We start from the raw sequence: 112,661 nt of genomic DNA, 5'->3' as shown, positions 1-112,661 counted from the left end.
ACAACGACGTGATCGCCGTGGGTAACGGTGAGGTGTTGTTCTACCACGAGGACGCGTTCCTCGAGACCGAACAGATGCTCGCTGAACTGCAGAGCAAACTCGCCAAGGTCGGTGGGAAATTTCAGTCAATCTGCGTACCGCGCTCTGCGGTAACCGTGGAAGACGCGGTTCGGTCCTACCTGTTCAATAGCCAACTGCTGTCGCGTCCTGACGGCTCCATGCTGTTGATCGTCCCTGAAGAATGCCATGGCAACGAACGTGTCTGGCAGTATCTGCAGGGTTTGACCAGCTCCGGCGGCCTGATCCGGGAAGTGAAAGTTTTCGATCTCAAGCAAAGCATGCAGAACGGTGGTGGCCCGGCTTGCCTGAGGTTGCGCGTCGCACTCAACGAAACCGAACTGGCGGCGGTCAATCAAGGCGTTATCATGACGGCACCGTTGTACGGCACGTTGACCGAATGGGTTAACAAGCACTATCGCGACCGCATGACCGAAAACGATCTTGCGGACCCGCAATTGCTGCTTGAGTGCCGGACGGCACTGGATGAACTGACGCAAATCCTTAAACTGGGCGCGGTTTATCCATTCCAGATCAATTGATCGACGGCGCGCTTTCGGGCACGACAGCGCGTCGCTTCATCTCCAATGAGAGCGTAATTACATGAGCGACAAACTGCAGCTGATCCTTGAAGACACCGACGGCACGCAACTGGAAACTTCCTGCACCCGCGTCGCGGTCATGTGGCAAGGCAAAGAGCTGTGGATCCAGCAAGACGGCCGCGGCCAATTGCTGATCGGCGTGGACGTCGAAGAAGGTGACGCCGAATACGCCAACCTGCTGTTGCGCCCATTGGCGACTAATCTGGTAAGTCTGCAACTGGAGATGGAACCGGCTGACCTCGGCGACGACGAGGATCACGTTCACGGCCCGGATTGCAACCACGACCACTAAGGAATCCGCTCTATGCTCGCCCTCGGCAAACTGCTTGAACTGACCCTCGCCGGCCGCGAACCGGCGGAGAAGACTCAACTGACTGTCGAAGGCGTGCGCATGCGCTGGTTGAGCGAGGGCGCGCTGGAAGTCCGACCGCCCGAAGCGCGCGACAATGGCCTGGATCTGCTGCTGTCAGCGGGGATCCATGGCAACGAAACGGCACCGATCGAATTGCTTGATCGACTGTTGCATGACATCGCTCGCGGCGATCTGAAGCCGCGCGCACGCATTCTGTTTCTGTTCGGCAACCCCGAAGCGATTCGCAAGGGCGAGCGTTTCGTCGAGCAGGACGTCAATCGGCTGTTCAATGGCCGTCACGAACAAAGCAGTGGCTCCGAAGCCTTGCGCGCCTGTGAGCTGGAGCGGCTGGCTGCCAGTTTCTTCAGCCTGCCGGATCGCCAGCGCCTGCACTACGACCTGCACACCGCGATCCGCGGCTCGAAAATCGAGCAGTTCGCACTGTACCCATGGAAAGAGGACCGTCAGCATTCGCGCCAGGAGCTGGCTCGTCTGCGTGCCGCCGGCATGGAAGCGGTGTTGCTGCAGAACAAGCCGTCCATCGTCTTCAGTTCCTACACCTACGACAAGCTCGGCGCCGAGTCTTTCACCCTCGAGTTGGGCAAGGCACGACCATTCGGGCAGAACGACGGTGTCAACGTGTCCCGGCTGGAAACCCGCCTCAAACAGATCATCGAAGGCACCGAACCGGAGTCGACTGAACAAGCGCTTGATGGGTTACAGCTGTTCAGCGTGGCGCGGGAAATCATCAAGCACAGCGACAGCTTCCGCTTGAACCTGCCGGCGGATATCGAAAACTTTTCCGAATTGGACGTGGGTTTTTTGCTGGCTGAGGACATCGCCAATACCCGCTGGATCATCGAGGAACAGGGCGCCCGGATCATCTTTCCGAACCCCAAGGTGAAGAACGGCCTGCGCGCCGGCATCCTGATCGTGCCGACCACCGACGAGAACCTGACCTGATATCAATACATAACCAATGTGGGAGCGAGCAAGCCCGCTTCCACATTTTTTTGGTGTTTAGACGGCTACCGCACGCGGCTCAGTGCGGCGCAACGCACGCACTTTGCTCAACGTATCCGCACAGGTCCTCGCCGCTTCCTGGCCTTTATGCACAAAATGCTCAAAGAAGAACTTCTGATGCTCTTCGCCAGCATGGAAGTGGTGTGGGGTCAGGGACACCGAGAACACCGGCACTTCGGTTTCCAGTTGAACCTGCATCAGGCCGCTGACCACCGACTGGGCGACGAATTCGTGACGGTAAATCCCGCCGTCCACCACCAGAGCTGCCGCGACAATGCCGGCATAACGGCCGGTCTTGGCCAGCAACTTGGCATGCAAGGGCATTTCAAAAGCCCCGCCGACTTCGAAGAAGTCGATGTCGGATTCCTGATAACCCTGGGCAATCATTTCCGCGACGAAGCCTTTACGGCTCTGGTCAACGATTTCCTTGTGCCAGCAGGCCTGGATGAACGCGACGCGCTCGCCCTGATGGTGTTTGCTTTTGCTGTCGATTGCGGTGGGTTGCATGTTCTGACTCCTGTTTGTGTGAAAAACAGGGCGTTATGAATCGAATGGGATTTAAGGGTACGCAGGCACGAGTGTCTGCGGACGGCGCTTAGGTATCGAGCCTAGGCGGCGCCAATCCCGTTCTCTCTTCATCCGGACTATGACCGTCGGCCCCGGGATCACACCGGGTCTGCTGACCTTGCCGCCAGTCACCGCCGAAGCCGTGCCGTCACCAAGCGCTCGCGGGCTATGCGCATTGCGCGCAATTACCGCCGGTGGGGAGTTGCACCCCGCCCTGAGAACGTTTTGCCGCCAGATTGTTGGGCGGCGCAGCGTTTTTAACACATATTTCTCACCTATGCATTGCTGCTATCTGATGATTGCTATCGAGTTTTTCGTCGAATGAATAAGCCTTTTGCACTTCAAGGGTTGATTATTCGTCGGCATGACCGCAGTAATTCCTACCTGAAAGGGATTTTCCCCTGCTAACCGAGGCCAGATTCATGAGCGTTATCGATCTTCGCAGCGACACAGTCACCCAGCCTACCGCCGGCATGCTCGACGCGATGGCCTCAGCGGCTACCGGGGACGACGTTTATGGCGAAGATCCGACAGTCAATCGTCTGGAAACCGAGTTGGCAAAACGCCTGGATTTCGCCGCGGCACTGTTTGTCCCGACGGGCACCATGAGCAATCTGCTGGGATTGATGGCGCATTGCGAGCGCGGTGATGAGTACATCGTCGGTCAACAAGCCCACACCTATAAGTACGAAGGGGGTGGTGCGGCAGTGCTGGGCTCGATTCAGCCGCAGCCACTGGAAATGCAGGCCAATGGTTCACTGGACCTGGCGCAGGTTGCCGCCGCGATCAAGCCGGACGACTTCCACTTCGCCCGCACCCGACTGCTGGCGCTGGAAAACACCATGCAGGGCAAGGTCCTGCCCTTGGAGTACCTGGCCCGGGCCCGCGGTTTTACCCGTGAAAACGGGTTGCAACTGCATCTGGACGGTGCGCGGCTGTATAACGCGGCGGTCAAGCTGGGTGTCGATGCCCGGGAAATCGCCCAGCATTTCGATTCCGTCTCGGTCTGCCTGTCCAAAGGCCTGGGCGCACCGGTCGGTTCGGTGTTGTGCGGTTCGGTGCAGTTGATTGCCAAGGCGCGGCGTTTGCGCAAGATGGTTGGCGGCGGCATGCGCCAGGCCGGGATTCTGGCGGCGGCGGGCTTGTATGCCTTGGATAACAACGTTCAGCGCCTGGCCGACGACCACGCCAACGCCCGATTGCTGGCCGAAGGCCTGCGCGCGGCGGGTTATGAGGTCGAGCCGGTTCAGACCAACATGGTTTACGTGAACATGGGCGACCGGGCCGAGGCGATCAAGGCGTTTGCCGCCGAACGCGGGGTCAAGCTCAGCGCCGCCGCACGCTTGCGGATGGTCACTCACATGGACGTCAGCGCTGGGCAAATCGAGCAGGTCGTCGCGACATTCGTCGACTTTTCCCGTAAGTGATAGCGTTAGCAGTCCAATTGACCGTTTCTATCGTATAAACACGCTGTACCCCGCGCGCAGGGCCGATATAATGCGGCCCTTTGCCGTCGTTTCGTCTGTTGACGTTTCGAACAGGCCTTTGGCCGCAGCCTCCGTGGAAGAACCTAATGAAAAGCGCAGAAATCCGTGAAGCCTTCCTTCGCTTCTTCGAAGAGCAAGGCCACACCCGTGTAGCCTCCAGCTCTTTGATTCCGGGCAACGACCCAACCCTGCTGTTCACCAACGCGGGGATGAACCAGTTCAAGGACTGCTTCCTGGGCCAGGAAAAGCGCGCGTACACCCGCGCCGTCAGCAGCCAGAAATGCGTGCGCGCCGGCGGCAAGCACAACGACCTGGAAAACGTCGGTTATACCGCCCGTCACCACACCTTCTTCGAAATGCTGGGTAACTTCAGCTTCGGTGACTACTTCAAGCGTGATGCAATCACCTACGCCTGGAACTTCCTGACCTCCGAGAAGTGGCTGAACCTGCCGAAGGAAAAGCTCTGGGTCACCGTCTACGCCAGCGATGACGAGGCGTATGACATCTGGACCAAGGAAATCGGCGTTCCGGCCGAGCGCATGGTTCGCATCGGCGACAACAAGGGGGCGCCATACGCTTCCGACAACTTCTGGACCATGGGCGATACCGGGCCGTGCGGTCCTTGCACCGAGATTTTCTACGATCACGGCGCCGACATCTGGGGTGGCCCACCAGGTTCGCCGGAAGAAGACGGCGACCGTTACATCGAAATCTGGAACAACGTGTTCATGCAGTTCAACCGCACCGCCGATGGCGTACTGCACCCGCTGCCAGCACCGTCGGTGGATACCGGCATGGGCCTGGAGCGGATCAGTGCCGTGCTGCAGCACGTTCACTCGAACTATGAAATCGACCTGTTCCAGAGCCTGCTGAACGCATCGGCCAAGGCCATCGGTTGCACCAATGACGCCCAGGCTTCCCTGAAAGTCGTGGCGGACCACATTCGTTCCTGCGGTTTCCTGATTGCCGACGGCGTACTGCCGTCCAATGAAGGCCGTGGCTACGTGCTGCGCCGGATCATTCGTCGTGCTTGCCGTCATGGCAACAAGCTGGGTGCCAAGGGCAGCTTCTTCTACCAGATCGTCGCGGCATTGGTCGCCGAGATGGGCGAAGCCTTCCCTGAGCTGAAATCCCAGCAGGCACACATCGAACGCGTACTGAAAGCCGAGGAAGAGCAATTCGCCAAGACCCTGGAACAGGGCCTGAAAATCCTCGAGCAGGATCTGGCCGAGCTCAAAGGTGACGTGGTGCCGGGTGATGTCGTGTTCAAGCTCTACGACACCTACGGTTTCCCGATGGACCTGACCGGCGACATCGCCCGTGAGCGCAGCCTGACCATCGACGAAGCAGGTTTTGAGCGCGAAATGGAAGCCCAGCGCGTCCGTGCACGTTCGGCCAGTTCCTTCGGCATGGACTACAACAGCCTGGTCAAGGTCGACGTCGACACCGAATTCACCGGTTACCACGCGACCAAAGGTTCGGCGAAAGTCGTTGCTCTCTATAAAGACGGGCAGTCGGTCGACGTATTAAGTGAAGGCGAAGAGGGCGTCGTGGTGTTGAACCAGACTCCGTTCTATGCCGAATCCGGCGGACAGGTTGGCGACTGTGGTTATCTGCAGGCCGGTGCTTCGCGTTTCGATGTGCGCGACACCACCAAGACTGGGGGCGCGTTCCTGCACCATGGCGTACAGGCTTCGGGCAGTCTGATCGTTGGCGCGCCAGTGGATACCCATGTCGAAGCAGAGGTGCGTCACGCTACTTCGCTGAACCACTCGGCCACTCACTTGCTGCACGCCGCGTTGCGTCAGGTGCTGGGCGATCACGTTCAGCAGAAAGGCTCGCTGGTTGACAGTCAGCGCCTGCGCTTCGACTTCAGCCACTTTGAAGCTGTCAAGCCTGAGCAGCTGAAGGCCCTGGAAGAGATCGTCAACGCTGAGATTCGCAAGAACTCCGCTGTTGAAACCGAAGAAACCGATATCGAAACCGCCAAACAGAAAGGCGCCATGGCGCTGTTCGGCGAGAAGTACGGCGACAGCGTGCGCGTGCTGAGCATGGGCGGGGATTTCTCCGTTGAGCTGTGCGGTGGTATCCACGCCAACCGTACCGGCGACATCGGCCTGCTGAAAATCATCAGCGAAGGCGGTGTGGCCTCTGGTGTGCGTCGTATCGAGGCAGTCACCGGTGCTGCGGCACTGGCCTACTTGAATGCGGCTGAAGAACAACTCAAGGAAGCGGCCAACCTGGTCAAGGGCAGCCGCGACAACCTGATCGACAAGCTGTCGGCTGTGCTGGAGCGCAACCGTCTGCTGGAGAAACAACTCGAGCAGTTGCAAGCCAAGGCGGCCAGCGCGGCCGGCGACGATCTGTCGGCGCAAGCGCAGGACGTCAAGGGCGTGAAAGTGTTGGCCGTGCGTCTGGACGGCCAGGACGGCAAGGCGCTGCTGGGGCTGGTCGATCAGCTGAAAAACAAACTCGGTCGCGCAGTGATCCTGCTCGGCAGTGTCCATGAGGAAAAGGTCGTTCTGGTTGCAGGCGTAACCAAAGACCTGACTGGCCAACTCAAAGCCGGTGATTTGATGAAGCAAGCCGCTGCGGCAGTGGGCGGGAAGGGTGGTGGTCGTCCAGACATGGCGCAGGGCGGCGGTACCGACGCCGGCGCACTGGATGCAGCACTGGCGCTGACCGTTCCATTTGTAGAGCAGGGTTTATAAGGCAGGGTGTCCGGCCCGCAGTCTAGTGGCGGGCCGGTACGCTGTTTGAGTGATTATTTGGGCGCCCTTCATGGGCAGAGGCGGCTTTGAAATGGCTTTGATCGTACAGAAATTTGGAGGCACCTCGGTCGGCACTGTCGAGAGAATCGAGCAGGTCGCCGACAAGGTTAAGAAATTCCGCGATGCCGGCGATGACCTGGTGGTTGTGCTGTCTGCAATGAGCGGCGAAACCAACCGTCTGATCGATCTGGCCAAGCAAATCAGTGGCGACGGCCAACCGGTTCCTCGCGAACTGGATGTGATCGTGTCCACCGGGGAGCAGGTGACGATTGCCCTGTTGGCCATGGCGCTGATGAAGCGTGGTGTGCCAGCAGTGTCCTACACCGGCAATCAGGTACGGATTCTGACGGATAGCGCGCACAATAAAGCGCGTATCTTGCAGATTGATGACCAGAAGATTCGCGGCGACCTGAAGGCCGGTCGCGTGGTGGTTGTCGCCGGTTTCCAGGGCGTCGACGAACACGGCAACATCACCACGCTCGGTCGTGGCGGTTCCGACACCACCGGCGTGGCGCTGGCGGCAGCCTTGAAGGCTGACGAGTGCCAGATCTACACCGACGTCGACGGTGTCTACACCACCGACCCGCGCGTGGTGTCCGTGGCTCAGCGCCTGGACAAGATCACCTTCGAAGAGATGCTGGAAATGGCCAGCCTCGGTTCCAAGGTGTTGCAGATCCGTGCGGTGGAATTCGCCGGCAAATACAACGTTCCGCTGCGCGTATTGCACAGCTTCAAGGAGGGTCCGGGCACCCTCATTACTATTGATGAAGAGGAAACCATGGAACAGCCGATCATTTCCGGCATCGCTTTCAATCGCGATGAAGCCAAGCTGACCATCCGTGGCGTGCCAGACACCCCGGGCGTTGCGTTCAAGATTCTCGGCCCTATCAGCGCCGCGAACATCGAAGTCGACATGATCGTGCAGAACGTCGCGCACGATAACACCACCGACTTCACCTTCACGGTGCACCGCAATGACTATCAGGCGGCACAAGGTGTGCTGGAAAACACCGCTCGTGAGATCGGTGCCCGTGAAGTCGTTGGCGACACCAAGATCGCCAAGGTGTCGATCGTCGGCGTTGGCATGCGCTCTCACGCTGGCGTAGCCAGCCGCATGTTCGAATCCCTGGCCAAGGAAAGCATCAACATCCAGATGATCTCGACGTCGGAAATCAAGGTTTCCGTAGTCATCGAAGAGAAGTATCTGGAACTGGCTGTGCGCGCCCTGCACACGGCTTTCGATCTGGACGCACCAGCCCGCCAGGGCGAGTGATGCGTTCACCAAAGGGCGCGGTCTGACCGCGCCCTTTGTTTTTTTGAATGGCGTGACCCCGAGGCTGTTCTTTTGCTCGCGCTAGTCAATACTCAGGCATGTAGGCCGCGACCGCTCTGGTTGTCGGTCGAGTGCCTTTTTTTTGCAGACTGTTGTCCCTGAAATGTAAGGCGTGAGGAGAAAGGTATGTTGATTCTGACTCGTCGGTGCGCAGAAAGCCTGATTATTGGTGATGGCGAAATCACCGTGACCGTGCTCGGCGTCAAAGGAAATCAGGTGCGTATTGGTGTGAACGCGCCTAAAGAGGTGGCTGTCCACCGTGAGGAAATTTACCTGCGCATCAAGAAAGAGAAGGACGAAGAACCAAGCCATTAATTTTTATCGTTTTTTATGTTTGCAAACGGGGAAGAAGCTGGTTAATATACGCCCCGTGTTGCGGAGAGCTGGCCGAGTGGCCGAAGGCGCTCCCCTGCTAAGGGAGTACACCTCACAAGGGTGTCGGGGGTTCGAATCCCCCGTTCTCCGCCATTATTTGCGTAGTACGTTGTAATCTGGCTTCTTCGGTAAGTTGTTGAAATTACTAGAAAAAAGCGCTTTACAAACAGATTGAACGGCCTATAATGCGCGGCAACAAATGCACTCGTAGCTCAGCTGGATAGAGTACTCGGCTACGAACCGAGCGGTCACAGGTTCGAATCCTGTCGAGTGCACCATTTAAGAGTTGTTTGCAGTAATGTGAGCTACTCTGTTTCAACCAGTTGTGGTCTGGTTTAAAAACACAAATGCACTCGTAGCTCAGCTGGATAGAGTACTCGGCTACGAACCGAGCGGTCACAGGTTCGAATCCTGTCGAGTGCACCATACAACAGAAAGCCCGCATTTAATGCGGGCTTTTTGCCGTCTGGGATTTAGCTTTTCCTTTCGTGCATCCCTTCTCATCGAATTCAATGTTCGCGCCACGACCTCGTTTGGTTTCGTAGCGATAGCGTGTGCTCGAGTTCCGAATGCTGATCTTGTCTGGCTTGCCGAGAGCGCTTTCGACGTCTTGCTGAGTCATGCCTGCGATAATTCGTTGATTGATGATTGCCTCGCGCCGCTCTTTCGCGCTGATCAGATTTCCGCATTTGTCCTCTGCCTTGCCTACGACAGTTGGGGCTCTTCTCTGGATTTTCGTGCCGGGTGTATCGCCACGCTCGGCTTCAGGTATTAGAGCCGTTACTGCGCCAGCGGGTGCGAGTGTGCGGACATCCTGGAGCGAAAAGCTTTCGCCTGTCGTGCAGCTCAGCGTGGTAAAGGTAATGTGCCCATTGTCCGCCTCGCATCGGTGAATGGTCGTGGCAAGCGCTATGGGCGGGCAGAGCAGGGTGATGAGTAAATAACAGTGTGTGCTCGCTGGCATCGGGCGTCCTCCATGACGTTGTTCTCAAGCGTAGTCGACACATTTTTCTGCTGCGGTGTGTTTTCTTTTCAGGATAAGTCGTCGCAGTTTCAAGGATCAGGATGGCGCTCAGGTTTGTCTTGCAAGCGCTTGTTTCAGCCGCGATTTTTTAACATTTAAAACCGTCAGGCGGTGTATCATTGCGCCCGTCAGCCCCGCCGGGGCTTGTGGAATACCTCCATGGACTTACCCAGTAGTTACTCAGTAAAACGTTTTTCCAATCATGAATTGACTGATTGATCCTTCCGGCGTGTTCCACTGCTGGGAGTGGAGTTCGCCTATGTCTGAAGTTGAAGTAAAGAAAACACAGGAAAGCTTGCAGGACCGCCTCGCTCAGGTTGTTGAGCTGTTGCAGCGTCAGCGAGTGGTTGAAGACCTGACTCACCGCCAGGAAGGCCCGCATCACGATCGGGTCGAAAACCTGGTTCATCGGCAGAATCTCGTCGAGTTGCAGCGCAAGCTCGATGACCTGCACTCCGCCGACGTCGCCTATATTCTTGAAGCCTTGCCGTTGGACGATCGTCTGACACTCTGGCAATTGGTCAAGGCTGATCGCGACGGAGACATCCTTCTCGAAGTATCCGACTCGGTCCGTGAAACCCTGATCGCCGACATGGATGATCATGAGCTCCTGGCTGCTGCCAAGGACATGGATGCCGACGAACTCGCTGACCTGGCTTCCGAGCTGCCGCGAGATGTCGTCCACGAGCTGATGGAAACCCTCGATGCCCAGCAGCGCGAGCGCGTACGGTCTGCGTTGTCTTATGACGAGGAGCAGGTTGGTGCATTGATGGACTTCGAGATGGTGACCATCCGCGAGGATGTCAGTCTCGAAGTGGTTCTGCGTTACCTGCGGCGTCTCAAGGAGCTGCCAGGTCATACGGACAAGCTGTTCGTGGTCGACTATGACGGCGTCCTCAAGGGCGTCCTCCCGATCAAGCGTTTATTGGTCAACGATCCCGAAAAGCAGGTTTCTGAAGTCATGGCCAGTGATCCGGTGAGTTTTCATCCGGACGAAGAAGCCTACGATGCTGCCCAGGCGTTCGAGCGTTACGACCTGATTTCCGCGCCTGTGGTCGATAAAAACGGCAAGCTGATTGGTCGTTTGACTATCGATGAGATGGTCGACCTGATTCGTGAAGAGAGCGAAAACGAAGTTCTCAACATGGCGGGTCTGCGCGAAGAAGAAGATATTTTTGCATCGGTCTGGAAATCATTGCGCAACCGTTGGGCCTGGCTGGCGGTGAACTTGATCACTGCATTCGTCGCATCTCGGGTGATTGGCCTGTTTGAAGGTTCCATCGAAAAGCTCGTGGCGCTTGCCGCGCTGATGCCGATCGTTGCGGGCATCGGTGGCAATTCCGGTAACCAGACCATCACCATGATCGTTCGAGCCATGGCGCTGGACCAGGTGAGCACCGGTAATACTTCACGACTCATGCGTAAGGAGTTGGCGGTAGCACTGATCAATGGTGTGATCTGGGGTGGTGTGATCGGGGTTGTTGCTTACCTGCTATATGGCAGCTGGTCTTTGGGGGTGGTGATGACTGCTGCCATGACGCTCAACTTGTTGCTCGCTGCGTTGATGGGCGTTTTGATTCCGATGACGCTCGCGCGGCTTGGACGCGACCCGGCAATGGGGGCCAGCGTAATGATTACGGCCATGACGGATAGTGGTGGGTTCTTCATTTTCCTCGGGCTGGCCACGATCTTCCTGCTCTGAGTTTTTATTGCTGTAAAGCCCGCGCTACCAAGCGGGCTTTTTTTTGGTTCTTCACGGAATCCCGGGAAACACAGAAACAAGAACGCCGATTTGATTGATGATGTTCGTGCGAGCAAACACATCTAACAAACCGGCGTTCTTATGCGCGATATTAATACTTTCCTTCCTTTTTGGGAGGGCTTTTCTGTCGTCAACATCAAGCCTGATGGTGACGCCCTCCAGATTGATCTAGCACCCCACGCCACCCGATTCCCTTCCTGTGGCGGCTGCCAAAAAACCTGTTCAACCACTCATGAGTATTGCGAGCGAGTCGTTCGTGATTTGCCCATTCTTGGCCGTGCGGTACGCCTCAACGTTTTGCTCAGGCGAGTTGGCTGCCGCGATTGTGGCAAACGCATGGAGGCCGTCAGTTGGCTGGATCGCTATGCGCGCATGACGCGCCGCTTGGCCGATGCGGTTATTCAGGCTTGCGAGCGTCTTCCCACTCTGCACGTGGCCCAAATGTTTGGCCTGCATTGGGACACGGTTAGATTGCTGGAACGTCGCGCCCTACAGGCGGTATTGAGCGAACTGCCGAAGGCGCAACCACGACGTTTGGTGATGGATGAGTTCGCGCTGTTCAAAGGGCATCGCTACGCCAGCGTTGTTCTGGATGCCGACACACGACGGGTTCTGTGGATCGGCGAAGGCCGCAGCCGGGCGGCGATCAGACCGTTCTTCGAAGAACTTGGGCCAGAAGGTTGCGCCAAAATCGAAGCGGTGGCGATGGACATGAACACCGCTTTTGACCTGGAAGTTCGTCAGCACTGCCCGAAAGCGCGAGTGGTCTACGACCTGTTTCACGTAGTGGCCAAATACGGCCGAGAGGTCATTGACCGGGTCCGCGTCGACGAAGCCAACCGGCTACGTCACGACAAGCCGTCTCGCAAGGTCATCAAACAAGCGCGATGGCTGTTGCTGCGCAATCCGCAGAATCTGAAAACACCTGAACAAGAGGTTCACCTGCAGGATTTATTGGCAGCCAACCAATCACTGATGACGGTCTATTTGATGAAGGCTGAACTCAAAACACTCTGGGCACCGAGTACCGCCTGGGCTTGGAGATCGGCCTGGAAGCAATGGCTGCGCCATGCTCATGAAAGCGCAATTCCGGCCCTGATCCAATTTGCCAAACGACTAAAGGGTTACTGGCGGGGCATCGTAAGTCGGGTTCGTTGGCCGATGCACACCGGTCAGTTGGAAGGAATAAACAATCGAATAAAGGTCATCAAGCGGATGGCGTACGGTTACCGGGATAGCGAGTTTTTCTTTATGAAGATCAAGAGCGTCTTTCCCGGTAATCCGTGAAGAACCTTTTTTTTGCCCGAATTTCAGGCAAAAAAAAGCCAGCGATCAGGCTGGCTTGAGCTTGCGGTGTGAGTCAGGAGGCGTCAGCGGCCATCTCGGCATCATGGGCAATGAGTGAGACAAGTGCGTTTTGCTGACGGTGGGAGAGTTGGCGGAAGCGTTGCAGCAACTCACGTTCGTGCAATGAAAGCTCTGGGCTGTCCAGGCGCATGCTTAGTTCTTCGCCCAGCGCACCTTCCTGAATAAGGCTCTGTTCAAGGCGTGCGATGATTTCGGAGTTCATGCTGCGGTGATGATTGCGAGCCACCTCGGCAATGCGTTCACGCATTCCGTCTGGCAGACGTACGACGAACTTGTCAGCCGTACGGCTGGAATAAATTGCCTGTTTCAATGGGCGCATATATTTAACCGGTTAGTTCAGGGGAGCGGTTCTCGGGATTGGCCGCAGGATGTCTGATACGACAAGCGCTATGGCCAAATGTTCAACCTGAATTGATAGAGGCGCGCATCATGCCTCAAACTTGCCAGATCATTGGCGTCAATTCTGTGACAAATATTGAACTGGGTAAAGGCGTTATGCCAGCACCAATTATCAGAAATGCGGACTGGTTTGGAAAGCTGTCCAGGTCCGTATCGCCGGTTGCGTCCTCTGCCTGACAGTCGACGTCAAGATCTCTGACGGGGTGTCATACGAATCGATCACTGTTCCTTACCCTTTACAGGATAGTGGCAAATGGCCGATTTACTAGAGGTGGATAGGCGGCGAGGGCTATTTAGGATGGATGGCAGAGGATTTTGTCATGGGGGCTGCCGGACCTGGTTGGTAGGGGGGAGTTGTCGAATGGCGTCCGTCCAGTGTTTCTGTCGGCGTGAGGAAGATATCCTGAGTCGCCTATTGGTTTTGCTCGGTAAAACTCCGCCGCCATCTGGAGCTTCCTCCTACACTTAAAAAGCCCACGGATGACATGACAAAGGTGGGATTGCCCGTTAACATGCACGCCGTCTATCGCTCTGCGTATTCTCGCGGGCAATTTGTGTCTCAGTAGCTCAATTGGATAGAGCATCCCCCTCCTAAGGGGAAGGTTGGCAGTTCGAACCTGCCCTGGGACACCACCTTTGATAACCCTCCAGTCTTTTTTTCATCCGTCGTTAGCAGTGGCTACTCCGATGTGCTTTCTGGCGGGGGCTGACTTCTTCTATATAGAAGGAGGTGAGGCTTCCCACTTTTTGCGCGTTAATAATAGAAAAACCAAATCAGTGCTTGACGGCAGATCTGAGGTGTCTATAATTCGCCCCACTTCCGGCGCAGTCGAAACGGAAAACTCCTTGGTAAACAATGAGTTACGCAGTTTTCGGCAGCAGGTTGCTTCAGGTCATCGAAGCTGAAAGGAAGTTGAAAAAGAGGTGTTGACAGCAGCGAGTAACGCTGTAGAATTCGCCTCCCGCTGACGAGAGATCGAAAGCGCAAGTGGTTGAAGTTGTTAAGGAAAACCTTGAAAACTTCTGAAATAACCGCTTGACAGCAAATGAGGCTGCTGTAGAATGCGCGCCTCGGTTGAGACGAAAGCTCTTAACCAACCGCTCTTTAACAACTGAATCAAGCAATTCGTGTGGGTGCTTGTGGTATCAGACTGCTAGTCAACAGATTATCAGCATCACAAGTTACTCCGCGAGAAATCAAAGATGTAACCAACGATTGCTGAGCCAAGTTTAGGGTTTTCTCAAAACCCAAAGATGTTTGAACTGAAGAGTTTGATCATGGCTCAGATTGAACGCTGGCGGCAGGCCTAACACATGCAAGTCGAGCGGATGAAGGGAGCTTGCTCTCTGATTCAGCGGCGGACGGGTGAGTAATGCCTAGGAATCTGCCTGGTAGTGGGGGACAACGTTTCGAAAGGAACGCTAATACCGCATACGTCCTACGGGAGAAAGCAGGGGACCTTCGGGCCTTGCGCTATCAGATGAGCCTAGGTCGGATTAGCTAGTTGGTGAGGTAATGGCTCACCAAGGCGACGATCCGTAACTGGTCTGAGAGGATGATCAGTCACACTGGAACTGAGACACGGTCCAGACTCCTACGGGAGGCAGCAGTGGGGAATATTGGACAATGGGCGAAAGCCTGATCCAGCCATGCCGCGTGTGTGAAGAAGGTCTTCGGATTGTAAAGCACTTTAAGTTGGGAGGAAGGGTTGTAGATTAATACTCTGCAATTTTGACGTTACCGACAGAATAAGCACCGGCTAACTCTGTGCCAGCAGCCGCGGTAATACAGAGGGTGCAAGCGTTAATCGGAATTACTGGGCGTAAAGCGCGCGTAGGTGGTTTGTTAAGTTGGATGTGAAAGCCCCGGGCTCAACCTGGGAACTGCATTCAAAACTGACAAGCTAGAGTATGGTAGAGGGTGGTGGAATTTCCTGTGTAGCGGTGAAATGCGTAGATATAGGAAGGAACACCAGTGGCGAAGGCGACCACCTGGACTGATACTGACACTGAGGTGCGAAAGCGTGGGGAGCAAACAGGATTAGATACCCTGGTAGTCCACGCCGTAAACGATGTCAACTAGCCGTTGGGAGCCTTGAGCTCTTAGTGGCGCAGCTAACGCATTAAGTTGACCGCCTGGGGAGTACGGCCGCAAGGTTAAAACTCAAATGAATTGACGGGGGCCCGCACAAGCGGTGGAGCATGTGGTTTAATTCGAAGCAACGCGAAGAACCTTACCAGGCCTTGACATCCAATGAACTTTCCAGAGATGGATTGGTGCCTTCGGGAACATTGAGACAGGTGCTGCATGGCTGTCGTCAGCTCGTGTCGTGAGATGTTGGGTTAAGTCCCGTAACGAGCGCAACCCTTGTCCTTAGTTACCAGCACGTAATGGTGGGCACTCTAAGGAGACTGCCGGTGACAAACCGGAGGAAGGTGGGGATGACGTCAAGTCATCATGGCCCTTACGGCCTGGGCTACACACGTGCTACAATGGTCGGTACAGAGGGTTGCCAAGCCGCGAGGTGGAGCTAATCCCATAAAACCGATCGTAGTCCGGATCGCAGTCTGCAACTCGACTGCGTGAAGTCGGAATCGCTAGTAATCGCGAATCAGAATGTCGCGGTGAATACGTTCCCGGGCCTTGTACACACCGCCCGTCACACCATGGGAGTGGGTTGCACCAGAAGTAGCTAGTCTAACCTTCGGGGGGACGGTTACCACGGTGTGATTCATGACTGGGGTGAAGTCGTAACAAGGTAGCCGTAGGGGAACCTGCGGCTGGATCACCTCCTTAATCGACGACTCAGCTGCACCATGAGCTCCCACACGAATTGCTTGATTCATTGAAGAAGACGATAGAAGCAGCTTTAAGCTCCAAGCTGATAGCTCACGCTAACAGTTACAAGCTCGAAATTGGGTCTGTAGCTCAGTTGGTTAGAGCGCACCCCTGATAAGGGTGAGGTCGGCAGTTCGAATCTGCCCAGACCCACCAATTTTGTATGGGGCCATAGCTCAGCTGGGAGAGCGCCTGCCTTGCACGCAGGAGGTCAGCGGTTCGATCCCGCTTGGCTCCACCATAAACTGCTTCGAAAGTTTGAGAGTTTAGAAATGAGTATTCCGGTGTGAATATTGATTTCTAGTCTTTTGATTAGATCGTTCTTTAAAAATTTGGGTATGTGATAGAAAGATAGACTGAACGTTACTTTCACTGGTAACGGATCAGGCTAAGGTAAAATTTGTGAGTTTAATCGCGAATTTTCGGCGAATGTCGTCTTCACAGTATAACCAGATTGCTTGGGGTTATATGGTCAAGTGAAGAAGCGCATACGGTGGATGCCTTGGCAGTCAGAGGCGATGAAAGACGTGGTAGCCTGCGAAAAGCTTCGGGGAGTCGGCAAACAGACTTTGATCCGGAGATGTCTGAATGGGGGAACCCAGCCATCATAAGATGGTTATCTTGTACTGAATACATAGGTGCAAGAGGCGAACCAGGGGAACTGAAACATCTAAGTACCCTGAGGAAAAGAAATCAACCGAGATTCCCTTAGTAGTGGCGAGCGAACGGGGACTAGCCCTTAAGTTGATTTGAGATTAGCGGAACGCTCTGGAAAGTGCGGCCATAGTGGGTGATAGCCCTGTACGCGAAAATCTCTTATCAATGAAATCGAGTAGGACGGAGCACGAGAAACTTTGTCTGAATATGGGGGGACCATCCTCCAAGGCTAAATACTACTGACTGACCGATAGTGAACTAGTACCGTGAGGGAAAGGCGAAAAGAACCCCGGAGAGGGGAGTGAAATAGATCCTGAAACCGTATGCGTACAAGCAGTGGGAGCCTACTTTGTTAGGTGACTGCGTACCTTTTGTATAATGGGTCAGCGACTTATTTTCAGTGGCGAGCTTAACCGAATAGGGGAGGCGTAGCGAAAGCGAGTCTTAATAGGGCGTCTAGTCGCTGGGAATAGACCCGAAACCGGGCGATCTATCCATGGGCAGGTTGAAGGTTAGGTAACACTGACTGGAGGACCGAACCGACTACCGTTGAAAAGTTAGCGGATGACCTGTGGATCGGAGTGAAAGGCTAATCAAGCTCGGAGATAGCTGGTTCTCCTCGAAAGCTATTTAGGTAGCGCCTCATGTATCACTGTAGGGGGTAGAGCACTGTTTCGGCTAGGGGGTCATCCCGACTTACCAAACCGATGCAAACTCCGAATACCTACAAGTGCCGAGCATGGGAGACACACGGCGGGTGCTAACGTCCGTCGTGAAAAGGGAAACAACCCAGACCGTCAGCTAAGGTCCCAAAGTTATGGTTAAGTGGGAAACGATGTGGGAAGGCTTAGACAGCTAGGAGGTTGGCTTAGAAGCAGCCACCCTTTAAAGAAAGCGTAATAGCTCACTAGTCGAGTCGGCCTGCGCGGAAGATGTAACGGGGCTCAAACCATACACCGAAGCTACGGGTATCATCTTCGGATGATGCGGTAGAGGAGCGTTCTGTAAGCCTGTGAAGGTGAGTTGAGAAGCTTGCTGGAGGTATCAGAAGTGCGAATGCTGACATGAGTAACGACAATGGGTGTGAAAAACACCCACGCCGAAAGACCAAGGTTTCCTGCGCAACGTTAATCGACGCAGGGTTAGTCGGTCCCTAAGGCGAGGCTGAAAAGCGTAGTCGATGGAAAACAGGTTAATATTCCTGTACTTCTGGTTATTGCGATGGAGGGACGGAGAAGGCTAGGCCAGCTTGGCGTTGGTTGTCCAAGTTTAAGGTGGTAGGCTGAAATCTTAGGTAAATCCGGGGTTTCAAGGCCGAGAGCTGATGACGAGTTACCTTTCAGGTGACGAAGTGGTTGATGCCATGCTTCCAAGAAAAGCTTCTAAGCTTCAGATAACCAGGAACCGTACCCCAAACCGACACAGGTGGTTGGGTAGAGAATACCAAGGCGCTTGAGAGAACTCGGGTGAAGGAACTAGGCAAAATGGCACCGTAACTTCGGGAGAAGGTGCGCCGGTGAGGGTGAAGCACTTGCTGCGTAAGCCCACGCCGGTCGAAGATACCAGGCCGCTGCGACTGTTTATTAAAAACACAGCACTCTGCAAACACGAAAGTGGACGTATAGGGTGTGACGCCTGCCCGGTGCCGGAAGGTTAATTGATGGGGTTAGCTAACGCGAAGCTCTTGATCGAAGCCCCGGTAAACGGCGGCCGTAACTATAACGGTCCTAAGGTAGCGAAATTCCTTGTCGGGTAAGTTCCGACCTGCACGAATGGCGTAACGATGGCGGCGCTGTCTCCACCCGAGACTCAGTGAAATTGAAATCGCTGTGAAGATGCAGTGTATCCGCGGCTAGACGGAAAGACCCCGTGAACCTTTACTATAGCTTTGCACTGGACTTTGAATTTGCTTGTGTAGGATAGGTGGGAGGCTTTGAAGCGTGGACGCCAGTTCGCGTGGAGCCATCCTTGAAATACCACCCTGGCAACTTTGAGGTTCTAACTCAGGTCCGTTATCCGGATCGAGGACAGTGTATGGTGGGTAGTTTGACTGGGGCGGTCTCCTCCTAAAGAGTAACGGAGGAGTACGAAGGTGCGCTCAGACCGGTCGGAAATCGGTCGTAGAGTATAAAGGCAAAAGCGCGCTTGACTGCGAGACAGACACGTCGAGCAGGTACGAAAGTAGGTCTTAGTGATCCGGTGGTTCTGTATGGAAGGGCCATCGCTCAACGGATAAAAGGTACTCCGGGGATAACAGGCTGATACCGCCCAAGAGTTCATATCGACGGCGGTGTTTGGCACCTCGATGTCGGCTCATCACATCCTGGGGCTGAAGCCGGTCCCAAGGGTATGGCTGTTCGCCATTTAAAGTGGTACGCGAGCTGGGTTTAGAACGTCGTGAGACAGTTCGGTCCCTATCTGCCGTGGACGTTTGAGATTTGAGAGGGGCTGCTCCTAGTACGAGAGGACCGGAGTGGACGAACCTCTGGTGTTCCGGTTGTCACGCCAGTGGCATTGCCGGGTAGCTATGTTCGGAATAGATAACCGCTGAAAGCATCTAAGCGGGAAACTAGCCTCAAGATGAGATCTCACTGGAGCCTTGAGCTCCCTGAAGGGCCGTCGAAGACTACGACGTTGATAGGTCGGGTGTGTAAGCGCTGTGAGGCGTTGAGCTAACCGATACTAATTGCCCGTGAGGCTTGACCATATAACACCCAAGCAATTTGATGCTCCGAGTTGAAAAGACGAAAGAGACCAGATTGCGGTGTGTGAAGACGCAATGAACCGAAAGTTCGCCAACACACAAACTATCGCATACCCAATTCGCTGGAACGTCGCAAGACGCGTCAGCTCAAGAATTTCTTGACGACCATAGAGCATTGGAACCACCTGATCCCATCCCGAACTCAGAAGTGAAACGATGCATCGCCGATGGTAGTGTGGGGTTTCCCCATGTGAGAGTAGGTCATCGTCAAGATTAAATTCCGAAACCCCTATCTGCGTATGCAGGTAGGGGTTTTGTTTTGTCCGCAGGAAAGTGGACCGGAAAAAAATACTGATTCCGCCGCCCCCATCCCCGGCTTCTCGCCAGGCAAATGCGCAAATGCACCCTTGTGGCTTCAAGAGAACACCATCACTGGCCGATAACCTCAAGGTCGCAGCGATCTTCACTTCTGGCAGCCTTAAATCGTTATCGCCGTCCAAGAGAAATCGCTTGATAGCCTATGGCTACTAGCTATCATCTGCGCGCCGCAAGGTCAGGTGAAGCTGATCTTGTTCATGTGCTTGCCCCTCGGTACTTCTTCTTAAATTGCCTGGAAATCCTCGATGCTGTCGTATCACCAAAAGAGTTTTCTGATCGTCGATGATTTTTCGGACTTCCGCAGTTCGGTCCGCTCGATGTTGCGGGAACTGGGTGTCAAGGATGTGGATACCGCTGACACAGGCGAGCAGGCGCTGAAAATGTGTTCGCAGAAGTCCTACGACTTCATCCTGCAGGATTTCCATTTAGGCGATGGAAAGAAGAACGGCCAGCAGGTACTCGAAGATCTGATGATCGAGAAGCTGATCAGCCATGAAAGTGTATTTGTCATGGTCACCGCCGAAACCAGCCAGGCCATGGTGCTCAGCGCGCTGGAGCACGAGCCTGACGCTTATCTGACGAAGCCCTTCAACCGTTCCGGGCTGGCCCAGCGCCTTGAGCGTCTGGAGCAGCGCAAGACGTTGCTCAAGCCAATCCTGCAAGCCCTCGACCGGGGTAAGCCGGTGGAAGTACTCAACGCTTGCATTGCCCTGTGCAAGCAAGATATCCGTTACTCGCCGCTGTGTCTGCGCTACCGCGCCGACGCTCTGCGCGACCTGAATCAGAATGAGGCGCTGGAGCGCCTTTATGACAGCATCATCGCTGATCGGCCGTTGCCGTGGGCCTTTGCCGGTCTGGGCAAGTTGCTGTTCAAGCGTGGTCAGGTTGCACAAGCCAAAAGCATCTACGAAAAAGCGCTGAAAGTATTCCCGATGATGCCGGCGCTCTATGACGGCATGGCGGATGTCCTGGTCGCCGAAGGGGATACGAAGTCGGCTCAAAAAGTGTTGGAGGAGGCGGTTCGCTTGTCGCCATTAGCGGTGCGTCGTCAGGCTCAACTGGGTAAGTTGGCGATGGCCAATGAGGATTTCGACACCGCTTCCAAAGCCTACCGCCAAGCTGTTAGCCAAGGCGCCCAGTCACGTTTCAAGGATGCTGAAAGTAATCTTGGACTGGCCCATGCCTTGATCAGCAAAGGAAGTGAAAAAGGCCTGGATACCCGCACTCGGCTGGAAATCAATACAACGTTGAGCGCAGTGGCCAAGGAAAACCCGACCGACCCCGGCCTGCAAATCCGTGCGCGATTGATGAAGGCCACCAGTCTGTTGCTCAACGATGCCGAGACCGCTGAAAAGCTCACCGAGCAAGCGTTGATGCGCCTCGATGGCATGGAGCAATTCATGAGCGCCGAAGCGGCGCTATTGGTGGCCAAGCAGTTGCAGATGCTCGGTCAGGCAGAGGCCGGCACGTCGATGCTGAAGAACTGTGCGGAAATCTATGGTGACGATCCGGCAGTCATGAAGGACATCGCCAAGCTCACAGATGATCCGAGCATCCTCAACTCCGGCAATGCGGCTGCAGATCTCAATCGGCAGGGCGTTCGCGTGTACAAGACCGGCAACCTGGTTGAGGCGCGGGAAGTGTTTCGCAAAGCTTTGGCGTTACAACCGAAGAACATCAGTATCGCGCTGAACATGGCACAGGCACTGTTGCATGGCACCGATACCAGCGTACCGTCGGCTGAACTTGAAGAGTGTCGAACCTGCCTGAAAATGGTCGGTTTGATGCCGGATACCGATGCGCGCTATCCGCGCTATCAGAAACTGAAAAGCAAGGCGTTTGGCTAATGGACGACAACCAGCAGACCCTGGATTTTTCTACGGTGATCGCTTCAACCGTACACGATATGAAGAACTCGCTGGCCATGCTGATGCAGGCCCACAGTCAATGGTTGGCGAACCTGCCCGATCCGGCACGGCATACCCCGGAGCAAGGCGTGATCGAGTTTGAATTCGCTCATCTCAACGGCATGCTCGTACAACTGCTGGGCCTGTATAAGCTCGGTGTCAATCAGATGCCCCTGCAACCGGCTTACCACGAGCTCGATGATTTCATCGAAGCGCAACTGGCCTGTCATCAGGATGTATTTGCCAGCCGCGGTATTGCCGCGACCTTTGAAGTCGATCCTTTGAGCCCGTTGGGGTTCTTCGATCGAGAGTTGATCGCCTCGGTTCTGGCCAACAGCATCAACAATGCCATTCGATATGCCCGTCACGCGGTGCTGATCAGCGTCAGCGACGAAGCCGGGCAGCTGGTGCTGACTATCAACGACGATGGGGAAGGTTACCCCGTCGAAATGATCGAGCGTCAGGCGGACTACGTGCAAGGCATCAACCACAGCAGTGGCAGCACTGGCCTGGGTCTGTACTTTGCCGGGCGGATTGCCGCATTGCATCAGCGCAATGGTATCGGCGGACGCACCGAAATCAGCAACGGCGGTCCGTTAGGCGGTGGCGTCTTCAGCCTCTATCTGCCCTGATCACTTCTCGGGCGTAAAGCTTTTTGTTTGACGCTGCTTGATATTCCGAACACGTGGAGCCTATTTTGTACGGGTCGCCGTTCGCGGCTTGCACAAAAACAAGGATTGCGTCATGACAACCGTTAGCCTGAATTCACTCGCGCAGCGATTGACGGGCATCGATGAGATTGAGTGTGTCACGCCCGATTTGAATGGTGTGCCGCGGGGCAAAGTGATGACCGCCGAGGGGTTTCTGGAGGGGCGGCGTTTGCAGATGGCGCGGGGTGTGTTGCTGCAATGCATCATGGGCGGATATCCGCCAGCACGTTTTTACGGCAGCGATGACGGCGACCTTGCGCTGGTTCCAGACCCTGCGCAAATCCATCGCTTGCCCTGGAGCAAGCAACCGCGAGCACTCGCCATATGCGATGCGCACGAGCTCACCGGCGCAAGCTCCAACCTGTCGACCCGCGGACAACTCAAGGCGGTCATCACGCAATACAAGGCCCTTGGTCTCGATCCAGTGGTGGCCACGGAGCTGGAGTTTTTTGTCTTCGCACCCAACACCGATCCAACCCATCCCTTCCAGCCACCGGTAGGCCTGGACGGTCGACGCGAAGACGGCCATTCGGCGTTCAGCGTCAGTTCCAATAACGGCCTGCGGCCGTTTTTCACCGAAGTCTATGAGTGCATGGCGGCGTTGGGCTTGCCTCGCGATACCTTCATGCACGAAATGGGTATCAGCCAGTTCGAGATCAACCTGCTGCACGGCGATCCATTGCTGCTGGCCGACCATACGTTCCTGTTCAAGCATTTGCTCAAGGAAGTCGCACTCAAGCACGGCCTCACCGTCGTCTGCATGGCCAAGCCATTGGCACATACGCCGGGCAGTTCGATGCATATTCATCAAAGCATCGTCGAGGTCTACACAGGGCGTAACGTGTTCAGTGACGAGGCTGGCCAGCCGACTGCGACCTTCCGTCATTTCATCGCCGGTCAGCAGACCTGCATGGCGGATTTCACCGCACTGTTTGCACCGAATGTGAATTCATATCAGCGCTTGTGTCATCCCTTCGCATCACCGAATAATGCCTGCTGGTCCCATGACAACCGCGCCGCGGGTTTGCGTATTCCGGCCAGTTCGCCGGTCGCTCGTCGGGTCGAGAACCGCTTGCCGGGCGCCGATGCCAATCCGTATCTGGCGATTGCAGCCAGCCTGGCGGCGGGTTTGTACGGCATTGAGCACAAACTGGAGCCAAGCGAACCTATCCAGGGTGAATTCGAGGTGCCGGACAATCTTTCATTACCTTGTACCTTGCATGCTGCCCTTGAGCGTCTGAAACGTAGCCAATTGGCGAAGGAACTGTTCGGCAAGGAGTTCATCGAAGGCTACATTGCTTCGAAGAGCATGGAGTTGACCAGCTTCTATGATGAAATCACTCCCTGGGAACGGCGTGTTCTAGCAGCCCAGGCCTGACGCACCATCCATCTCGGACTATCTTTTCGGTAGTCCGATTTCTCACCGCAAGGAGCCGCTCGGAACGCCGATGCGCCAAATCTGGAAACCCTTTCGAGCGCTTTATTTCGCCTCGCTGATGATGCTGATCGGCTCCGGCTTGCTGAGTACTTACCTGGGCCTTCGCCTGGCGGCCGATAACGTCGACAGCCTGTGGGTGGGTGCGTTGATGGCTGCCAACTACTTCGGCCTGGTACTGGGCGGCAAGATTGGCCACCGTTTGATTGCCCGTGTCGGGCACATTCGCGCTTACTCGGCGTGTGCCGGGATCGTTGGCGCCGCGGTGCTCGGGCACGGTTTGGTGGACTGGTTGCCGGCCTGGATATTTCTACGGGTCATCGTCGGCCTGGGCATGATGTGCCAGTACATGGTCATCGAGAGCTGGCTTAACGAGCAGGCCGAAGCCTCGCAGCGCGGCACGGTATTCAGTGGTTACATGATCGCCTCATACCTGGGGCTGGTGTTGGGGCAACTGATTCTGGTCATGCACCCGGGCCTGGGTCTTGAGTTGCTGATGCTGGTCGCCTTGTGCTTTGCCCTGTGCCTGGTACCGGTGGCGCTGACGCGGCGAATTCACCCGGCACCGCTGCACCCGGCGCCTATGGAGCCGCGATTTTTTATCACGCGGGTGCCTCAGTCGTTGAGTACGGTCCTGGGGGCGGGGCTGATCATCGGTTCGTTTTACGGTCTGGCGCCCTTGTATGCCTCGCAGCAGGGGTTGTCCACGGAACAGGTCGGTCTGTTCATGGGCAGCTGCATTTTTGCCGGCCTGGTGGTGCAGTGGCCGTTGGGCTGGCTGTCGGATCGTTATGACCGGGCGCTGCTGATCCGCTCTTTTGCTTTTGTTCTGGCACTTGCCGCATTGCCCTTGGCGGTCATGAAGCAGGTGCCACTGGAGGTGCTGTTTATTGCCGGGTTTCTCTGTTCGCTGGTGAAGTTCTGCTTGTATCCGCTGGCAGTCGCATTTTCCAATGACCATGTCGAAGCTGACCGTCGGGTGTCTCTGACGGCCATGCTGCTGGTCACTTATGGCGTTGGGGCGAGCATCGGGCCGCTGGCGGCCGGGGTGCTGATGAAGCTGTTCGGCAGCCAGATGCTGTATGCCTTCTTCAGTTTCTTCGCCTTGGTGCTGGTGTGGCGAATTCGCCCGAAAGCCGTCACCAATCTGCATCAGGTGGACGACGCGCCGCTGCACCACGTGGCTATGCCGGACAGTATGTCCAGCTCACCACTGGTGGCTTGCCTTGATCCGCGGGTCGATGAGCAAGTGGTTCAGGATCAGATGCAGAATCCGCCTGCCGAACAGGAGCCGCAGACCGATACGCCTCCAGAAGAACCGGATTCGGGTCGGGAGCAAAGTTTCACTGAAGCCAGGCCGTAACACTCAGGCATAAAAAACGGGCAGTCACCGCAAGGGGCTGCCCGTCTTTGTTAGCGCGTTACATCAGAGGTCGTCTTTGTCGAAGCGCCGGGCTTCGCGTTGCAGCTGGTAGACGAACCGCTCGACTTGCCGCTGCACCAGCCCGCTCATGTTGTGGAAGCGTACACCGGCGAAAGTAGTGGAGATCTTTTCTTCGAAGTGCAGATACCGCAGTTCGACCGGCGCGGTCATCTTGCCGAAGGGCAGGGCGGCCATGAAGCGATCATAGACTTGGCCCAACTGCAGGCTGCCAGTGATGTCGCCGGTGAAGCGCAACTTGCAACCGGTGGCCGAGATGTCCAGCAACTTGCCGCTGATCGGCGCCTTGAGTTTCTCGCCATCCAGGTCGACGTCGACCAGTTGAGCCAGCTTCAATGCCGCACGGAATGCATTGCGGCGCTGGTGGTAGACCACTTCGTCGGGCAGCGTGCCACGGTAGCAACGACTGCCACCGGATTCGTCGATGGTCAGCGGACCATTGCTTTCCCACGCTATGCGCACACCATCGTGGAAACCTTCAACCTTGAACGGCTCGCCGGCCAGCAGGAAGCGTTCGCCGTCACGGGGAATCATTTCATCCAGGGCAATCATGTTGCTGTCGCGATCAATGTCCACCAGATAGCTCTGGAAGCGCTGGCTGCGCTCATGGAACGTGATGATCAGCGGGTCATGGCTTTCTTGCAGTTGGCGAAGGTTGCCGGAGATTTCCAGAGGCGTGCTGAGCACCTTGGGTGGCTGCGGAGCATCGTCCGCATTTAAGGCATTGGACACGGTTAATCAATCTCCAGACAAATTTTGACTACGGCTAGCCAGCATTTTGCCAGCATGTTTCGCGTCTTGATAGTGCGTGCTCATCGACGGGCTCAAGCCTGACTGAGCGGGCGCGGTTTCACAAGCTTGGAAAATGTTCCGCTGGCGTCATAGAGCGCTGGAGGTTCGCCGCCGGTGAGGATTTTCAGCTGAGTGGCCGTGGCGGCCTGCTGTACCAGAATCGACTGGCCGTTGTTGGCATTGGCGGCTTGGCATTGAGTCAAAAGGTCGGTCAGCACATCGCTTTGTGCCAGCAGTGCTTCGCCGACGCTCGACTGGCTGGCCAGTTGCTCCAGACCGCTACGGTTGGTCGGCAGGTTGAGACTGGCGAGGATTTCACTGCGCTTGCGGCCATGCTGTTCAAGCAAAATGATCAAGGCTTGCTTCTGCGCCAGAATATCTTCGAGCAGGGACATGTCGCGACCATGCAAGGCGAGGGACTCGGTACGCAGTAACTCCAGCAATTGTTGCGCTGGAGCAAAATCGTCGGTGATCAGTTGCAGTAGATTCGTGTCGTGCATGGCTGGCCTTGGGTTTTAAGCGTCCAAAAGCCTGGCGCCGGCCGGGGCCTAGCGCTGGGCTTCGAAGTTGAGCAGTTTGCTGGCTACACGGTTGCTGTCGACTTTATAGCTGCCATCGGCAATCGCTGCTTTCAACTCGGCCACGCGGGCTTTGTCGACGACAGGCTGATCGCGCAGCGTATCAGTGATCTTCTGCAACTGTTGAGCCTCATTGCTGAGATGTACCGATTCCCCGACTGTAGCGGTACCGGCCTGTTCGGCCTGGGTAGTCAGCGGTGCGGATTTACCGGTTTCGGCGGTTTCCTTGGCAGCGCTGGTACGTGTACTGCCCGTCAATGACGAGGAACTGTTCAAACGGCTGAAATCGATGACCATGATAAAAACCTCTGGGAATTTGGACGCTTGCCATGTTTTCGGCCATTCCCTGAAAAACTTTAGGCCCATTTATCAATGAGCTTGCGCGCGTCAGCGCTTGCCCTGTATGGGGCACAGTTTAGGGAACAGCCATGGCCAGCGCCACATCTTCACGAAACACAGGGCTCTGCATGGCCGCCTACATGGAAACCTCCACCTGGCCCGGCGCGATGACTTGCGCCTTGATGACTCGTTGGGAGTTGAGGTTTTTCACCCGGATCTGTTCGCTCATGCCGCCATTGGACAGCGCTTCGCCGGGCATTCGCACGCTGAGCGTACCGCTGCGGGCGGTGATCACCACTTGATCACCTTTGCGGATAACTTCCGCCTGTTCGAGATGGACCAGGGTAATGACCTGATCGGTGACCATTGGTCGGGTAAGTCGTTGTCCGATCGCCTGTTCGACGGAGGTCAGGTAGCCCTGGTTGATCGCACTGATATCCCGCTCACGCAGGATCACATCCTCAGGCTCGACAATGCCGGCGCGCCGCAGTGGTCGCGAGGTGGTCACGACGTCGCGAAACAGGCGTACTTGAGCGGGTACGAAGACCGTCCAGGGGGATGTTCCCTCGCAGCGAACCTTGACCGTGACCCGGCCCAACGGCTTGGCCGGACTCTCCAGTGAGGCTGTCAATTCCTTGTCGCACATCGGCATGCGCATACGCGGATCGAGCTGGTTGACCTGGATTTCGTAGCGACCTTCCGTTTGACTGGTAGCCAGATAGTCTTCTACGGTGAATTCAAGAAAGCCCTGGGTGACGCCGATAAGCATGTCAGGCAAGGTAACCGCGTCAGCAACGGCAGGGCTGCCAGTGTTGAACAGGCACACAGCCGCCAACGCACCGAGGAATTTGCGGTGGAGTGTGGTCGGGCGTCGGAAAAATGTCGGTTCTGTGTTCATACAAAGATAAAAAGCAAGCGCCGTGCCGTTTAGAGATGAATGTGCGTCGCAACAACACTTAGCGTTGGTGTAGGAGTCTGGGCATGGCTGGTGTAATGGATTCGGTGAACCAGCGCACGCAACTGGTAGGGCAGAATCGCCTTGAGCTGTTGTTGTTCCGTCTCGACGGCCAGCAGCTGTATGGGATCAACGTGTTCAAGGTTCGGGAGGTGTTGCAATGCCCCCAGCTGACGCTGATGCCCAAGTCCAGTCCTGTCGTGTGCGGCGTGGCGAATATCCGGGGGGCGACCATTCCGATCCTTGATCTGGCAATGGCGACTGGCTCCGGCGCTTTGAAGGACAAGAACAATCCCTTCGTGATCATCACGGAATACAACACCAAGACCCAGGGATTTCTGGTGCGCTCGGTGGAACGCATCGTCAATATGAACTGGGAGGAGATTCATCCGCCACCCAAGGGGACCGGTCGCGATCACTACCTGACGGCGGTGACGCGGGTCGACAATCAGTTGGTTGAAATCATCGACGTCGAAAAGGTGCTGGCGGAAGTGGCGCCGACGCCGGAAGCGATTTCCGTCGGCGTGGTCGATGTCGAAACCCAGCACAAGGCACTCTCGTTGCGTGTGCTGACGGTCGATGATTCGTCGGTGGCGCGCAAGCAGGTCACGCGCTGCCTGCAAACGGTCGGTGTCGAAGTGGTGGCGTTGAACGACGGCCGGCAAGCGCTGGATTACCTGCGCAAACTGGTCGACGAGGGCAAGAAGCCGGAAGAAGAGTTCCTGATGATGATCTCCGACATCGAGATGCCGGAGATGGACGGGTACACGCTGACGGCCGAGATCCGCAACGATCCTCGCATGCAAAAGCTTCATATCATCCTGCATACTTCGTTGTCGGGCGTGTTCAATCAGGCGATGGTCAAGAAAGTCGGTGCCGATGACTTCCTGGCCAAATTCCGTCCTGATGACCTGGCATCCCGGGTAGTCGACCGGATCAAAGCAGCAGATATCAGCTAGGGGCGTCCGGCCCCTGGCAGTCAACACGATTTAAGAGGCGGCAGCATTGTCTACGGGTAATTTGGATTTCGAACAGTTCCGGGTATTCCTGGAAAAAGCCTGTGGCATTTTGCTCGGTGAAAACAAGCAGTATCTGGTCTCGAGCCGTCTCAACAAACTGATGGAGCAGCAAGGCATCAAGTCCCTGGGTGAGTTGGTCCAACGCATCCAGACCCAGCCGCGCAGCGGGTTGCGCGAGATGGTGGTGGACGCGATGACGACCAACGAAACCTTGTGGTTTCGTGACACCTATCCGTTTGAAGTCTTGAAGAACAAGGTACTGCCTGAAGCGATCAAGGCCAGTCCCGGCCAGCGTTTGCGGATTTGGTCGGCGGCGTGCTCGTCGGGTCAGGAGCCGTACTCGCTGTCGATGTCCATCGACGAGTTCGAGCGGACCAATGTCGGGCAATTGAAGATGGGGGTGCAGATCGTGGCCACCGATCTGTCCGGCACCATGCTCACCAACTGCAAGACCGGCGAATACGACAGCCTGGCCATCGGTCGCGGTCTGTCGCCCGAGCGGCTGCAGCGTTATTTCGATCCGAAGGGGCCGGGACGCTGGGCCATCAAGGCGCCGATCAAGAGCCGAGTGGAATTCCGCTCCTTCAACCTGCTGGATAGCTACGCGAGCCTCGGCAAGTTCGACATCGTGTTCTGCCGCAACGTGCTGATCTACTTCTCTGCCGAAGTGAAGAAGGACATCCTGTTGCGCATTCACAGCACGTTGAAGCCGGGTGGCTATCTGTTCCTCGGTGCATCCGAAGCGCTGAACGGATTGCCGGATCATTACCAGATGGTTCAGTGCAGTCCGGGGATTATTTACCAGGCGAAGTGATCGGTTGGCGGTATCAAAAATCGGGAGTCCTCAGGGCTCCCGTTTTTTTTTGCCTGATGAAGTATCGGCCCCACAGGGGATGCGGTGTTCTCTCGGTCGAGTAAAGCGGCAGAAAAGCGGCATCCAGCGGAAACCGGTTGCCGCTTTTCTGGCATTGCCGCATTGCCACGGCCCGCAAAGTCCCGGTTTACGGGCTTTTTTGAATTGGCATGACGCTTGCTATATCCATCGTACGAAAAATCAGGTCACCCGAAGGTTTCCCGACATGAGCATCAGCTTCGATAAAGCGCTCGGCATTCACGAAAAGGCTCTGGGCTTCCGCGCCCAGCGTGCCGAAGTCCTGGCCAACAACATTGCCAACGCCGATACCCCGAACTACAAGGCTCGGGACCTGGAATTCTCGAAAGTACTCGAGGCGCAGAACGATAAAGCCAAGAACGGCACGTTCGCCTTGAACATGACCAACAGCCGTCATATCGAAGCCGAAGGCCTGGGTAATGGCGACGAGTCGCTGATGTACCGCACGCCGATGCAGCCCTCGATCGACCAGAACACCGTGGACGCTCAGCTGGAACAGTCGAACTACGCGGAAAACTCGGTCAACTTCCAGGCCAGCTTCACCCTGCTCAACAGTAAATTCAAAGGGCTGGTGTCAGCCCTGCGCGGAGAATAAGTCATGTCTCTATCCAGTGTTTTCAACATTGCCGGTAGCGGCATGAGTGCCCAGACCACGCGTTTGAACACCGTCGCTTCGAACATCGCCAACGCCGAGACTGTCTCGTCGAGCATCGACCAGACCTACCGTGCGCGTCACCCGGTGTTCGCCACCATGTTCCAGGGCGGCCAGAGCGGCGGCAGCGATTCGCTGTTCCAGAACCAGGATGCCGCCGGTCAAGGCGTTCAGGTACTGGGCGTGGTTGAAGACCAGAGCAACCTTGAGGCGCGCTACGAGCCGAACCATCCGGCAGCCGATGCCAAGGGTTACGTCTACTACCCGAACGTCAACGTGGTGGAAGAAATGGCCGACATGATTTCCGCGAGCCGTTCGTTCCAGACCAACGCCGAAATGATGAACACCGCCAAAACCATGATGCAGAAAGTCCTGACCCTCGGTCAGTGATAAGGGGCGACTCAGATGAGTGTTTCCGATACCACCAGTGGCTTGAGCCTCAACGACATCCTGGCCAACTCCGCAGTCAAGACCAAGACTGACGATAGCCTGGCTTCGGCAGCGGGCAGTGCCACCGGCAAAAAAGCCTTGGGCAAGGATGCGTTCCTGCAGTTGCTGGTGACGCAACTGAAGAACCAGAACCCGCTGGAACCGCAGGACAACGGCGAGTTCGTGGCGCAACTGGCGCAGTTCAGCAGCCTGGAAGGCATCACCACGCTCAACGACACCGTGGCCGGCATCGCCAGCAACTACAACTCGTCCCAGGCATTGCAGGCTTCGTCCCTGGTGGGGCGTTCGGTCATAGCACCGGGCGACAAGGCCGTAGTCGATACCACGAAGGGCATGACCGGTTCGATTTCGATACCGCAGTCGGTTGCCTCGACCACTGTGAAAATCACAGACAAGGACGGCAAAGTCATTCGCACCCTCGAACTGACCGATCAGAAAGCCGGCAATGCCAGCTTCACCTGGGATGGCAAGGACGACGCCGGCAACGTGGCCCCAACCGGCACTTACACCTTCGCGGCGAACACCACCATCGACGGTCAGGGCGTGGCGCTGATCACCAATCTGCCAGCAACCGTCAACAGCGTGACCATCAGCCAGACCGGCGGTGAGTTGATGCTCAACCTGGCCGGGCTGGGCAGCATCGCCCTGTCCAAAGTGCAAACCATTGGTATATAGAGCCGACTAACACGGCACAAAGGAGTGGAATATGTCTTTCAACATCGGCCTTAGCGGTCTCTATGCCGCCAACAAACAGCTGGACGTGACCGGCAACAACATCGCCAACGTTGCCACCGTCGGCTTCAAGTCGTCCCGTGCGGAATTCGAAGACGTTTACTCGGCCACCAAGCTGGGGGCAGGGAGCAGGACTATCGGCAATGGCGTGCGTCTGGCCAACGTTGCCCAACAATTTACCCAAGGCGATATCAGCAGCGGCACCGGTAACGTGCTGGACATGGGCATCAATGGCTCCGGCTTCTTCGTGCTGAACAACAACGGTTCGCTGTCCTACACCCGCGCCGGTACGTTCAAGGTCGACAAGGAAGGTTACGTCACCAATTCCGACTACACGGCGCGTGTTCAGGGTTACGGCGTGGATGCCAATGGCAAGATCATCAATGGTGTGTTGACCGACCTGCGTATCGACACCTCCAACCTGGCACCGAAGGCCACTACCACCGTATCGTCGACGATCAACCTCAAGTCTACGGAGCCCGCGATCGACGTCGTCGCGAACCCGTTCGACCCAAGCAAGACCGCGTCCTACACCAAGCAGTTCAGCACCCCGATTTTCGACTCTCAGGGTAACGAACACACCATGGATCAATACATGGTCAAGACGGGTCCCAACACTTGGGACACCTACACCCTGATCGATGGTCGCAACCCGAATGGCAGCGACCCGATGAACGCAGCTACCCGTCCTGTCCCTTCGACCATGACGTTTGATACCAGCGGCAAACTGGTATCGGTCAGCACGCCGAATCCACCGGGTGCGCCAATCGTCAGCCCGAATCTGGCCATCACCAACTGGACTCCAGGTAAAGTGACCAATGGTGTGTGGGCACCCAACGGTGCCGCCGCCGACCCGGCCGGTGTGACCATCGCCATGTCCAACACCACCCAGTTCAACGCCGATAGCGCGCGCTCGATTCCGGCGCAGAACGGCTACGCTACTGGTCAGATCTCCAACCTGACCATCGACGGCAACGGTGTGATGCTGGCCAACTTCAGCAACTACCAAACCAAGCCGATCGGTCAGATTGCGTTGGCCAGCTTCACCAACGAACAAGGTCTGCAGCAAGTGGGCGGCACCGCCTGGAAAGAAACCTACGCGTCGGGCATTCCGGGCTACGATTCGCCGGAAACCGGTACCTTGGGTTCGATCCGCTCCAACTCCCTGGAAGAGTCGAACGTCAACGTGACCAATGAACTGGTCGAACTGATCAAGGCGCAGAGCAACTACCAGGCGAACGCCAAGACCATCTCCACCCAAAGCACCATCATGCAGACCATCATTCAGATGACCTGATGTTTGATGCAGCTGCATAAAGAACCCCTCGCAAGAGGGGTTTTTTCATGGCCGTGATTTTTGTCAGGGGCTGAGGTTTCGGTTGCCTGTGCTGGCCCCTTCGCGAGCCTGCTCGCTGGCGGTGGGCCAGGCACCACGCGCCGACAGGCAAAAGAAAACCCCCGATCAACCAGAGGCTCATCGGGGGTTTCAGGTAGGCGCCTTTCAGCGCCTGCCGGCTCAGCTTATTGGCAGAGTAGCCAGCTAGGATGTGTATACTTTCCTGAAGCCGCTGTAAGCCGTGGTATACAGCGATTTTCTCGCTGTTCTGACGTTTGCTATCGTATACTTTAGAGGGTTTTTTGGCATTCTATGCTCGAAAGTATACGAAAATCGATTTGGGGGGCGTGGCATTATTTTTTTACGTTCTGAGTCTATGGCCGTTTCCCAGACATCGGGAAGCCCGTCAGCTCCGAGCATCGATTCATCGCCCTTCGATTTTGCCCTGTGTTGTCATTGGGCTTTGCTGTAAGCCGTCACAACTTCGCATCCCAAGCGTCCATCGCCCCGATGAGAGTGTGGAACCACTGAAGCTCATGGCCCCGCAAGGCCGTAGCAATTTTCCGATTTGTATCGGCGTCAAACCACGGCGGGAGACTATCCATATCGCCCGAAAATAGGCTGGCCGTCATGACGGTGTACTCACCGGTTTTTATAGATTGAAGGCATGCGTACCTTACTGCCTCTCCGCTGGCGAGCCGCCGCCAAGCAACAACATCAATGCAGTCCAAGACATTTACTGGAGTTCCTCCAGTAGAGCCAGAATCGTGGCTCCCCTGAATGGCGGACGGCCAACCGTGAGTTCCCGGCTTGTGGACAAGATGCTTGAGTTGCTCACGCGATGTAATTATTTGATCCCGGATCTCTTCTGGATCTATAGAAATTACACCACCGGCGTTTACTGAAAGAGTCTTAAACTTGTTCGCTGCCGTGATAAAATTTTGCTCACGCGCCTTTTCGCAATCAGGGCGTCGGTCGGGATTGATGAAATTCCATAACTTTGAAATTAGCTTCAATGACACGCGTCCCGCTGACATAGTGGTTTGCCCGAATATAGAGTTCTTGAAAGCTGGCATGATTCGCCAAGCATAATAGAGATATAGTAAAAATTACCGGCTGCTGAATTCTCGAACCACTCAGCTATATTGAATTCGGGTATCAGATTGGTCATTTCCTTAGCACCTCAGATTACATATGCCAAGAACTCAATTGCTTCGTATGGATCAGAAAAGCCGGTGAGTGTGGCTCCATAAGTTCGAGTTACCTCTAATGTTCTCTCAGATGCCTCATAATATAAGGAGACCTTGACCTTATCCAATATCAATTTCTGATTACCTACCAGTTTTTCTGTCTTTGCCACCGCATCTGATCTGGATTCAACTGCAACTTTGAATGCTGAGTCACCATCAAGGTTCACGAGTGCAGTCTGAGTTTTCACTGGCTTCAGTGTTGTAATTCTCTCTAGCTTGTCAAGCTTTTTAAACCAGTCGTAGACGTCGAGCTTAGCGCCTTCGAAAGCGAAGGGCTTGGGGAGTACGCGTCTTAGAGTCGTAGTAAAGCCTTTCATGCTTTGCGGAGGGGACTCGGCTATTATCTCGTAAAGATTCAACTCTTTTTCACGAATATAAAACCTGAAGCTGAGATATTGAATGACGGTATTCTGAAGGGAATTCCCATATACATCTGTCAAATCACTGATCAAGGTATTTTGTTCATGATACTTAGCACTGAGCATTTTTTGGACGGGAGCTATTAGCTCCACGCCAGACCCAAAGTCGGGATCAAACGGCGCTGCCGACATCAGGTTGTTCAGCTCGTCCATTGTCGCATTTATATGCAGTAAAAAAATCTTGAACCTTATAGTTCGCATCTTTATTTACCTTTGGTTAGTGCTGCCAATGTAGACTCCGCCGCCTTTACAATAAGTTTTTTAATACGTTCCTCGTCCACTGGATTGGCTTTGACCCTTGCACCATATTCGCCTACCGATTGGTATCGCATGACACCTTTGACGATGTAGGAAAAATCCGCGCACTCAGATTGTCTGCCGAACTGTGACTCCAAGACGTAAACATCAGAATCAAACTGGTTTTCGTCCACGGCATGCCACAATATCTTCCAAATATAGAAACCATTCTCCTCAAGGCTGAGAAGTTGTTCCGACTCAAGCACTCCTTGACCACGTAATTGAGCTTTCGATATTCGAGTGATTGCCTTGGTCTCTTTGATCTCAGGCTCATCGCCGTCTAGGGAGTCAAATTCATCCTCCAGCATATCGTCATCGATATCTTTGACTGGGTTATATGTAGCAACGTCGATTACATCGAGAACTTTTATTTTGGGAAGGGCATGTATCATTTGCCGGAAAAATTTACTCCTCAAGCTTGAGTCCGGGAAGGATGCTAGAGAAATATCTACCACGCTAACCTTTTCATCGGTAAGAGTCTCTATCTGACTTTGCAGTGCGGCTGAAACAACCTTGAACTTATCGTTCATAGGCCCCGTAACCTTCCAACCATCAGCCGTAGGTTCAAACTTTATCTGCGCATCTTTCTGCACTACCTGCCTAAACTCTGACTGCCCGTAATCCGTTTTTGTATATCGCACTGTACACAGTATCGCGTCACCTTCGACCCAATAATCAACACTATCTTGATGCTTGTCCTCTAGCATCTCTTTTGTAGACTCAAGAGATTCAAGTAGCTTCTGTTTGCTTAAAGCGACCTTAAGGTCGATATTTGTTGTCCGCTCTCTAGCACTGTGAGCACCAATGAGTATCGAAAGTTTTTGAAAGTCAGCATAATCATGAAAAAAGCTACTGAATTTTCTAGCCAGGGATTCTTTGTCTGTGTCGGGAGAAATAATAATTCCCCGCGATAAGAATAGCTCTCGCAAGTGAGCAATTGTCACTTTTCGTTGGGTTAATGCATCGAACATGGCCTTATCTGAAGCGTAGTAAAGACTACCAATTTTCATGGTCGATCCCATCCGATGTGTTCGGCTTTGTAATTGTGCACCGCCATAGTAACTATCTGGAGGTCAATCCTTTCTAGTATGTTTCGACGATGTTCATCTTCGTTCCACTCACGAACATAATTCGCGATAGCTGACCGATAGTTGCTTATTAATTTGTCGCTGGAATCCTTGCAGATTATTCGAATTCTAATTTTCTTTTCTTTGTCGCCATTCAATATCTGGAACCTAGAGAGTGCGTCAAACAAGTACATGAACTCATATTCGCTCGCTCCACTACGCCGATAGTAGATAACATACCCTTCACCAAACGTTTTTATCTTGTGTCCGTCATCATCTATATCGTGAGCTTCGCCATGATGAATGATCAGATATGGAGATGCTATCATTTCCATCGTTGCTGGCCTGGCCCAGTAGTCACCTGCTGCCTTATGCAAGGTCATTTCTGGATACAAAAAAGTATACTTCCTTCGTGGGAAGGTGCCGTTTGCTACCAAGCTGTTTATATCCTGCCTAAGAGTCGCTATATAGTTAATCAGGGCTGGCTCGACGATGTGAAGTTGCTGCCCCTCTTTGACATGGAGGTTGTCCGACTTCAAATCTTTAAAGTGATCATAAAAATCTCGATCATATTGATCGTCATGATTGAATACGAAAAGCATTCCGCTTATTATTTTTTTCTCGCCACGAATAAGAAGGTAGCGATCTCGCCAGTCCGGGCTGATATAGGCGCAGTCTATTGATTTCGCCAAGCTCACCAGTGCTTTTCTGATCTCTGTGGTACCGATACTGCCCTTAGCATAGCTTTTTAAGTCTGTATGCATATAAACAGTTTTATTGGCATACGGATCAAAGTACCGGAATACAACATCGGTAGGGTGATGGTGGTCTCCCGACTTTCCTTTAGCATGGATTTCTTTTTGAACGCAGAGATAGTTCAGGTTCGAAGGCCCGACAATCTCCCACTTGAAGAACGAAAAAAGATCATCCGAAATCTTCTCTGCTATCCTTCCAATATTTACTAATTCCCCACCCGACATATCCCGTCAGCCTCTTATAGTTTTAAATAGCCAGATAAATTTATGATCACTATCGAGTCATGAAGACGCGAGAGAGTCAATCACTCCTATGATTGCCAGATGAACAACCCGATTAGAAGCATCTCATGCGCTGTGCGAGAAAGTGCAATGGAGCTGTAATGATGAGAATGGTCTCGATCTGCCATGGCAGCTATTTTGTAGTTCATGAGAGCTCCGCTCAGAAGAACAGCTACGGTTATTCCAAGGCTTAGACTTCCTTGGAAAATACCTCCTAATTTAAATGAGCCGCTGCACGCATATCGCGTAGGGGTCAAACCGTCCATATGCGAATCCATTCAATTGCACCTAATGAACCTTGGTGATGGCCCAATAATAGCTTCAAGATGTTGAGCTGTAATCCTTATTCGTCGGATTTCCATCGCATCGTGGTATGGAGGCCTGCTTTGATATCGAAAGTCAGCAGTGACGCCATTGCCAAATCATTCGCGATCCATGGCCCAACGTAATGAGCCCAAATGGGAGCATTAAGCCTAAAAATGGTGGTTAATGTCCCGTTTTGGGGACACTAACTCTCGCGCCCCATTAGGGACATATCTTCATCGCTCGGCTTTAATTCGGGAATTTATTCTTCGATTCGCCAGTTTCATGACGAGTCCAGCGCAAATTAGCTATCGACATGAATTGCCTAATCGCCAGCGCTCCCCGTTCATTTCTGGCTTTCGAGCCAGGCAAGGTCAGTGCTACCTCTACCTTGGCACGAGTCGCTTCGTACATTGCAAATGCGTTGAACTCAGAATCAAGCAGTACCAAGAGCACAGTATCAAAGGGTTGTCGTAGATCAATTGCACCCATACGGCCCGTAATCTTTTGCGGGTTCAGGATACAGCGCCCCTTGATCTGGATTCTCGCGACGCCAACTTCCAGCGTCTCTGTAGCGTCGTAACCTGCCTGCCTTGCAGGATGTAGTAACAGGCCGAGTCTAGTAGCAGCTTCGTACTCTGCGATCTCGCCTGTCACGCCCAGCGGCTTGCCGGTCAGGCGACAGAATCTACGCGCGAGCACCTTGGCCTCTTTCAAGATCTCTAGGATTTCATCCTGGATCAATGCAGCCTGCTGAGGTTCGTTGCCATGACTGAGTTCAATCATCTGCAAACGCCTCGAGCGCAGCGAGCAGCTTGGCAAGCTCAGTCAGGTTGGCTGCAGTCACGATGTCATATTCTCCTCGACTACTCAGCCGATACACCTCTCGAGCCTTTTTGACACGTTCCAGCAGAGGGACGACTATGCCTGACGCCCTTTCCAGAAACTCGTTGATGTCAGCCCGTGTCTGAGGAATTTTGTATCCTTTGGCCGCGCTTGTGATGATCACGTCCGAATCGCGAAGCTTGGCGATGCCGCTGGAGCGGATCCTCTGGTCGTTGATATCTCCGAAGCCGCTATCTTTTAGGTGGCCGACTATTTCTGCGGTTGGCACGTAGTCTTTGGTGACGAATTCGCTTTGGAATCTCAAGAACCGCAAGATGCTCAGCTGCAGGCGCTCATCCTCATTAGGATGCTCACCAGCCCGTTCGCTAAAAAGGTCAGCCTGACGGAGAGCTTCTTGGTGTACCTGGTAGTCAGCGTACCCAAATTCATCCGTCGGCGGCGGCAGAAGAGACTGGTACTTGGATGGCCACTCAAGCATTCCAAGGGTCAGGCTTCGTAGAATCTTTTTGTAGGCAAGAACTGCTTCTTCCGATGCTTTCTCTTCGTAGATCTGAGCGACTGAGCCAGCAAAAAAATCTGCAACCTGAACCAAGACGTTGTCCTTACTGGCCATCGTCTGGAAGGCATCTCTATCGCCAAATAGGTCATCGACGAACCGTTCTGAAACGTAGCTTTTGAGGCTCTCCTGAAATTCCTGGCCACCATGCTCGTCTACGATCATCTGGAGGTCGGGGTATGCGCGGAACAAACGTTCATAGAGCAACCCGTTCACGTATTTTATGAACGAGGTCTTGATACGGAGGCCGCCGTCTTTGTGAATTCGGGACTTATCAACGACGGTGAAATATAGTTTGAATGGCAGCTCAGATAGCTCGTTAAGGATTCGGGCACGGCGATCTGAATCCTTCGGCTTCAGATTGCTGGATTTGATCTCGCCTGTTTGAAAGTGACGCGTGCGGAGTGCTTCAGCTTGGGCATAAGCAGCTTCCAGATCTTTCTCTGCCACCAGAATGGAGCACACGATGAAGAAGCCCGAGCTTCCTCCCTTTGACGTATCAAGGTCGGAATTCCCGGACTCATCCACGAAAGCATATGTTCTGTCCATGAGCTTGCTCCATCAACAACGTGCTGAGCGTAGTGGGTCGCCCAATGGCAAGGTGGCGAACTTAGTTCGTCGCCGTGGTACTGCCTGGAGCGGGGCCTTCGCTGAACGTGTAGTTGATGACCACGTCATTTCGGATCAAGACGTCGAGAGTTTTCTGAGTGCCCGTGGTCGTTACCTTCATGGTGACCACGTAGCTTTGGGCATGCGCTGAGCCATTGGTGTAGGTGTAGATCCACTTCTCGTCAGTCTCGCTGACTGCGCTCTTAGCGTAGGGCTCACCAAACAGCGACTTCAACTCAGCAGTCGTGGTTTTGCCTTTGATGATGCTCGTAACGCTTGCCGACGGAAAGTCTCGGCCTGCGGTGTAGTGAGACGTAGCGCAACCGCCGAGTGCGACACACATCCCCATGACTGCGATGAGCTTTTTCATATCCTTCCTTGATCGTAGAAAGCTTCAAATCTAGCTGGCATCGAGGCTAAAAGCCATCACCACCTTGAGCACCTTCGCTTGCTCTCGCGTACGGCGCACTACACGCATAAGCAAACGTGCTTTTGCCCAAGGTGACCAGAGTAAAACTCCTGGCGTCTTGAGCTCAAAATCATGGGCGCAAATATACTTTCGCGTGGGGCGATGCTCTCGGTTAGCAGCCGACTGGTAGTTCTTCTGGAGCAGCCTGCAAAGGCAGTTTGCGGCCCAAAGCTATCGTTCAGTTTATTTGCGATACAGGGGCAGTTCAGTTACCAGTAGAGTTGAAAAAAATTATGAGCAACGAGCCTAGATTACATCTAAAATCGCACGGTAATTCAACTTTTGGGAAATTCCGCAATGATTAAATTCGATATGTCGTTGTAGTGCTCATAGAGCGCGTAGTGATTGTTAGATAAATTGAAATTACAGGTTATTCATCCACCCCCTAAAAACTCCAATGACAAAAGCTACCATTAGAGTAGCTTTTGTCAGCGAAAACCTATTTTTTTGAAGGTTTGCTAGGTTTCAAGTCGGGATTATTTCCTTGCGTGTCTTTATTGTCACGACGACGCTTATCAACTTCGCCGGTTGATTTGGCAATCGGTTTTGGGCCTGGTTTAAGCGCCATAAAATCTCTCCTTGTTGTTAATGTTATTTTAGTAGTTGCCGGATCATCCTATTAGCACTGACGGATACTTTCAATAGGCATGAGATGCATGATTTTAGCTATGTGAAAAAGATAGCTCTTGGCGTCATCTACTGGAAATCTAACGACAGGTAACATGTTGATTTTACGTTCATTGGTGCGACCTTGCAGGTAGATCTGCATCTCCAGAATCATTCGAGCATCGCCAAGGCGTATCGGCCTGCTAGCCGGCATGTTCTCGTGAGTGAGCCGGGGTAGGGGGTATCCTGACCAGCGCAGAGGACATCATTGATCTATTTGTAGTGTCGTCTTTGACCGTCCCGCCGGTGTCTAGAAAGGCGTCGATCCAGTTTGACGACCAATCCCGTTTTAGCTAATTCGGTGGCAGGGTTGGTTGTGAGAGAACGCGTCCCTATTGCATACCTGCAGCAGCATGTCTTAGATTCACTGCCTTTTAAGCATGGCAGCAGGCTGTCAATCCTAGGATTCTGAGGTTACGTCCCTAAATGAGCTCCACAATTGAATGGGAAGTTGAACTTACCAGCGGCGTTCCCATGTACTTGCATCAGCTTTCTCGCGAGAACGATAACAACGGGCATTTTTGGGTGTGGGGAGGAGTCGACGACTACCTCGATTGCACAAATGACCACTTCAGCTTCAGTTCCTCACATTTCGGCGATATCGAAGATGACCCTGATGTGGCCTGGCAGGTAGCGCACGAGCTTCTGTCGCTGTTCAACGGAGCAATGGCTTTGCTGTGGAACCAGCGACACCCTTTCCGGATTGCGCGCCTCTTGCGTGAGGGCCGGAGCGTAAACTACGTCGAAAAGCGCAATTTGCATGGCCTTCTCGGTGCTCTACCAGCCTCAGCGAAGCGAGGCAGGGAACGGGAAGATAGCGCGTTAGTTTTTCACCTTGTATCGCTTGCTTGCGAGTACCAAGACGCTTACCACTTGGTCAAGCTGTTTGAGCAAAAGGGCGGTTGGACTACCTATTACAAGATTCTCGAAACAATTGAGTCCTATACGGCGAAGTACGGTTTAACTGTGCCTGTAGACAAAAAGATTCAGAAAAGCTTTGAGCTGACTGCTAACAATTTTTCAATCAGTGGCTTTGAGGCGCGGCATGGATTCAAGCAGCAGGCGAAGGAAATCAAGACAGCATCTCTGACTATCGATGAAGGTTATAAATTCATCAGCGGGTACGCCAAGCGGTATCTGTCCACGCGGTTCGGCCCTACACTCCGGCAGAGACCGACTCTGAGATAGTTCTGTGTACTGGCTGAACGCCTTAAAGCCTTTTGCCGCAGCAGAACATCGCAGAGGGCAACCGTACAACAACGATGCAGGATTTATTGCAGTCGATCAGGCGTTGGCAGATACCTGGCGCCTGCTATACGTAAGAACTCACGCAAGCTGCGGCGCCCGACATCACGCCTAAACGTCGCAATCACGTACTTGGAGTTGACCGTGTTGATCACCCAAAACCTACCTTCCTTCGTAACGGACTGAATATCCGATGTCCGAATCAGCCTACCATCTGCAAATCGTTGGTACGGCCCAGGGCAAATGTGACTGAAAACTACGCCAACGGCACTGCATGCATGAATATGGACATTCACCAGGTAGGCCGTGACCAGCCCATTGTAATCTTGGCTCACTGCTTTGGCGATGCGAAGGAGGTCGAAGTCCGAGTAGCGCTTTTCGTGTAAATCGACCGCGACGGTATTGATGTCGTGCATGGCTATACGGACTCCGACGCTGATGCTAAACCGGTGGTCTCAGAACGGCGCCGATATAGCTCCCTTACCCCAACTAAGGCATAAAAATCTAGGTCGCGCTGATGGGTATTGACGTACACATCGCCACTCTCGACCTGCATAACGCAAATCGGCACCTCCACTTGGTTGAACCCCATGGAAAGTGATTCCAGCTTTTCCATCTTCCAGCCTGACCCGTTGTTCATCCATGCCGGGGTGACGACCTGAACGTCTTGAATGACTAAGCTCTCGTCTTGGGAGACCAGCAGCTCCACTAAGCGAGGCTCATCGTTCAGCATCTCTTCATAAGCTACGAACCGTCCCTCATGCCGGCGCTTGAGACTGACGTGATACCAATGCGTTGCGAGAGATCGTGAAACTGCGTGAAAGTGAGCCAGGTCGTCCCCGAACATTCCAACGGGCCCAGCCTGGTCTTGCATGCAAATCCTGAACATCTTGTTTCTCGTGTGAAGCAGGCCCACCAGGCGCACCTGCAATTTACTTGAAGGGATCATTGTCTTGTCGGAAGGCGTTGCCTCGAGGCCTTACCGAGTGCTCCTGCGAAACTTATGATTCTGAGCTTCGTCGCATCGAGCTGCTGCGGACATCAACTGCCCAGCAGAGGTCGGTTGGTGATCAGAAAAGGGAAAATATTGCGTCGATGGAAGACGACTTCCGGTGCCCAGGGCCGAGAAGAACGTAGACCGAGTTCCGCGTAGCAAACAGGAAGCCTTCTTTGAAGGTGGTGCCCATACTGGAACGCACCCAGTTACCGGGTTCGAATCGTCTCTGTTCGTCGTGCACCACCTGGTGGGCAAATAGAAACATTGGCTGGCAGCCTGAGGCGACTACCTTTGCGCGCTCGGCGTCAGTGACCATGGCGTCCAGGATGATCCACTCTTCGACGACACATAGTGGAAGGTGCTTGTAGTGCTTTCTGGCCGCCTGCAGGGCGTCATCAAGGCAAAGCTCCGCGCCCATTAGGCTGACACCAGGATCGCCCAACAGACCATCTTGAATGGGGCTATCCACGTCCATCTCTCCACCCTTAGGATTTATCATAAATTGTCAGGGCGTGGTCGCTGTCAGCTCACCTCCCTTGTTGGCGTCGGGCCTGGAGAGAGGGATTGGAGCCGCCCCGATATTTACAATAATACCTCATATTGATGTTTATCGGAAACCCAGTGGTATGGCTATATCCTGACTTTTGGCCAAACCATGCATCTCAAAATCGCCTTAGCAGGTACCCTCAGGGCTCTACGCCTGAACAAACGCTTCCGGTATGAGAAGCTTTCGGATGCCATCGCCAAGTCTAAGATCAGTGCTCTGGAGCGCGGTGAAACCAGCATCACGCTTGAGAAATTCGAAAACCTGTCTGAAGCACTTGAGATAGATCCGCTCGCCCTGCTGACCTTGTGCATGTCCGCACGGCTGGGGACGCCATATCCTGACCTCATGAAAAATGCACAAGAGCAGCTTCGAGCGTTTGAAGCTGATGGGGGCATGGAGCTATTAGCAGAGCAATTTGCCGATGGGGCTTTGATTCAGCGTACACGCGGAAAGCCTCAGAACCCTGAAAGCCTCGACGCCGTCAGGAGGCTAAAGGCAACCGGCATGACACAGGCGCAGATCGCCCAGGAGTTGGGCTTGTCGCCTAGCCTAGTGAATCGTCATTGGAAGCGGATACTCAATGAGAATTCTGATACTTCGCTTTAGAGTTGCTCGCTTCCATTAAGCACCAAGCAGTCCAAAGCCTCAATGTCACCCCAAATCTAAAATTGAAGGAATAATTGATGGGTAATGTTTTCGTCGATGTTATGCCTCCTGCGTACTGGCAGGATTTCGAGCGACTCACCTTAGACTATGCTAGAACCGTGTGGAAGGATGACTATGCGGAGAGAAATGGACGACAAGGCCAGGCACAAGCGGGCGTTGACGTCTCTGGATACAACAGCACGCAGAAGGAGCACACTGGTATTCAGTGTAAAAAACGCATCTGGAAAACGAAGCCCGGGGCTGATGCCCCCTCCAGCACGCTAACTAAAAAAGAGATCGACGATGAAATAAATGCGGCTAAAAGCTTTATCCCCGAACTGGATCGCTTTGTTATCAGCACAACTGGGCCAAAGGATGCGGAGCTTCAACAGTACGTACGTGAGTTCAACAGAAATAAAAAGAGCGGATTTTCTGTGTCACTAATCTTCTGGGAAGATTACGTTGAATTTTTGAACAACAACCAGGAACTTATGTATAGATACTATGAGAATGTGCTCAAATACCGCCAGACCTACGACCCAGTCGAACATTACTACCTGCTTCTACATATGGCGTTTAATCGCCCAGCAATAAGAACTCCATTTCATCTAGAGAATAGGGCAACAGACTTCATTGATGCGCTGGCCGCAACTCAAAATGCAATAGCCACTGGATGCTTGAAAGACCGGGGCAACCATGTTATTGATCAGGCAATAGTTCCAAAAAAGAAACCAAAAGAGCTCAACGCAGCGGCAAAGCTATTACAGCGCGCAAGAGATATCTCAACAAAAGCTCTAGCTGGCAAACGCATTGTTGAGCACCCATCTGTAATTGAGATTCGAGACAGGGAGACTGCAGACAAGCTTAATGAGCTTAGATCTGAAGCAGTAAACCTGTTGAATGAAATTTTAGCCCCAATGAAACTCCCTACAATCTCAATCGACTCAGAATAGCAGGCCAACAACCAGACCCATGGCATGACATTTCAACCCCTGCCAGCAGGCATGTCTAGGCAGTGTGCTACCTACCGATGCCCTCGGAGCCAATTCACATGGACATGATCCGGTTCAACGATTTTTATCTCCGCCTCTAGAGCCAACCTTAAGCGGGATGGTCAGGCCTTGCTGGACGAGTTCTATGCCCTCTGGCGGGATGCAGAAACCTAGGGAGTTGAAGCCGATAAACCGCACAAAAAGCAGTGACGGAGCCTCAAATGGAATCCTCTGAAAATCAGAAAAAGATGCAGGCCCTGTTTCTGGAGCTTGTCCGCCGCCAACAAAGTCTTCAAAAAACCAGTGATCGAGGGTTCGATATTTGGAATCATTTAAAACAAGATATTGATGAGATATTTAAAATTATCAGAGAGGTGGTGCTGCCGGAATACCCAGACCTCGATACTGTCATTCATAAAGAAACACGACCGCAAAGAAATTATGAAAACGAGTTGAATCGGCTATGGGCCAAGGCTCTGGATATTTTTGGGAGCTATTTTGAAACTCGAATTTCTCCGGCGCTTAAGCTCATAATTGAAGACAGCAGTCAAGAAGGTAAATCTAACATCAAAGAGATGCAGGTTTTTATCTTCTGGAAGGGGTTAATCCCTACATTGGCTGGTCATGGCAATCCAGGTGATGATCTGTACCTGTATGTTAACCATGCGATGTTATTTTCAGATGAAGAACTCGTATCGAGAATGATTGCCAAAAATCTTGATACTCCTCACCACTCGCCTGAAGCTATTTTTGGTATATGTGGGCTGCTTCTCCAATCCCACCAAGCGTCCAAAAATGGATCGATGGACGAGGCTTATAGCTACCTTATTGATGCTAGTCACATGTTAGGCATGTATCACTCATCTGAATACATAATGGAGCGATTCGATACGGTTGCAGATAGTAGAAAGGCTAGGATTAATGCTGAAAAGCGTCACTCTACAGATACTAGATTCATATTGGGTAAGGCTAGGGCTAGAGAGTTATTTTACAGCTTGCGGGAAGAAGGGCCCGATGGAATACGCCCGATGTGGAAAAGCGCTAGTAAAGCCATGACCGCAATTTCCAAAGCTCTTGTTAGAGAAATTGCGCAATCCAATAGAACGGATATTAAAATATCTGACAGCAAAATTTATGATTTGTGCAAAGAGCTTTGCAAACAAGAAAGACATCAGAAAGAATATCCAGATTTTGGGATCATCCCAGGGTACCGCCTTAAAGACGGTACCTTCATTCACTTCGACGACCTTTAGAATTCGATTTCGGTGCTTTTAGGGTCAGAGATCACAAGAGCCCACTCCTGCGTTTCTACTGCTCCCACGAGGCGGTATGGGTCGTATTGATCCTGGCCCAGGTAGACCTTGAAACCCCGATTCAGGAGATGACGGATTGCCCGGTTATTGGGCTGTTGATCTGGCGTGCGAGTGTAGATTTTGACCACGTCTTCAGCATGGTCAACCATCGCCCGGTGCTCAGCTGACAACGAGTAATAAACGCTTTCGCTGTTGATCGCATCGCCTTCGTTATCTCCGTAAGGTCGAGGGATGGTGTCCAGGGCCGTGAGCACGTGGCAAGCGTCGTCGAGGGTAGGGGTGTGGTACATGGTGACTCCGGTAATGGTTGGTGGTTGATGTGAGCGCATCTTGCCAACCCGTTTGGGGAGTTTCGATCAGTCTGCTAGCAGATCCACCGTTATAATTTCTGGGCCAGCCGGAGTCTGAGGAGCACTACGATGATTGGAACGAATATTGGAGGGCCCCTTGCGTTAGGACTTAGAAGTCCGAGATAGAGCCCTGGGAGGTTAGCCAAGCTCCGAACTTCTGCAGCCTGCCAATCTCAAGGAACCTCGGTTTTGCCCCGCTCAGCATTTTGAGTAGTCGTTGTTTCTCTGATGGGGATGGAAACCACTCATCAATTTCGACGCTGCAGTGCCCGGCGTCGCTCAGGGCCCATCTCGCGATCATGACTGCTGCGGCTCTGTAATGATCCGCCATGTAAAGCCGCCGCCCCCCTACAGACCAGCCACGCTGAGCGAGTGGCTCAGTAGCGTCCATGACCCCCCAAGTTGTCAAAGAAACCGGCGGTGTCAGGATAGTGAATACCCGCAAGAGATACCTTGGTGACACCCGAATCCCGGTCGAAGCAGGACAGGAAATGCCATCCGCCAGTGATGCTTCTAGGGTGCGGAAAGTCGATCGCTGCCTTACCAGTGATGTAGTGCATGCGGGAAACGCGTTTGAGATCAAAATCGAAAAGCGGCTGGGTCATGGGAGTTTTTTTAGCCTGGCCAGCCCCTGTTTGATATGACCAGCGTTCTCACCAATTGTGTAAAGCGCACCTCAGACGTTGTCGCCGACTTCCGCATGTCCCTGGGCTTCCACCTGGAGGGTCAGCTCCATGAGCGCAGCCTCAAGGGCCAGCTGGTTTTGGTACATCCTTTCCAGCACATCTGATAGCGAGTATTCGGTCATGATGCACGTCTCTATTAGTCAAAAAATCAGCATAGCAGCGGAAAGGACGAAGGTAAGACGGGCAATTCAAGCCTTGGAAGACGGCGGGATGTTCCCCTCATTTATCAACGCTCCGTTCAAAAAACTCGAAGACGTGCCATCGAATGCTATACAGCCCGAACTCGCCGCTATGTTTTATTTTTCGTCAAGGCGACCCGTTTTAACTAGGGCAGCGCCTTTGCCGTCCTCCTTAGTCATAAAGCTTTGTGCATTTTCAACGGAATAGAAAAATCCGAATATCATGACAAAGTAAATACCTATTACCAGCACGCATGCCTCTACGAAAGCTGACTTTCCGTATTTCAGTAGATAAGCGAAAGTCAGACGATTCTTACGCTTGAGGTCTTGCCCAGCCAAACTCTTAACATACGGATCAAGACCGGGCGTTGCCCCAGACCTAAACTCAATAAAGAAGTTTTTGATATTGGCGTGAGCAGCTAGATAAAGTAGTAAAAATATGAGAAAGCAAATCAGCCCCATGGTAGCCGCGTCTCCATAGCGCTGTTTTGTTATGAGGGTGTTAGCTTTTCCTGCGGATATGGCAACCAGCACCATAAGGAAAAACTGAATTGATGTATTGCGAAGAAAGTCTAAAAAATGTTTCCTCCCCGAATTCAAAATCCACATATATAGCTCCGTGCTAGCGATTGCGACACTAACCTAGTGGAGGTAAGGCAAGCTCACCTACCAGGCTACCAAAACCGCATTGTCCCCCCCGGCAACCGCATCTTCCAACAGAAATATGACCAAGCAGGATGACTAAGCTCCATTGCTTTGGGGCAAGCGGAGCGCGCAGGCCAGTATGCCGGAGGCGGGAGGATGGAAGCCCAAAGGGCCATGACTTGGCGTCAGCCATGGCATGGTTTACGACAGCCGACCCGATAGAGCGCGCCATAAACCGCGAATTGCTCAGATTGTCTTCAGTCGTCGCTCGAGTGTCTGGGCTTTACGTAAACGGACGGAACCGGCTGATAGCTGCCTAGCGCTAGACTGCTATCGGCCACCTGAATCGCATAGGAATGCGCCCTGCAGATCCAAAAGCAGCTACGTCGGATTGCACTTTTCTCCGGCCTTATCTGCCTTGGAAGCGGCTTTCACTGCCTCGCTAACCAGCTTTCCATTTTGAGGGTTCATTGACTTATCCGGGCCATGCAACTCGTAATAACCAGCAGGGCCATCCGGCATCAATTCTCTGCTGTAGCTCTTGAACACATTACAGGAAGTGGTTGCGCCGCAGCTCTGACTGGAAAGTGAAGCGATACAGCTTTCGGCAAGCTGCTTCAGCTTTGTCATCTCCGCTTCCACGGTCTGTGCCTGGGCATCCGCCACAATTAGCAGCAAAGCTACGCCTAAGACTTTTTTCATCAAAATACCTGCTCTCTTCTTTAGTTGAGGGCAGACCTTACCTCTGCGAAGTTAGAGCAACCACTCAAAACCGCGTCAGAAACTGCATGAGCGAATGCAGGGGGAAACGGTTGGTCGAGTGGGATGGTTACGCCAGGGCGGGTCAGGGATAGCTGATGTTCTGCCGGCTCAGTTATTCCAATATTTTTGGACTGTGCTTCTGGCGATGCCGAGCTTTTCAGCGATTGTTTTCCTGTCGAGACCTTGCGCTTTCAAGGCTCGAATGTAATCCGCATTAAGCGGCTGCTTAGGCTTTCCCTGGGAGCGCTTGATGAGCTTTCCATCACTAAATTGCTCCTCTACTAGCTGCCACCCTCCGGACATCTCGAATTCCCTGATTCGCAAGGCAGTACGTTGCAAAGTTTCCGAAGGGAGTTCGTCACCCTGAGCCGCAATGGCGAGAGTGACTACCGTCAAAAGGTCGAGGCCCAAGTAGTCAGCGATCTCGTCCAGTTTCTCCAGCGTCGGCGTCGTCCTGGCCTGCTCAAGCTTCCCTACATTCGTCCGGTGCGTTGCCCCTGCGAGATCCTCATAACTCAACCCTTGGTGTGCACGGGCTCCGCGTAATGCCCCCGCCAGCGCTTCCTTCAGATTCATGAGTCGGATCCCCAAAAGCGAGGATAGAGCCACGGGTTGCGTGTTCCGATAAACAGATCATAGTGATATTATTGTGGCATACGATCAGCTTGGGCCAGACATACGACCGCTAGGGGACGGCGTTAGCAGCAGTGGTCTGGTGACAGAGGAGAGACTCGGGCCTTGGTGAGCGGAGATCTCGCCACGCTGCGCAGCGATAACGTGTTGGAGGCGCAGGTCATCAGGTGGTTTGACGCAACCGCTTTGAGGATGAGGCGTTTTTTTATTGAATGCAGGGATCCGGTACTAATGAAATTTGAGTGCGTAAAGTTTTCTGGAAAGGTTGATAACGTAAGCTTTGTCAGGCCCATGAGGGGCGGTTACAAAGTGACGCTAAAAATAGATGGGGAAGTTATTCCAAATCTGGTAATACCTGGCAAACTTTATGAAGAGCTGGAAACTAACAAGAATGTAACTTTGTATGGTTTGTTCAAAAACAGTCGAAAAAAAGAAAAGAATGATGGTGTTTTATACGGAATGAAACCCGAGGGTGGGGAAAGAATGTTCGCCACCAACATGAGGCTGGGAGTTCCAGCGTTGCTTGCGTTCTATGCCTGTCTGGCGTTTTGTGTGATGTTCGTCGTCGGGTGGGCGGCTTCGCTTGCACTCGTAGCTGGGTTCAGCAGTGAATATAATCCTGGCGCAATGATGCATACCACTACGGTCTTCGCCTTAGTTGAGGCATCTTTGGCCGGTTTATTTTTTCTCTGGCGAGCTTGGGTGATTTTCAGTAAGACATCTAATCCTGAGGCTTGGGAAACGATTACGCCAGCCGTACTATCGAGTCGATTTAGTAAGTTTCACAAGTCATAACGCTCCCGCGTTTGACGATAGGTGCGCCGTCTAACCTACAAGTTTTTTACAATCTGAGCGCATGCTGAGACCCCGCGCGATGTTTTGAGGTAATCAACCTCAGAGCAGCGCAAGCGGAGCGCGCAGGCGTGCTGGATGAAAGCCCGGAGGGCCGAGCCGTGGCTTGCCACGGCTCGGTTCACGCCAGCCATCCGCCGAAGGCGGCACGCCAAAACCACCGCTGAGCTTTGTGAAAAGGAGGCTGAAATGACCTGCGATTTACTCCGCGAGCGTGAGAGAACTAGGCGAAGGGTTCTGTGGGCGCTTGCCAGCTTCCATCCTGGTGATCCGAATGCCTCCGAACTCCTAACCATCCTCGATAGCCTCGACGTCCAAGAGCGAAACGATACCCTCTGTAGCGATAAGCCACTTGAAGTCGTTGAGGTTCGTAACTCTGTCTCGGTGATGCGTCATAACTCCGGAGTCGACATCATCTTGGAGCGCGATATCCCGCAGCCCTGGCGAGAACGCTTTCTGCAAGCGAGCATCGGATCAACCAGAGTTACTGATGGGCCCTACGCCGCAGACTGGGATAAATTTCTGACTGAATGGGAGCGTGAGATGCAGCATCTGAAAAATCACCGAGCTGCACAGGCTCCTACCAGCTAGAGCGGCTGGTTCGAGCGATGGCGGCGCAAGCACACCAGTAGTAGAGGCCGCTGAAAATCGCAACCTCAAACAGGAGCAGCGAGATGGAACGGCCTTCTTTTTTCATCGATTTTGAAGCATCTGGAATAGCGCCTGATAGCTATCCTATCGAAGTAGCCGTCGCGTCGAGTGAGACCTCCTTCAGCTCACTTATCAAGCCAGCCCGTTACTGGACACATTGGTCATTTGACGCCCAAGACATGCATGGGCTCTGTCAGGATCAGTTACGCCTGCAAGGCGATACGCCGGTCGCTGTATCAAGACGTATGAACCAGCTTTTTCCAGGTCAGGTGCTCTGTAGCGATTCACCTCAAGACGTTTTTTGGTTCGATGTCCTCTACGAAGCAGCAGATCTGATGCCCACATTCCAACTGAAGCCATTGGAGGTCTTAGTGGGCCGGGAGGCGGCTAGTGACATTTATCGCCTACTGCCTACAACCAGGCACCACCGAGCTTTGCATGACGCAACTGCTTTGATGAACGCCTGTCGTGCTTTTTTCGAAGCTTGAACTCTCGAAGGGGTGGAACCCATTGAGCTTTGGATCTTGCTCAGCCTGAGTGTCCGCTCGAACCGAAGGCAGGTGATTACGCGCCTGGATAAGCGCGGTAAGCGGAGCGCGCAGGCGTGTGGGATGGAAGCCCGAAGGGCCGAGAAGTCGGCGCTTGCGCCAAGGCTCGGTTTACGACAGCCCTCCCCGAAGGGGCACGACCCAACTCCAAGTCTAGGAACAGAAGACCAAGATCCTACTGCGAGGATTTCCCGATGGGAATGAAGAACGATGACGACACAGTGTACTGCGACGTTCAAATGCCCTTAGCTCAGGGTAAGGAGCTGCTGCATTTGTTGAGCACACTCCGGGAGTCAAATACCCATCCGACTCTGAACAGGGTTTTTGAGCAAATGCAGTACGAGCTCAGCACGTCGATTGATATAGTCGAAAATCCGCCGACTTGGGGACTTTGGCGCGAATGAGTCCCTCATCACGGTGTTACTAGCCAATAGCAAAGCCGCTATATAACGTCGAGGGTTGGATTTCGAAAAATTTATTTCTGGCATCTATGGTCGGCATGGTTGTGCGCAGGAATAGCGTCACTTTTTGGCCATCTACCAGGAGGTTAAAATACGGTTCGCTCGACCTTACCCTAACCCGGATTTGTGCTCTGTTAGCATCACTGTAAAACTTACGGAATGTTTTGATGTAGAACGAGCCATTAAATAAGTCAACCGATGCGGCTCCAAAAACAATAGAACTGTTCCAGCTTACTGAGTTGATATCCTCCCCAGCGTGACCCAGCGGGACGAATGCATCAAAGTAATTGAATTGCGAATTTTCAATATGGAGCTGATGCTCGACTCGTTCGCTCATGCTCAAAATTCTCCAAGCATCGACAACTTCTTGGAGCGTGCCTGGGTGGATTGCTGGAGAACTCTGAACTTGTTGGGCAAGCGCAAGCATTTGTGCTCGCGTAGGCATGGCCTTTTTTTTCGTAGTAGGAACTGCGCCTAAGTGGCTTGGGATGATCGTGGGTGCTACTGCCATTGCAACTTTTTTCTGCTCTCCCTGTACATTGGAGTTCTCAATGGACTCCTTTTCATTCTTACATCCCGTGACATGCCTGTTTGGTGCCCTAAAGAATTTGTTGTTCCTTTGCGCTGGGACGACCTTTTCTAAGCAGTTCGGCTCAGGACAAAAATAATAGAAAGTGGAGTTGTCTTTTGCGTACTCTGCCGACACGTTGGCGCCCACCTCCCAGCACACTGCGGTGGTCATCAATTCAGAGCTCATATTTCATATTCCCTCATTAGTCCGAGAACTCATCCTATCCACAGTGATGGCCCATGACTATCTGTGGTTCTCATCTTGTCCTGAAACCTGTGGCGACGGCGGTGCGGCCTGATTGCGAATGACGACAGGCTACCTATATGCAAATGCCTTGGGATGAAACTAGGATCGATTCTACACGTTGTATCCAACGTCCAGCCGCAAAAGGCATCGGCAATCAATGCCCTCGGAAAACCATCTCATACGTCACCTCCAGAATTAGCTGAGTTAATCACATCGCCTTCTTATAGGCTTTCGAGGTAGGGTTTCTTATCAATCACTGCAGCACGCACCTTGCTTCGCAGGAGCCTGACTAAGTCGCTTTTGTTCATGAGCAGCACCACGATTTCCCTTAGGGTGCAAAGCACCATCGTTTTCTGGGTTGAGTGAGTGACGCACTCGGCAATAGTGGTAGAGGCAAAATCTGAGTTCGAGATGAAGATTCCTCGAGCGTCAGCTCGCGCAAACAGTCTAACCATGTGTGCCGCGAGATCATTCACTCCCACTGGATCCTTGAGCCATTTCATCTCGACAAGGTAGATATGTCCTTCAAACTCGATGACTCCATCGATTTGCTCAACGACTGCGCCTCCAGATTGATCCAGTCGTTTGAAGTCTTCTCGTAAAAGAATTCCGTGTACCCGGAACAGGTCGTTCAATACTCCTTCCAAGAGCTTGCCGCGCTTTTGAGGTTCTCCATCCATACCAAAGAGAGCACTCAGCCGATCACGCACGTCTTCAATTTTGCGATCCCTCTCTGCAGTCGCTTGACGCTCGGCTCGCGCCTTGGCGGCGACCTCGGCATGAGCGGCCTCTCGTTGCTGGTTCATACGGGTAAATGAGTCTTTAACATTGACGATGCGCGCTAGGTCTCCCACGTTAGCTTTGGCCTTGTGAACATTGTTGGGCCAGCACCCTGAAAACTCCTCGAACTCCACCACACGCTTGATGATTTCGCGCCTAGCCGCCAAGCCGCCATCCCCTCGCTTATTCAGCTTTTCAAGGACGTCGCGAACTATTGCAAATGTACTGACTGAATCACGGTTTGTTTTAACCGTGACGTCCATCAGCGCTAGGTCATCATGAGGCACTCCTGCTCCCCGCAAAAAAAGCAGCACATCAGCCTTACTTCTGCAAAGTAGCGGGATGGTGTCGACCAGCAGATTAAAAACATCAGGGGGATAGTGGTAGCGCGCGTCCATGTTCCATCCCAGCACGTGGTGGTGAAATGCAAGAGTAGCTACCAACACCACAATGGCACCAGCAGTGGATGTGAAAAAAAGCTCATGACGGATATGTCTTGGTAGCAGGCCAAGCGCCTGCGCCATGCTACGGCCTCAGCTGATTAGACTTTGGAGCATGTGGCACAAGCGTTGAGTGGTGCCCATTGGTACGGAACCTCGTCACGGGTCGTCAGAAGCTTCATATCAGCTTCCCTATGCGAGTCATGATTATGAAGCCATCCGTCCGCAAGGCGTGTTGATAGACTGTCACCATCGGGTTCGTTAAACAGTGGGAGTCAGTCTTTCCTACTGCTTCAAAAGCTTGCAGTGTCTGCATCGTCCTCTTGAATATTGAAAGATGGAATAACGGCAGGCGTAATACTAGGCTGGATGATAAACGTCTCTGTCGGGAAGAACTGTTGGAATTTATACAAGGCATTTTGAAGCAGGTCATCCCTGTTCGGATAGTCCCCACTGTAGCGGCCTGATTTGGCGTTGATTTGCCAACAACCTTTACCAGCCTTGTGCATCTCGCCGGCTATTCGAGCGGGTTGGAACGCGGTAATGCTGGGGTGACCGCATTTTTCCAAGCGACCATCGATCTTTACCTCGAACTCTTTGCCGACGAGCAGTGCTCCATCTTTAGCGACCGCCCAAATGAGGTAGGTGGTTCTGCGAGAGGCGAATTTGCTGTTCAATTCAGCAATAGGCGTTCTAGGTGCATCATAGAGTCGGACAGCGGTCGGATTATTGAAGATGTCTTGGCCGTGGATCTCTTGCGCCTTGAGGTAAAGAGGAGCTCTTAGCCCCCCATAGGTCTCGTCCAGGTAGGCGTCTATGGACGCGTCCACTTCGACGAGGCGGCGCATGAATGAGGGGAAGAACTGACCATCTTTCGCTTTGAAGCTCGCTGATGTTGGATTCATTCTCAGCAGATTAAGTATGCCTGTACCGAGGGTCAGGTTATCTGTAAATACGGCTGAAACCGCGTCCCCTTGGGGCACGTCAGTCGCATCGATGTAAATTTTGAAGATCGGAATAGCGTCAAAAAAGAACTGAGCTTCCCATTGGAACCGGGCAAAGCCCTTCGTCAAGAAATTTACCTTTTCCTTTTGCCACTGCTCAACTTCTTCTGGTGAAGGTATCAGTGGAACGTCGGCCTCTTCATCCTCCGGACGAGCCTCAGGTCTAGTCTCCGGAGCATCTTCGCCGTCTAGGCATGCCGGATTGTGGGTTTCAATCTGGACAGTTGGGCTTGGCTCAGATGCTTCTGGATTAGCCATGTTTTCAAGCGGTTCCAGACGAGAATCTCCGCAATCTGTCGAGCTGGCCACTGCAGTTCTGTAGTCCAGATTCTGATCTCTCACCTCTTGACGAATGTGCGAGATTTCCCTTAAACGAATCCGGCAGGAGATGTCATCCGCGACATTGGTTTCTTCGGCAGGGAACCATGTCTTCCAATCCAGTGCTACTTGCTTTTTGATACGGTCGCAGGTCTCTAAGGCGAAGTAGAACGGTAAACGTACCTTTTTATCTGTCGGCACGATGAGGACGTCAGGCTCGATTAGCTCAAGCGGGGCACTCCAGGTGCCGTCCGAGTTCATCGTTTGAAGTGCTAATGCCCAAGCCTCCCGCATCGGCTTACGCTTCATCGAGTAGCCTGTGGTGGGGATCAGCTTGGCTCGAACATAGGGGCCAAGCCGGTCGTCGTGGATATACAGAATCTTTTCGTGATCCTGTTTGTAGCCAACGATGCAAATGGCATGGTTGCCTTCACGCGTTGGTCTATTCTTGCCAGGCCCGCTCAGCGAGTAAACGTCTCCAATGAAAATCAGGGGCAGCTGGCTGTCGATGTGGCTCACAACTGTTTCAAAGAATCGCTTCTCGTCGGTGCCGCGAAGGTTTTCCTGATGATGTCTCAAGCCCTCAGCATCAATAGAGCGCAGCATTTGTTCGGCGTTTAGCTCTGTGTTGGGAAAGCTATTGGACGAGCCACTGCGGTCGTTCAGGGCGTTCATCGTAATTTCGCTACACGAATGAACGCTTCGAATGCTGTGCCACTGCAAAGCATGCAGTGCTGACCATATGGCGGTCGTTGCACAGGCGGCTATGACCTTGTCTTGCTCTTGGAAGGCCAGCGACTCGACACTCAGGCCGATCCCGAACAGATCGACCTTGTAATTACGGCTGAGACGACGCTTGCGTTTGTCGTATGTGGACTCATCATCCATCACCTTAAGGCATGTCTTCCCTATGAAGGTTTTAGGAAGCGGTTTGATCACCATGAAGCCCAGGTAATTGTCTTGAAGGGTCTTCACCAGCTCATCGGCGCTCGGGCCACCTGCAAGGATCTCAGAGACCATCCCGTGATCTAAGGGACATGCGAAGAAATGCATCCGGGCACATTTGTGCCCATCGTTGCCGTAACGCTTTGCGTAGTAGCGCGAGAAATCTTCCAGGAAATCCTTGTCCACGTACTGAAATTCGAGCAGTACGGTTTTCGCGTCGAGCCGGTTTAGGTAATTGAATATGTAACCTACCTGGCGCTTCGTCAGGATGTCCGGAAAATCGTAACCAAAGCATTCACGCACCAGGTTGGTCATGGTGGATTGCGCGAATTGGGATACGAGATACGGAGTCATAGGCATAAAAAAAGCAGCCTCACGGCTGCTTTCCTTGAAGTAGGGGTTAAAGGCTGCAGGTCTTCGCCAACTGCTCGCGAGTCACTACCTTGGCAGCGATCCGGGTCTCAATTTCACGGTCGTAGATCTCCATTTGCCGGCGCGATTGCTCCAGGCGCTTAGAGACATTTCGATCAGCGTCAACCTTGTCAGGGCTACGGGACAGGGAAATCAGTGCTTGCAGGCTCATGGCTATCTCGTCCAAAGGGCACGTCAGCTTCGCAGTCAGGGTGCGGGCTTCCTAGGCATCATCGAACACAATATAACTGTCGGTAAGGGTAGCTTTCAGGTGTCAGTGCCCTGAAGCGACCGGCGATTCTACTGGTGATTGATCAAAAACTCATCACCAGAGTTCACTTTCCTATGAACTACTCGACGAATGCAACAGAATTCATCGTCTCAACATCATCGCAATTGCGCTTAGGACTTGATCCAAATGGTTCACGAGGTGAGTGAAGCACACGTTTTCGCGTTCGCAACCCCAACAAGCTTGGAAAGCCTTCTACGAAACGTTTATCGGCATTCGTTTCCGGTTCTGTAACTGATTGGATCTCGAACTAGGCAAAAACTTGACGACAGAAGGTCGCCAGATTTCGCCTTGACTGCAGATGATCTCCAATAATACTGCGGGCTCATCTGCAAACTCCGCGCGATGCGTGACTCCTCACTAATCCCTTCAAGGCCTTCCCTGCACCCTGAGGTGTCCGTAGTGGTCATCTAGTGAACCCGGACACCCCATTAGCCATGTACGACGACTGAGAGTGACCTCGGTAGTACCTGGCAAACCTCTCTAGCCGTGGGCGTGGTAACCAGAGCAATCGGTTAACGCCGTAAGGGAAATTGGCTTTGATCGCTCTACCAAAGGTAAACCGGCAGACATGATTCATGTAAAGCCTAGCTGTGCTGACCTCCATCCAAGGTGAGCACTCTCCGTAACACCTGGGAAGAGACTGACTGACGCGACGGCAAATCGCCCCGTACGTGCACAATCGAGGGATGCGGTTAGATGTGGGATCTCTCACTGCAAGTACGAAATTACCAACATCAGGATTCGGATAGTAGGTTGAATCATCCTGGCGATGTGCTATCCATGGGGTATATCTGCAATTGTTGAAAACAGGGTATCCCACCGGCGCGTATCTATCGGCGCGACCATTGCCTATCTGCAAGGAAGAACCATGCGCCTCGATCAGATGCCGTACCACTCGATGCCTACCCTAGCCGTACACCCATTCCGTCAATTTGGGATCGGCTGGTCATGGCAGCTGCGAGCCCTGAAGCTCTTCCCCGACTCCCTGCTCGCCTGGAAACGCTACTTCTACGACAACGGCCAGGGGCATGCACGTGGTTCCTCATTTAGCACCTTTGCAGAAGCTATGATTGCGGCAGATACGTTCAACCAGACCACCGCCGAGCGCATAGGCACAGCGCTGCTTGATCCCGTGATCCAAGCCTCAGTCACCCTCAAGGTCGACAAGGCTTTGACTGCGGCTCGCCGCATTCAGGACGAAGAGGAGCTAATGGAGCGCGAGGCGATCAAACGTAATGCTCATCTGCCCCGCCCAGCCATCGAAGATTTAGAGCTGCCCAATAAAATGGATAGTTTGCGGCAGCCGCTACACGAACAGCTTACACGTGCCCCATATTTGCAAGTGGTTGCACTCCCAAGGTTTAACGCTTGTCTTCGTCGTACCGGAGACATGGAATGGGAAGAGATCGGCGCTCTAACCCCGAAGCGCTCACAGATATGCCTCAGAGAATTTACTGCCAAGGGTTTTGGTCTTTCGGCAGCTGATCACTGGGGAAGAACCAAGGCACAGATTCGTGCTCTGCTGCTTCCAAGAGCTAACCAACTGCTTCAACTGGCCAGCGTCAAACAAATGCTTGCCGAGGCTAGGATGCGCGGCCAGCGGGTGTTGGTCTGTGGAGGCTTCGTGTTCTGGTTCGAGGATGATGGGCAGCCTAGGTGGGTCATCAAGAACACCGGGGGCGAGTCCAATAGCGAAGAAGGTACGACCCTATGGCATGAAGGCACTATTTTGTCCAAGAACCATGGCCGGATCGTAGTGCTTCCATATATCAAGGAAAATGGCGAGCGGGTGCAAGGTCACACTAAGAACGCGCCACATGACGGGAAAGCTCTACCTCGTCATCGAGATCAATATGTCACCCTTCCGTTCGAAATCTTGGAAGGAGACCTCATGATCGGTTTGTTTGGAGAGCTGCACTATGAGTGACAACCGACCGGCACCTGACGCTATCCCCCCCGCATCGATGATCATGAAATGAATGGTCAAGCGAGGGCAATCAGAGCTCTGCATCCCATGCATTCATCGCCTCACTCAAAGTCGCGTACCAATGGAGTACACTGCTCTGCAGTGCATTTGCAACTTGCCTATTGGTATTGCCGTCGACCCAAGTGGGGAGACTCTCTATGGCTCCTGTGAACATGCTTGCTGAAGCGACAGCGAATCGCCCCGTACTCGTAGACTGGAGGCACACGTAGCGCACGGCAGCGCCAGTCTACAACCGACGGCAAGCCACCACCTCGACACATTCCATGACACTCACTGCAGCCACTACGGCGGGACTCGCTTCCGGTTCCACCTGGACGCCCCCCGCTGCTTTGGATGCCCTGCTAGGCGCTCCTGGTTTGTGGACAAGATGCTTCAACTGCTCACGTAAGACGACTATGCTCCCGAGCCTATAGGGCAAACAGACAGGTGCCGTAAGGGGGCTGGCCACGCACGTGGATGGCCTTCCCTTATGAGAGTTCTTTGGTTTTGACGTAAGGCAACGGTCGTTCCAAATCCTCCAAACTCATACCTCGCCGTGAAGCGTTATGAGCCCAGCGCACAAATTGTTCCAGCAGCCTGTTGTTTTCGCGAGTAAGGCGCTTTACGCGCTCTTCCAGTTCTTTGTTGCGAGTATCCATGAGCGCTATTTCGGGAGGCTTGGTTGAGACTTCATCTGAACCCCGGCATCGCTCTTTCGCGTGACCCCAAGCATCTTTAATTCGGTCATGTCGCAACATTGCTGCCTTGGTGTATCGATGACCTACATCAACAGATAGAGCTTCTAGATACAGATCCCATGTCAGCTTTCCTGACCAGCCGTCCAGCATCAATACCGACTGATTGATCATCGAGTCGGTCATCTTAGGTGCGCCCATTAGAAGAACCCCAGCGACATAAGAGCGTCTTCAGCTTCATCTGCAGGATCAACCCCTACCGGTTGATTTACGTCTGTAGCTATCATTCGGACGGCATGAGCCAATCCGGTTTTGGACTGAGTATTCTCAGGTGGGGGGAGGGTGATCATGGTTCCCTTAGGGATCGTTTCATCGTTCATCTTCTCCAATATGAGAGCCCAGCGCTGCATACGGGGCTGATTCTGCTTCAGCCAGCGTGCTGCACCTGGCTCACCACCTTCAAGCGCGGTTGTAGCGGCTGCAACGGCCTTGGCGTGAATGTTGTATTGGAATTCAGCCTCCTCGCGGTGGCGTTTATCACCCTTTACGAAAACGTGCTCTGAGCAGTTAGAACAGTCTTTATCTAGAGGGCAGGGAGTCAGAGCGTAAGGGTGCTTACAGAGACCGAAGCGAGTTACGCTGATTGACCCTAGCTCGATTCCCATTGCCTCATGCTCAGTCAATGCGTGGCTGGCAATAAGCCCTTGAACTTTTTCATTCAGCGCTTCACCGGAAGAAATGCCACCAACGTTGTCGCCAAGTTTCAGGTACGCTTCGATGAAGGCTTCTTGTGGCACGTGGTCGTACCATTTGTTGTGCATTACGCTCTTTCGCCCCGACCAAAAGGCGATTAGTGACTCGCTCAAGTGCTTGCTTTGAGCAAGAGTGTTCAAAAGGTGACGGAATCCGTGGGTGGTTATAGCCATAGGGCTGCCGTCCCGGTTTGTTTTTCCATGACGGGAGAAAATTGTGACTCCGGCAGGGTTGGCACCTAGTTGGTTGTTGATTTGGTTAATGCTGAATACTGATGGAACATTGTGAAGTGTCTCTGCGATAGGGTTAATTATGTTCTCAGGTAGTACAAACAACGCCTGATGCCATTTAAGTCCTGTCGACCCGTCTAAAATTGGAAATATCTCTGGGAGTTTTGCCAAAACGACCTTTTCAAGTGAGGCGAAGTCAAAAAGGCTCGCCCAATACCGCCCAGCAGCTCCAGTTCGAGATGAAATGTTTGTTTTGTCGTCGATCTTCACAAGCCCAAACCGAGACGCGTGGCTGGAGTGAATTTCAGTAGGTTTGCCCAGTATCTTAGAGGCCTCATAAAGAGTTATCGGCTGTCCCCTTAAGTGCTTCATATCATCAGGCAGGTAAAGCTGCCCCGGATTCTCGGCATACCAAAGAGCTGCCCTTCTAGCTGACGCGCCAAGATCCAGTAGAAAGTCGACTGTTTCAGTTGCAAGCCTTTCAAACTGCTCGGACGCTGCGAATTTAGTCAGCGGCATCCCACCCTTAGCCGGATCCCATGCAATACCCATCATGAGGCCTTCTTCGCCCTGTACATGTCGGATACAGTTCACAGGAAGAGTGAGTATCTCAGACCCCCGGCTAGGAGCAAACATTGCCAACGTAACGAACGAGGTCACAACACGGTCTGGGATATGCTCGCTTGTATGATGAATTTCAGCTAGGTCTAGAATTGTCTGTACGCTAGGAAGACGGCTAACGACTTTGTCGTTAGTCGTCGGGGCCACACGATCAGCACGGATAGGTTGTTTATAAGCAATTGGGGATACCCAATCGAGTGGTACGGGTGTCAATTTCGCTGGAGCAATGATTTGAGTCGTTAGCCGCTCTAAGCAACGACCTACGCTCCATGCATCGTCGAAGCGGAGCTGTAACAAGCTTGCTGCGTCGTCCATAATGTTTGCATCCACCTGAGTCACGCACGCCGGCCTACCTGAGTCCAGGAGGGCTTGTTCAATCGCCTGCATGGCATACAGATAGCGCTTGAACTCTTGAAGGTGAAAGCGTCGCATGATTTCGCTGAATGCCGATTTTGCAAATTCAAGAAACGGCATCGAAAAAGGAATTACGACGGTTGACTTGTTGCGGGACGGGTCGCGCAGCGATTTGAAGTGCGCAATTTTCTTAGTCTTGCCTTGGTTTTTACCGATATTGAAGCTAGTAATGTTCCAGCTATTATCTTCCCAACAGATACTTGTGAATGGTGTATTAACCTTTGCATGTAGGATGAATTTATCCAGGTTGGCAGCCGCAGCCACTCCCGCTTTTCCTACGAAATGAACAATATCAACCATTTTAGATTACTGCCTCAGGCGTCCTGCTATCTCGTGCCGTCATGATCTGTTGAATTGCAGACAGAGCATTGTGATTTATCTGTTGAATTCTTGGCTCTGTCTCGACTTTCTGATCTTCGATCAACGTCACCATCAAGGTTTCCCAGGGAGCGTTGATTAACGGCTCAAAATATGGGCACGACAGGCAGGCAATAGGGGCGTGCTGATGGCATTCCGCACGAGTACCGCAAGCACCCAAGGCCTCTCCAGTTAGCCTTAGATAATCAGCGATAACGCATTCGTCATCTCCGGCACGACTAGCCTCGTCCAGATGATCAATGAGACGCCCTTGGAAAGCACTGGCGAAGTAATCCATTTCCTTTCCTAGAGCTTGCCGTATGGGCTTTTGGAGCTCAGGCATTGATGCCCTATAATATTTAATACAAGAGGTGCTTCGGTGTGTAAGCAGTCTTGCTACCTCAGCATCAGAAGCACCTTGAGCTAGTGCACGCGTTGCCATGGTGTACCGAAATCGGTACGGGGTGATGTGAATTGGGCCTTCTAGGCGCTCTGAGTAAGTTGGCAGCCCCGCTAACGTATCAGTCACTAAATGACTGAGGTATGTTGGTGTACCTTTAAAAAGAGGCTCGTCCAAAGCATTCTTCTTATTTCCATACATGTCCAAATAAATGAGCAAGCACTCAGCGAGCACTGTAGGGGCCTTCCTTATCCAGTGTTCTTCCGTGATCACTCCTTGGCCCTTCGCCAATGGAATCTTGAGCGTTACCTCCATGCCGGCTTTGTCATGAATGATTACGTCGCTTCTTTTCATTCGGCAAACTTGAACGGGGCGAACTCCTGTTCCGATAAAGAACCAGCATAGTGTGAATACAAATAGCGATAAGTGTTTACTGGCATACGCGTCATTTAAGGCAATATGGATGTTGTGTAGCTCCTGATTTGTAAGGGCGCCTTTCTCAGGGTCGTTGGTGATCAGAGTAAAGTAAGCACCTCCACCTTTTTGCTCCCATTTCTGATCATTCTCAAGGAAATCAGCACACTCTTCTGATAGACCAAGAAGATTGTGCTGCTTGATTCGTCGCAAAAGAGGAATCAGGAATGCGCGATAGGAGGGTAGGATTTCAAGAATGAGACCGAGAGCCTTCAGGTCGACATTTGTACAGTGTTTCATTTCATCCAAAGAGAGCCATGATTTCAGCGCTCTTGATATCGTGTTGTTGTAAGACAAGCTGTGCGTGGACAGAGTCATTGTAATACAATCAAATATACTTATGTGTAAGGGGTTGCTGGTGTTGAGCTGATCCAAATGTATTGGACGGCTACTTCCATCCCTATCATGGATGTCAATTCTAATTCCGATAGTTGCATTGATCGTCCGGCCGTCAAGCAAGATAATCTTTTTAGAGTGCGTTGTAGTATCCTCGCTGAGGGCAGCTTGGTATTGCGTCTTAGATGTTGAATCCATTATGTTCTGCCTGCGATATCGTTCGCTAGTTCTTCTGCGACTTTGTCAGCTTGTTCTCGAACTGATCTCGCTCCATACCTCGAAGCCATTTTTGAGTTTTCTGACCATCCGTTGATAAGGCAGCGGATCTTCTTTTCTTCCTCGGGGTGCATACGCTTTTCAGGCGGCAGGGCATCAATTTTCCTGCTCAGTCGGTCATTCCATGTCCTACGCATAGTGTGTGACGCAAAGAATTTCGGTATCGATTTTGAGTTTTTTCGCGCTGTTTCAAAAATCAGATTAATAGCTGACTTTGACATCTGATTCCCGGATCTAGTGATGAACAGATATCCATGAGCGCGCTTCTTCACAGGTATGTTGCTCCAGTAATCCCTAACAAACTCACGATAAAGATCGGTGGTTTTTTGGGAGATCACTAATTTACGAGGACGCGTTTTAGAAACTCGAACCTGTACCCGCTTTCGGGCATAGTCAACGTCTTCAACACGGATGTGTCTTAACTCGTTACGGCGCTGGGAGTTATCCGACAACATTCTGTAGATCAAAAAATTCCGGGCTTGGATAAAATCCTCTTTGAACGGGTTGTCAGCAGATCCAGGTGTGAATACACCCTCTACATGAATCATTACATCCTCAGGGAGGCCCTCTACAGGGTCTCCCTGTGATGGATTTCCCGATCTTGGAGCTAGAGAGCGGAGTCTCTGAATTGCCATCTCTCGGGCTACTTTCAAATTCTCCTGATCGCTCGTCAGCACTTGATTGCAAAGGCGTTGATGATGGTGATTAAGAAATCTGACTACCGTCTGGATTCTGTAGCCGCCTTCAGCTGCTGAGATCTGGCTGGTCGACTGAGTTGTTGCCATCCTGCCGCGCACTTGCTCAAATCGGATGATCTTCTGCGGCTTTGCTACGACTGCCCCCTGGACTTCAAGATCCTGCGCGGCCCTATCCATTCGAAGAAAGTTGGCCAAGTCTTCGCATTGTTCTAGTGACAGAAATGCTTGCGAGGTTAGCGCTGTGTGGATATCGATCTTCCGAGCGTGTGCCCACATGTAGGCCATACCGATGGTGCGAAGGACTTTTTCTGTAGTCGTAAGCGCGGCGCCTCTGTCCCGGTATCGAACAGTTGCATAGACATTAGGTAAGAAGGGGGGGGGTGCCGTCCTCGTCTACCAGCACGGCCATAGGTAGGCCGTCAGTAGCAGTGAAGGATTTGATCCGAATGGCTTGCAATGTATACGATCCCTGAACCTGTGATAGCAGGGCGGGGAGTATAGGAAATTCGTATTTTGCTGTAAACCAAAAACCCCCTGTGTTATCAGGGGGTTGATGGAGTTCTACTGCTTAATGTATACGTTTATTTGTACATGGATTTCATTGGCAAGCTTCGCAATCCGGCTCGTCGATGGCGCAGGCCTTCGGCACGGGAGCAGGACCGGCTGGAGCAGCCAGGACCGAGTCGTCACCGTGGTTGCCGCCGCTGGAAACAGCGTTCAGCTTACCGGTGTTGATGGTCGACTTCTCGGTGCTGGTCGCGGCCAGGGCACGGAGGTAGTAAGTGGTTTTCAGACCACGGTACCAGGCCATGCGGTAGGTCACGTCCAGCTTCTTGCCCGAAGCGCCGGCGATGTACAGGTTCAGCGACTGAGCCTGGTCGATCCACTTCTGACGACGGCTTGCCGCGTCGACGATCCACTTGGTGTCCACTTCGAACGCGGTCGCGTAGAGCTCTTTGAGTTCTTGCGGGATGCGTTCGATTTGCTGCACGGAACCGTCGTAGTACTTCAGGTCGTTGATCATGACCGAGTCCCACAGACCGCGAGCCTTAAGGTCGCGAACCAGGTACGGGTTGATCACGGTGAATTCGCCCGACAGGTTCGATTTCACATAGAGGTTCTGGTAGGTCGGTTCGATCGACTGCGACACGCCGGTGATGTTGGCGATGGTTGCGGTCGGTGCGATGGCCATGATGTTGGAGTTACGAATGCCTTTCTGCACACGGGCGCGCACAGGTGCCCAGTCCAGGGTTTCGTTCAGGTCGACATCGATGTACTTCTGGCCACGGGCTTCGATCAGGATCTGTTGCGAATCCAGTGGCAGGATGCCCTTGGACCACAGCGAGCCCTGGAACGTCTCGTAGGCGCCACGCTCGTCAGCCAGGTCGCAGGAAGCCTGGATCGCGTAGTAGCTGACCGCTTCCATCGACTTGTCGGCGAACTCGACGGCAGCGTCGGAACCGTAAGGGATGTGCTGCAGGTACAGCGCGTCCTGGAAGCCCATGATGCCCAGGCCGACCGGACGGTGCTTGAAGTTGGAGTTCTTCGCTTGCGGCACCGAGTAGTAGTTGATGTCGATCACGTTGTCGAGCATGCGCACGGCGGTGTTCACGGTGCGTTGCAGCTTGGCGGTGTCGAGCTTGCCGCCCACGATGTGGTTCGGCAGGTTGATCGAGCCCAGGTTGCAAACGGCGATCTCGTCCTTGTTGGTGTTCAAGGTGATCTCGGTGCACAGGTTCGAGCTGTGGACCACGCCGACGTGCTGCTGCGGGCTGCGCAGGTTGCACGGGTCCTTGAAGGTCAGCCATGGGTGGCCGGTTTCAAACAGCATGGACAGCATCTTGCGCCACAGGTCTTTGGCCTGGATGGTCTTGAACAGCTTGACCTTGCCCGGGTACTCGGTCAGGGCTTCGTAGTACTCGTAGCGCTCTTCGAAGGCCTTGCCGGTCAGGTCGTGCAGGTCCGGGACTTCGGATGGCGAGAACAGGGTCCACTTGCCGTCATCGAAGACACGCTTCATGAACAGGTCAGGGATCCAGTTGGCGGTGTTCATGTCGTGGGTACGACGACGATCGTCACCGGTGTTCTTGCGCAGCTCGATGAACTCTTCGATGTCCATGTGCCAGGTTTCCAGGTAGGCACATACAGCGCCCTTGCGCTTGCCACCCTGGTTAACGGCGACGGCGGTGTCGTTCACCACTTTCAGGAACGGCACGACGCCCTGGGACTTGCCGTTGGTGCCCTTGATGTACGAACCCAGCGCACGAACCGGCGTCCAGTCGTTACCCAGGCCACCGGCGAATTTCGACAGCATGGCGTTGTCGTGGATCGCGTGGTAGATGCCCGACAGGTCATCCGGCACGGTGGTCAGGTAGCAGCTCGACAGCTGTGGACGCAGAGTGCCGGCGTTGAACAGGGTCGGAGTCGACGACATGTAGTCGAAGGACGACAGCAGGTTGTAGAACTCGATCGCACGGTCTTCTTTGTGCTTCTCTTCGATCGCCAGGCCCATGGCCACGCGCATGAAGAAGATCTGTGGCAATTCGAAGCGCACGCCATCCTTGTGGATGAAGTAACGGTCGTACAGGGTTTGCAGGCCCAGGTAGGTGAACTGCTGGTCGCGCTCGTGGTTGATCGCCTTGCCGAGTTTTTCCAGGTCGAAGTCGGCCAGAACCGGGTTCAGCAATTCGAATTCGATACCCTTGGCGATGTAGGCAGGCAGGGCCTTGGCGTACAGGTCGACCATTTCGTGGTGGGTGGCGCTTTCGGCGACGCCGAGGAAACCCAGGCCTTCGGCACGCAGGGTGTCCATCAGCAGGCGGGCGGTCACGAACGAGTAGTTCGGCTCGCGCTCGACCAGGGTACGGGCGGTCATCACCAGGGCGGTGTTGACGTCGGTCAGGGCCACGCCGTCGTACAGGTTTTTCAGGGTTTCGCGCTGGATCAGGTCGCCGTCGACCTCTTCCAGGCCTTCGCACGCTTCGGTGACGATGGTGTTCAGGCGACCCATGTCCAGCGGCGCCAGGCTGCCATCGGCGCGGGTGATGCGGATCGACGGGTGAGCGTTGACCGCTTCTTCGACCGGTGCATGGGCGGCGCGCTCTTTCGAGCGAGCGTCACGGTAGATCACGTAGTCGCGAGCGACTTTCTGTTCGCCGGCGCGCATCAGGGCCAGTTCGACCTGGTCCTGGATTTCTTCGATGTGGATGGTGCCGCCCGATGGCATGCGACGCTTGAAGGTGGCAGTGACCTGTTCGGTCAGGCGGGCAACGGTGTCGTGGATTCGCGACGAAGCGGCAGCGGTGCCGCCCTCAACTGCGAGAAACGCTTTGGTGATGGCGACGGTGATCTTGTCATCGGTGTAAGGAACGACAGTGCCGTTACGCTTGATCACGCGCAGCTGGCCAGGCGCGGTGGCGGACAGATCCGAATTCGAATCGGCGGCCTGCGGCAAGGTGCCCTGCGGGTTCTCGCGAGTTGTGTCGGTTTGCATGGGTGTCTCCACGTTCTCTATGTTTGTTTGGGCACCATCAAGGTGCCCACCGTTCCGTCCTGAAGCACTACAACCGGCGAATGCCGGGCATAACAACTTCGGGACAGTAGGAAGGGTGCTATTGGGCGCCGCTTCCATGCCGAAGTCTTTGGTCTCGTGCCATGGGCCTGAGACCGGGGTCCTTTAAGGGTGACAGTTGGGACTGCAACACCCGTACCGTTTTCACCCTTTTGGGCCGAAATACAGTAGCCATCCGCACGCGCGGTTTGGTCTTTCGAAAATACGTTTGGTTCAACCGGACAGTGGCAAGAAAAGCGCTTGAAATTGGTGTCCGGTTTGTGTTTGGTTTTTTGCGCGAAACCCTACATCTAGGGTTTTTTTGGCGCTGGGCTACAAGATAATGCGTTTTGGGGGGGGATTGCAACGTACTACCTGTGGATAAACCTGTGCGTAAATTGTGTGTGAAAGAGCGAATCGGCGTGTAGGCCGCGATGCTGCTGGACCGGGCCTTTTTTCATCATTTTTCAACGATCGAAAACGCCTGGACGGATTTTAAAGGGCGCGAACCCTATCACAAAAAACCGCCTTGTCCGAACGCATTTACCAGCTTGTGTTCTGGACGGGCGACGTTTATACAATCGGCCAGCATGCAGGCAATTTATCCGCCCCAATCATTACAAAAAGACGGGTGGGTCCTTCCTTATTAGAGATATTGGCAAGCAGAGGTCACCCGTGGAGCAAGAAGCCTGGCAGGTATTGATTGTCGAGGACGACCAGCGTCTGGCCGAACTGACCCGCGACTACCTGGAAGCCAATGGCCTGCGGGTAGCAATAGAAGGCAATGGCGCCCTGGCGGCGGCGCGCATCATCAAGGAGCAGCCGGACCTGGTGATCCTCGACCTGATGCTCCCCGGCGAGGACGGTCTGAGCATTTGTCGCAAGGTCCGCGACCGCTATGACGGCCCGATCCTGATGCTCACCGCCCGCACCGACGACACCGACCAGATCCTTGGCCTGGACCTGGGGGCCGACGACTACGTGTGCAAACCGGTGCGTCCGCGCTTGCTGCTGGCGCGCATCCAGGCTTTGTTGCGACGCAGTGAAGCACCGGAGGTCGCCCCGGAAAAACAGCGGCGCCTGCAGTTCGGCCCCCTGGTGGTGGACAACGCGCTGCGCGAAGCCTGGCTGAACGACAACGGCATCGAGCTGACCAGCGCCGAGTTCGATCTGCTCTGGCTGTTGGTGGCCAACGCCGGGCGCATTCTGTCCCGGGAAGAAATCTTCACTGCGTTGCGCGGCATCGGCTATGACGGCCAAGACCGTTCCATCGACGTGCGCATTTCACGCATTCGCCCGAAAATCGGCGATGACCCGGAGCATCCGCGGCTGATCAAGACCATCCGCAGCAAAGGCTATCTGTTCGTTCCCGAGGCCTGCGTAGACTCGTCCCTGTGAACTCGATCTTCCTGCGCATCTATGGCGGCATGTGCGCCGCGCTGATTCTGGTGGCGGTACTCGGTGTCCTGGCATTGCACATGCTCAATCAGGTGCGCAGCGAGCAATATCGCGAGCGTCTGGCCCACGGCACTTTCTCGCTGATGGCCGACAACCTGCAACCGATGAACCGAACCGAGCGCCACCGGGCGTTGCTGGTGTGGGAGCGGCTGCTGGGGATTCCGCTGGCGTTGAAAACCTTCAACGAAACCGACCTCGACCTCACCCAGCGCACCCGTGTACTGAGGGGCCAGGCCCTGGTGGAGCAGACCGGCCCGCATGCGGCGAAGGTTTACCGTCTGGTCAGCGACGAGGAACAGTTGGTGCTGACCGGCGAAGTGCAGCAGATCAGCGAACAATTGGCCCGGGCGACGATTTACCTGTTGACCGATGAACTGGTGCGCTACCCGGTGGGTGAACAGCCGGTGCGCCTGGCGCAATTGAAGCAGGACAAAGGCTTTGGTTTCGACTTGCGCCTGGTGACGGTGCAAGACGCCGACATGGACGAAGACCAGAGTCGTCGGGTGTCCGAAGGCGACACGGTGATGGCGTTGGGCAAGGGCGGCGATTCGATCCGGGTGTTTGCCGGCATGGTCGGCACACCGTGGGTACTGGAAATCGGTCCCTTGTATCAGATGAATCCTTATCCGCCGGAGTGGCTGGTGCTGATCGCCGCGCTGGGCCTGACCCTGATCGGGTTGATCGTCTATCTGCTGGTACGGCAACTGGAGCGCCGTTTGCGCGGTCTGGAAGCGGCGGCCACGCGCATCGCCAAGGGCAGCCTGGAAACTCGCGTCCCGGCGCGGGGTGCGGACTCGGTTGGGCGGCTGGCGTCAGCGTTCAACGGCATGGCCGAGCACCTGCAACAACTGCTGGCGATCCAGCGCGAACTGGTGCGCGCGGTGTCCCACGAGTTGCGCACACCGGTGGCGCGCTTGCGCTTTGGACTGGAAATGATCGGCTCGGCCACTACCCCGCAGGCCCTGGAAAAATATTGCGCGAGTATGGATCACGACATCGAGGATCTCGATCGTCTGGTGGATGAGATGCTGACCTATGCGCGGCTGGAACAGGGCTCTCCGGCGCTGAACTTCCAGCGCATCGACCTGGATGCGCTGGTCAATCAGGTCATCGAGGAACTGGCGCCACTTCGCGCCGATGTTACGGTGCAACGAGGCTTGTGCCTGTCGGCTGCCGATTGTGACGATGCCTGGGTCGAGGCCGAGCCGCGTTACTTGCATCGGGCGCTGCAGAACCTTGTCAGCAACGCCATGCGCCATGCGCAATCGCGGGTGACCATCAGCTATCAGGTGGGACAACAACGCTGTCGGGTGGACGTCGAGGACGATGGACCGGGGGTGCCGGAATTGGCCTGGGAGAAAATCTTCACCCCGTTCCTGCGCCTGGATGACAGCCGTACCCGTGCTTCAGGCGGGCACGGATTGGGCCTGTCCATTGTTCGACGCATCATCCACTGGCATGACGGGCGGGCGCTGATTGGCAAGAGCAAAAGTCTGGGCGGAGCCTGTTTCAGTTTGAGTTGGCCGCGCAATCAGGAGAAGCGTTGAGATAGAGTGTTGTTTTTGAGGCCATTCCTAACACTGAATATTTTCAGGCCTTGATACTGACCAGACTCAACAACTGCCCATCCTTGACCCCGAACTGCGCATCCAGCTCAGTGCCGTTACACCATTCACTGGAGAGGTCGGTCAACAACCGCAACCGCACCTCACCCGCGTCGGTCCACTCCAGTACTTCGGCATGTTCAAAGTAGAAACGCTGCCGGACGATCGGATAGAGCGCCTTGAACAGGCTTTCCTTCACCGAAAAGGTCAGGGTCACCAGCAACGCCCGCAAGTCTCGACGGCCAGCGGCCATGCGCTGCAGCTCGGGCGGGGTGAGAATTTCTCCGGCCAGGCGCTCTGCACGTTCGGCATTGAGCAGGTTTTCCAGGTCCATGCCCAATCCTTGCCAATGGCTTTTGTTCGCAACGATTGCTGCGGCCCGGCCGGTGCTGTGGGTAATGGAGCCGGTGATGTGCGCCGGCCAGACCGGGGCGCGGTCTTCGCCGATGGCCGGGCTGAAACTCAGGCCTTCCAGTTGCTGCAATGCGGCCCGCGCGCAAACCCGTCCGGCGAGAAACTCCGCCTGGCGTTTGGCGACGGAGCGCTGGATGCTCGCCGGCGCTTCGATGGCGCTGCGCTGGAAATCATCGCTGAGCAGTTGCGAAGTATCGAAACGGGTGCTCAACAGCACCGCATCGGGCAGCACGAACGGCAGCGGCCAGTGGGCATCGAGGGGCGTGCAGCAGGCGGGCAGGGCGGGGACGGAATTCATGTCGGGCATTTTGCCGGGTTGCCTGGCGGCTGGGTAGTGCAAAGGTTCAGATCGGTTGTGCTGCCTTCGCGAGCAGGCTCGCCCACAGAATATCCGGTGTGGCACCAATTCAATGTGGGAGCGAGCCTGTTCGCGAAGGCAGCGCCGCGGTTTAACTGATCAACTGAAGATCTTCTTGAAAAACCCCTGCATATCCCCCCACGACTTTTCATCCGCCGCCTTGTTGTAACCAATATCCGGCCCGCCGTGATCACCATGGCCCAAGCGATCGGCATCGGGATTGCTGAAACCGTGCTTGGCGCCATCCAGGATGACGAATTGGTAGTCGGCCCCGGCCTTATCCATTTCAACCTTGAAGGCGGCGACGTTGTCTTGGGTGATCATGCTGTCCAGCGCGCCATGCTCAACCAGGATTTTCGCTTTCACGCTGCCGGGTGTCGCCGGCGTATTGGTCGCCAGCGCGCCGTGGAAACTCACCACGCCGGCCAATGGCACGCCCCGGCGCGCGGCGTTGAGCACCACGCCACCGCCGAAGCAGTAACCAATGGCGGCCACCTTGGCCGGATCGGTTTGTGGTTGTTTCTTCAATAAGTCGAGCCCGGCCTGAAAGCGCGCGCTGGATGCGGCGCTGTCCTTCAATGCGGCCTGCATGAAGGCCATGGCATCCTTGGGGTGTTCGGTGTTCTTGCCATCGCCGTACATGTCGATGGCCAGGGCGCTGTAGCCCAGGCCGGCGAGGTCACGGGCGCGACGCTTGGTGTAATCGTTGAGCCCCCACCATTCATGCACCACCACGACACCGGGGCGCGGGCCCTTGATCGCGTCGTCGTAGGCGTAATAGCCGATCAGCTGGGTGCCATCGGCACTCTGGTAGGGAATTTCCTGGGTCTTGATGGCGGCGTGACCGAACCCGCTCAAGGCCAGCAAGAGGACAGCTAAGAACATGCGCATGGTCGAATCTCCTGTGGAAACTCATTGGAACCGGCGAGTCGAGTTGATTCAGCTCAGGTTCAGAGTGCGTTCAGGGGGAGTTCAGGGCCGGGTCAGTAACCTTGCGCCATACCCGAAAAGCAAATAGCGCATGAGGTAACTCCCCAATGACTGCATTCAAAAAACTGCTTCTGGCTTTCACCGTCATGGGCGCCAGTGTCGCCGCCCATGCTGGCGACGACAATTTCGCCAGCCTTACTTTTGGACAGACCAGCGACAAGGTGAAAAAGTCCAATGCACTGGACACTAACCTCAATAATCCGAACGCCGGCGGCGTGATCGACAAGGACAATACCTGGGGTGTGCGTCTGGGGCGGCAGAACAGTCAGGGCCGCTACTACGCCACCTACGACAATGTGTCGGGCTCACACAATGGGATTAAACTGCGTCAGGAAAACCTCCTGGGCAGCTACGATCTGTTCTACCCGGTGGGCGGCAGTACCAAGCTGTTCGGTGGCGCCACCGCCGGCTTGACCAAACTGACGCAGGACTCGCCAGGCTATAGCCGCGACAGCGATATCGGTTACGCCATTGGCGGGCAGATGGGTGTGCTGCAACAGGTGTCGCAAAACACCTCGGTTGAACTGGGTTACCGTTACCTGCGTAGCAATGCCAGTACCGAGATGAGCCAGAGCGGTGGCAGCAAACAGGGGGCGCTGGACCTGACCAGCAGTGCCCAGACATATCTGTCCGCCAACTACGCTTTCTAAACCGCGGTCTGTGAAAACCGGGGCCGGATCACTGATCCGGCGTCGGCATGTTAGTCATCGAGGCGTGCATGCTTTTGAGCAACGGGTGCCTCTGGAGCTGTTGATTTGCTGGAGAGCGTTATGAAACTGCTGGTCGTCGAAGATGAAGCGCTGTTGCGCCATCACCTGCAAACCCGCCTGACGGAAAGCGGCCATGTGGTCGAATCCGTGGCCAACGCCGAGGAGGCGCTGTATCAGACCGAGCAGTTCAACCACGACCTGGCGGTGATCGATCTCGGGCTGCCGGGCATGAGCGGCCTCGATCTGATCCGTCAGCTGCGTTCACGGGGCAAGACCTTCCCGATCCTGATCCTCACCGCGCGCGGCAATTGGCAGGACAAAGTCGAAGGCCTGGCCGCCGGGGCGGACGATTATGTGGTCAAGCCCTTCCAGTTCGAGGAACTGGACGCCCGGCTCAATGCCTTGCTGCGTCGCTCCAGCGGTTTTACCCAATCGACCATCGTCGCCGGGCCGTTGTTGCTCGACCTCAATCGCAAACAAGCGTCTCTGGACGACCAGCCGCTGGCGCTGACGGCCTACGAATACCGCATCCTCGAATACCTGATGCGCCATCACCAGCAAGTGGTGGCGAAAGACCGCCTGATGGAACAGCTGTATCCGGATGACGACGAGCGCGATCCGAACGTGATCGAAGTGTTGGTCGGCCGTCTACGCCGCAAACTGGAGGGGCCGGCCGGGTTCAAGCCGATCGATACCGTTCGCGGCCTCGGCTACCTGTTCAATGAGCGCTGCACTTGATTCGTTCGCTTCGTGTGCGCTTGATGCTCGCCGCCACGCTGCTGGCGGTGCTGTTCATGCTGGCGCTGTTGCCCGCGATGCAGGGCGCGTTCAGCCTGGCACTGCAGGATTCCATCGAGCAGCGCCTGGCGTCGGATGTAACGACGCTGATCTCCGCCGCCCGGGTGGAGAACAACCGCTTGCAGATGCCGGCGCAGTTGCCTGACGAGCGTTTTAACCTCACCGATAGCCGTTTGCTCGGCTACATCTATGACCGCGAAGGTCACCTGGTCTGGCGATCCAAGGCCACCCAGGAAGAAAAGATCAATTACAAGCCGCGTTATGACGGGCGCGGTAACGAGTTCGCAAGGATCAGCGAAGCCAATGGCCAGGAGTTCTTCGTCTATGACGTTGAAGTCAAGTTGCTGGGCGGCAAGAGTGCGGCGTTCAGCATTGTCGCGCTGCAACCGGTTCGCGAGTACGAACAGACCGTCGAAGGCCTGCGGGAAAACCTTTATCTGGGCTTCGGCGCGGCCTTGCTGGTGCTGCTGGCGTTGCTGTGGATCGGCCTGACCTGGGGGTTGCAGGCGCTGCGCCGACTCAGCCAGGAACTGGACGAAATCGAAAGTGGCGCCCGTGAAAGTCTCAGCGAGCAACATCCCCGCGAACTGTTGCGCCTGACCGGCTCCCTGAACCGCTTGCTGCACAGCGAGCGCGAGCAGCGCAGTCGTTACCGCGACTCCCTCGACGATCTGGCACACAGCCTGAAAACCCCGTTGGCCGTACTGCAAGGCGTCAGCGAGGACATGGCGCAACGCCCCGAAGACCGCGACCAGGCTTGGGTGCTGCAAACCCAGATCGAGCGCATGAGCCAGCAGATCAGCTATCAACTGCAGCGCGCCAGCCTGCGTAAAAGCGGCCTGGTGCGTCATCAGGTACAACTTCGGCCGGTGCTGCAAAGCTTGTGCGACACGCTGGACAAGGTCTACCGCGACAAGCGCGTGGGGGTGGTTCTGGACCTGCCGCAGGAGTGTTATGTGCCGATCGAGCAGGGCGCCTTGCTGGAGATGATGGGCAATCTGCTGGAGAACGCCTATCGCCTGTGCCTGGGCGAAGTGCGTATCAGCGTGCGCCAGACCCTGAGCGGCACTGAGTTGTGCGTCGAAGACGACGGCCCCGGCGTACCGCCCGACCAGCGTGCGCGCATCCTGCAAAGAGGCGAGCGGCTGGATCGGCAGCATCCCGGGCAAGGTATTGGCCTGGCGGTGGTCAAGGACATCATCGAAAGCTATAGCGCCAAACTGACCCTGGGGGATTCGCCCATGGGCGGGGCTGCATTCAGGATTCTGTTTCCGATGGTCTGATTCTAAGTGACTTGTGTTGTCACTGGCCTCTTCGCGAGCAGGCTCCCACATCGGATTAGCGCCGTCTGCTCACGAAGAGACCAACCAGTCCGCCGCAAATCTCAGCTTTCCTGCGCGCGATAAGCCCCCGGCGTCAGCCCCGTCCACTTTTTGAACGCTCGATGAAACGCCGACGGCTCGGAAAACCCCAGTTGCTCGGCGATCTGCTGCAAGGGCAGGTCGTTGCGGCTCAGGTGATAGATCGCAATGTCGCGGCGCAGATGATCCTTCAACGCCTGAAAACTGGTGCCTTCCTCGCGCAGATGCCGTCGTAGCGTCTGCGGGCTGATGTGCAGGTGCGCGGCCACGGCGTCCAGATCCGGCCAGCGTGAGCTGTCGCGGCTGAGCAAGCGCCGCAACTGACTGCTCAAGCTGTGGCCGTCGTCCGGGCGCGACAGCAGGTTGGCAGGTGAGTGTTCAAGGAAGTGCTTGAGGGTACGTTCGTCCTGCAGCAACGGCATGTTCAGGTATCGGCTGTGGAACAGCAGGCTGCTCTGTTCTGTCGCGCTCGTTGTTGTAGAAAAAACCAGCGGACAGGTAAACAATAAATCGTATTCAGCCCCGTGTTCCGGTCGTGGATAGCTGAATGTGGCCTGCTTCAGCCGTATGCGTTGGCCGATCAGCCAACTGCCAAAACGGTGCCAGATCACCAACAGGCTTTCGGTGAGGAAATGGTCCGGATCCCAGAGCTGCGAATCGTCCAGGCTCAGGCGGATCATGTCACCTTCGTGCGTCAGGGTCAGGCACGGTGCATCAGGGAATAGGCTATAAAACAATAGGCCGCGGTTGAGCGCCTTATCCAGACTGCGGCAGTGGATCACGGCATGGCACATCATCGCAAAGCTGCCTGGTTTGCTCGGCGCCTGACCGAATCCCAGGTATTCGTCGCCCAGCGCCAGCCACAGTGACCGGATCAGTCGGGTGAACTGCTCCGGCGCGATGCGCGCCCGCGGCTCGTCGAGCAACTCGGGGCTGATCCCTACTTGCTGCAGCAGCTGTGAATAGTCGTAGCCACGACGTTGAGCGCCACGCAAGGCAGCGCGGGCAAAATGACTGGCGATGGTGCGTTCGCGCATAACAGGCAAATCCGTCCATTGAACGACGGATGGTAGCTGCGGTTGGAAGCGACGAACAAGGCGGATATCCGCCAAATTGCGGGATGGGTTTTGGTTGAGGGGCGGAAATCCGCCACTGCGTTGTAACCGTCCGCGGGCGTTGATAACCCGCAACCCTTGATATCAAAAGGCTTGCAGGGGTTTTGCGCAAGGTGGCACGGGCTTTGCGATACAACAAGCAGATGTCTGCCGTCGCGCAGCTCGAAAAAACAAATCCCTCCAGTGCAGGAGGGTTCGCAAATGAGGTGTCGAGGGCAACAGATGGATGTTGTCGGCGCGCACTCTTGAGGAACTTTGCAATGACGACTCGTCAGCCACTGTACAAATCCCTGTATTTCCAGGTGATCGTTGCAATTGTCATCGGTATTTTGCTCGGTCACTACTATCCGCAGCTCGGTGTGGCGGTCAAGCCACTGGGTGACGGGTTCATCAAACTGATCAAAATGATCATCGCCCCGATCATCTTCTGCACCGTCGTCAGCGGTATCGCCGGCATGCAGAACATGAAGTCGGTCGGCAAGACCGGCGGTTACGCGCTGCTGTACTTCGAAATCGTTTCGACCATCGCTTTGATCGTCGGTCTGGTAGTGGTCAACATTGTGCAGCCGGGCGCCGGCATGCACATCGACGTGACCACGCTGGATGCCTCCAAAGTGGCTGCCTATGTCTCGGCCGGTGCTGATCAAAGCGTCGTCGGCTTCCTCCTCAACGTGATCCCGTCCACCATCGTCGGTGCGTTCGCCACGGGTGACATCCTGCAAGTGCTGATGTTCTCGGTGATCTTCGGTTTCGCCCTGCATCGCCTGGGTGCCTACGGCAAGCCGCTGCTGGACTTCATTGATCGCTTCGCCCACGTGATGTTCAACATCATCAACATGATCATGAAGCTCGCGCCGATCGGTGCCTTCGGTGCCATGGCCTTCACCATCGGTGCCTACGGTGTCGGCTCGCTGGTGCAACTGGGTCAGTTGATGGCCTGCTTCTACATCACTTGCCTGCTGTTCATCCTGATCGTGCTGGGCGGTATCGCTCGCGCTCACGGCTTCAGCGTACTGAAACTGATCCGTTACATCCGTGAAGAACTGTTGATCGTGCTGGGTACTTCTTCTTCGGAATCGGTTCTGCCACGCATGCTGATCAAGATGGAGCGTCTGGGCGCGAAGAAATCCGTCGTGGGTCTGGTGATCCCGACCGGTTACTCGTTCAACCTCGACGGTACCGCGATCTACCTGACCATGGCGGCCGTGTTCATTGCCCAGGCAACTGACACTCACATGGACATCACGCACCAGCTCACTCTGTTGGTCGTGCTGCTGCTGTCGTCCAAAGGTGCCGCGGGTGTGACCGGTTCGGGCTTCATCGTACTGGCCGCCACCCTGTCCGCTGTTGGCCATCTGCCGGTTGCCGGCCTGGCGCTGATACTCGGCATCGACCGCTTCATGTCCGAAGCACGTGCCCTGACCAACCTGATCGGTAACGCTGTTGCCACCGTGGTTGTTGCCAAGTGGGTCAAGGAACTGGACACCGACGTCCTGCAAGCCGAGCTGGCTTCGGGCGGTCGTGGCATCTCTAACGAGCGTGAAGAAGACGACCTGGGTGTGGCCGAAGGCCAGGCCTCGAACGTCAAGTAAGACCTCGTGAAATGAAAAACCCGCTTCGGCGGGTTTTTTATTGCCTGCGACTTGAGCGTAACGGTCAGCGTCACTGGCGCATAAGGTGATTGCTCCAGCGCGTTCGCCTGCCTAGTCTGGGGCATCTTAGGGGGAGAATTTTCATGCTCGGTCCACTGGCATCACTCAAGGTTCTGGATTTCTCGACACTGCTGCCGGGGCCGTTCGCCTCGTTGTTGCTGGCGGACATGGGCGCCGAGGTGCTGCGCATCGAATCGCCATCCCGCATGGACCTCGTTCGCGTGCTGCCGCCCCACGATCAGGGCGTATCGGCCAGCCACGCCTACCTCAATCGCAACAAACGCAGCCTGGCCCTGGACCTCAAGCAGCCTGCGGCGCTGGAGGTGATCAAGCAGTTGCTCAAGGAGTACGACATCGTGCTGGAGCAGTTTCGCCCCGGCGTCATGGAGCGCTTGGGCCTGGGGTATGAAGCCTTGAAGGCGATCAATCCCAGGCTCATTTATGTGTCGATCACCGGCTACGGCCAGACCGGTCCTTACAAAGACCGCGCGGGCCATGACATCAACTACCTGGCGCTGGCCGGGCTGGCGAGCTACACCGGCCGCGCTGACAGCGGACCGTTGCCCTTGGGCGCACAGCTGGCGGATGTCGCCGGTGGCTCGCTGCACGGCGTCATCGGCCTGTTGGCGGCAGTGATTGCCCGGCAGCAGACCGGGCAGGGGCAGCATCTGGATGTGAGCATGACCGACTGCGCATTCAGCCTGAACGCCATGGCCGGTGCCGGGTACCTGGCGTGTGGCGTCGAGCCGGGACGGGAAGACCAGATGCTCAATGGTGGCAGCTTCTACGATTATTACCGTTCGCGGGATGGGCGCTGGTTGTCGGTGGGCAGCCTGGAGCCGGGCTTCATGAAACAGCTGTGTGTGGCGTTGGGCGTGGAAGAACTGGCAAGCCTGGGGCTGTCACCTCAACCGGCACAGCAGAAAAAGCTCAAGGAGGCGCTGAGGGTTGAGTTCGAGAAGCATGACTTCACCGAGCTGTGCGCCTTGTTCTCCGAGTTGGATGCCTGTGTCGAGCCGGTATTGAGTCTGGGGGAGGCGGTGCGGCATCCGCAGTTTCAGGCGCGCAAGCTGGTGACAGACGTGCCGCGCGGTGATGGCTCGACGCAGGCGCAAATGGCTTGCCCGTTGAAGTTTTCCGATGGCTTGCCCGAGCCGAAGCATATTGGTTCGGCGCTGGGGGCGCATACGGATCAGGTGTTGGGGGAGTTGGGGTTCAATGCTGAGCGGATAGAGGGTTTACGGCGCGCCAAGGTGATCCTCTAGCGCCTGTCAGGCCGTCTTCGCGAGCAGGCTCAAACACCACAAGTCCAACTACTCGACCCGCATCTCCCCACTGAACACCAACGTACTGCGGCACCGCCTGCACAAATAACGCCGCCCCTGTCGCACTAGACCATGGCGCTGCGCTGAAAACGGGAAATCGCTCTCCGGGCAAGGGCATCTGTAGATATAGCGGGTCACGCTGCGGCGTTTGACGTCATAGGTGTGGCATCGGTTGGGCGGCAGTTCGTACACGCCGCGCATGATCAATTGCCACTCTTCGCCATGGGGCTGGATACGGTCGCCGAACAGTTGATGGGCGATCAGGTGGGCGACTTCGTGAGCCACGGTTTGCTTGAGGAAGTCTTCGGTGTTTTCCCGGTACAACTGCGGGTTGAAGCGCAGCAGGTTCTCGTGCAAATGCGCGACACCGGCTTTTTGCCCGCGCAGCTTGAGGCTCACCAGCGGGCGTTTGAAAGGTCGTTTGAAAAAGGATTCAGCTTGTTGGAAACAGTCTTCGACGCGGGTATTGAGTTGCTCAGGCATGCTTGATGGATCTCCAGAGACGTCGAGTATGCCGCAACCCTCGGGCCTTGCGAATCGCTCAAGTGCCGAATGGTCGTTGCCATTCCAGTGGTTCAAGCATTGAAAGGCCGCCTTGCGGCGGCCTGTGTTGGCAGATCTAGTTTTTGGGTGGTGAGTTGCTAATTGGTATAGACCGGCCCCACGCCGAGTCCCCAGACAATCACGGTAAACGCCATGATGGCCACCAGCACCACCAGGCCTACCGCGAGTACCGAGCTTGAAAACAGGAATCCCTCGTCCGATGGAATGTTCATGAATGTCGGTAGCCCGACGTACAGCAGGTAGACGGTGTAGCAGATCGCCGCGGTGCCGACGATCATCCCCAGCCACAAATGCGGATACAGCGCCGCTATGCCGCCAATGAACAGCGGAGTCGCGGTATAAGTCGCAAACGCGACGCATCGGGCCAGGCTCGGGTTGGCGTCATAGGTGCGGGCCATCCAGTGGATGAACGCGCCCATGACCGCAACGCCGCCGAGCATTGCCAGGTACGACATGATCGACATCCAGAGTGCGCTTTCCATGGTCAGCATCACGGGCGCTCGATTGCCGATGACCCAACCAACCTGGGTCGTGCCGATAAACGCCGACACTGCAGGGATCGCCGCCAGAATCAGCGTGTGAGTCAGGTACATGTGGCTGATGCTTTCCTCCTGGTCGCCACGGATTTCTTTCCATTCCTGGTCAGGGTGGGTGAAGAGCCCCACTACGTGATGGATCATGCCAGTCACTCCTCTTGTTTTTACCGTCGCCCCCCAGTGGAGCGCCTACGGGCCAAATTGGCCAAGTCAGTAATAGGTCTGGTTATGTCTGCGACCTTATGACGCAGTATAGGAAGGAGTTAACCCTACAGGTGGTAGGGCTTAGAGCAAATTGCGCTGTAAAGCGCTGGCTTAATCGCACTTGTGTCTGTAAGGCTGCAATCTGTCAGGACGCTTCGCCCCCGAAGGGTTTTTGCGTAAAATGCCCGCCTTTCGTCACACCTCACGGATTTCGCGTCATGGGCACTCTTACGGTCAACCAGAACAAACTGCAAAAGCGCCTTCGCCGTCAGGCCGGTGAGGCTGTCGCCGACTTCAACATGATTGAAGACGGCGATAAGGTCATGGTCTGCCTGTCCGGTGGTAAAGACAGCTACACCATGCTTGATGTGTTGATGCACTTGCAGAAGGTCGCACCGATCAAGTTCGAGATCGTGGCCGTGAACATGGACCAGAAACAGCCAGGCTTTCCGGAGCACGTGCTGCCGGCCTACCTCAAGGAACTGGGCATCGAGTACCACATCGTCGAGAAAGACACCTACTCGGTGGTCAAGGAGCTGATTCCCGAAGGCAAGACCACTTGTTCGTTATGCTCGCGCCTGCGTCGCGGCACGCTCTACACCTTCGCCGATGAAATTGGCGCGACCAAGATGGCGCTCGGTCACCATCGCGACGACATCGTCGAAACCTTCTTCCTGAACATGTTCTTCAACGGTTCGCTCAAGGCCATGCCGCCGAAATTGCGCGCCGACGATGGTCGCAACGTGGTGATCCGCCCGCTGGCCTACTGCAACGAGAAAGACATCCAGGCCTATTCGGACCTCAAGCAATTTCCGATCATCCCGTGCAACCTCTGCGGTTCCCAGGAAAACCTGCAACGTCAGGTGGTCAAGGAAATGCTGCAAGACTGGGAACGCAAGACCCCTGGCCGTACCGAGAGCATTTTCCGCAGCCTGCAGAATGTGATTCCGTCGCAATTGGCTGACCGTAATTTGTTCGATTTCACCAACCTGAAGATCGACGAAACGGCGGCTTCGCGCTTCGTCAACGTAGTGAACCTCTAAACACAATCATTGTGGGAGCCAGCCTGCTGGCGATGGCGGAGTCTCAGACACATCATTGTTGACTGACACCCCTTCATCGCCAGCAGGCTGGCTCCCACAGGTTTTGTTACAGGTTGACCGTTCATTTTTCAATCCTCAGGAGAGGGCATGCGCGACTACAAGTGGCTGAACGAATACTGCTTGAACCGCTTCGGTTCGGCGGCTGAACTGGAAGCCCATCTGCCCGTTCCCAAGACGGCGGCACAATTGCGCGACATTACCGACGATCGCTACCTGTCGACCATGGCGCTGCGTGTGTTTCGCGCGGGCCTCAAGCACAGCCTGGTGGACGCCAAGTGGCCGGCTTTCGAGGAAGTGTTCTTCAAGTTCGACCCGGAGAAAGTCGTGCTGATGAGCGCCGAACACCTGGAGCGCCTGATGCAGGACGCGCGGATCATCCGTCATCTGGGCAAGCTCAAGAGCGTGCCGCGTAACGCGCAGTTCGTGCTGGACGTGGCCCATGAACAGGGCAGCTTCGGCGCGATGATCGCCGATTGGCCGGTGACCGATATCGTCGGGTTGTGGACCTTGCTTAAGAAGCGTGGTCATCAATTGGGCGGCCTGTCGGCTCCGCGTTTTCTGCGGATGGTCGGCAAAGACACCTTCGTGCCGAGTTATGACGTGGTGGCGGCGTTGAATGCACAGGACATCATCGACAAGGTGCCGAGCAGTCTGCGCGACCTGGCGTTGGTGCAGGACGTGTTCAACCAGTGGCATGCAGAAAGTGGCGGGCGGCCAATGAGCCAGATCTCGATGATGCTCGCGTATACAGTGAATCATTGAGACCGAGTAGGTCCAATCGCCTGCAGGCTGGCTCCCACATTGGATCTGTGCCGTACACAAGTCCCCTGTGGGAGCCAGCCTGCTGGCGATTGCAATCTCTCAGGCGACTGAGGGTTCGCCCTCGCCAGCCAACTTGCGATTCAACTGATACCGCCACCGCACGTACAACAGCGCCGAGCAGAACACCGCCAGGCTTGCCCCCATTTCCAGCAAACCGAACATCTGCCGGTTCGGGTCATATGCGGCCAGTGCGCCCTTGATGAAATACAGGTTCACCACAAAACACATCCACGAATGCCCGCGCGGGCTGCCGATGATCATGCCAGGTGCCAGCAACAGCAACGGCACCAGCTCGATCAGCAAAATCACCCATGGTCGGGCGCCGTGCAGGTCGGCTACCAGCAGGTAGTAGATACACAGCAACCCCACCAGGCCAAAAAAACACAGCAGACTGATGATGCGCATGGCCCGGACGCGGGGTTCAAGCCATTCGATGGCGGGCAGGATCTTCGGCTTCTTGGCCACTCTCAACCCTCCAGTTTCTGCGCCGTTTTGGCCAGGCGCATGCCCAGTGCGCGGCACAGCGCCACTTCATGGGCATCCAGACCGCTTTTGCCATCGGCACCGGCGTGGTGGCTGGCGCCATAAGGCGTGCCGCCACCCTGGGTTTCCAGGAGCGCCGACTCGCTGTAGGGCAGGCCGGTGATCAACATGCCGTGGTGCAGCAGCGGCAACATCATCGACAGCAACGTGGTCTCCTGGCCGCCGTGCAGGCTCGCGGTGGAAGTGAACACGCCGGCCGGTTTGCCCACCAGGGCGCCGGTCAGCCACAGGTTGCTGGTGCCGTCGAGGAAATACTTGAGTGGCGCCGCCATGTTGCCGAAGCGGGTCGGACTGCCCAGGGCCAGGCCAGCACAGTTTTTCAGGTCGTCGAGGCTGGCGTAGAGCGCGCCTTCGTCCGGAATATCCGGCGCTACGGCTTCGCATTCAGTGGAAATCGCCGGCACGGTGCGCAAGCGCGCTTCAAGCCCCGCCTGTTCCACGCCACGGGCAATCTGCCGGGCCATTTCATTGGTTGCGCCGCTGCGGCTGTAATACAGCACCAGAATGTACGGCGCGCTCACGGCAACAGCTCCAGGATTTGCTCCGGTGGACGGCCGATGACGGCTTTGTCGCCGACTTCGAGAATCGGTCGCTCCATGAGTTTCGGGTGAGCGGCGATGGCGGCGATCAATTGCGCCTCGCTCAGGCTGCTGTCGGCCAGGTTGAGGGTTTTGTATTCGTCCTCGCCAGCGCGCAGCAATTGTCGGGCGCTGATGCCCAGCTTGGTCAGCAGGCTCTGGATTTGCGTGGCGTCCAGCGGGGTTTCCAGGTAGCGGACCACGGTCGGTGTCAGGCCACGGACTTCGAGCAGTTCGAGCGCACCGCGGGATTTCGAGCAGCGCGGGTTGTGATAAAGCGTCAGATCGGTCATGAGCGGGTCGCATCTTGCGTAAGGTGGCGGCTATTCTAACTGTGCAGCGCGTAATCCAGAACCTCGGGAGGCGATGGGTCGCAGGCGCATTCAATTTTTCACAAGGAACACGACATGACTAGGCGACTGGCAGCGGCATTGACGATCATCGGAACGTTGATGCTGGGGGGCTGCGGTAACGACTACGGGATCGATCAAAGTGGACAGAAAGTCGCTGCCGAGCGTCTGGACAAACAATGGCTGGTGCTCAATTACTGGGCCGAATGGTGCGGCCCGTGCCGGACCGAGATCCCGGAATTGAACGCGTTGGCCGAGCAGCTCAAGGACAGGAAAATCGGTGTGTTCGGGGTCAACTTCGACAATGTGCAGGGCGAAGAGCTGAAAAGCGCCAGCGAGAAACTCGGGATCAAGTTCACCGTGTTGGCGCAGGACCCCGCCGAGTTGTTCGAACTGCCGCGCAGTGAGGCGTTGCCGGTGACCTACATCATCGATAACAAGGGCAAGGTGCGGGAACAGTTGATGGGCGAGCAGACAGCGGCGGGGGTGATGGCGAAGCTGGAGGCGTTGCAGGCTAAAAACTGATCAGGATGCTGGTCTATGGCTTAGAGGTTTTTGTGGTGAGGGAGCTTGCTCCCTCACCACAGGTTTCATCAGGCAAGCAGGGGGCGATCAACCCTCTTCAAGCCACCAGCGCAGCGGCTTGCCTTCAGCCGGCCAGAAGCGCATCTGGTCGATCGATGAAACGTCCCAGCGCTGCACGTTTTCCAGGGCCTGGAGGAAGCGTTTTTCCTGCTCCATCAGTGCTGGGGCGCAGAGTTTGCGGGTGCTGCCGATCTTGCCGAAGCTCAGCTTGTTGCCTTCCAGGGTATACGGCGCAAACCAATGGTTGCAGCCGCCGCTACCGTAGGCGCGACCGTCCTCATCGAGCGTGATGGTCAGGTGGCTGTAATCCATCAACGGCCGTTCGCCGATCCACTCCAGGATGTAGCTGCGGTTTTGTTGCAATTGCACAGGCTCGGCGGCGCAACCCAGCAGGCTTGCACCGACCATGCCGGCCAGAGCGAGGCGTTTCATCACGCGGGCTCCTGGCATTTCGGGCACAGGTGTTTCTCGCCGACGGTGCTCCAGCCCAACTCGGTAATCCGCGCGGTGGCGGCAGGCTTTTCGGCCTTGTTGCCCAGTTTGGCATCGACCGCAAACTCGAAGCTCAGCTCCTTGGCGCAGCTGTCGCAGTTCACTTTCCACGTATGGATCGCCAGTTCGCCGAACACCGGTCCACTGGCCACCGCGACCCATTGGCCGGGCGGATTGATCAAGTGGCGAACCGTTTCGACGGTCAGGCGCATGGACAAGTCCTTGGCGCCCTTGAGGGTCACGACCAGCACGTCATTGTTGCGAATCGAGCCGCCGTTGCCGGTGACTTGATAACGCCCCGGCACCAGGGCGCGGCATTCGGTGAGGGTGTGTTGCGGGTTCATCAGGCTGTAGCGGAAATCGTGTTCGACCATGGGTCCTCCAAATATGCGCGATATGCTAGCACGGGCATACGCGCAGCATGGCGCGGGCAGATGACCTTCGATCAGGTTCAGTCGTCCGTTACACGATTCTCTGGGGTGCCCGCCCTCCAGGCCGCGATATTGTATAAGGTGGTGGTGGCAATCGCGCCGAGGGCTTCGCGGGTCAGGAAGGCCTGGTGGGCGGTGACGATCACGTTAGGAAAGGTCAGCAGGCGCGCCAGTACATCGTCCTGCAGCGGCAGGTCGGAACGGTCTTCAAAGAATAGTTGCGCTTCCTCTTCATACACATCCAGTCCCAGATAACCCAGCCGACCGTCCTTCAACGCGTCGATCAGCGCAGGTGTGTCCACCAGGCCGCCGCGGCCGGTGTTGATCAACATCGCACCCGGTTGCATGTGCGCCAGCGATTCGCGGTTGATCAAATGTTTGCTCTGTTCGTTGAGCGGGCAGTGCAGGCTGATGATCTGCGATTCGGCCAGCAATTGCGGCAAGCTCAGATAGCGCGCACCCAAGGCTTCGACCTGCGGGTTCGGGTAAGGATCGTAGGCCAGCAACCGGCAACCGAATCCGTTCATGATTTTGGCAAAGGTCGCGCCGATCTGCCCGGTGCCGACCACGCCGACGGTCTTGCCCACCAAGTCGAAACCGGTCAGCCCATGCAAACTGAAATCACCTTCGCGGGTACGGTTGTAGGCGCGGTGCAAACGGCGGTTCAGCGCCAGGATCAGCGCCACCGCGTGCTCGGCCACGGCATGGGGCGAGTAGGCCGGGACGCGCACAACCGCCAGCCCCAGGCGTTTCGCCGCCGCCAGGTCGACATGATTGTAACCAGCCGAGCGCAGGGCGATCAGGCGCGTGCCGCCGGCCGCCAGGCGTTCGAGTACCGGAGCGCTGAGGTCGTCATTGATGAAGGCGCAGACCACCTCGTGATGCTCCGCCAACGCCGCCGTATCCAGGCTCAGTCGCGCCGCTTGAAAGTGCAGTTCAATGCCGGCCGGCAGGTCGGTGGTGAGGAAACTGTCGCGGTCGTAGCTCTGGCTGCTGAAAAGAATCGTGCGCATGCGTCCTCCTGAAGCGTGAATCTTGAAGGCTACCCCCAACTTTGTGGGAGCTGGCTTGCCAGCTCCCACGGGGATGGTGGTGAGCTTAGCGCCTGGTACGCACAGCGCCATTGCGCCATATCAAGCATTGATACGCGCCTGCGCGGCGAGGCGATTGATCGCCCGGTCGAGTTCTTCGAGGGCACCGAAGGCTTTTGGGTCCTGCTGCTTGAGCAGGGTTTCGCTGCGTTGGCAGGCAGCGCGTAGTTGCGGTACGCCACAATAGCGGGTGGCGCCATGCAGGCGATGAACCCGTTCGATCAGGGCATTGTGGTCGTGGCTTTCCTGCGCCTGGCGGATCGCTTCGCGGTCCGCCTCCAGCGATGCCAGCAACATCGCCAACATGTCCGCGGCCAGGTCAGCCTTACCGGCGGCCAGGCGCAAACCTTCTTCGTGATCCAGCACCTGCAGCTCATAAGCGCCGCCGTGGCTGTCACCTGAGCGCTCCGGACCCAGGTTGCGCAGCGCCAGGCCGCTCCATTTCAATACCACCTGAGCCAGTTGCCGCTCGCTGATCGGCTTGGTCAGGTAGTCGTCCATGCCACTTTGCAGCAGTGCACGTTTTTCGTTGGCCATGGCGTGGGCGGTGAGGGCGACGATCGGCAGCGGCGTGCAATGCCGTTCGCTTTCCCACTGGCGGATGGCTTCGGTGCTCTGGCGTCCGTCCATGCCAGGCATCTGCACGTCCATCAGCACCAGGTCGAACGTCTCGCTCTGTACCGCCCTGACGGCGGCGTAACCGCTTTCCACTGCAAGTACCTTGGCCCCCATGTCCTCAAGCAGGGTTTGCACCAGTAGCAGGTTGGCCGGGTTATCGTCGACGCACAGCACTTTCGGTGCGCGGCTTGAGACCGGTTCACCGGGTTCGTTGCGGGGTTGGCGCGGGTTGACCAGATCAGACAGCGCCCGCCGCAATTTGCGCGTGCAGGCCGGTTTGGCCTGGAGCTGGCTGTGGGGGTTGGGCACCGAAAGGTGGAACAGCGTCTGTTCCGTGGTCGGGCACAGCACCAGCACTTTGCAGCCCAGGTGTTCGAGGTCCCAGATGTACTGGTTGAGGCGCTCCGGTGGCATGTCGTTACTGGTGACACCCAGCACCGCCAGGTCGATCGCCTGATCGGTCTGGTGGGCGATGGTTACGCCGTTGGTCAGGCTTTCCAGGTTAGTGAACGGGGTGACAGCCAGGCCGCAGTCCTCCAATTGGTGCTGCAGCGCCTGGCGGGCCAGTTCGTGGTTTTCCAGCACCGCCACGCGGCGCCCGGACAACGGCGGACCGGGCAGGTCTTCAGTATCGTCGCGGGTTTTGGGCAGGCTCAGGCTGATCCAGAACTCCGAACCTTCGCCCGGCGTGCTGTCGACACCAATCTCACCGCCCATTTGTTCGATCAGCCGCTTGGAAATCACCAGCCCCAGACCCGTACCGCCGGGTTGCCGGGACAGCGAGTTGTCGGCCTGGCTGAATGCCTGGAACAGCGCGCGCACGTCCTGGTTCGACAGGCCGATGCCGGTGTCCTGGATGCTGATACGCAGTTGCACGCTGTCTTCGTGTTCTTCTTCGAGCATGGCGCGGGCAACGATGGTGCCTTCGCGGGTGAACTTGATGGCGTTGCTGACCAGGTTGGTGAGGATCTGTTTGAGCCGCAGCGGGTCGCCCACCAGGGACAGCGGCGTGTCGCGGTAAACCAGGCTCACCAGCTCCAGCTGTTTGGCGTGAGCGGCCGGAGCGAGGATGGTCAGCGTGTCTTGCAGCAGGTCGCGCAGGTTGAACGGAATATGATCGAGCACCAGTTTGCCGGCCTCGATTTTCGAGAAGTCGAGAATCTCGTTGATGATCCCCAGCAGGCTGTCAGCGGACTTTTCGATGGTGCCCAGGTAGTCGAGCTGGCGCGGGGTCAGCTCGCTTTTTTGCAGCAGATGGGTGAAGCCGAGAATGCCATTGAGCGGGGTGCGGATTTCGTGGCTCATGTTGGCGAGGAATTCGGACTTGATCCGGCTCGCCTCCAGGGCTTCCTTGCGCGCCAGGTCGAGCTCGATGTTCTGGATCTCGATGGTTTCCAGGTTCTGGCGCACATCTTCGGTGGCCTGGTCGATGCTGTGCTGCAGTTCTTCCTGGGCGTTCTGCAAGGTGCCAGCCATGCGGTTGATGCCGGACGCCAGTTCATCCAGTTCCTGGCTGCCGAGGGGCGGCAGGCGGGTTTCCAGATGGCCGTCCTTGAGCTGTGCCACGGCTTGTTTGATCTGGCTCAAGGGGCGATTGATCGTGCGACCCATGCGCAACGCCAGCAGCGCCGCGCCCCCCAAACCTGCGAAGATCATCAGCAGGCTGGCGAACAGGCTACGGTAACCGCGCAGCAGCATGCCGTTGTGGGTCAGTTCGAGTTCGACCCAGCCCAGCAGGCGATCGGCTTCATCGGGAATCACATCGCCCGCCAGGTTACGGTGTTTACCGAACACCGGCAGTAAATAGCGCGTTGCATCATTGCCACTGCGGCGCAGCATCTGCGAACCATCGCCCAGTGGCGCCTGATTGAGCATGATGGGGCCGGCGTGGGCCAGCAGCGAGCGGTCCGGCGCGAGGAAGGTCACGGCACGCACGTCTTGTTGTTCCAGGGACTCGGTGGCAATCCGCTCCAGCAGTTCGTTATTTTTGTGTCCCATGGCCGGTGCTACCAGCGGCGCGAGCTGCTCGGCGATCATTTCGCCGCGTTGCATGAGTTGGGTTTGCAGGTCCGATTGCTGCATCCAGGTAAAATAGCCACCCAGGACCAACGCCATCAGGCTGGTCGGCAACAGGGTCAGCAACAGCACGCGGCCTTTAATTCCCAGTTTCTTGAGCACGCATCTCTCCTGCTTCCAGCGATCGATAGACCTGCACATGCGTCCCGCACGCGCCACTTGCGCAGTGTAGCGATTTGCAGGCAGGCAATCCTCGTAAAATTGGAAGTCGTCATTCGTCGGTCGGTTCGACACTTTTGCGCGCAGGACACCCCCCTGGGTTGCCCTGTGCCGCGCAATCTTGAATAATTATCAACTGAGAATTATTTGCAGATACTCATGACTCCCATCACTGCCGGCCATCCCCGTATCCTCTCCATCGAAGACGACCTCGTGCTCGGTGCCTATGTTCATGAGCATCTGGGGCGTAGCGGCTTTCAGGTGACCTGGTGCCAGAATGGACAGGACGGCCTGGACGCTGCCCGTCGGCAAGCCTTCGATGTGGTGCTGATGGACATCCTGCTACCTGGCCTGGATGGGCTTTCTGTGTTGACGCAACTGCGTCAGAGCCATTCCACCCCGGTACTATTGATGTCGGCGCTTGGGGCCGAGGCGGATCGCATCAGCGGTTTTCGCCTGGGAGCCGATGATTACCTGCCCAAGCCCTTCAGCATGGTCGAGTTGCGGGTGCGCATCGAAGCGATTCTGCGCCGGGTGGCGCTGGATCGTCGGCCGACGCCGCTGGCCGTTGCTCCGGTGGCGGACAGCCTGCGTTTCGACGATGAGCGGTTCGAGGTTTTCTATGGCGAGAAGGCGGCCGGCCTGACCCGCAGTGAGTATCGGCTGCTGGAAACCCTGAACCGCAACGGTGATGAAGTGTTGAGCAAAGCCTTCCTTTATCAGCATGTATTGCAACGTGGCTACGCGGCCCATGACCGCAGTCTGGACATGCACATCAGTCAGATCCGTCGCAAGCTCAAGGCCATCGGCTATACCGAACGCGAAGTGCGCACGGTGTGGGGCAAGGGTTACATCCTGAGTGCCGGCGATGAAATGTAAGCTGCCGGGGCGGCATTCGCTGTTCTGGAAACTGGCCTGTCTGCTGGTGGCGTTCTGTCTGCTGATGATCTGGCTGAGCTGGTCCTGGGGGCGCTACATGGAGCAGCGCAATCAGTTCCTGTCTGATGACGCGCGCGGCACCCTGACGCGCTATGCCGGCGAGGCCGAGCAAGCGTGGCGGCAGCGCCAGCAGGAGGGCGTCGATAACTGGCTGCAGAGCATGCGCCACCGCGAAACGGGTTGGGTGGGTGTCATTGGTGGTGATTTACAGTCGTTAAGCAGCTATACGCTGACAGACAAGGAAACCGAGCGCCTGACCTTTCTACGGGGCCTGGATTGGCCCATCCACAAAAAAGGCCGGCCATGGATGCGTGTTCCGTTTCCGGGTGATTCGTCGGCCGGCAGCCTGGTGATTGAGTTACCGGAACGTTTTGTACCCGGACACTATCGGGTGTTCTGGCGCGTGATCACCAACGGTGTGATTCCAGGGCTGTTCACCTTGTTGCTCTGCGTCGGCCTCTATCGTTTGCTGGTGGTGCCGCTTAACCACCTGCGCGCCCAGGCCAATGCCTGGCGTGGCGATCAGTTGAATGTGCGGTTGTCGCGCCGTACCACCAATCGTTGCGACGAACTGGGCGAACTGGGCAGGGCGTTCGATCACATGTCCGAACGCCTGCAAAGTACCGTGGCGTTGCAACAGCAATTGCTGCGCGACCTGTCCCACGAGTTGCGCACGCCGCTGAGTCGCCTGCGGGTGGCCAGTGAAAGCGAGCAGGGGCTGGACGCCTTGCGCGAACGTATTGGCCGCGAGGTCGATGGCATGCAGCGGCTCGTCGAAGACACGCTGCAACTGGCCTGGCTCGACACCGAGCGCACCCGTTTGCCCGACGAAGCGATCCAGGTCCAGGCCCTGTGGGAGATGCTCACCGAAAACGCGTGTTATGAAAGTTGCTGGCCGCAAGGGCAGTTGCAGTGCTCGGTGGATTCCTCCTGCTGGGTGCGCGGCCATCTCAATACCCTGGCCCAGGCCCTGGAAAACATGCTGCGCAACGCGATTCGACATTCACCCGAAGGTGGCGTGGTCACGCTGGGTGGTCGACGTGATGGCAAATACTGGCATTTGTGGCTGGAAGATCAGGGCGGCGGTGTGGCGGAAGCTGATCTGGAGCGGATTTTCCTGCCTTTCACTCGCCTCGATGGTTCACGACCGGGGGATGGCGGCTTCGGCTTGGGCTTGAGTATTGCGAGGAATGCGGTGCAGCGTCAGGGCGGCAGGCTTTGGGCTGAAAACACCGGGAGCGGGTTGCGGATGAATATGCGGTTGGTGGCGGAGGACGCCTTCGCGAGCAGGCTCGCTCCCACTATAGACATTGATTGCCCGCAGATTATGTGACCGACCCCGATCCCGGTGGAAGCGAGCCTGCTCGCGAAGAGGCCTGAAAATTCACCACAAATCCTGCCTTATTCCCATAAACCATAAGCACCACACTTTGCGTGATATGGGCTTGCGAGGTTTGCCGGTATGATAGGCGCCCCCGCAGTCTGGATTGCGAATACGCCATGACCTTGCAGTACCCAACCATCGCCGATTGCGTCGGCAACACTCCGCTGGTCCGTTTGCAGCGCCTGCCCGGCGAAACCAGCAACACCCTTTTGCTCAAGCTCGAAGGGAACAACCCGGCGGGTTCGGTCAAGGACCGTCCGGCGCTGTCGATGATCACCCGTGCCGAGTTGCGCGGGCAGATCCACGCCGGCGATACGCTGATCGAAGCGACCTCGGGTAATACCGGGATCGCCCTGGCCATGGCTGCCGCGATCAAGGGTTACAAGATGATCCTGATCATGCCGGACAACTCCAGTGCCGAACGCAAGGCCGCCATGACCGCCTACGGTGCCGAGCTGATTCTGGTCAGCCAGGAACAAGGCATGGAAGGCGCTCGAGACCTCGCGCAGAAGATGGAAGCCGAAGGCCGCGGCAAGGTACTGGATCAGTTCGCCAACGGTGACAACCCGCAAGCGCACTACACCACCACCGGTCCGGAAATCTGGCGCCAGACCGAAGGCACCATCACCCATTTCGTCAGCTCCATGGGCACCACCGGTACCATCATGGGTGTTTCGCGCTACTTGAAAGAGCAGAACGAAAACGTGCAGATCATCGGTCTGCAACCTATGGAAGGTTCGGCGATTCCGGGTATCCGTCGCTGGCCCCAGGAATACCTGCCGAAGATCTACCAGGCCGATCGCGTGGACCGTATCGTCGACATGGCCCAGAGCGAAGCCGAAGACGTGACCCGTCGCCTGGCCCGCGAAGAAGGCATCTTTTGCGGTGTCTCGTCGGGTGGTGCGGTGGCCGCCATGCTGCGTCTGTCCAGGGAAGTTGAAAACGCGGTGATCGTCGCGATCATCTGCGACCGTGGCGACCGTTACCTGTCGACCGGCATTTTCGACGCGCCCAACTGATGGCCAAGCATGAGAGAGGCCTGCGCTTCCAGCCCACGGGCGGCAGCAAGGCCCCGCAAGTCCCGACCGGCAAAAAGCAGCGCCTGACCATCGAGCGCCTGGCCAATGACGGTCGTGGTATCGCGTTTTTCGAGGGACGTACCTGGTTCGTCATCGGCGCATTGGCCGGTGAAGAAATCGAGGCGCGCGTGCTCGGTGCCCACGGCAAAGTGGTCGAGGCGCGTACCGAGCGGGTGTTCAAGGCCAGCGAACTGCGTCGCCCGGCGCCGTGTGCCCATGCCGGTCGCTGCGGCGGTTGCAGCGTGCAACATTTGCCTCACAGTGAACAGCTCGCCCTGAAACAGCGCATGCTCGCCGAGCAATTGACCCGGGTCGCCGGTGTAGAGCCCGAAGAATGGGCGGCGCCTTTGAGCGGTCCGGAATTCGCTTACCGTCGGCGCGCGCGGGTAGCGGTGCGCTGGGACATGAAGGCAAAAAAACTCGAAGTCGGTTTCCGTGCGGCCGGCAGCCAGGACATCGTCGCCATCGATGAATGCCCGGTGCTGGTACAACCCTTGCAACCCATCATGACCCGCTTGCCGGAGATGCTGCGGCGCTTGAGCAAACCCCAGGCGCTTGGGCACGTGGAATTGTTCAGCGGTTCATCGCTGGCGGTCTTGCTGCGACACATGGCGCCGCTGTCGGAAAGTGACATGACCATCCTCAAGGATTTTTGCGCGTTCCATGAAGCCCAGTTGTGGCTGCACGGCGATGGCGAGCCGCAACCGGTCGAAGCCGATCAATCCTTGGGCTATCGTCTGGAACAGTGGAACCTGGAGTTGGCGTATCGACCCGGAGATTTCGTCCAGGTCAATGCGGGGGTCAACGAAGCCATGGTGGCCCAGGCTCTGGACTGGTTGAAACCGACGGCGGATGAGCGAGTACTCGATCTGTTCTGTGGCCTGGGCAACTTTGCCTTGCCGCTGGCCCAGGCCGTTCGTGAAGTGGTGGCGGTGGAAGGCGTGGAGGTGATGGTCGAGCGGGCAGCCGCGAATGCCGTCAGCAACAATCTGAATAATGCGAAGTTTTTTCAGGCCGATTTATCCCAGCCTCTGACCGATGCCGAATGGGCGCGTGAAGGCTTTTCTGCGGTACTCTTGGACCCACCGCGTGACGGTGCTTTCGAGGTGGTGCGCAAGCTCAAGTCCCTGGGCGCCGAACGGTTGGTGTATGTGTCGTGCAACCCGGCAACTCTGGCACGCGACACGGTCGAATTGATCAAGCAGGGCTACCGGTTAAAACGTGCCGGGATTCTCGATATGTTTCCTCAAACGGCGCATGTCGAAGCCATGGCGTTATTTGAAGCGAGCTAGGAAGGCTCGTCTGGTCCGACTGACCTGTTCGTGCAGCCGCGTACCAGCCCGGCGTGGGCTCACGGGCAATGAAGGTCAGCGATTCTGACGCATTGAATCTGCGTCGTAGGGAAGGTAAGCAAGATGGTACAGGTGAGAGCACACCAGCCGATCAACACCGACGGCAGTATCAATCTCGAGGCTTGGCTCGATCATGCGGTCAGTGTCGATCTGGCACTGGATCGCGAAGCCTTGAAGGAAGCCTGCGAGTACGCTCGCGAGGCGGAACAACAAGCCAATGCGGCAAAGAATCTGTGGTCCGAAGGCAACTCGAGTTTCCGCACCGGTCTTGAAATCGCCGAGATTCTCGCCGACCTCAAGCTCGATCAGGATTCACTGGTTGCCGCGGTTCTGTACCGGGGCGTGCGCGAAGGCCAGATCCAGTTGCCGGCGGTCAGCCAGCGCTTCGGTCCGGTGGTGGCCAAGCTCATCGACGGCGTGCAGCGCATGGCGGCGATCAGCGACAGCCTGAGCCCGCGCAAGTCCCTGGTGCTGGGCACCCAGGGCCAGGTGGAAAACCTGCGCAAGATGCTGGTGGCCATGGTCGACGACGTGCGCGTCGCTCTGATCAAACTGGCCGAACGCACCTGCGCCATCCGTGCGGTGAAAACCGCCGATGACGAAAAGCGCAACCGCGTGGCCCGCGAAGTGTTCGACATTTACGCGCCACTGGCCCATCGCCTGGGTATCGGTCACATCAAATGGGAGCTGGAGGACTTGTCCTTCCGTTACCTGGAGCCTGACCAGTACAAGCAGATCGCCAAGTTGCTCCACGAGCGGCGACTGGATCGCGAGCGCTTCATCAGCGACGTGATGAGCCAACTGAAAAACGAATTGCAGGCCACCGGTGTCGACGCCGACATCAGCGGCCGGGCCAAACACATCTATTCGATCTGGCGCAAAATGCAGCGCAAGGGTCTGGAGTTCAGCCAGATCTACGACGTGCGCGCCGTTCGCGTGCTGGTGCCGGAAATGCGCGACTGCTACACCGCGCTTGGCATCGTCCACACCTTGTGGCGGCACATCCCCAAAGAGTTCGACGACTACATCGCCAACCCCAAAGAGAACGGCTACCGCTCGTTGCACACGGCGGTGATCGGACCCGAGGGCAAGGTGCTGGAAGTGCAGATCCGTACCCACGCGATGCACGAGGAAGCGGAGTTGGGTGTTTGCGCGCACTGGCGCTACAAGGGCACCGACGTCAAGTCCGGCTCCAATCACTACGAAGAGAAGATTTCCTGGCTGCGCCAGGTACTCGAGTGGCATGAAGAGCTGGGCGATATTGGTGGTCTGGCGGAACAGCTGCGAGTCGATATCGAACCCGATCGCGTCTACATCTTCACGCCGGACGGTCACGCCATCGACTTGCCGAAGGGCGCGACGCCGCTCGACTTCGCCTACCGTGTGCATACTGAAATCGGTCACAACTGCCGCGGTGCCAAGATCAACGGGCGCATCGTGCCGCTCAACTACAGCCTGCAAACCGGTGAACAGGTCGAGATCATCACCAGCAAGCACGGCACGCCGAGCCGAGACTGGCTGAACCCGAACCTGGGTTACGTCACCACCTCGCGGGCACGGGCGAAGATCGTTCACTGGTTCAAGTTGCAGGCGCGCGACCAGAACGTTGCTGCCGGTAAAACCCTGCTTGAGCGTGAGCTCAATCGCCTCGGTCTGCCGGCGGTGGATTTCGACAAGCTGGCCGACAAGGCCAACATGAAAACCGCCGAGGACATGTTTGCCGCGCTTGGTGCCGGCGACTTGCGCCTGGCGCAACTGGTCAATCTGGCGCAGCAACTGGTCGAACCGGAGCGCGGCAATGAACAGCTGGAACTGATTCCGCGCAAGGCCACCGGTTACAAGCCGGGCAAGCGTGGCGACATCCAGATCCAGGGCGTCGGCAATCTGATGACCCAGATGGCGGGTTGCTGCCAGCCGCTGCCGGGGGATGCGATCGTCGGTTACATCACACAGGGCCGTGGCGTGAGCATTCACCGCCAGGATTGCGCCTCGGTGCTGCAACTGGCCGGGCGCGAGCCGGAGCGGATCATACAGGTCAGTTGGGGGCCGGTGCCGGTGCTCACCTATCCGGTGGACATCATCATCCGCGCCTACGACCGTTCGGGACTGCTGCGTGACGTTTCCCAGGTGCTGCTCAACGAGCGGATCAATGTGCTGGCGGTCAACACTCGCTCGAACAAGGAGGACAACACCGCGTTGATGTCCCTGACCATCGAGATTCCGGGGCTGGATGCGCTGGGGCGGTTGCTGGGGCGAATTTCCCAATTGCCGAACATCATCGAAACGCGGCGTAACCGTACCCCGTGATGATTGACGCCGCTCCCACAGGTCCTTGCAGAGTTCGATAAATGTATTCAATTGAAGACCTGCTACATCTGATGAACCGCCTGCGCGACCCGCAGTTCGGCTGCCCGTGGGACATCAAGCAAACCTACGCCACGATTGTCCCGCATACCCTTGAAGAAGCCTACGAAGTCGCCGACGCCATCGAGCGCGGTGACTTCGATCACCTGCAGGGTGAGCTGGGCGATCTGCTGTTCCAGGTGGTTTATTACAGCCAGCTGGCGCGGGAAGAAGGGCGCTTCGAATTCGATGGTGTGGTCGACAGCATCACCCGCAAGCTGATCCGTCGTCATCCCCATGTGTTCCCCACCGGCGATCTGTACGCGCCGCTGGATGTGCCGGGTCTGAGTGAAGAGCAGGTCAAGCAGCGTTGGGAGGAGATCAAGGCCGAAGAGCGCGCGGAGAAATCCGACGCTGCGCAACAACTGTCCTTGCTCGATGACGTCCCCGCCGCGTTGCCGGCGTTGTCCCGCTCGGCCAAGTTGCAAAAGCGTGCAGGGCAGGTCGGTTTCGACTGGCCCGATGCGCTGCCGGTGCTGGACAAGGTCCGTGAAGAACTCGATGAAATACTCGAAGCAATGGCCGACAACGATTCAGCGGCAATTGCCGATGAAGTCGGCGACCTGCTGTTTTCCGTGGTCAATCTGGCGCGACACCTCAAGGTCGACCCGGAAACCGCGCTGCGTGGCGCCAACAGCAAGTTCGAACGACGCTTCCGTTTTATCGAACAGGCATTGCGCGACACCCACCGTCCCATGGAAGATTGCACCCTCGAAGAGTTGGACGCCCTATGGGGCGAAGCCAAACGTCAGGAAAAGAATGTGCCCAGCTGCGGTTGAGCAGTTGCCTAAGTGAGTAATAAGCACCATGAGCATTTCCCTTCGCGACCAGTTGCTCAAAGCAGGGCTGGTCAACCAGAAGCAGGCCAAGCAGGTCAGCAAAGACAAGCAGAAACAGCAACGTCTGGCCCACAAGGGTCAGATCGAACTGGATGATTCCCAGCAGCGTGCCGCCCAGGAAGCCATGGCCGAGAAGGTCAAGCGCGATCAGGAGCTCAATCGCCAGCAGCAGGAAAAAGCCGAGGCCAAGGCCCGTGCCGCGCAGGTCAAGCAATTGATCGAAGCCACGCGCTTGCCGAAGTTGACGACCGAGGACTACTACAATTTCGTCGACGACAAGAAGGTCAAGCGGCTCTCGGTCAACACGCTGATGCGCAACAAACTCAGCAATGGATCGTTGGCCATCGTGCATCATGCCGGCGGTTATGAAGTGATCCCGCGGGAAGCAGCCCTGAAGATCCAGGAGCGTGATCCGCAGCGCATCGTGCAGATGAACGTCAAGACCGAAGAGGTCAGCACCGAGGACGATCCGTACGCGGCGTACCAGATCCCTGATGATCTGATGTGGTGATTGACTGAAGACTGCAACAACGACAAACCCCGCTCATGGCGGGGTTTGTCGTTTTCAATGCAGTCATTGCTCAAGCGGAGTGTAGCGCTCGTTGCTGCTCCAGAATTTCCAGTTCGGCCTTGTAGTTGTGGGCGTCTTTCTCGGAATGGAACATCCCGACCAGCAGGTCCTGTTGGTACACATCCCAGATCCGGACGCCGGCGGCTACGCCTTCATGGGACATCTGTGAATCGTCGCGTTCAGTTACTTTTACAGTCATCTGCTAGCTCCAATCTCTGTTATCTGCAGCAAGGCGTGTGCAGGACTCTGTTATAGATTTTGTTAGCCTGCTAAGTAAACGACTGAGTTTGCAAAGGGTTTTTTGCAAAAATGGAAACAGTCCTGCAGCCCGCGAAAACCGCGGCATTCAGTCGCAGGGCGTCGAGTTCCATGACAAAAGCTTCATGTTTGCGACGAAGACGCAAACCCTGTAGGGGCGGTGGTGTTGCGTCATTTTCCAGGGACAAAAAAAACGCCCCGAACCAGTCGGGGCGTTTTCATGTGCGGCTCAGAGACGGGGTATTACTTACCCTGCCAGCGCTTCAGTACCAGGGTGGCGTTGGTGCCGCCGAAACCGAAGCTGTTGCTCATCACGGTGTCGATCTTGGCGTTTTCCTGGGTCTTGGTCAGCACCGGCAGGTCGGCCACTTCAGGATCCAGCTCGTCGATGTTGGCGGAACCGGCAATGAAGTTGCCTTCCATCATCAGCATGCAGTAGATCGCTTCGTGAACGCCGGCGGCGCCCAGGGAGTGACCCGACAGGCTCTTGGTGGAGCTGATGGCCGGAGCCTTGTCGCCGAACACTTCACGCACACCTTTCATTTCCGCGACGTCGCCGACCGGGGTCGAAGTGCCGTGGGTGTTCAGGTAGTCGATCGGGGTGTCGACGGTGGACAGCGCCTGCTGCATGCAGCGGATCGCGCCTTCGCCACTTGGGGCAACCATGTCGTAGCCGTCGGAGGTCGCGCCGTAGCCAACGATTTCCGCATAGATCTTCGCGCCACGGGCCAGAGCGTGTTCCAGCTCCTCGACCACGACCATGCCGCCGCCACCGGCGATGACGAAACCGTCACGGTCGGCATCGTAGGCACGGGAGGCTTGTTGCGGGGTGTCGTTGCGCTTGCTGGACAGTGCGCCCATGGCGTCGAACAGGAACGACTGGCTCCAGTGTTCTTCTTCACCGCCGCCGGCAAAAACGATGTCCTGCTTGCCCATCTGGATCTGTTCCATGGCGGTACCGATGCAGTGAGCACTGGTGGCGCAGGCAGAGGCGATGGAGTAGTTCAGGCCTTTGATCTTGAACGGGGTGGCCAGGCAAGCGGAAACGGTGCTGCTCATGGTCCGCGTTACACGGTACGGGCCGACGCGCTTGACGCCTTTCTCACGCAGGATGTCCAGCGCTTCCATCTGGTTCAGCGTGGAGGCGCCACCGGAACCGGCGATCAGGCCGGTACGCGGGTTGGAAACCTGCTCTTCGGTCAGGCCGGAGTCAGCGATGGCGTCTTTCATGGCCAGGTAGGCGTAAGCCGCCGCGTGGCCGACGAAGCGATAGATCTTGCGATCGATCAGTTCTTCAAGGTTGAGGTCAATGGAGCCGGAAACCTGGCTACGCAGACCCATTTCGGCATATTCCGGGTTGAACCGGATGCCAGGGCGGCTTGCACGCAGGTTAGCGGAGACGGTCTCTTTGTCATTGCCCAGGCACGAAACAATGCCCAGACCAGTGATAACGACGCGGCGCATGCGAATAACCCTTAGAAGTTGTCAGTGGAGGTGAACACGCCGACCCGGAGGCCTTCGGCGGTGTAGATTTCGCGACCGTCGACAGTGACCGAACCGTCGGCGATGGCCAGGTTCAGCTTGCCCTTGAGGACGCGCTTGATATGAATGTTATAGGTGACTTTCTTGGCGGTCGGCAGGACCTGGCCGAAGAATTTCACTTCGCCCGAACCCAGGGCGCGACCGCGGCCTGGCAGGCCTTGCCAACCGAGGAAGAAGCCGACCAGTTGCCACATGGCGTCGAGGCCCAGGCAGCCCGGCATCACCGGATCGCCTTCGAAATGGCAGGCGAAGAACCACAGGTCCGGAGTGATATCCAGCTCGGCGACCAATTCACCTTTGCCGTACTTGCCACCCTCTTCGCTGATCAGGGTGATGCGATCAACCATCAGCATGTTCGGGGCGGGCAGTTGCGCGTTACCTGGGCCGAACAGCTCACCGCGACTGCAGCGCAGCAGGTCTTCCCGGGTAAAGGCGTTTTGTTTGGTCATGCGAGCTCCTCAATAGTCCCATGCGGCAGGTGGGGCAAATCTTCCCGGCCATTCGAAGCGTTCATGCCTCGAACCGGCAGCCTACTCATAGACTATTGCGTTGTGGTGAAAGTCACAGCACCAAGGACATGAATGTACACTTGTGCACTGAAATTTTTATTCAAGCCCCTTTTCGGGCCTGTTCGGGTGCCTAAGACTGCCGCACTTTCGCCTTTCACGCCAGTCGCAGATGCTCGAAAGGCCTGTACTACTGCACCCAACGCTGCAGAATTTGCTGAAGATCAGTACGTTTGAAGGGCTTGGCCAGGTAATCGTTCATCCCCGCCGACAAACAGGCTTCGCGATCCCCCTGCAGGGCATTGGCGGTCAGGGCGATGATCGGCAAGTCGGTGCAACCGGGCAGCTGGCGAATCTGTCGGGTGGCCTCGTAACCATCGATGACCGGTAATCGGCAGTCCATCAGGATCGCTTCGAAAATCAGGCTTTCGGCACTGCGCACCGCCTGAGCGCCATCGGCGGCGACGCTGACAGTAAAGCCCAGGCTGCGCAACATGGCTTCGATGACTGTCTGATTGACCGGGTTGTCCTCGACCAGCAACACATTGCGACCTTCGCCATCATCATTACCGGTGGGCGCCCGCGGCGTCAGCACCGGCAGTGGCTGCTGATAAAGCGCCAGCGGGATTTCCAGCGTGAACACCGAACCACGACCTTCCTCGCTCTGCGCACACAGGGTACCGCCCATGCGTTCGGCCAGGGTGCGGGCAATCGGCAGGCCCAGGCCAGTGCCGCCGTAACGTCTTGAAATAGAACTGTCGGCCTGTTGAAACGCGTTGAACATCAATTCCAGGCTCTCGGCGGCAATGCCGATCCCGCTGTCGCGCACGGTGCAGGTGAACCACAACAATTCGTGATCCAGTGATTGCCACTGCGGTTCGATGGACACGCGGCCCTGTTCTGTGAACTTCAGCGCGTTGCCGATCAGGTTGACCAGAATCTGCCGGATACGCGTCGGATCGCCTTGCACCTGCAACTCCCGCATATCCTCCGGAATGTGCAATTGCAGATCGAGGCCACGTTGAGCGGCGCCGTGCTGGAACGACTGCGCACAGGCACCGATCAGGTCGGCGAGGTTGAACGGAATGTGTTCCAGTTCCAGTTCCGAGCGCTCGATGCGTGAGAAATCCAGAATATCGTTGATGACTTTGAGCAAGTGCTCGGTGGACTCCGACGCCAGCGCCGCGTATTCGACCTGCTCCGGCGTCATATCCGTGGTCTCAAGCAACTGAAGCATGCCCAGCACACCATTCATCGGCGTGCGCAGTTCGTGGCTCATCATCGCGAGGAAGTCGGACTTGGCATTGTTGGCCTTTTCCGCTTCTTCGCGGGTCTGGATCAACTGTGCCATGGCCTGGTGCTGTTCGCGGCTGGCCTGTTCGAGGCCGCTGGCGAGGTTATTGATGTGCTGCGACAGCGCGCCCAGCTCGGTGTCATCGACAATGGGCAGCGGTGTTTTGTAGTCGCCGTCCTGGATGGCCTTGACCGCGTTGCCGATGTCGCGGATCGGTTGCGACAGGCTGCCCGCCAGGCGCCGGGCGAGGATGAAGGTAAACAGCAGGGCGAACAGGGCCAGGATCGCGGCCTTGAACAGGATTTCCTGCTGGCGCTGACTGAACGCATCGTTGGACAGGCCGACGATCACCCGGCCCAGATAGTCCTCGGCAGGGGCATTGGTGGCGACCTTGTTGTTCTGGAAGAAATCGTTGTGCAGCGGGATCCGTTGCAACCGCACCGGCGCCTGGAACACTTCGACCTGATGCGGGCGGGCGTGGTTGGCCGACGGTTGTTCGACATACACCAGGATCCGGTTGGCGCTGTCCTGGATTTCCAGGAACCGTACGTTGGGCGTGGCCAGTGTGGCCTTGAGCAAACTTTCCAGTACTTCGTTGTTGCCGGAAATCACCCCGTACTCGGTGGCCGGGGCCAGTTGGTTGGCGATGAGTTGCCCGGTGTGGTTCAGCTCCTGGCGCAGGTCCTGGATTCGCACAAAGGTAAAGAAGCTGATCAACAGCAATGTCAGCAGCAGGGCAGGGCCGAGGCTGATGAGCTGGGTCCGGGTGTTGATGTCCCAACGGCGGCGGAAGGTCATGGGCGGCGTTCTCTTTCAGCCAACAGTGTTGCGACAGACGCTTCGTTTATCTGTTCAATACCTAATGAACGAGCCACCTGCGGGTTGCTTGAGACTTTGAAGCGAGGCGGGTAGTACGTGCGCGGCCAGGTCGCGGGTGGCAAGTCGAGCAATTCATCGAGAATGGTCAGCCAGTCGTTCTGGTCGCTGTAGGTGCTGGCCAGGCTCCCGGCCTTGACGAAGCCGGCGTTGGGGCCGATCAGTGCCCGTTGTCGTGAGTAACTGCTTAGCAGCAGGTTTTTGGCGGTTTTCGGGTTGTACAGATCGGGGTCATCCAGGCCCAGCAGCACATCGCTGTTGTTCAGCAAAGTTTGCAATGGACGGCTGTCATGGATGTTGTCCCAACGCTCGGTAATCACTTCAAGCCCAAGGGGATGAGCGGCCCGGCGCAGTTCTTTCAATAGGAATTCGCTGTGTTCGTCGTACAGCACGCCGACCCGTTTGACTTGGGGCAGTAGCAGTCGGGTCAGGCGCAATTGACGCTCCAGGGGCGGGTCGCTCCAGAGCAGGCTCAGGTGCTGGGGCAAAGTGTCGCCCAGGCGTTGTCGAGCTTGCAGGCGGCTGATGCGCAACACCAGTGTCGCCGGGCCTTGGTCGTCTTGCAGGCGCCAATCGAGGCTCGACAAGTCGAGCAGAATCAAGCGGATGTCGTCCGCCAGTTTTCCCGGTGACGGGAGGTCGGCCAACGGCTGGAAGCTTACGCGATCGCCAGGGCGCAATTCGCGCAGGGCCTGGACGAAGGTCTGAACGCCAGGACTGTCTTCGGCACCCGTCAATAAAATCTCCGATGCATTGGCCGACAGGCTGCCCAGCCAGCCGCTGACCACCAGGCACAACATCGCCAGCAGGCGACCGATGCCTGGCGTCTTGCGTGGCGGACAATGTGCCATTTAAAACGCCAGCTCCGCACTGAAGTACATCACCCGACGCTCATCGTAGTTGTTGTCGACGAAGGTGGTGGGCTGATTATCAAGACGTTGCTGGAGTACTGCGGCCAGTTCCAGGTTGGCCTTGCCCAGGCCGATACGTTTGGCAATGCGGGTGTCGACCCGCTCGAAGCGGTAGCCATTGAGTGCATCGTCGCCATAGTAGAAAAGTGCACTGTTCCAGCCATGGCCCCAGTCCCGCATCCAGCCGGCGGAACCGCTGTTGTTGGCAGTCTGTCGTGCGTCTTGTGGATCGCTCGCATCGGCATCGACGTAGGCATAGGTCAGGCGCAATCGGTCGGCATTGCCGATTCTCCAGTCGAGTTGGGTTTCGGCCCCCGAAAAGCGCGCCGTGTTGCTGTTACTGGCGATGAACTGATTGTTGCGCAGCGGTTCGCTGATCATGCCGTTGATCTCGTCATGGAACAGCTTCACATCGATCGCCAGCCCCCACTCGGCAAAATAGCCGTTGTAGCCCAGTTCCCGTGATCGCATATGTTCTTGATCAAGGTCACCAGGGCCGCGGGTCCTGACGAAATAGCGGGCGCTGGACCGGCCATAGGCAGCGGGCTGCAGGTTGGTGACCTGATAACTCCAGTTGACGCTGTTCTCGAACATGTCCGGTGAGCGGATGGCTTCGGAATACACCGCACGCAAACCATGGCGCGGGTTGATCAGGTAATTGACCGCCACCCTCGGGGTCAGCGAGCTGCCGATCAACTGCGTGTCTTCGAACATGGCGCCGCCTTGCAGCAACCAGTGTTCACTGGCACGCCATTCGATCTGGCCGAATGCACGCCAGGTGGTGTCGTCAAGGGTGCCATTGAAGTAGGTCTCGGAGTCTGCCCGGTCGTAACGATAGTTCAAGCCGCTGACCAGCCGCAGGCTATCGGACAGACTCAGGGTGTCCTGCAGTTCAAGGTCGTAGCGTGTCTCCCGGGTGCTTTGGTCGATGTCGCCGCAAACTGTCTGCCGGGCGCCGTTGCGCCATTGGTCGAGTACCTGGTTGGCCAATACCTGTTGGCCAGGACCGCCGGGGGGCGCACCGGAAGCGATGAAACGCTCGATGTTGCGTGCCAGGCGTTCGGTGTAATTCGGGTTGAGCTGCCAGAGTTCGGTCAGCTGCGGGCTGAACGACACCTCGGCATCACAGGCGCGCCAGGTTTGCTGTCGATCCCAATGCTGCGCCGAGCCCTGGATGTACAGGCTGTGTTCGGGATTGATGTCGAGGTTCCAGCGTAGCGAGCCGGCGTAATCCTTGGCGGTGACGTCGGAATTGTTTCCGGAACTGGTAATCCCGGAAAACACCGGTCGGTAGGTATAAGGCCGCTGGTTGCTGCCTTCCTTGGCATTCAATTGCCAATCGATGCTTTGCCGCTCATCAAGTGCCTGGCTGACGGCCAGGTTGAAGCGGTTCAGACGGCGGCTGTCGCGGTAATCGGCGCCGGTGCGATCAGTGTCGAAACCATCATCCTGCTGACCGGACAGCGACAGGCGCCAGTCGCCGTCATCCCATCCCTCGCCCTGGCTGGCATAAAAGTCGTTGATGCCGCGCTGGCCGCGGGTGACTTTCATCCGCGTACCGTGGCTGTCGGCCGGATTGCGCGTGATGATGTTGACCACTGCCATCAGCGCATTGGCGCCATAGCTGACGGTGTTCGGGCCGCGGAAAACCTCGATGCGCTCGATGTCTTCCATGGCCACCGGAATGTCGCTCCAGTCCACCGTGGACAGACCGGCACGGTAGACCGAACGACCATCGATCAAGACCTGCATGCGCCGCGCTTCGGTGGCATTGGTCCCGTGATAGTTCACCACCGCCTGATTGCCGCTGATGTTGCCGACCATCATGCCCGGCACCAGCCGCAGCACTTCGCTGATGTCGCGGGCACCGCTGGCGTTGATCAGGGCATTATCGATCACCGTCATGCTCCCCGGCACGGCGGCCGGCGACTGCTTCAGGCGCGTGGCCGTGAGCACTTGCGGCAGCGGATCGCTGTCGAGGAACAGATCGTCGGCCAGCAATGGCGAGCTGAAGACCAGCGCCAGTACGAGAGGCGAGCGGGGTGAAGGCGAACCCAATGACACAACACATCCTTGTTATTAGTTATTGGCGCGCATGTTAACCGAGCTGGACGACTTTTCCAGTCACGATGTCAGCACTTTCCTCGGTTTTATCGAACTTCTTTGCTTGCGCACGGGTAATTGACGCGGGGGCTGGCCGCCACTGGGCCGCTCCGTATAATGCCGACATCGCCACTGGTATGGATTAACGGATTGCATATGACTGAACAGCGCCCGATTGCGGTCCTGGGAGGCGGAAGTTTTGGTACCGCCGTGGCTAACCTGTTGGCTGAAAACGGACATCAGGTCTTGCAGTGGATGCGTGACCCCGAGCAGGCTGAGGCCATCCGGGTCAATCGCGAGAACCCGCGATACCTCAAAGGCATCAAGATTTTGCCGGGTGTGACCGCGGTCACCGAGCTGCAAGCCACCCTGGAGGCTTGTGACCTGATTTTCGTCGCATTGCCTTCCAACGCATTGCGCTCGGTACTGGCGCCACATGCCGAACGGCTAAGCGGCAAGCTACTGGTGAGCCTGACCAAGGGCATCGAAGCCCACACCTTCAAACTGATGAGCCAGATCCTCGAAGAGATCGCCCCGCAAGCCCGTATCGGCGTGTTGTCCGGGCCGAACCTGGCCCGTGAAATCGCCGAGCACGCGCTGACCGCCACGGTGGTCGCCAGTGAAGACGAAGAACTCTGCGAACGGGTTCAAGCCGTGCTGCATGGCCGTACCTTTCGTGTGTACGCCAGCGGCGACCGTTTCGGCGTGGAGCTGGGCGGTGCATTGAAAAACGTCTACGCAATCATCGCCGGCATGGCAGTGGCAATGGGTATGGGCGAAAACACCAAGAGCATGCTGATCACCCGGGCTCTGGCGGAAATGACCCGCTTCGCGGTGAATCAGGGCGCCAACCCGATGACGTTCCTCGGTCTGGCAGGCGTGGGTGACTTGATCGTGACCTGCTCATCGCCCAAAAGCCGTAACTATCAGGTCGGGTATGCCCTCGGCCAGGGGCTGAGCCTGGAAGAGGCAGTCAACCGTCTGGGCGAAGTGGCCGAAGGCGTGAACACCCTCAAGGTACTCAAGGCCAAGGCCCAGGAAGTAGGCGTGTACATGCCGCTGGTCGCCGGATTGCACGCGATCCTGTTCGAAGGGCGCACGCTTGAACAGGTGATCGGGCTGCTGATGCGCGGTGAACCGAAAACCGACGTCGACTTTATTTCCACCAGCGGCTTCAACTGAGCCCTCAACGCAACAGGAACGGAGCGAAACATGAGCGATCAAAAAGTAGAAGCCAAATACGAGTCCATCCTGCTGCGGGTGTTGTGGATGATCGTTTTTGTGCTGGTCTGGCAAGTGGCGCAATTCATCCTTGGCGCCTTGGTGCTGGTGCAGTTGATCTATCGTTTGATCTATGGCGCCCCGAGCGCCAGCCTGATGAACTTCGGCGACAGTCTGAGCCAGTTTCTGGCGCAGATCGGTCGTTTCGGCAGCTTTCACAGCGACCAGAAACCTTGGCCGTTCGCCGATTGGCCAGCGCCGCGTACGCCGGAAGGTGAAGCGCCGCACGTCGTGGCACCCGCCCCGCATCCGGCCCGAGATGAGGAACCCAAGCTATGAAACTCTGGGTATTGCGTCATGGTGAAGCCGAGCCACACGGTTCCAAACCCCACGATTCGGAGCGGGAGCTGACTGCAAACGGTCGTGCAGAAGTACTGCGTGCCGCCGCCAACCTGATTGGCCAGCCGCTGACAGCGATTTATGCCAGTCCTTACACGCGAGCGCAGCAGACTGCGCAACTGGTAAAGGACACCTTGGGTTTCGAGCCGGAGATTCGCACCGTTGAGTGGCTGACCCCGGATTTCGATCCCGACAGGGTTACCGACCAACTGAAGTCAGTGACCAATGTACTGCTGGTTTCTCATAATCCGCTGGTAGGGCATCTGCTCAGTTACCTGCAACACGGCGCGGGTCATCCTCCGGAGAGGCTCGGTACCGCCGGACTGGCCGAACTGGAAAGCAATGAACTGCTGATCGGGGCGATGAAGCTAAACAGCATCAAGCATCCTTAACTCTGCTTCAGGGTGCGCTACCTCCCCTGAAAAAGACCGATCAACTGTGGGAGCGAGCCTGCTCGCGATGAGGGAGTGTCAGTCGCCATCAATTTAGTCTGACATACCGCTTTCGCGAGCAGGCTCGCTCCCACAGGGGGATCAGTGTTTGAAAAAAATTGTATGAAATAGCTAACCAAGCACTTGCTTGGTTAGCTACGCTTGCTCCACAACAAAAACAAAGGAGCGAGTCGCATGTCTGCTGCTTTCCGTTTGCCGCTGGACGTGTTCTACGAGCGTGAGGCCCGTCACCCCCGTCAACGCTTTCTGGTCCAGCCCATCGGCGGTGGACAGGTCGAGACACTGACTTGGGCCGACGTCGGTCATCAGGCCCGCTGCGCGGCGCACTGGCTGCGGTCGCGGGAATTGCCCCAGGGCAGTCACATCGCCCTGATCTCGAAAAACTGTGCGCACTGGATCATTGCTGACCTGGCAATCTGGATGGCCGGGCATGTCTCGGTGCCCCTGTACCCGAACCTTACCGCCGAATCCGTGGCCCAGGTGCTGGAGCACTCGGAAGCCGCGCTGGCCTTTATCGGCAAACTCGACGACTGGCCTGGCATGTCCCGTGGGGTCAGCCCGGACCTGGTGACCATCAGCCTGCCGCTGCATCCGCCGGGCGAGTTCGATTTCAGCTGGGCCGATCTGCAGCACAGCACGCCGATCCAGGACGACCCTAGACCCGGCGCCGATCAACTGGCGACCATCATCTACACCTCCGGTACCACCGGCCTACCCAAAGGGGTGATGCACAGCTTCGGCACGCTGGGATTCGCCACCACCCGCGGCACGCAATTGTTCGGCCTGAATGAGTCGGACCGACTGCTGTCTTATCTGCCGCTTTGTCACGTTGCTGAACGAATGTTCGTCGAACTGGCGTCGATCTACACCGGACAAACCGTATTCTTTGCCGAAAGCCTCGACACCTTCCTCGACGATCTGCGGCGCGCCCGGCCGACGGCGATGTTTGGTGTGCCGCGCATCTGGACCAAATTCCAGATGGGGGTGTACAGCAAGATTCCCGCAAAACGCCTCGACTTCCTCCTTGGCCTGCCGATCGTCGGCAAGCGCGTCGGGCACAAAGTCCTATCCGGACTGGGGCTCGATGCCTTGCGCGTAGCGTTGTCCGGCGCCGCGCCAGTGCCCCTGACGTTGTTACGCTGGTATCAGAAGCTTGGGCTCGACGTGCTGGAGGTCTACGGCATGACCGAAAGTTGCGGCTATTCGCACATCTGCCTGCCGGGTCAGTACAAGGAAGGCTGGATCGGCAAGCCCTGCCCGGAAGTCGAAGTACGAATCGATGAGTCGGGTGAGGTACAGGTGCGCAGCGGCGCGACCATGCTCGGGTACTTCAAGGATCCGCAGAAAACCGCAGAGACCATTACCGGGGACGGTTTCCTGCGCACCGGCGACAAAGGTGAAGAGGACGCCGAAGGCAACCTGCGCCTGACCGGGCGCCTGAAAGAAATCTTCAAGACCAGCAAAGGCAAATACGTAGCGCCGGCACCCATCGAAAATCGCCTGGCGGTGCATTCACGTATCGAGCAGGTGTGTGTGGTCGGCGACGGCTTGAGTGCGCCGCTTGGCCTGTGCGTACTGTCTGCGGTGGGACAGCAGGACGCGGGCGGAACGGCCCGCGCCGGCTTGCATTCGAGCCTGGAGAAGCTGCTGGAAGAGGTCAACGCGGCCCTTGATAAGCACGAGCGCTTGCGGCGACTGGTGGTGGTCAAGGACAGCTGGGCCGTGGAAAACGGCTTCCTCACGCCGACCCTGAAGATCAAGCGCAATGTAATCGAAGCGGCCTATGGTGCCCGCTTCGAAGAATGGAGCGAGCGCAGCGAAGTGGTGCTGTGGCAGGATTGAGACACAAATAAAACCAACAAGGAAAATCGGCGATGAGTCTGTGGCGCACCCTTCCCAACATCGAACAGTTGAACGCTTTCCAGAAAAACACCATCGGCGAAGTGCTGGATATCCGCTTCGAAGCCGTCGATGACGATTCTTTGACCGCGAGCATGGTCATCGACCACCGCACCCATCAGCCTTACGGCTTGCTGCATGGCGGTGCCTCGGTGGTGCTGGCCGAGACCGTCGGTTCCATGGCCAGTTTCCTGTGCATCGACTCCAGCAAGTTTTACTGCGTGGGCCTGGAAATCAACGCCAACCATCTTCGCGGCCTGCGCAGTGGAAGGGTGACGGCAGTGGCCAGGCCGATCCACATCGGCCGCACGACCCATGTCTGGGATATTCGCTTGACCAGCGACGAAGGCAAGGCCAGTTGCGTGTCGCGGTTGACCATGGCGGTGGTGCCGTTGGGGGAGAATCCGCCGGCACGTTGACCAGCAGGAGCAAAGCTTGCTCGCGATGGTCGTCAACGATAACGCTGAGACCCCTGCCACTGCGTGGCGTCAGGTCCATCGCGAGCGAACTCGCTCCTGCATGATCAGCATGACCGGACTGTCATCATTCCTGTCAGTTACGGTCATTGCCGCAGGACGCGGTCTTACGGACAATCAACATCTGTTCTCGCTCATGGATTTGCCGGTTATGTCGCAACAGATTTTTTTCGCCCACGCCAACGGATTCCCTTCGGGCACCTACGGCAAGTTGTTCGCGGCGCTGGCGCCCGAGTATCAGGTGACGCATCTGGAGCAACACGCCCATGACCCGCGTTTCCCGGCGGACGACAATTGGTACAACCTGGTGGATGAGCTGATCCATCACCTGCGGCAGCAAGCCGAACCGGTGTGGGGCGTCGGCCATTCCTTCGGTGGCGTGCTGCACCTGCATGCCGCGTTGCGCTGTCCCGAGCTGTATCGCGGGGTAGTGATGCTCGATTCACCGGTATTGACCCGTGCCGATCAATGGGTGATCCGTGCCGCCAAGCGCCTGGGCTTCATCGACAAGCTGACGCCCGCTGGCCGTACGTTGGGACGACGCGAAGAGTTCGCCGACCTCGAAAGCGCCCGCCGCTATTTCGCTGGTAAAACCCTGTTTCGCGGTTTCGACCCGGACTGTTTCGATGCTTATCTGCAATACGGTTTGCAGCAGGTTGGCGACAAGCTGCGCCTGCGCTTCGATCCGGCCACGGAGATCAGCATCTATCGGGGCGTGCCCCACACCAGCCCGGGCCGTGCCCGGCAGTTGAAAGTGCCGCTGGCAGTGGTTCGCGGGCACAAGAGCAAGGTGGTGATGCGCCATCACGCCAGTTCAGTCGGGCGCATGCCGCTCGGCGAGGCCTTGACCATGCCCGGTGGTCACATGTTTCCCCTCGAACGTCCCCAGGATACTGCCGCGATGCTGAAGAACCTGTTCAGTCGCTGGGACGGTCGCCAACAGGATTGCGCATGAGCAGCATCGTCGAAGAAGTTCGCCTGAGCTTGCCGCACATCGAGCTGGCGGCGCATCTGTTCGGTCCCGAAGACGGTTTGCCGGTGATTGCCTTGCACGGCTGGCTCGACAACGCCAACAGTTTTGCCCGGCTGGCACCGAAGCTCAAAGGCCTGCGCATCATTGCCCTGGATATGGCCGGTCACGGTCACTCCGGGCATCGCCCGAGCGGCGCCGGCTACGCCATGTGGGACTACGCACACGATGTGCTGCAAGTCGCCGAACAGCTTGGCTTGCGCCGATTTGCGCTGATGGGGCATTCGATGGGGGCGATCGCTTCCCTGATCATCGCCGGTTCGTTGCCGGATCGGGTCACGCATCTGGCGTTGATCGACGGCGTCATTCCACCTACAGACAAGGGCGAAAATGCTGCCGAACGCATGGGCATGGCCCTGCAGGCGCAGCTGGATCTGCGGGAAAAACGCAAACCGGTCTACAGCACGCTCGAACGGGCCATCGAGGCGCGCATGAAGGGCTTGGTGGCGGTCAGTCGCGAAGCCGCGCAGTTACTGGCCCAGCGTGGCTTGATGCCGGTGCCGGGGGGGTACACCTGGCGCACCGACAACCGACTCACGCTGCCATCGCCGCTACGCCTGACGACTGAACAGGCCATGTCCTTCGTCCAGCGCATCAGTTGTCCTGCAAAACTGGTGGTGGCTGCTGACGGCATGCTCGCCAAACACCCCGAATTGCTGGAGCGTCTACCCTTTAGCCGTGAACAGCTGCCAGGTGGCCATCATTTGCACCTGAATGACGAGTCCGGTGCCGATCTTGTCGCAGACTGTTTCAATCGGTTTTTCGCCGTTCCTTGACTTGCGCCGGGCAACTGTCGAGGCTGGGCGGGTTGAAATGGGAGACAACCATGATAGATCTGTACACCGCTGCGACCCCGAATGGCCACAAGGTCTCTATCGTGCTCGAGGAACTCGGCCTGCCTTATACAGTGCACGCCTTGAGTTTCGACAAAAAGGAACAGAAGTCCCCGGACTTCCTCAAGATCAACCCCAATGGCCGGATTCCGGCGATTGTCGACCGCGCCAACGGCGATTTCGCCGTGTTCGAATCCGGCGCCATCCTGATTTACCTGGCTGAAAAGACCGGCAAACTGTTGCCCGCCGATCCCAAGGGACGCTCGGTGGCGTTGCAGTGGCTGATGTTCCAGATGGGCGGGATCGGTCCGATGCAGGGGCAGGCCAACGTGTTTTTCCGTTACTTCCCGGAAAAACTCCAGGGCGCCATCGACCGCTATCAACATGAAACCCGGCGCCTCTACGAAGTGCTCGATACGCGTCTGCAAGACGTTGAGTATCTTGCCGGCGAGTACAGCATTGCCGATATTGCGACGTTCCCCTGGGTGCGTGGCTACGAGTGGTCCGGTGTTTCGGTGGATGGCCTGACGGCGTTGCAGCGCTGGATGGCAACCATGGAGGCGCGGCCGGCGGTGCAGCGCGGGTTGCTGATTCCTGAACGCACCGATGACGCCAGCGT

At 56.2% G+C, this 112,661-nt stretch carries 102 protein-coding genes, 6 tRNA genes, 3 rRNA genes, 2 pseudogenes and 1 riboswitch (2 of these 114 cut by a window edge); of the genes and pseudogenes, 62 read left to right on the top strand and 51 right to left on the bottom strand.

All coding sequences use genetic code 11. The annotated features are described in order from the left end of the window. The 3 genes from astB to astE all read left to right on the top strand — a co-directional run. Positions 1-599, top strand: partial view of an N-succinylarginine dihydrolase gene (gene astB, locus AC07ZE_RS22950; protein ID WP_207266739.1) — the final stretch only. It extends 748 nt beyond the left edge of the window; only the last 599 of its 1,347 coding nucleotides appear in the window; the start codon falls outside the window, past its left edge; its stop codon occupies positions 597-599. A 61-nt stretch (positions 600-660) separates the two neighbouring features. Then, complete coding sequence (locus AC07ZE_RS22945) at positions 661-951, top strand: topoisomerase II (RefSeq protein ID WP_175392293.1); 291 nt, start codon at positions 661-663, stop codon at positions 949-951. Positions 952-963: 12 nt separating this feature from the next. Next, positions 964-1,974 carry a succinylglutamate desuccinylase gene (gene astE, locus AC07ZE_RS22940; protein WP_207266738.1) on the top strand — a complete coding sequence of 337 codons (1,011 nt, stop codon included), beginning with the start codon at positions 964-966 and terminating at the stop codon, positions 1,972-1,974. 57 nt (positions 1,975-2,031) lie between these two features. Here astE and AC07ZE_RS22935 read toward each other — a convergent pair whose 3' ends face one another. Then, positions 2,032-2,541 carry a 6,7-dimethyl-8-ribityllumazine synthase gene (locus AC07ZE_RS22935; protein ID WP_207266737.1) on the bottom strand — a complete coding sequence of 170 codons (510 nt, stop codon included), beginning with the start codon at positions 2,539-2,541 and terminating at the stop codon, positions 2,032-2,034. Positions 2,542-2,656: 115 nt separating this feature from the next. Continuing rightward, positions 2,657-2,827, bottom strand: a riboswitch (FMN riboswitch). Between the two features lie 196 nt (positions 2,828-3,023). Here AC07ZE_RS22935 and ltaE point away from each other — a divergent pair. The 7 genes from ltaE (at position 3,024) to AC07ZE_RS22900 (ending at position 8,993) form a co-directional block, all read left to right on the top strand. After that, positions 3,024-4,028, top strand: a complete 1,005-nt coding sequence (gene ltaE / locus AC07ZE_RS22930) for a low-specificity L-threonine aldolase (protein ID WP_207266736.1) — start codon at positions 3,024-3,026, stop codon at positions 4,026-4,028. 146 nt (positions 4,029-4,174) lie between these two features. Then, positions 4,175-6,799: an alanine--tRNA ligase gene (gene alaS, locus AC07ZE_RS22925; RefSeq protein ID WP_207266735.1), complete on the top strand. Its 2,625-nt coding sequence runs from the start codon at positions 4,175-4,177 to the stop codon at positions 6,797-6,799. A 91-nt stretch (positions 6,800-6,890) separates the two neighbouring features. Then, on the top strand, positions 6,891-8,132 hold the full coding sequence (locus AC07ZE_RS22920; protein ID WP_137808005.1) for an aspartate kinase: 1,242 nt from the start codon (positions 6,891-6,893) through the stop codon (positions 8,130-8,132). 186 nt (positions 8,133-8,318) lie between these two features. Beyond that, entirely contained in the window at positions 8,319-8,507 is a 189-nt protein-coding gene (csrA, locus tag AC07ZE_RS22915; RefSeq protein ID WP_002554426.1) for a carbon storage regulator CsrA, read from the top strand. Between the two features lie 62 nt (positions 8,508-8,569). Beyond that, positions 8,570-8,660: transfer RNA gene (locus AC07ZE_RS22910), tRNA-Ser, on the top strand. A 108-nt stretch (positions 8,661-8,768) separates the two neighbouring features. Then, positions 8,769-8,845 (top strand) — tRNA-Arg (locus AC07ZE_RS22905). Positions 8,846-8,916: 71 nt separating this feature from the next. Beyond that, positions 8,917-8,993, top strand: a tRNA-Arg gene (locus tag AC07ZE_RS22900). Positions 8,994-9,012: 19 nt separating this feature from the next. Here the strand turns inward: AC07ZE_RS22900 and AC07ZE_RS22895 are convergent. Beyond that, positions 9,013-9,531, bottom strand: a complete 519-nt coding sequence (locus AC07ZE_RS22895; protein WP_207266734.1) for a cell envelope protein SmpA — start codon at positions 9,529-9,531, stop codon at positions 9,013-9,015. A gap of 319 nt (positions 9,532-9,850) precedes the next feature. Here AC07ZE_RS22895 and mgtE point away from each other — a divergent pair, with 319 nt between their 5' ends. Continuing rightward, positions 9,851-11,293, top strand: coding sequence for a magnesium transporter (gene mgtE, locus AC07ZE_RS22890; protein WP_095193282.1), 1,443 nt, complete (start codon positions 9,851-9,853; stop codon positions 11,291-11,293). A 141-nt stretch (positions 11,294-11,434) separates the two neighbouring features. Next, entirely contained in the window at positions 11,435-12,640 is a 1,206-nt protein-coding gene (locus AC07ZE_RS22885) for an ISL3 family transposase (RefSeq protein WP_207262873.1), read from the top strand. 73 nt (positions 12,641-12,713) lie between these two features. Here the strand turns inward: AC07ZE_RS22885 and AC07ZE_RS22880 are convergent, their stop codons facing one another. Further along, a complete protein-coding gene (locus AC07ZE_RS22880) occupies positions 12,714-13,040 on the bottom strand; it encodes an Arc family DNA-binding protein (RefSeq protein ID WP_003178899.1) in 327 nt (108 codons plus the stop codon). 636 nt (positions 13,041-13,676) lie between these two features. Here AC07ZE_RS22880 and AC07ZE_RS22875 point away from each other — a divergent pair. From AC07ZE_RS22875 to AC07ZE_RS22830, 10 genes are all read left to right on the top strand, one after another. Continuing rightward, a tRNA-Arg gene (locus AC07ZE_RS22875) sits at positions 13,677-13,753 on the top strand. A 627-nt stretch (positions 13,754-14,380) separates the two neighbouring features. Beyond that, a 16S ribosomal RNA gene (locus tag AC07ZE_RS22870) occupies positions 14,381-15,917 on the top strand. 121 nt (positions 15,918-16,038) lie between these two features. After that, positions 16,039-16,115, top strand: a tRNA-Ile gene (locus AC07ZE_RS22865). A 9-nt stretch (positions 16,116-16,124) separates the two neighbouring features. After that, positions 16,125-16,200 (top strand) — tRNA-Ala (locus AC07ZE_RS22860). 229 nt (positions 16,201-16,429) lie between these two features. Then, positions 16,430-19,323: ribosomal RNA gene (locus AC07ZE_RS22855) — 23S ribosomal RNA — on the top strand. Between the two features lie 154 nt (positions 19,324-19,477). Next, a 5S ribosomal RNA gene (gene rrf / locus AC07ZE_RS22850) occupies positions 19,478-19,593 on the top strand. Together the 16S, 23S and 5S rRNA genes with 2 tRNA genes alongside form the textbook arrangement of a ribosomal RNA operon. Positions 19,594-19,943: 350 nt before the next feature. Then, positions 19,944-21,545 carry a tetratricopeptide repeat-containing response regulator gene (locus AC07ZE_RS22845; protein ID WP_207266733.1) on the top strand — a complete coding sequence of 534 codons (1,602 nt, stop codon included), beginning with the start codon at positions 19,944-19,946 and terminating at the stop codon, positions 21,543-21,545. After that, positions 21,545-22,237 (top strand): sensor histidine kinase, encoded by a 693-nt coding sequence (locus AC07ZE_RS22840; RefSeq protein WP_207266732.1) that lies wholly within the window; start codon positions 21,545-21,547, stop codon positions 22,235-22,237. The genes AC07ZE_RS22845 and AC07ZE_RS22840 overlap by 1 nt, the downstream gene beginning before the upstream one ends. A gap of 214 nt (positions 22,238-22,451) precedes the next feature. Next, positions 22,452-23,693 (top strand): glutamine synthetase family protein, encoded by a 1,242-nt coding sequence (locus AC07ZE_RS22835; protein WP_207267872.1) that lies wholly within the window; start codon positions 22,452-22,454, stop codon positions 23,691-23,693. 70 nt (positions 23,694-23,763) lie between these two features. Next, positions 23,764-25,113: an MFS transporter gene (locus AC07ZE_RS22830; protein ID WP_207266731.1), complete on the top strand. Its 1,350-nt coding sequence runs from the start codon at positions 23,764-23,766 to the stop codon at positions 25,111-25,113. Between the two features lie 63 nt (positions 25,114-25,176). On the opposite strand, the gene AC07ZE_RS22825 is transcribed toward AC07ZE_RS22830, so the two are convergent. The 4 genes from AC07ZE_RS22825 to flgA all read right to left on the bottom strand — a co-directional run bounded on the left by AC07ZE_RS22825 (position 25,177) and on the right by flgA (position 27,798). Next, positions 25,177-25,923 (bottom strand): flagellar brake protein, encoded by a 747-nt coding sequence (locus AC07ZE_RS22825; RefSeq protein ID WP_207266730.1) that lies wholly within the window; start codon positions 25,921-25,923, stop codon positions 25,177-25,179. Between the two features lie 92 nt (positions 25,924-26,015). Then, the gene (locus tag AC07ZE_RS22820) at positions 26,016-26,483 is read right to left on the bottom strand and encodes a flagella synthesis protein FlgN (RefSeq protein WP_207266729.1); all 468 of its coding nucleotides are present in this window, start codon (positions 26,481-26,483) and stop codon (positions 26,016-26,018) included. A gap of 48 nt (positions 26,484-26,531) precedes the next feature. Continuing rightward, positions 26,532-26,858, bottom strand: coding sequence for a flagellar biosynthesis anti-sigma factor FlgM (gene flgM, locus AC07ZE_RS22815; RefSeq protein WP_095195803.1), 327 nt, complete (start codon positions 26,856-26,858; stop codon positions 26,532-26,534). A gap of 178 nt (positions 26,859-27,036) precedes the next feature. Beyond that, entirely contained in the window at positions 27,037-27,798 is a 762-nt protein-coding gene (gene flgA, locus AC07ZE_RS22810) for a flagellar basal body P-ring formation chaperone FlgA (protein ID WP_207266728.1), read from the bottom strand. 83 nt (positions 27,799-27,881) lie between these two features. On the opposite strand from flgA, the gene AC07ZE_RS22805 reads away from it, so the two are divergent. The 6 genes from AC07ZE_RS22805 (at position 27,882) to flgE (ending at position 32,897) form a co-directional block, all read left to right on the top strand. Then, entirely contained in the window at positions 27,882-28,814 is a 933-nt protein-coding gene (locus AC07ZE_RS22805; RefSeq protein ID WP_015096472.1) for a chemotaxis protein CheV, read from the top strand. A gap of 46 nt (positions 28,815-28,860) precedes the next feature. Further along, positions 28,861-29,688, top strand: coding sequence for a protein-glutamate O-methyltransferase CheR (cheR, locus tag AC07ZE_RS22800; protein WP_095195801.1), 828 nt, complete (start codon positions 28,861-28,863; stop codon positions 29,686-29,688). 265 nt (positions 29,689-29,953) lie between these two features. Beyond that, on the top strand, positions 29,954-30,361 hold the full coding sequence (gene flgB, locus AC07ZE_RS22795) for a flagellar basal body rod protein FlgB (protein WP_056853151.1): 408 nt from the start codon (positions 29,954-29,956) through the stop codon (positions 30,359-30,361). 3 nt (positions 30,362-30,364) lie between these two features. After that, entirely contained in the window at positions 30,365-30,808 is a 444-nt protein-coding gene (gene flgC / locus AC07ZE_RS22790; protein WP_007937507.1) for a flagellar basal body rod protein FlgC, read from the top strand. A 15-nt stretch (positions 30,809-30,823) separates the two neighbouring features. Beyond that, positions 30,824-31,543 carry a flagellar hook assembly protein FlgD gene (gene flgD, locus AC07ZE_RS22785; protein WP_207266727.1) on the top strand — a complete coding sequence of 240 codons (720 nt, stop codon included), beginning with the start codon at positions 30,824-30,826 and terminating at the stop codon, positions 31,541-31,543. A gap of 31 nt (positions 31,544-31,574) precedes the next feature. Then, a complete protein-coding gene (flgE, locus tag AC07ZE_RS22780; RefSeq protein WP_207266726.1) occupies positions 31,575-32,897 on the top strand; it encodes a flagellar hook protein FlgE in 1,323 nt (440 codons plus the stop codon). A gap of 515 nt (positions 32,898-33,412) precedes the next feature. Here the strand turns inward: flgE and AC07ZE_RS22775 are convergent. The 8 genes from AC07ZE_RS22775 to AC07ZE_RS22740 form a co-directional block, all read right to left on the bottom strand. After that, a complete protein-coding gene (locus AC07ZE_RS22775) occupies positions 33,413-34,012 on the bottom strand; it encodes a hypothetical protein (RefSeq protein ID WP_259331990.1) in 600 nt (199 codons plus the stop codon). Between the two features lie 107 nt (positions 34,013-34,119). Beyond that, entirely contained in the window at positions 34,120-34,758 is a 639-nt protein-coding gene (locus AC07ZE_RS22770) for a hypothetical protein (protein ID WP_207266725.1), read from the bottom strand. Positions 34,759-34,808: 50 nt separating this feature from the next. Continuing rightward, positions 34,809-35,912: a hypothetical protein gene (locus AC07ZE_RS22765; protein ID WP_207266724.1), complete on the bottom strand. Its 1,104-nt coding sequence runs from the start codon at positions 35,910-35,912 to the stop codon at positions 34,809-34,811. After that, positions 35,909-36,949 carry a PD-(D/E)XK nuclease domain-containing protein gene (locus tag AC07ZE_RS22760; RefSeq protein ID WP_207266723.1) on the bottom strand — a complete coding sequence of 347 codons (1,041 nt, stop codon included), beginning with the start codon at positions 36,947-36,949 and terminating at the stop codon, positions 35,909-35,911. Before AC07ZE_RS22760 ends, AC07ZE_RS22765 begins: the two co-directional genes overlap by 4 nt. Before the next feature lie 609 nt (positions 36,950-37,558). Beyond that, positions 37,559-38,095 carry a hypothetical protein gene (locus AC07ZE_RS22755; protein WP_207266722.1) on the bottom strand — a complete coding sequence of 179 codons (537 nt, stop codon included), beginning with the start codon at positions 38,093-38,095 and terminating at the stop codon, positions 37,559-37,561. Then, positions 38,088-39,260 carry a DUF3800 domain-containing protein gene (locus AC07ZE_RS22750; protein ID WP_207266721.1) on the bottom strand — a complete coding sequence of 391 codons (1,173 nt, stop codon included), beginning with the start codon at positions 39,258-39,260 and terminating at the stop codon, positions 38,088-38,090. The genes AC07ZE_RS22755 and AC07ZE_RS22750 overlap by 8 nt, the downstream gene beginning before the upstream one ends. Before the next feature lie 61 nt (positions 39,261-39,321). Next, on the bottom strand, positions 39,322-39,690 hold the full coding sequence (locus tag AC07ZE_RS22745) for a hypothetical protein (protein WP_207266720.1): 369 nt from the start codon (positions 39,688-39,690) through the stop codon (positions 39,322-39,324). A gap of 538 nt (positions 39,691-40,228) precedes the next feature. Next, entirely contained in the window at positions 40,229-40,357 is a 129-nt protein-coding gene (locus tag AC07ZE_RS22740) for a hypothetical protein (protein WP_256575459.1), read from the bottom strand. Between the two features lie 524 nt (positions 40,358-40,881). Between AC07ZE_RS22740 and AC07ZE_RS22735 the strand changes: the two genes are divergently transcribed. Continuing rightward, positions 40,882-41,643 carry a hypothetical protein gene (locus AC07ZE_RS22735; protein WP_207266719.1) on the top strand — a complete coding sequence of 254 codons (762 nt, stop codon included), beginning with the start codon at positions 40,882-40,884 and terminating at the stop codon, positions 41,641-41,643. A gap of 83 nt (positions 41,644-41,726) precedes the next feature. Here AC07ZE_RS22735 and AC07ZE_RS22730 read toward each other — a convergent pair whose 3' ends face one another. From AC07ZE_RS22730 to AC07ZE_RS22720, 3 genes are all read right to left on the bottom strand, one after another. Further along, positions 41,727-42,116, bottom strand: coding sequence for a hypothetical protein (locus tag AC07ZE_RS22730; protein ID WP_207266718.1), 390 nt, complete (start codon positions 42,114-42,116; stop codon positions 41,727-41,729). Between the two features lie 2 nt (positions 42,117-42,118). After that, positions 42,119-42,589: a hypothetical protein gene (locus AC07ZE_RS22725; RefSeq protein ID WP_207267870.1), complete on the bottom strand. Its 471-nt coding sequence runs from the start codon at positions 42,587-42,589 to the stop codon at positions 42,119-42,121. Between the two features lie 181 nt (positions 42,590-42,770). Next, complete coding sequence (locus tag AC07ZE_RS22720; RefSeq protein ID WP_259331989.1) at positions 42,771-43,172, bottom strand: DUF6957 family protein; 402 nt, start codon at positions 43,170-43,172, stop codon at positions 42,771-42,773. A 180-nt stretch (positions 43,173-43,352) separates the two neighbouring features. Between AC07ZE_RS22720 and AC07ZE_RS22715 the strand changes: the two genes are divergently transcribed. The 3 genes from AC07ZE_RS22715 to AC07ZE_RS22705 all read left to right on the top strand — a co-directional run bounded on the left by AC07ZE_RS22715 (position 43,353) and on the right by AC07ZE_RS22705 (position 46,134). Next, complete coding sequence (locus AC07ZE_RS22715; protein WP_207266716.1) at positions 43,353-43,850, top strand: winged helix-turn-helix transcriptional regulator; 498 nt, start codon at positions 43,353-43,355, stop codon at positions 43,848-43,850. Positions 43,851-43,927: 77 nt separating this feature from the next. Next, positions 43,928-44,842 carry a PDDEXK family nuclease gene (locus AC07ZE_RS22710; RefSeq protein WP_207266715.1) on the top strand — a complete coding sequence of 305 codons (915 nt, stop codon included), beginning with the start codon at positions 43,928-43,930 and terminating at the stop codon, positions 44,840-44,842. A gap of 260 nt (positions 44,843-45,102) precedes the next feature. Next, the gene (locus AC07ZE_RS22705) at positions 45,103-46,134 is read left to right on the top strand and encodes a hypothetical protein (protein WP_207266714.1); all 1,032 of its coding nucleotides are present in this window, start codon (positions 45,103-45,105) and stop codon (positions 46,132-46,134) included. Here AC07ZE_RS22705 and AC07ZE_RS22700 read toward each other — a convergent pair. The 6 genes and pseudogenes from AC07ZE_RS22700 to AC07ZE_RS22675 all read right to left on the bottom strand — a co-directional run bounded on the left by AC07ZE_RS22700 (position 46,131) and on the right by AC07ZE_RS22675 (position 49,392). Further along, a complete protein-coding gene (locus tag AC07ZE_RS22700) occupies positions 46,131-46,484 on the bottom strand; it encodes a hypothetical protein (protein WP_207266713.1) in 354 nt (117 codons plus the stop codon). The genes AC07ZE_RS22705 and AC07ZE_RS22700 overlap by 4 nt on opposite strands. A 169-nt stretch (positions 46,485-46,653) precedes the next feature. After that, positions 46,654-47,149, bottom strand: a pseudogene (locus AC07ZE_RS22695) (hypothetical protein). Then, positions 47,146-47,355, bottom strand: a pseudogene (locus tag AC07ZE_RS22690) (hypothetical protein). The pseudogenes AC07ZE_RS22695 and AC07ZE_RS22690 overlap by 4 nt, the downstream one beginning before the upstream one ends. Positions 47,356-47,526: 171 nt before the next feature. Further along, on the bottom strand, positions 47,527-48,018 hold the full coding sequence (locus AC07ZE_RS22685; RefSeq protein ID WP_207266712.1) for a hypothetical protein: 492 nt from the start codon (positions 48,016-48,018) through the stop codon (positions 47,527-47,529). A 417-nt stretch (positions 48,019-48,435) separates the two neighbouring features. Continuing rightward, positions 48,436-48,756, bottom strand: coding sequence for a hypothetical protein (locus AC07ZE_RS22680; protein WP_207266711.1), 321 nt, complete (start codon positions 48,754-48,756; stop codon positions 48,436-48,438). A 168-nt stretch (positions 48,757-48,924) separates the two neighbouring features. Then, entirely contained in the window at positions 48,925-49,392 is a 468-nt protein-coding gene (locus tag AC07ZE_RS22675; RefSeq protein WP_207266710.1) for a helix-turn-helix domain-containing protein, read from the bottom strand. A 165-nt stretch (positions 49,393-49,557) separates the two neighbouring features. On the opposite strand from AC07ZE_RS22675, the gene AC07ZE_RS22670 reads away from it, so the two are divergent. The 4 genes from AC07ZE_RS22670 to AC07ZE_RS22655 all read left to right on the top strand — a co-directional run bounded on the left by AC07ZE_RS22670 (position 49,558) and on the right by AC07ZE_RS22655 (position 51,904). Beyond that, entirely contained in the window at positions 49,558-50,244 is a 687-nt protein-coding gene (locus AC07ZE_RS22670) for a hypothetical protein (RefSeq protein WP_310650383.1), read from the top strand. 246 nt (positions 50,245-50,490) lie between these two features. Beyond that, the gene (locus AC07ZE_RS22665; RefSeq protein WP_207266709.1) at positions 50,491-50,892 is read left to right on the top strand and encodes a hypothetical protein; all 402 of its coding nucleotides are present in this window, start codon (positions 50,491-50,493) and stop codon (positions 50,890-50,892) included. An 83-nt stretch (positions 50,893-50,975) separates the two neighbouring features. Next, the gene (locus AC07ZE_RS22660) at positions 50,976-51,440 is read left to right on the top strand and encodes a 3'-5' exonuclease family protein (RefSeq protein WP_207266708.1); all 465 of its coding nucleotides are present in this window, start codon (positions 50,976-50,978) and stop codon (positions 51,438-51,440) included. Between the two features lie 254 nt (positions 51,441-51,694). Further along, positions 51,695-51,904, top strand: coding sequence for a hypothetical protein (locus AC07ZE_RS22655; RefSeq protein ID WP_259331988.1), 210 nt, complete (start codon positions 51,695-51,697; stop codon positions 51,902-51,904). 19 nt (positions 51,905-51,923) lie between these two features. Here AC07ZE_RS22655 and AC07ZE_RS22650 read toward each other — a convergent pair whose 3' ends face one another. From AC07ZE_RS22650 to AC07ZE_RS22635, 4 genes are all read right to left on the bottom strand, one after another. After that, on the bottom strand, positions 51,924-52,718 hold the full coding sequence (locus AC07ZE_RS22650; protein WP_207266707.1) for a hypothetical protein: 795 nt from the start codon (positions 52,716-52,718) through the stop codon (positions 51,924-51,926). A gap of 281 nt (positions 52,719-52,999) precedes the next feature. After that, positions 53,000-54,082, bottom strand: coding sequence for a restriction endonuclease (locus AC07ZE_RS22645; RefSeq protein WP_259331987.1), 1,083 nt, complete (start codon positions 54,080-54,082; stop codon positions 53,000-53,002). Between the two features lie 209 nt (positions 54,083-54,291). Beyond that, complete coding sequence (locus tag AC07ZE_RS22640; protein WP_207266706.1) at positions 54,292-56,580, bottom strand: C39 family peptidase; 2,289 nt, start codon at positions 56,578-56,580, stop codon at positions 54,292-54,294. Positions 56,581-56,665: 85 nt separating this feature from the next. Further along, a complete protein-coding gene (locus tag AC07ZE_RS22635; RefSeq protein ID WP_200986130.1) occupies positions 56,666-56,848 on the bottom strand; it encodes a hypothetical protein in 183 nt (60 codons plus the stop codon). Between the two features lie 988 nt (positions 56,849-57,836). Here AC07ZE_RS22635 and AC07ZE_RS22630 point away from each other — a divergent pair. Continuing rightward, a complete protein-coding gene (locus AC07ZE_RS22630) occupies positions 57,837-58,895 on the top strand; it encodes a hypothetical protein (RefSeq protein WP_207266705.1) in 1,059 nt (352 codons plus the stop codon). A 527-nt stretch (positions 58,896-59,422) separates the two neighbouring features. Here AC07ZE_RS22630 and AC07ZE_RS22625 read toward each other — a convergent pair. The 5 genes from AC07ZE_RS22625 to AC07ZE_RS22605 all read right to left on the bottom strand — a co-directional run bounded on the left by AC07ZE_RS22625 (position 59,423) and on the right by AC07ZE_RS22605 (position 67,681). After that, the gene (locus AC07ZE_RS22625; RefSeq protein WP_207266704.1) at positions 59,423-59,815 is read right to left on the bottom strand and encodes a hypothetical protein; all 393 of its coding nucleotides are present in this window, start codon (positions 59,813-59,815) and stop codon (positions 59,423-59,425) included. 14 nt (positions 59,816-59,829) lie between these two features. Then, positions 59,830-61,947, bottom strand: coding sequence for a hypothetical protein (locus AC07ZE_RS22620; RefSeq protein WP_207266703.1), 2,118 nt, complete (start codon positions 61,945-61,947; stop codon positions 59,830-59,832). Between the two features lies 1 nt (position 61,948). After that, positions 61,949-63,412 (bottom strand): site-specific integrase, encoded by a 1,464-nt coding sequence (locus tag AC07ZE_RS22615; protein ID WP_207266702.1) that lies wholly within the window; start codon positions 63,410-63,412, stop codon positions 61,949-61,951. After that, positions 63,412-64,383, bottom strand: a complete 972-nt coding sequence (locus AC07ZE_RS22610; RefSeq protein WP_259331986.1) for a tyrosine-type recombinase/integrase — start codon at positions 64,381-64,383, stop codon at positions 63,412-63,414. Before AC07ZE_RS22610 ends, AC07ZE_RS22615 begins: the two co-directional genes overlap by 1 nt. Before the next feature lie 403 nt (positions 64,384-64,786). After that, positions 64,787-67,681, bottom strand: coding sequence for a ribonucleoside-diphosphate reductase subunit alpha (locus AC07ZE_RS22605; protein ID WP_095195798.1), 2,895 nt, complete (start codon positions 67,679-67,681; stop codon positions 64,787-64,789). Positions 67,682-68,413: 732 nt separating this feature from the next. Between AC07ZE_RS22605 and AC07ZE_RS22600 the strand changes: the two genes are divergently transcribed. Both AC07ZE_RS22600 and AC07ZE_RS22595 read left to right on the top strand, forming a co-directional pair. Next, entirely contained in the window at positions 68,414-69,136 is a 723-nt protein-coding gene (locus AC07ZE_RS22600; RefSeq protein WP_207266700.1) for a response regulator, read from the top strand. Next, positions 69,133-70,743 carry an ATP-binding protein gene (locus AC07ZE_RS22595; protein ID WP_207266699.1) on the top strand — a complete coding sequence of 537 codons (1,611 nt, stop codon included), beginning with the start codon at positions 69,133-69,135 and terminating at the stop codon, positions 70,741-70,743. The genes AC07ZE_RS22600 and AC07ZE_RS22595 overlap by 4 nt, the downstream gene beginning before the upstream one ends. Before the next feature lie 43 nt (positions 70,744-70,786). Here AC07ZE_RS22595 and AC07ZE_RS22590 read toward each other — a convergent pair whose 3' ends face one another. Together AC07ZE_RS22590 and AC07ZE_RS22585 are read right to left on the bottom strand one after the other, a co-directional pair. Beyond that, positions 70,787-71,512 carry a 4'-phosphopantetheinyl transferase family protein gene (locus AC07ZE_RS22590; protein ID WP_207266698.1) on the bottom strand — a complete coding sequence of 242 codons (726 nt, stop codon included), beginning with the start codon at positions 71,510-71,512 and terminating at the stop codon, positions 70,787-70,789. Between the two features lie 159 nt (positions 71,513-71,671). Further along, positions 71,672-72,463: a dienelactone hydrolase family protein gene (locus AC07ZE_RS22585; protein ID WP_207266697.1), complete on the bottom strand. Its 792-nt coding sequence runs from the start codon at positions 72,461-72,463 to the stop codon at positions 71,672-71,674. Positions 72,464-72,609: 146 nt separating this feature from the next. Here AC07ZE_RS22585 and AC07ZE_RS22580 point away from each other — a divergent pair, with 146 nt between their 5' ends. The 3 genes from AC07ZE_RS22580 to AC07ZE_RS22570 all read left to right on the top strand — a co-directional run bounded on the left by AC07ZE_RS22580 (position 72,610) and on the right by AC07ZE_RS22570 (position 75,353). Then, positions 72,610-73,212, top strand: a complete 603-nt coding sequence (locus AC07ZE_RS22580) for a hypothetical protein (protein ID WP_207266696.1) — start codon at positions 72,610-72,612, stop codon at positions 73,210-73,212. Between the two features lie 120 nt (positions 73,213-73,332). Further along, positions 73,333-74,010 carry a response regulator transcription factor gene (locus AC07ZE_RS22575; protein WP_207266695.1) on the top strand — a complete coding sequence of 226 codons (678 nt, stop codon included), beginning with the start codon at positions 73,333-73,335 and terminating at the stop codon, positions 74,008-74,010. Beyond that, positions 74,007-75,353 (top strand): ATP-binding protein, encoded by a 1,347-nt coding sequence (locus AC07ZE_RS22570; RefSeq protein ID WP_207266694.1) that lies wholly within the window; start codon positions 74,007-74,009, stop codon positions 75,351-75,353. Before AC07ZE_RS22575 ends, AC07ZE_RS22570 begins: the two co-directional genes overlap by 4 nt. Before the next feature lie 101 nt (positions 75,354-75,454). Here the strand turns inward: AC07ZE_RS22570 and AC07ZE_RS22565 are convergent, their stop codons facing one another. Then, a complete protein-coding gene (locus tag AC07ZE_RS22565; RefSeq protein WP_207266693.1) occupies positions 75,455-76,468 on the bottom strand; it encodes an AraC family transcriptional regulator in 1,014 nt (337 codons plus the stop codon). A gap of 338 nt (positions 76,469-76,806) precedes the next feature. Here AC07ZE_RS22565 and AC07ZE_RS22560 point away from each other — a divergent pair, with 338 nt between their 5' ends. Together AC07ZE_RS22560 and AC07ZE_RS22555 are read left to right on the top strand one after the other, a co-directional pair. Further along, complete coding sequence (locus AC07ZE_RS22560; protein WP_095195789.1) at positions 76,807-78,138, top strand: dicarboxylate/amino acid:cation symporter; 1,332 nt, start codon at positions 76,807-76,809, stop codon at positions 78,136-78,138. 143 nt (positions 78,139-78,281) lie between these two features. Beyond that, positions 78,282-79,463 (top strand): CaiB/BaiF CoA transferase family protein, encoded by a 1,182-nt coding sequence (locus AC07ZE_RS22555; protein WP_207266692.1) that lies wholly within the window; start codon positions 78,282-78,284, stop codon positions 79,461-79,463. 48 nt (positions 79,464-79,511) lie between these two features. Here the strand turns inward: AC07ZE_RS22555 and AC07ZE_RS22550 are convergent, their stop codons facing one another. Together AC07ZE_RS22550 and AC07ZE_RS22545 are read right to left on the bottom strand one after the other, a co-directional pair. Next, a complete protein-coding gene (locus tag AC07ZE_RS22550; RefSeq protein ID WP_207266691.1) occupies positions 79,512-80,006 on the bottom strand; it encodes a SprT family zinc-dependent metalloprotease in 495 nt (164 codons plus the stop codon). Positions 80,007-80,164: 158 nt separating this feature from the next. Then, positions 80,165-80,767, bottom strand: coding sequence for a Yip1 family protein (locus tag AC07ZE_RS22545; protein ID WP_095195786.1), 603 nt, complete (start codon positions 80,765-80,767; stop codon positions 80,165-80,167). A gap of 278 nt (positions 80,768-81,045) precedes the next feature. Between AC07ZE_RS22545 and ttcA the strand changes: the two genes are divergently transcribed. Together ttcA and AC07ZE_RS22535 are read left to right on the top strand one after the other, a co-directional pair. Beyond that, the gene (ttcA, locus tag AC07ZE_RS22540; RefSeq protein ID WP_047532261.1) at positions 81,046-81,870 is read left to right on the top strand and encodes a tRNA 2-thiocytidine(32) synthetase TtcA; all 825 of its coding nucleotides are present in this window, start codon (positions 81,046-81,048) and stop codon (positions 81,868-81,870) included. A gap of 147 nt (positions 81,871-82,017) precedes the next feature. Further along, positions 82,018-82,692 carry a DNA-3-methyladenine glycosylase I gene (locus AC07ZE_RS22535; protein WP_095195785.1) on the top strand — a complete coding sequence of 225 codons (675 nt, stop codon included), beginning with the start codon at positions 82,018-82,020 and terminating at the stop codon, positions 82,690-82,692. A 99-nt stretch (positions 82,693-82,791) separates the two neighbouring features. Here the strand turns inward: AC07ZE_RS22535 and AC07ZE_RS22530 are convergent, their stop codons facing one another. From AC07ZE_RS22530 to arsC, 3 genes are read right to left on the bottom strand one after another with little or no spacing between them, the layout of a single operon-like run. Next, the gene (locus AC07ZE_RS22530; RefSeq protein ID WP_207266690.1) at positions 82,792-83,217 is read right to left on the bottom strand and encodes a DUF2069 domain-containing protein; all 426 of its coding nucleotides are present in this window, start codon (positions 83,215-83,217) and stop codon (positions 82,792-82,794) included. Between the two features lie 2 nt (positions 83,218-83,219). Further along, the gene (wrbA, locus tag AC07ZE_RS22525; protein ID WP_137805326.1) at positions 83,220-83,816 is read right to left on the bottom strand and encodes an NAD(P)H:quinone oxidoreductase; all 597 of its coding nucleotides are present in this window, start codon (positions 83,814-83,816) and stop codon (positions 83,220-83,222) included. After that, the gene (gene arsC, locus AC07ZE_RS22520) at positions 83,813-84,166 is read right to left on the bottom strand and encodes an arsenate reductase (glutaredoxin) (protein ID WP_207266689.1); all 354 of its coding nucleotides are present in this window, start codon (positions 84,164-84,166) and stop codon (positions 83,813-83,815) included. The genes wrbA and arsC overlap by 4 nt, the downstream gene beginning before the upstream one ends. A gap of 114 nt (positions 84,167-84,280) precedes the next feature. On the opposite strand from arsC, the gene AC07ZE_RS22515 reads away from it, so the two are divergent. Next, positions 84,281-84,748, top strand: a complete 468-nt coding sequence (locus AC07ZE_RS22515; protein ID WP_137805328.1) for a TlpA disulfide reductase family protein — start codon at positions 84,281-84,283, stop codon at positions 84,746-84,748. An 87-nt stretch (positions 84,749-84,835) separates the two neighbouring features. Here the strand turns inward: AC07ZE_RS22515 and AC07ZE_RS22510 are convergent, their stop codons facing one another. The 4 genes from AC07ZE_RS22510 to AC07ZE_RS22495 all read right to left on the bottom strand — a co-directional run bounded on the left by AC07ZE_RS22510 (position 84,836) and on the right by AC07ZE_RS22495 (position 89,618). Further along, on the bottom strand, positions 84,836-85,240 hold the full coding sequence (locus AC07ZE_RS22510) for an META domain-containing protein (protein WP_095195780.1): 405 nt from the start codon (positions 85,238-85,240) through the stop codon (positions 84,836-84,838). Next, the gene (locus AC07ZE_RS22505) at positions 85,240-85,674 is read right to left on the bottom strand and encodes a hypothetical protein (RefSeq protein ID WP_207266688.1); all 435 of its coding nucleotides are present in this window, start codon (positions 85,672-85,674) and stop codon (positions 85,240-85,242) included. Before AC07ZE_RS22505 ends, AC07ZE_RS22510 begins: the two co-directional genes overlap by 1 nt. A 77-nt stretch (positions 85,675-85,751) precedes the next feature. Then, a complete protein-coding gene (locus AC07ZE_RS22500) occupies positions 85,752-86,744 on the bottom strand; it encodes a 2-hydroxyacid dehydrogenase (protein ID WP_207266687.1) in 993 nt (330 codons plus the stop codon). 120 nt (positions 86,745-86,864) lie between these two features. Beyond that, positions 86,865-89,618 (bottom strand): response regulator, encoded by a 2,754-nt coding sequence (locus tag AC07ZE_RS22495; RefSeq protein WP_207266686.1) that lies wholly within the window; start codon positions 89,616-89,618, stop codon positions 86,865-86,867. Positions 89,619-89,834: 216 nt separating this feature from the next. On the opposite strand from AC07ZE_RS22495, the gene AC07ZE_RS22490 reads away from it, so the two are divergent. The 7 genes from AC07ZE_RS22490 to AC07ZE_RS22460 all read left to right on the top strand — a co-directional run bounded on the left by AC07ZE_RS22490 (position 89,835) and on the right by AC07ZE_RS22460 (position 98,182). Continuing rightward, entirely contained in the window at positions 89,835-90,554 is a 720-nt protein-coding gene (locus AC07ZE_RS22490; protein WP_207266685.1) for a response regulator transcription factor, read from the top strand. After that, positions 90,544-91,947 (top strand): sensor histidine kinase, encoded by a 1,404-nt coding sequence (locus AC07ZE_RS22485; RefSeq protein WP_207266684.1) that lies wholly within the window; start codon positions 90,544-90,546, stop codon positions 91,945-91,947. The genes AC07ZE_RS22490 and AC07ZE_RS22485 overlap by 11 nt, the downstream gene beginning before the upstream one ends. 167 nt (positions 91,948-92,114) lie before the next feature. After that, positions 92,115-93,017 carry a cysteine synthase CysM gene (cysM, locus tag AC07ZE_RS22480; protein WP_207266683.1) on the top strand — a complete coding sequence of 301 codons (903 nt, stop codon included), beginning with the start codon at positions 92,115-92,117 and terminating at the stop codon, positions 93,015-93,017. Then, positions 93,017-94,369 (top strand): 23S rRNA (uracil(1939)-C(5))-methyltransferase RlmD, encoded by a 1,353-nt coding sequence (rlmD, locus tag AC07ZE_RS22475; RefSeq protein ID WP_207266682.1) that lies wholly within the window; start codon positions 93,017-93,019, stop codon positions 94,367-94,369. Before cysM ends, rlmD begins: the two co-directional genes overlap by 1 nt. A 123-nt stretch (positions 94,370-94,492) precedes the next feature. Further along, entirely contained in the window at positions 94,493-96,736 is a 2,244-nt protein-coding gene (gene relA, locus AC07ZE_RS22470; protein WP_207266681.1) for a GTP diphosphokinase, read from the top strand. 41 nt (positions 96,737-96,777) lie between these two features. After that, complete coding sequence (gene mazG, locus AC07ZE_RS22465; protein ID WP_207266680.1) at positions 96,778-97,611, top strand: nucleoside triphosphate pyrophosphohydrolase; 834 nt, start codon at positions 96,778-96,780, stop codon at positions 97,609-97,611. Positions 97,612-97,639: 28 nt separating this feature from the next. Continuing rightward, positions 97,640-98,182: a DUF2058 domain-containing protein gene (locus AC07ZE_RS22460; RefSeq protein WP_137805339.1), complete on the top strand. Its 543-nt coding sequence runs from the start codon at positions 97,640-97,642 to the stop codon at positions 98,180-98,182. A gap of 70 nt (positions 98,183-98,252) precedes the next feature. Here the strand turns inward: AC07ZE_RS22460 and AC07ZE_RS22455 are convergent, their stop codons facing one another. The 6 genes from AC07ZE_RS22455 to AC07ZE_RS22430 all read right to left on the bottom strand — a co-directional run bounded on the left by AC07ZE_RS22455 (position 98,253) and on the right by AC07ZE_RS22430 (position 105,693). After that, the gene (locus tag AC07ZE_RS22455) at positions 98,253-98,441 is read right to left on the bottom strand and encodes a hypothetical protein (protein WP_207266679.1); all 189 of its coding nucleotides are present in this window, start codon (positions 98,439-98,441) and stop codon (positions 98,253-98,255) included. Positions 98,442-98,743: 302 nt separating this feature from the next. Beyond that, complete coding sequence (gene fabB / locus AC07ZE_RS22450) at positions 98,744-99,964, bottom strand: beta-ketoacyl-ACP synthase I (RefSeq protein ID WP_207266678.1); 1,221 nt, start codon at positions 99,962-99,964, stop codon at positions 98,744-98,746. Between the two features lie 11 nt (positions 99,965-99,975). Continuing rightward, positions 99,976-100,491, bottom strand: a complete 516-nt coding sequence (fabA, locus tag AC07ZE_RS22445; RefSeq protein ID WP_003179264.1) for a 3-hydroxyacyl-[acyl-carrier-protein] dehydratase FabA — start codon at positions 100,489-100,491, stop codon at positions 99,976-99,978. Positions 100,492-100,738: 247 nt separating this feature from the next. Next, complete coding sequence (locus tag AC07ZE_RS22440) at positions 100,739-102,640, bottom strand: ATP-binding protein (RefSeq protein ID WP_207266677.1); 1,902 nt, start codon at positions 102,638-102,640, stop codon at positions 100,739-100,741. Then, entirely contained in the window at positions 102,637-103,569 is a 933-nt protein-coding gene (locus tag AC07ZE_RS22435; RefSeq protein WP_207266676.1) for an ABC transporter substrate-binding protein, read from the bottom strand. Before AC07ZE_RS22435 ends, AC07ZE_RS22440 begins: the two co-directional genes overlap by 4 nt. Next, positions 103,570-105,693 (bottom strand): TonB-dependent receptor plug domain-containing protein, encoded by a 2,124-nt coding sequence (locus tag AC07ZE_RS22430; protein WP_207266675.1) that lies wholly within the window; start codon positions 105,691-105,693, stop codon positions 103,570-103,572. A 195-nt stretch (positions 105,694-105,888) separates the two neighbouring features. On the opposite strand from AC07ZE_RS22430, the gene AC07ZE_RS22425 reads away from it, so the two are divergent. From AC07ZE_RS22425 to AC07ZE_RS22390, 8 genes are all read left to right on the top strand, one after another. Beyond that, on the top strand, positions 105,889-106,914 hold the full coding sequence (locus tag AC07ZE_RS22425; RefSeq protein ID WP_207266674.1) for an NAD(P)H-dependent glycerol-3-phosphate dehydrogenase: 1,026 nt from the start codon (positions 105,889-105,891) through the stop codon (positions 106,912-106,914). Between the two features lie 30 nt (positions 106,915-106,944). Then, a complete protein-coding gene (locus tag AC07ZE_RS22420; protein WP_095195762.1) occupies positions 106,945-107,292 on the top strand; it encodes a DUF4389 domain-containing protein in 348 nt (115 codons plus the stop codon). Further along, a complete protein-coding gene (gene sixA, locus AC07ZE_RS22415) occupies positions 107,289-107,744 on the top strand; it encodes a phosphohistidine phosphatase SixA (protein ID WP_207266673.1) in 456 nt (151 codons plus the stop codon). Before AC07ZE_RS22420 ends, sixA begins: the two co-directional genes overlap by 4 nt. A 234-nt stretch (positions 107,745-107,978) precedes the next feature. Then, positions 107,979-109,646, top strand: a complete 1,668-nt coding sequence (locus tag AC07ZE_RS22410; protein ID WP_207266672.1) for an AMP-binding protein — start codon at positions 107,979-107,981, stop codon at positions 109,644-109,646. 32 nt (positions 109,647-109,678) lie between these two features. Further along, positions 109,679-110,122, top strand: coding sequence for a hotdog fold thioesterase (locus tag AC07ZE_RS22405; RefSeq protein WP_095195759.1), 444 nt, complete (start codon positions 109,679-109,681; stop codon positions 110,120-110,122). Positions 110,123-110,330: 208 nt separating this feature from the next. After that, positions 110,331-111,134 (top strand): alpha/beta fold hydrolase, encoded by an 804-nt coding sequence (locus AC07ZE_RS22400; RefSeq protein ID WP_207266671.1) that lies wholly within the window; start codon positions 110,331-110,333, stop codon positions 111,132-111,134. Continuing rightward, positions 111,131-111,985, top strand: coding sequence for an alpha/beta hydrolase (locus AC07ZE_RS22395; RefSeq protein WP_207266670.1), 855 nt, complete (start codon positions 111,131-111,133; stop codon positions 111,983-111,985). Before AC07ZE_RS22400 ends, AC07ZE_RS22395 begins: the two co-directional genes overlap by 4 nt. Before the next feature lie 50 nt (positions 111,986-112,035). Continuing rightward, positions 112,036-112,661, top strand: the 5' portion of a protein-coding gene (locus tag AC07ZE_RS22390) for a glutathione S-transferase family protein (RefSeq protein WP_207266669.1). It continues 34 nt past the right edge of the window; only the first 626 of its 660 coding nucleotides appear in the window; its start codon is at positions 112,036-112,038; its stop codon lies off the right edge, out of view.

Source organism: Pseudomonas sp. GW101-3H06, from assembly GCF_059424605.1.
This window is presented reverse-complemented; position numbering and strand designations above follow the sequence as displayed.

What these genes read in the sequence shown, in the direction of transcription:
- AC07ZE_RS22605 (WP_095195798.1), bottom strand. Translation starts at nt 67,681, where the DNA reads ATGCAAACCGACACAACTCGCGAGAACCCGCAGGGCACCTTGCCGCAG.
- alaS (WP_207266735.1), top strand. Translation starts at nt 4,175, where the DNA reads ATGAAAAGCGCAGAAATCCGTGAAGCCTTCCTTCGCTTCTTCGAAGAG.
- AC07ZE_RS22745 (WP_207266720.1), bottom strand. Translation starts at nt 39,690, where the DNA reads ATGAAAAAGCTCATCGCAGTCATGGGGATGTGTGTCGCACTCGGCGGT.
- AC07ZE_RS22575 (WP_207266695.1), top strand. Translation starts at nt 73,333, where the DNA reads ATGAAACTGCTGGTCGTCGAAGATGAAGCGCTGTTGCGCCATCACCTG.
- AC07ZE_RS22580 (WP_207266696.1), top strand. Translation starts at nt 72,610, where the DNA reads ATGACTGCATTCAAAAAACTGCTTCTGGCTTTCACCGTCATGGGCGCC.
- flgM (WP_095195803.1), bottom strand. Translation starts at nt 26,858, where the DNA reads ATGGTCATCGATTTCAGCCGTTTGAACAGTTCCTCGTCATTGACGGGC.
- AC07ZE_RS22620 (WP_207266703.1), bottom strand. Translation starts at nt 61,947, where the DNA reads ATGGTTGATATTGTTCATTTCGTAGGAAAAGCGGGAGTGGCTGCGGCT.
- AC07ZE_RS22545 (WP_095195786.1), bottom strand. Translation starts at nt 80,767, where the DNA reads ATGATCCATCACGTAGTGGGGCTCTTCACCCACCCTGACCAGGAATGG.
- AC07ZE_RS22560 (WP_095195789.1), top strand. Translation starts at nt 76,807, where the DNA reads ATGACGACTCGTCAGCCACTGTACAAATCCCTGTATTTCCAGGTGATC.
- AC07ZE_RS22710 (WP_207266715.1), top strand. Translation starts at nt 43,928, where the DNA reads ATGGGTAATGTTTTCGTCGATGTTATGCCTCCTGCGTACTGGCAGGAT.
- AC07ZE_RS22760 (WP_207266723.1), bottom strand. Translation starts at nt 36,949, where the DNA reads ATGTCGGGTGGGGAATTAGTAAATATTGGAAGGATAGCAGAGAAGATT.
- AC07ZE_RS22740 (WP_256575459.1), bottom strand. Translation starts at nt 40,357, where the DNA reads ATGGCGCTTAAACCAGGCCCAAAACCGATTGCCAAATCAACCGGCGAA.
- flgC (WP_007937507.1), top strand. Translation starts at nt 30,365, where the DNA reads ATGTCTCTATCCAGTGTTTTCAACATTGCCGGTAGCGGCATGAGTGCC.
- AC07ZE_RS22485 (WP_207266684.1), top strand. Translation starts at nt 90,544, where the DNA reads ATGAAATGTAAGCTGCCGGGGCGGCATTCGCTGTTCTGGAAACTGGCC.
- AC07ZE_RS22775 (WP_259331990.1), bottom strand. Translation starts at nt 34,012, where the DNA reads ATGCCAGCTTTCAAGAACTCTATATTCGGGCAAACCACTATGTCAGCG.
- AC07ZE_RS22705 (WP_207266714.1), top strand. Translation starts at nt 45,103, where the DNA reads ATGGAATCCTCTGAAAATCAGAAAAAGATGCAGGCCCTGTTTCTGGAG.
- AC07ZE_RS22755 (WP_207266722.1), bottom strand. Translation starts at nt 38,095, where the DNA reads ATGATTGAACTCAGTCATGGCAACGAACCTCAGCAGGCTGCATTGATC.
- AC07ZE_RS22440 (WP_207266677.1), bottom strand. Translation starts at nt 102,640, where the DNA reads ATGACCTTCCGCCGCCGTTGGGACATCAACACCCGGACCCAGCTCATC.
- ltaE (WP_207266736.1), top strand. Translation starts at nt 3,024, where the DNA reads ATGAGCGTTATCGATCTTCGCAGCGACACAGTCACCCAGCCTACCGCC.
- AC07ZE_RS22845 (WP_207266733.1), top strand. Translation starts at nt 19,944, where the DNA reads ATGCTGTCGTATCACCAAAAGAGTTTTCTGATCGTCGATGATTTTTCG.
- rlmD (WP_207266682.1), top strand. Translation starts at nt 93,017, where the DNA reads ATGGCCAAGCATGAGAGAGGCCTGCGCTTCCAGCCCACGGGCGGCAGC.
- AC07ZE_RS22880 (WP_003178899.1), bottom strand. Translation starts at nt 13,040, where the DNA reads ATGCGCCCATTGAAACAGGCAATTTATTCCAGCCGTACGGCTGACAAG.
- fabA (WP_003179264.1), bottom strand. Translation starts at nt 100,491, where the DNA reads ATGACCAAACAAAACGCCTTTACCCGGGAAGACCTGCTGCGCTGCAGT.
- fabB (WP_207266678.1), bottom strand. Translation starts at nt 99,964, where the DNA reads ATGCGCCGCGTCGTTATCACTGGTCTGGGCATTGTTTCGTGCCTGGGC.
- mgtE (WP_095193282.1), top strand. Translation starts at nt 9,851, where the DNA reads ATGTCTGAAGTTGAAGTAAAGAAAACACAGGAAAGCTTGCAGGACCGC.
- AC07ZE_RS22700 (WP_207266713.1), bottom strand. Translation starts at nt 46,484, where the DNA reads ATGTACCACACCCCTACCCTCGACGACGCTTGCCACGTGCTCACGGCC.
- mazG (WP_207266680.1), top strand. Translation starts at nt 96,778, where the DNA reads ATGTATTCAATTGAAGACCTGCTACATCTGATGAACCGCCTGCGCGAC.
- AC07ZE_RS22635 (WP_200986130.1), bottom strand. Translation starts at nt 56,848, where the DNA reads ATGAGCCTGCAAGCACTGATTTCCCTGTCCCGTAGCCCTGACAAGGTT.
- relA (WP_207266681.1), top strand. Translation starts at nt 94,493, where the DNA reads ATGGTACAGGTGAGAGCACACCAGCCGATCAACACCGACGGCAGTATC.
- AC07ZE_RS22505 (WP_207266688.1), bottom strand. Translation starts at nt 85,674, where the DNA reads ATGGTCGAACACGATTTCCGCTACAGCCTGATGAACCCGCAACACACC.
- AC07ZE_RS22425 (WP_207266674.1), top strand. Translation starts at nt 105,889, where the DNA reads ATGACTGAACAGCGCCCGATTGCGGTCCTGGGAGGCGGAAGTTTTGGT.
- AC07ZE_RS22510 (WP_095195780.1), bottom strand. Translation starts at nt 85,240, where the DNA reads ATGAAACGCCTCGCTCTGGCCGGCATGGTCGGTGCAAGCCTGCTGGGT.
- AC07ZE_RS22405 (WP_095195759.1), top strand. Translation starts at nt 109,679, where the DNA reads ATGAGTCTGTGGCGCACCCTTCCCAACATCGAACAGTTGAACGCTTTC.
- arsC (WP_207266689.1), bottom strand. Translation starts at nt 84,166, where the DNA reads ATGACCGATCTGACGCTTTATCACAACCCGCGCTGCTCGAAATCCCGC.
- AC07ZE_RS22460 (WP_137805339.1), top strand. Translation starts at nt 97,640, where the DNA reads ATGAGCATTTCCCTTCGCGACCAGTTGCTCAAAGCAGGGCTGGTCAAC.
- AC07ZE_RS22660 (WP_207266708.1), top strand. Translation starts at nt 50,976, where the DNA reads ATGGAACGGCCTTCTTTTTTCATCGATTTTGAAGCATCTGGAATAGCG.
- AC07ZE_RS22820 (WP_207266729.1), bottom strand. Translation starts at nt 26,483, where the DNA reads ATGCACGACACGAATCTACTGCAACTGATCACCGACGATTTTGCTCCA.
- AC07ZE_RS22590 (WP_207266698.1), bottom strand. Translation starts at nt 71,512, where the DNA reads ATGAATTCCGTCCCCGCCCTGCCCGCCTGCTGCACGCCCCTCGATGCC.
- AC07ZE_RS22750 (WP_207266721.1), bottom strand. Translation starts at nt 39,260, where the DNA reads ATGGACAGAACATATGCTTTCGTGGATGAGTCCGGGAATTCCGACCTT.
- AC07ZE_RS22645 (WP_259331987.1), bottom strand. Translation starts at nt 54,082, where the DNA reads ATGGCGCAGGCGCTTGGCCTGCTACCAAGACATATCCGTCATGAGCTT.
- AC07ZE_RS22395 (WP_207266670.1), top strand. Translation starts at nt 111,131, where the DNA reads ATGAGCAGCATCGTCGAAGAAGTTCGCCTGAGCTTGCCGCACATCGAG.
- AC07ZE_RS22420 (WP_095195762.1), top strand. Translation starts at nt 106,945, where the DNA reads ATGAGCGATCAAAAAGTAGAAGCCAAATACGAGTCCATCCTGCTGCGG.
- AC07ZE_RS22565 (WP_207266693.1), bottom strand. Translation starts at nt 76,468, where the DNA reads ATGCGCGAACGCACCATCGCCAGTCATTTTGCCCGCGCTGCCTTGCGT.
- AC07ZE_RS22835 (WP_207267872.1), top strand. Translation starts at nt 22,452, where the DNA reads ATGACCGCCGAGGGGTTTCTGGAGGGGCGGCGTTTGCAGATGGCGCGG.
- AC07ZE_RS22770 (WP_207266725.1), bottom strand. Translation starts at nt 34,758, where the DNA reads ATGGACGAGCTGAACAACCTGATGTCGGCAGCGCCGTTTGATCCCGAC.
- AC07ZE_RS22410 (WP_207266672.1), top strand. Translation starts at nt 107,979, where the DNA reads ATGTCTGCTGCTTTCCGTTTGCCGCTGGACGTGTTCTACGAGCGTGAG.
- AC07ZE_RS22500 (WP_207266687.1), bottom strand. Translation starts at nt 86,744, where the DNA reads ATGCGCACGATTCTTTTCAGCAGCCAGAGCTACGACCGCGACAGTTTC.
- AC07ZE_RS22830 (WP_207266731.1), top strand. Translation starts at nt 23,764, where the DNA reads ATGCGCCAAATCTGGAAACCCTTTCGAGCGCTTTATTTCGCCTCGCTG.
- AC07ZE_RS22615 (WP_207266702.1), bottom strand. Translation starts at nt 63,412, where the DNA reads ATGGATTCAACATCTAAGACGCAATACCAAGCTGCCCTCAGCGAGGAT.
- flgB (WP_056853151.1), top strand. Translation starts at nt 29,954, where the DNA reads ATGAGCATCAGCTTCGATAAAGCGCTCGGCATTCACGAAAAGGCTCTG.
- AC07ZE_RS22715 (WP_207266716.1), top strand. Translation starts at nt 43,353, where the DNA reads ATGCATCTCAAAATCGCCTTAGCAGGTACCCTCAGGGCTCTACGCCTG.
- AC07ZE_RS22630 (WP_207266705.1), top strand. Translation starts at nt 57,837, where the DNA reads ATGCGCCTCGATCAGATGCCGTACCACTCGATGCCTACCCTAGCCGTA.
- AC07ZE_RS22550 (WP_207266691.1), bottom strand. Translation starts at nt 80,006, where the DNA reads ATGCCTGAGCAACTCAATACCCGCGTCGAAGACTGTTTCCAACAAGCT.
- cysM (WP_207266683.1), top strand. Translation starts at nt 92,115, where the DNA reads ATGACCTTGCAGTACCCAACCATCGCCGATTGCGTCGGCAACACTCCG.
- AC07ZE_RS22720 (WP_259331989.1), bottom strand. Translation starts at nt 43,172, where the DNA reads ATGGACGTGGATAGCCCCATTCAAGATGGTCTGTTGGGCGATCCTGGT.
- AC07ZE_RS22535 (WP_095195785.1), top strand. Translation starts at nt 82,018, where the DNA reads ATGCGCGACTACAAGTGGCTGAACGAATACTGCTTGAACCGCTTCGGT.
- AC07ZE_RS22725 (WP_207267870.1), bottom strand. Translation starts at nt 42,589, where the DNA reads ATGTTCAGGATTTGCATGCAAGACCAGGCTGGGCCCGTTGGAATGTTC.
- AC07ZE_RS22435 (WP_207266676.1), bottom strand. Translation starts at nt 103,569, where the DNA reads ATGGCACATTGTCCGCCACGCAAGACGCCAGGCATCGGTCGCCTGCTG.
- AC07ZE_RS22735 (WP_207266719.1), top strand. Translation starts at nt 40,882, where the DNA reads ATGAGCTCCACAATTGAATGGGAAGTTGAACTTACCAGCGGCGTTCCC.
- AC07ZE_RS22920 (WP_137808005.1), top strand. Translation starts at nt 6,891, where the DNA reads ATGGCTTTGATCGTACAGAAATTTGGAGGCACCTCGGTCGGCACTGTC.
- AC07ZE_RS22555 (WP_207266692.1), top strand. Translation starts at nt 78,282, where the DNA reads ATGCTCGGTCCACTGGCATCACTCAAGGTTCTGGATTTCTCGACACTG.
- AC07ZE_RS22840 (WP_207266732.1), top strand. Translation starts at nt 21,545, where the DNA reads ATGGACGACAACCAGCAGACCCTGGATTTTTCTACGGTGATCGCTTCA.
- AC07ZE_RS22490 (WP_207266685.1), top strand. Translation starts at nt 89,835, where the DNA reads ATGACTCCCATCACTGCCGGCCATCCCCGTATCCTCTCCATCGAAGAC.
- AC07ZE_RS22625 (WP_207266704.1), bottom strand. Translation starts at nt 59,815, where the DNA reads ATGACCGACTCGATGATCAATCAGTCGGTATTGATGCTGGACGGCTGG.
- AC07ZE_RS22945 (WP_175392293.1), top strand. Translation starts at nt 661, where the DNA reads ATGAGCGACAAACTGCAGCTGATCCTTGAAGACACCGACGGCACGCAA.
- AC07ZE_RS22665 (WP_207266709.1), top strand. Translation starts at nt 50,491, where the DNA reads ATGACCTGCGATTTACTCCGCGAGCGTGAGAGAACTAGGCGAAGGGTT.
- AC07ZE_RS22400 (WP_207266671.1), top strand. Translation starts at nt 110,331, where the DNA reads ATGTCGCAACAGATTTTTTTCGCCCACGCCAACGGATTCCCTTCGGGC.
- AC07ZE_RS22585 (WP_207266697.1), bottom strand. Translation starts at nt 72,463, where the DNA reads ATGCGCATGTTCTTAGCTGTCCTCTTGCTGGCCTTGAGCGGGTTCGGT.
- flgA (WP_207266728.1), bottom strand. Translation starts at nt 27,798, where the DNA reads ATGAACACAGAACCGACATTTTTCCGACGCCCGACCACACTCCACCGC.
- AC07ZE_RS22895 (WP_207266734.1), bottom strand. Translation starts at nt 9,531, where the DNA reads ATGCCAGCGAGCACACACTGTTATTTACTCATCACCCTGCTCTGCCCG.
- AC07ZE_RS22885 (WP_207262873.1), top strand. Translation starts at nt 11,435, where the DNA reads ATGCGCGATATTAATACTTTCCTTCCTTTTTGGGAGGGCTTTTCTGTC.
- AC07ZE_RS22680 (WP_207266711.1), bottom strand. Translation starts at nt 48,756, where the DNA reads ATGAAAAAAGTCTTAGGCGTAGCTTTGCTGCTAATTGTGGCGGATGCC.
- AC07ZE_RS22935 (WP_207266737.1), bottom strand. Translation starts at nt 2,541, where the DNA reads ATGCAACCCACCGCAATCGACAGCAAAAGCAAACACCATCAGGGCGAG.
- AC07ZE_RS22455 (WP_207266679.1), bottom strand. Translation starts at nt 98,441, where the DNA reads ATGACTGTAAAAGTAACTGAACGCGACGATTCACAGATGTCCCATGAA.
- AC07ZE_RS22675 (WP_207266710.1), bottom strand. Translation starts at nt 49,392, where the DNA reads ATGAATCTGAAGGAAGCGCTGGCGGGGGCATTACGCGGAGCCCGTGCA.
- astE (WP_207266738.1), top strand. Translation starts at nt 964, where the DNA reads ATGCTCGCCCTCGGCAAACTGCTTGAACTGACCCTCGCCGGCCGCGAA.
- AC07ZE_RS22650 (WP_207266707.1), bottom strand. Translation starts at nt 52,718, where the DNA reads ATGAGCTCTGAATTGATGACCACCGCAGTGTGCTGGGAGGTGGGCGCC.
- AC07ZE_RS22655 (WP_259331988.1), top strand. Translation starts at nt 51,695, where the DNA reads ATGGGAATGAAGAACGATGACGACACAGTGTACTGCGACGTTCAAATG.
- AC07ZE_RS22515 (WP_137805328.1), top strand. Translation starts at nt 84,281, where the DNA reads ATGACTAGGCGACTGGCAGCGGCATTGACGATCATCGGAACGTTGATG.
- AC07ZE_RS22730 (WP_207266718.1), bottom strand. Translation starts at nt 42,116, where the DNA reads ATGCACGACATCAATACCGTCGCGGTCGATTTACACGAAAAGCGCTAC.
- sixA (WP_207266673.1), top strand. Translation starts at nt 107,289, where the DNA reads ATGAAACTCTGGGTATTGCGTCATGGTGAAGCCGAGCCACACGGTTCC.
- AC07ZE_RS22765 (WP_207266724.1), bottom strand. Translation starts at nt 35,912, where the DNA reads ATGAAAATTGGTAGTCTTTACTACGCTTCAGATAAGGCCATGTTCGAT.
- AC07ZE_RS22640 (WP_207266706.1), bottom strand. Translation starts at nt 56,580, where the DNA reads ATGACCAACCTGGTGCGTGAATGCTTTGGTTACGATTTTCCGGACATC.
- AC07ZE_RS22685 (WP_207266712.1), bottom strand. Translation starts at nt 48,018, where the DNA reads ATGTGGATTTTGAATTCGGGGAGGAAACATTTTTTAGACTTTCTTCGC.
- flgE (WP_207266726.1), top strand. Translation starts at nt 31,575, where the DNA reads ATGTCTTTCAACATCGGCCTTAGCGGTCTCTATGCCGCCAACAAACAG.
- ttcA (WP_047532261.1), top strand. Translation starts at nt 81,046, where the DNA reads ATGGGCACTCTTACGGTCAACCAGAACAAACTGCAAAAGCGCCTTCGC.
- AC07ZE_RS22805 (WP_015096472.1), top strand. Translation starts at nt 27,882, where the DNA reads ATGGCTGGTGTAATGGATTCGGTGAACCAGCGCACGCAACTGGTAGGG.
- flgD (WP_207266727.1), top strand. Translation starts at nt 30,824, where the DNA reads ATGAGTGTTTCCGATACCACCAGTGGCTTGAGCCTCAACGACATCCTG.
- csrA (WP_002554426.1), top strand. Translation starts at nt 8,319, where the DNA reads ATGTTGATTCTGACTCGTCGGTGCGCAGAAAGCCTGATTATTGGTGAT.